Annotated in this window: 126 protein-coding genes, 1 pseudogene and 1 other annotated feature (1 of these 128 only partly in view); of the genes and pseudogenes, 103 read left to right on the forward strand and 24 right to left on the reverse strand. The window is 35.6% G+C overall.

The window, feature by feature from the left end; translation table 11 throughout:
• Positions 1–50 precede the first annotated feature (50 nt).
• The 4 genes from CIB95_RS02275 to CIB95_RS02290 all read left to right on the forward strand — a co-directional run bounded on the left by CIB95_RS02275 (position 51) and on the right by CIB95_RS02290 (position 5,756).
• Positions 51–593 (forward strand): peroxiredoxin, encoded by a 543-nt coding sequence (locus tag CIB95_RS02275; RefSeq protein ID WP_094921272.1) that lies wholly within the window; start codon positions 51–53, stop codon positions 591–593.
• A gap of 223 nt (positions 594–816) precedes the next feature.
• Positions 817–2,577 (forward strand): ABC transporter ATP-binding protein, encoded by a 1,761-nt coding sequence (locus tag CIB95_RS02280; RefSeq protein WP_094921275.1) that lies wholly within the window; start codon positions 817–819, stop codon positions 2,575–2,577.
• Between the two features lie 12 nt (positions 2,578–2,589).
• On the forward strand, positions 2,590–4,416 hold the full coding sequence (locus CIB95_RS02285; protein ID WP_094921278.1) for an ABC transporter ATP-binding protein: 1,827 nt from the start codon (positions 2,590–2,592) through the stop codon (positions 4,414–4,416).
• A 674-nt stretch (positions 4,417–5,090) separates the two neighbouring features.
• A complete protein-coding gene (locus tag CIB95_RS02290) occupies positions 5,091–5,756 on the forward strand; it encodes a potassium channel family protein (protein ID WP_094921281.1) in 666 nt (221 codons plus the stop codon).
• Between the two features lie 62 nt (positions 5,757–5,818).
• On the opposite strand, the gene rnjA is transcribed toward CIB95_RS02290, so the two are convergent.
• Both rnjA and CIB95_RS02300 read right to left on the reverse strand, forming a co-directional pair.
• Positions 5,819–7,486: a ribonuclease J1 gene (gene rnjA / locus CIB95_RS02295; RefSeq protein ID WP_094921284.1), complete on the reverse strand. Its 1,668-nt coding sequence runs from the start codon at positions 7,484–7,486 to the stop codon at positions 5,819–5,821.
• A 3-nt stretch (positions 7,487–7,489) separates the two neighbouring features.
• On the reverse strand, positions 7,490–7,699 hold the full coding sequence (locus CIB95_RS02300; protein WP_094921287.1) for a DNA-dependent RNA polymerase subunit epsilon: 210 nt from the start codon (positions 7,697–7,699) through the stop codon (positions 7,490–7,492).
• A 407-nt stretch (positions 7,700–8,106) separates the two neighbouring features.
• On the opposite strand from CIB95_RS02300, the gene CIB95_RS02305 reads away from it, so the two are divergent.
• From CIB95_RS02305 to CIB95_RS02320, 4 genes are all read left to right on the forward strand, one after another.
• Complete coding sequence (locus CIB95_RS02305) at positions 8,107–9,057, forward strand: aldo/keto reductase (protein WP_094921289.1); 951 nt, start codon at positions 8,107–8,109, stop codon at positions 9,055–9,057.
• The gene (locus CIB95_RS02310) at positions 9,054–9,971 is read left to right on the forward strand and encodes a DMT family transporter (protein ID WP_233143877.1); all 918 of its coding nucleotides are present in this window, start codon (positions 9,054–9,056) and stop codon (positions 9,969–9,971) included. Before CIB95_RS02305 ends, CIB95_RS02310 begins: the two co-directional genes overlap by 4 nt.
• A 15-nt stretch (positions 9,972–9,986) precedes the next feature.
• On the forward strand, positions 9,987–10,766 hold the full coding sequence (locus CIB95_RS02315; protein ID WP_094921294.1) for a Cof-type HAD-IIB family hydrolase: 780 nt from the start codon (positions 9,987–9,989) through the stop codon (positions 10,764–10,766).
• 108 nt (positions 10,767–10,874) lie between these two features.
• The gene (locus CIB95_RS02320; RefSeq protein WP_094921297.1) at positions 10,875–11,270 is read left to right on the forward strand and encodes a hypothetical protein; all 396 of its coding nucleotides are present in this window, start codon (positions 10,875–10,877) and stop codon (positions 11,268–11,270) included.
• 78 nt (positions 11,271–11,348) lie between these two features.
• On the opposite strand, the gene def is transcribed toward CIB95_RS02320, so the two are convergent.
• Positions 11,349–11,894 carry a peptide deformylase gene (def, locus tag CIB95_RS02325; RefSeq protein ID WP_408607179.1) on the reverse strand — a complete coding sequence of 182 codons (546 nt, stop codon included), beginning with the start codon at positions 11,892–11,894 and terminating at the stop codon, positions 11,349–11,351.
• Positions 11,895–12,038: 144 nt separating this feature from the next.
• Positions 12,039–12,164, reverse strand: a complete 126-nt coding sequence (locus tag CIB95_RS02330; RefSeq protein ID WP_094921303.1) for a YjcZ family sporulation protein — start codon at positions 12,162–12,164, stop codon at positions 12,039–12,041.
• 218 nt (positions 12,165–12,382) lie between these two features.
• Here CIB95_RS02330 and CIB95_RS02335 point away from each other — a divergent pair, with 218 nt between their 5' ends.
• The 5 genes from CIB95_RS02335 (at position 12,383) to lpdA (ending at position 18,403) form a co-directional block, all read left to right on the forward strand.
• Positions 12,383–13,054 (forward strand): YkyA family protein, encoded by a 672-nt coding sequence (locus CIB95_RS02335; RefSeq protein ID WP_158217545.1) that lies wholly within the window; start codon positions 12,383–12,385, stop codon positions 13,052–13,054.
• Between the two features lie 455 nt (positions 13,055–13,509).
• Positions 13,510–14,595, forward strand: coding sequence for a pyruvate dehydrogenase (acetyl-transferring) E1 component subunit alpha (gene pdhA, locus CIB95_RS02340; RefSeq protein ID WP_094921308.1), 1,086 nt, complete (start codon positions 13,510–13,512; stop codon positions 14,593–14,595).
• A 3-nt stretch (positions 14,596–14,598) separates the two neighbouring features.
• Complete coding sequence (locus CIB95_RS02345) at positions 14,599–15,576, forward strand: alpha-ketoacid dehydrogenase subunit beta (protein WP_094921310.1); 978 nt, start codon at positions 14,599–14,601, stop codon at positions 15,574–15,576.
• Between the two features lie 100 nt (positions 15,577–15,676).
• Complete coding sequence (locus tag CIB95_RS02350) at positions 15,677–16,984, forward strand: dihydrolipoamide acetyltransferase family protein (protein ID WP_094921313.1); 1,308 nt, start codon at positions 15,677–15,679, stop codon at positions 16,982–16,984.
• 3 nt (positions 16,985–16,987) lie between these two features.
• Positions 16,988–18,403 carry a dihydrolipoyl dehydrogenase gene (gene lpdA, locus CIB95_RS02355; protein ID WP_094921316.1) on the forward strand — a complete coding sequence of 472 codons (1,416 nt, stop codon included), beginning with the start codon at positions 16,988–16,990 and terminating at the stop codon, positions 18,401–18,403.
• 83 nt (positions 18,404–18,486) lie between these two features.
• Here lpdA and CIB95_RS02360 read toward each other — a convergent pair whose 3' ends face one another.
• On the reverse strand, positions 18,487–18,867 hold the full coding sequence (locus tag CIB95_RS02360) for a thioredoxin domain-containing protein (RefSeq protein WP_094921319.1): 381 nt from the start codon (positions 18,865–18,867) through the stop codon (positions 18,487–18,489).
• 159 nt (positions 18,868–19,026) lie between these two features.
• Here CIB95_RS02360 and CIB95_RS02365 point away from each other — a divergent pair, with 159 nt between their 5' ends.
• Entirely contained in the window at positions 19,027–19,281 is a 255-nt protein-coding gene (locus tag CIB95_RS02365) for a hypothetical protein (protein ID WP_094921321.1), read from the forward strand.
• A gap of 36 nt (positions 19,282–19,317) precedes the next feature.
• On the opposite strand, the gene CIB95_RS02370 is transcribed toward CIB95_RS02365, so the two are convergent.
• Positions 19,318–20,877: a glycine betaine uptake BCCT transporter gene (locus CIB95_RS02370; RefSeq protein ID WP_094921323.1), complete on the reverse strand. Its 1,560-nt coding sequence runs from the start codon at positions 20,875–20,877 to the stop codon at positions 19,318–19,320.
• A gap of 183 nt (positions 20,878–21,060) precedes the next feature.
• Between CIB95_RS02370 and CIB95_RS02375 the strand changes: the two genes are divergently transcribed.
• Complete coding sequence (locus CIB95_RS02375) at positions 21,061–21,867, forward strand: polysaccharide deacetylase family protein (protein WP_094921325.1); 807 nt, start codon at positions 21,061–21,063, stop codon at positions 21,865–21,867.
• Between the two features lie 31 nt (positions 21,868–21,898).
• Here CIB95_RS02375 and CIB95_RS02380 read toward each other — a convergent pair whose 3' ends face one another.
• Complete coding sequence (locus CIB95_RS02380) at positions 21,899–22,327, reverse strand: DUF1885 family protein (RefSeq protein ID WP_094921327.1); 429 nt, start codon at positions 22,325–22,327, stop codon at positions 21,899–21,901.
• 169 nt (positions 22,328–22,496) lie between these two features.
• Here CIB95_RS02380 and CIB95_RS02385 point away from each other — a divergent pair, with 169 nt between their 5' ends.
• Positions 22,497–22,790 carry a DUF3055 domain-containing protein gene (locus CIB95_RS02385; protein ID WP_094921329.1) on the forward strand — a complete coding sequence of 98 codons (294 nt, stop codon included), beginning with the start codon at positions 22,497–22,499 and terminating at the stop codon, positions 22,788–22,790.
• A gap of 133 nt (positions 22,791–22,923) precedes the next feature.
• Entirely contained in the window at positions 22,924–23,037 is a 114-nt protein-coding gene (locus tag CIB95_RS02390; protein WP_094921331.1) for a GapA-binding peptide SR1P, read from the forward strand.
• A gap of 605 nt (positions 23,038–23,642) precedes the next feature.
• Here CIB95_RS02390 and CIB95_RS02395 read toward each other — a convergent pair.
• Entirely contained in the window at positions 23,643–25,118 is a 1,476-nt protein-coding gene (locus CIB95_RS02395; RefSeq protein ID WP_094922139.1) for an aminotransferase class I/II-fold pyridoxal phosphate-dependent enzyme, read from the reverse strand.
• A 174-nt stretch (positions 25,119–25,292) separates the two neighbouring features.
• Between CIB95_RS02395 and CIB95_RS02400 the strand changes: the two genes are divergently transcribed.
• Entirely contained in the window at positions 25,293–25,562 is a 270-nt protein-coding gene (locus CIB95_RS02400) for a UPF0223 family protein (protein WP_094921333.1), read from the forward strand.
• A gap of 21 nt (positions 25,563–25,583) precedes the next feature.
• Here CIB95_RS02400 and CIB95_RS02405 read toward each other — a convergent pair whose 3' ends face one another.
• Positions 25,584–26,213, reverse strand: coding sequence for a YktB family protein (locus tag CIB95_RS02405; protein ID WP_094921335.1), 630 nt, complete (start codon positions 26,211–26,213; stop codon positions 25,584–25,586).
• 188 nt (positions 26,214–26,401) lie between these two features.
• Here CIB95_RS02405 and CIB95_RS02410 point away from each other — a divergent pair, with 188 nt between their 5' ends.
• The gene (locus CIB95_RS02410; RefSeq protein ID WP_094921337.1) at positions 26,402–27,199 is read left to right on the forward strand and encodes an inositol monophosphatase family protein; all 798 of its coding nucleotides are present in this window, start codon (positions 26,402–26,404) and stop codon (positions 27,197–27,199) included.
• Positions 27,200–27,493: 294 nt separating this feature from the next.
• Complete coding sequence (rsgA, locus tag CIB95_RS02415; RefSeq protein ID WP_094921339.1) at positions 27,494–28,540, forward strand: ribosome small subunit-dependent GTPase A; 1,047 nt, start codon at positions 27,494–27,496, stop codon at positions 28,538–28,540.
• 68 nt (positions 28,541–28,608) lie between these two features.
• Here rsgA and CIB95_RS02420 read toward each other — a convergent pair whose 3' ends face one another.
• The gene (locus CIB95_RS02420) at positions 28,609–28,791 is read right to left on the reverse strand and encodes a DUF5325 family protein (protein WP_094921342.1); all 183 of its coding nucleotides are present in this window, start codon (positions 28,789–28,791) and stop codon (positions 28,609–28,611) included.
• Between the two features lie 114 nt (positions 28,792–28,905).
• Here CIB95_RS02420 and typA point away from each other — a divergent pair, with 114 nt between their 5' ends.
• Genes typA through CIB95_RS02435 form a run of 3 tightly spaced genes read left to right on the forward strand, consistent with a single transcriptional unit; the run spans position 28,906 to position 31,364 of the window.
• Complete coding sequence (gene typA / locus CIB95_RS02425) at positions 28,906–30,753, forward strand: translational GTPase TypA (RefSeq protein ID WP_094921345.1); 1,848 nt, start codon at positions 28,906–28,908, stop codon at positions 30,751–30,753.
• A gap of 20 nt (positions 30,754–30,773) precedes the next feature.
• A complete protein-coding gene (locus CIB95_RS02430) occupies positions 30,774–31,076 on the forward strand; it encodes a YlaH-like family protein (RefSeq protein WP_094921347.1) in 303 nt (100 codons plus the stop codon).
• A gap of 3 nt (positions 31,077–31,079) precedes the next feature.
• Positions 31,080–31,364, forward strand: a complete 285-nt coding sequence (locus CIB95_RS02435; protein WP_094921350.1) for a hypothetical protein — start codon at positions 31,080–31,082, stop codon at positions 31,362–31,364.
• Between the two features lie 535 nt (positions 31,365–31,899).
• On the opposite strand, the gene CIB95_RS02440 is transcribed toward CIB95_RS02435, so the two are convergent.
• Complete coding sequence (locus tag CIB95_RS02440) at positions 31,900–32,100, reverse strand: YlaI family protein (RefSeq protein WP_094921353.1); 201 nt, start codon at positions 32,098–32,100, stop codon at positions 31,900–31,902.
• Positions 32,101–32,236: 136 nt separating this feature from the next.
• Between CIB95_RS02440 and CIB95_RS02445 the strand changes: the two genes are divergently transcribed.
• Positions 32,237–32,692, forward strand: a complete 456-nt coding sequence (locus CIB95_RS02445; protein ID WP_094921355.1) for a pyridoxamine 5'-phosphate oxidase family protein — start codon at positions 32,237–32,239, stop codon at positions 32,690–32,692.
• Positions 32,693–33,086: 394 nt separating this feature from the next.
• Here the strand turns inward: CIB95_RS02445 and CIB95_RS02450 are convergent, their stop codons facing one another.
• The gene (locus CIB95_RS02450) at positions 33,087–33,800 is read right to left on the reverse strand and encodes a YhcN/YlaJ family sporulation lipoprotein (protein ID WP_094921358.1); all 714 of its coding nucleotides are present in this window, start codon (positions 33,798–33,800) and stop codon (positions 33,087–33,089) included.
• Between the two features lie 151 nt (positions 33,801–33,951).
• Between CIB95_RS02450 and CIB95_RS02455 the strand changes: the two genes are divergently transcribed.
• Positions 33,952–35,277: a PhoH family protein gene (locus CIB95_RS02455; RefSeq protein WP_094921360.1), complete on the forward strand. Its 1,326-nt coding sequence runs from the start codon at positions 33,952–33,954 to the stop codon at positions 35,275–35,277.
• Positions 35,278–35,312: 35 nt separating this feature from the next.
• Here CIB95_RS02455 and CIB95_RS02460 read toward each other — a convergent pair whose 3' ends face one another.
• On the reverse strand, positions 35,313–35,813 hold the full coding sequence (locus tag CIB95_RS02460) for a hypothetical protein (RefSeq protein ID WP_094921363.1): 501 nt from the start codon (positions 35,811–35,813) through the stop codon (positions 35,313–35,315).
• A gap of 97 nt (positions 35,814–35,910) precedes the next feature.
• On the opposite strand from CIB95_RS02460, the gene glsA reads away from it, so the two are divergent.
• Complete coding sequence (glsA, locus tag CIB95_RS02465) at positions 35,911–36,837, forward strand: glutaminase A (protein ID WP_094921365.1); 927 nt, start codon at positions 35,911–35,913, stop codon at positions 36,835–36,837.
• A gap of 81 nt (positions 36,838–36,918) precedes the next feature.
• The gene (locus tag CIB95_RS02470; RefSeq protein ID WP_094921368.1) at positions 36,919–37,200 is read left to right on the forward strand and encodes a YlaN family protein; all 282 of its coding nucleotides are present in this window, start codon (positions 36,919–36,921) and stop codon (positions 37,198–37,200) included.
• 99 nt (positions 37,201–37,299) lie between these two features.
• On the opposite strand, the gene CIB95_RS02475 is transcribed toward CIB95_RS02470, so the two are convergent.
• Positions 37,300–38,211: a COX15/CtaA family protein gene (locus CIB95_RS02475; RefSeq protein ID WP_094921371.1), complete on the reverse strand. Its 912-nt coding sequence runs from the start codon at positions 38,209–38,211 to the stop codon at positions 37,300–37,302.
• A 348-nt stretch (positions 38,212–38,559) separates the two neighbouring features.
• Here CIB95_RS02475 and cyoE point away from each other — a divergent pair, with 348 nt between their 5' ends.
• From cyoE to CIB95_RS16310, 17 genes are all read left to right on the forward strand, one after another.
• A complete protein-coding gene (gene cyoE / locus CIB95_RS02480) occupies positions 38,560–39,501 on the forward strand; it encodes a heme o synthase (protein ID WP_094921373.1) in 942 nt (313 codons plus the stop codon).
• A 170-nt stretch (positions 39,502–39,671) separates the two neighbouring features.
• Positions 39,672–40,712, forward strand: a complete 1,041-nt coding sequence (gene coxB / locus CIB95_RS02485) for a cytochrome c oxidase subunit II (protein ID WP_094921375.1) — start codon at positions 39,672–39,674, stop codon at positions 40,710–40,712.
• A 36-nt stretch (positions 40,713–40,748) separates the two neighbouring features.
• Complete coding sequence (gene ctaD, locus CIB95_RS02490; RefSeq protein ID WP_094921377.1) at positions 40,749–42,593, forward strand: cytochrome c oxidase subunit I; 1,845 nt, start codon at positions 40,749–40,751, stop codon at positions 42,591–42,593.
• A gap of 1 nt (position 42,594) precedes the next feature.
• Complete coding sequence (locus CIB95_RS02495; protein ID WP_094921379.1) at positions 42,595–43,209, forward strand: cytochrome (ubi)quinol oxidase subunit III; 615 nt, start codon at positions 42,595–42,597, stop codon at positions 43,207–43,209.
• Positions 43,210–43,212: 3 nt separating this feature from the next.
• Positions 43,213–43,518 carry a cytochrome C oxidase subunit IV family protein gene (locus CIB95_RS02500; protein ID WP_094921381.1) on the forward strand — a complete coding sequence of 102 codons (306 nt, stop codon included), beginning with the start codon at positions 43,213–43,215 and terminating at the stop codon, positions 43,516–43,518.
• A 107-nt stretch (positions 43,519–43,625) separates the two neighbouring features.
• Positions 43,626–44,528 (forward strand): cytochrome c oxidase assembly factor CtaG, encoded by a 903-nt coding sequence (gene ctaG, locus CIB95_RS02505; RefSeq protein ID WP_094921383.1) that lies wholly within the window; start codon positions 43,626–43,628, stop codon positions 44,526–44,528.
• Positions 44,529–44,602: 74 nt separating this feature from the next.
• Entirely contained in the window at positions 44,603–45,172 is a 570-nt protein-coding gene (locus tag CIB95_RS02510) for an SCO family protein (protein WP_094921385.1), read from the forward strand.
• Between the two features lie 108 nt (positions 45,173–45,280).
• Entirely contained in the window at positions 45,281–45,712 is a 432-nt protein-coding gene (locus CIB95_RS02515; RefSeq protein ID WP_094921386.1) for a deoxycytidylate deaminase, read from the forward strand.
• A gap of 589 nt (positions 45,713–46,301) precedes the next feature.
• Positions 46,302–46,598: a hypothetical protein gene (locus CIB95_RS16395; protein WP_094921388.1), complete on the forward strand. Its 297-nt coding sequence runs from the start codon at positions 46,302–46,304 to the stop codon at positions 46,596–46,598.
• A gap of 160 nt (positions 46,599–46,758) precedes the next feature.
• Complete coding sequence (locus CIB95_RS02525; protein WP_233143878.1) at positions 46,759–47,247, forward strand: hypothetical protein; 489 nt, start codon at positions 46,759–46,761, stop codon at positions 47,245–47,247.
• A 95-nt stretch (positions 47,248–47,342) separates the two neighbouring features.
• Entirely contained in the window at positions 47,343–47,879 is a 537-nt protein-coding gene (locus CIB95_RS02530) for a hypothetical protein (RefSeq protein WP_094921390.1), read from the forward strand.
• 153 nt (positions 47,880–48,032) lie between these two features.
• A complete protein-coding gene (locus CIB95_RS02535; RefSeq protein WP_094921393.1) occupies positions 48,033–48,245 on the forward strand; it encodes a hypothetical protein in 213 nt (70 codons plus the stop codon).
• Between the two features lie 89 nt (positions 48,246–48,334).
• A complete protein-coding gene (locus tag CIB95_RS02540) occupies positions 48,335–48,691 on the forward strand; it encodes an Imm32 family immunity protein (protein ID WP_094921395.1) in 357 nt (118 codons plus the stop codon).
• Between the two features lie 29 nt (positions 48,692–48,720).
• Positions 48,721–49,113, forward strand: coding sequence for a hypothetical protein (locus tag CIB95_RS02545; RefSeq protein ID WP_233143879.1), 393 nt, complete (start codon positions 48,721–48,723; stop codon positions 49,111–49,113).
• A gap of 203 nt (positions 49,114–49,316) precedes the next feature.
• Positions 49,317–49,709 carry a hypothetical protein gene (locus tag CIB95_RS02550; RefSeq protein ID WP_094921400.1) on the forward strand — a complete coding sequence of 131 codons (393 nt, stop codon included), beginning with the start codon at positions 49,317–49,319 and terminating at the stop codon, positions 49,707–49,709.
• 185 nt (positions 49,710–49,894) lie between these two features.
• Positions 49,895–50,278, forward strand: coding sequence for a hypothetical protein (locus CIB95_RS02555; protein WP_094921403.1), 384 nt, complete (start codon positions 49,895–49,897; stop codon positions 50,276–50,278).
• Positions 50,279–50,359: 81 nt separating this feature from the next.
• Positions 50,360–50,509, forward strand: coding sequence for a hypothetical protein (locus CIB95_RS16310; RefSeq protein ID WP_094921405.1), 150 nt, complete (start codon positions 50,360–50,362; stop codon positions 50,507–50,509).
• 238 nt (positions 50,510–50,747) lie between these two features.
• Here CIB95_RS16310 and ytvI read toward each other — a convergent pair whose 3' ends face one another.
• On the reverse strand, positions 50,748–51,803 hold the full coding sequence (gene ytvI / locus CIB95_RS02565; RefSeq protein WP_094921408.1) for a sporulation integral membrane protein YtvI: 1,056 nt from the start codon (positions 51,801–51,803) through the stop codon (positions 50,748–50,750).
• A 164-nt stretch (positions 51,804–51,967) separates the two neighbouring features.
• Here ytvI and CIB95_RS02570 point away from each other — a divergent pair, with 164 nt between their 5' ends.
• Positions 51,968–52,330 (forward strand): Asp23/Gls24 family envelope stress response protein, encoded by a 363-nt coding sequence (locus tag CIB95_RS02570; RefSeq protein ID WP_094921411.1) that lies wholly within the window; start codon positions 51,968–51,970, stop codon positions 52,328–52,330.
• A gap of 31 nt (positions 52,331–52,361) precedes the next feature.
• On the opposite strand, the gene CIB95_RS02575 is transcribed toward CIB95_RS02570, so the two are convergent.
• Positions 52,362–52,715 carry a YugN family protein gene (locus CIB95_RS02575; RefSeq protein WP_094921414.1) on the reverse strand — a complete coding sequence of 118 codons (354 nt, stop codon included), beginning with the start codon at positions 52,713–52,715 and terminating at the stop codon, positions 52,362–52,364.
• 169 nt (positions 52,716–52,884) lie between these two features.
• Between CIB95_RS02575 and safA the strand changes: the two genes are divergently transcribed.
• The 4 genes from safA (at position 52,885) to CIB95_RS02595 (ending at position 56,146) form a co-directional block, all read left to right on the forward strand.
• The gene (safA, locus tag CIB95_RS02580) at positions 52,885–53,514 is read left to right on the forward strand and encodes a SafA/ExsA family spore coat assembly protein (RefSeq protein WP_408607180.1); all 630 of its coding nucleotides are present in this window, start codon (positions 52,885–52,887) and stop codon (positions 53,512–53,514) included.
• Between the two features lie 20 nt (positions 53,515–53,534).
• Entirely contained in the window at positions 53,535–53,963 is a 429-nt protein-coding gene (locus tag CIB95_RS02585; protein WP_094921418.1) for a CBS domain-containing protein, read from the forward strand.
• Between the two features lie 126 nt (positions 53,964–54,089).
• The gene (locus CIB95_RS02590) at positions 54,090–55,127 is read left to right on the forward strand and encodes a CAP domain-containing protein (protein ID WP_158217546.1); all 1,038 of its coding nucleotides are present in this window, start codon (positions 54,090–54,092) and stop codon (positions 55,125–55,127) included.
• Positions 55,128–55,132: 5 nt separating this feature from the next.
• Positions 55,133–56,146, forward strand: coding sequence for a S66 family peptidase (locus CIB95_RS02595; RefSeq protein ID WP_094921420.1), 1,014 nt, complete (start codon positions 55,133–55,135; stop codon positions 56,144–56,146).
• A gap of 135 nt (positions 56,147–56,281) precedes the next feature.
• On the opposite strand, the gene CIB95_RS02600 is transcribed toward CIB95_RS02595, so the two are convergent.
• Entirely contained in the window at positions 56,282–56,677 is a 396-nt protein-coding gene (locus CIB95_RS02600) for a hypothetical protein (protein ID WP_094921422.1), read from the reverse strand.
• A complete protein-coding gene (locus tag CIB95_RS02605; protein ID WP_094921424.1) occupies positions 56,670–57,173 on the reverse strand; it encodes a PaaI family thioesterase in 504 nt (167 codons plus the stop codon). The genes CIB95_RS02600 and CIB95_RS02605 overlap by 8 nt, the downstream gene beginning before the upstream one ends.
• A gap of 133 nt (positions 57,174–57,306) precedes the next feature.
• On the opposite strand from CIB95_RS02605, the gene CIB95_RS02610 reads away from it, so the two are divergent.
• The 4 genes from CIB95_RS02610 (at position 57,307) to CIB95_RS02625 (ending at position 59,028) form a co-directional block, all read left to right on the forward strand.
• Complete coding sequence (locus tag CIB95_RS02610; protein WP_233143880.1) at positions 57,307–57,723, forward strand: YlbD family protein; 417 nt, start codon at positions 57,307–57,309, stop codon at positions 57,721–57,723.
• A gap of 14 nt (positions 57,724–57,737) precedes the next feature.
• Complete coding sequence (locus CIB95_RS02615) at positions 57,738–57,983, forward strand: YlbE-like family protein (RefSeq protein ID WP_094921429.1); 246 nt, start codon at positions 57,738–57,740, stop codon at positions 57,981–57,983.
• A 99-nt stretch (positions 57,984–58,082) separates the two neighbouring features.
• The gene (locus CIB95_RS02620) at positions 58,083–58,526 is read left to right on the forward strand and encodes a hypothetical protein (RefSeq protein ID WP_094921432.1); all 444 of its coding nucleotides are present in this window, start codon (positions 58,083–58,085) and stop codon (positions 58,524–58,526) included.
• A gap of 61 nt (positions 58,527–58,587) precedes the next feature.
• Positions 58,588–59,028 (forward strand): YlbF family regulator, encoded by a 441-nt coding sequence (locus CIB95_RS02625; protein WP_094921434.1) that lies wholly within the window; start codon positions 58,588–58,590, stop codon positions 59,026–59,028.
• Between the two features lie 85 nt (positions 59,029–59,113).
• Here CIB95_RS02625 and CIB95_RS02630 read toward each other — a convergent pair whose 3' ends face one another.
• Positions 59,114–59,719, reverse strand: a complete 606-nt coding sequence (locus CIB95_RS02630) for a YdcF family protein (RefSeq protein ID WP_094921437.1) — start codon at positions 59,717–59,719, stop codon at positions 59,114–59,116.
• 674 nt (positions 59,720–60,393) lie between these two features.
• Entirely contained in the window at positions 60,394–60,711 is a 318-nt protein-coding gene (locus CIB95_RS02635) for a hypothetical protein (RefSeq protein ID WP_094921440.1), read from the reverse strand.
• An 85-nt stretch (positions 60,712–60,796) separates the two neighbouring features.
• On the opposite strand from CIB95_RS02635, the gene CIB95_RS02640 reads away from it, so the two are divergent.
• The gene (locus tag CIB95_RS02640; protein ID WP_094921442.1) at positions 60,797–61,072 is read left to right on the forward strand and encodes a YlbG family protein; all 276 of its coding nucleotides are present in this window, start codon (positions 60,797–60,799) and stop codon (positions 61,070–61,072) included.
• Positions 61,073–61,149: 77 nt separating this feature from the next.
• On the opposite strand, the gene CIB95_RS02645 is transcribed toward CIB95_RS02640, so the two are convergent.
• Positions 61,150–61,539: a DUF7147 family protein gene (locus tag CIB95_RS02645; RefSeq protein WP_094921444.1), complete on the reverse strand. Its 390-nt coding sequence runs from the start codon at positions 61,537–61,539 to the stop codon at positions 61,150–61,152.
• A gap of 337 nt (positions 61,540–61,876) precedes the next feature.
• Here CIB95_RS02645 and rsmD point away from each other — a divergent pair, with 337 nt between their 5' ends.
• The 3 genes from rsmD (at position 61,877) to CIB95_RS02660 (ending at position 63,613) form a co-directional block, all read left to right on the forward strand.
• Positions 61,877–62,452, forward strand: a complete 576-nt coding sequence (gene rsmD, locus CIB95_RS02650; protein WP_094921446.1) for a 16S rRNA (guanine(966)-N(2))-methyltransferase RsmD — start codon at positions 61,877–61,879, stop codon at positions 62,450–62,452.
• Positions 62,453–62,468: 16 nt separating this feature from the next.
• The gene (coaD, locus tag CIB95_RS02655) at positions 62,469–62,954 is read left to right on the forward strand and encodes a pantetheine-phosphate adenylyltransferase (protein ID WP_094921448.1); all 486 of its coding nucleotides are present in this window, start codon (positions 62,469–62,471) and stop codon (positions 62,952–62,954) included.
• Positions 62,955–63,097: 143 nt separating this feature from the next.
• The gene (locus CIB95_RS02660) at positions 63,098–63,613 is read left to right on the forward strand and encodes a hypothetical protein (protein WP_142296455.1); all 516 of its coding nucleotides are present in this window, start codon (positions 63,098–63,100) and stop codon (positions 63,611–63,613) included.
• A gap of 156 nt (positions 63,614–63,769) precedes the next feature.
• Here the strand turns inward: CIB95_RS02660 and ylbJ are convergent, their stop codons facing one another.
• On the reverse strand, positions 63,770–64,993 hold the full coding sequence (gene ylbJ / locus CIB95_RS02665; RefSeq protein ID WP_094921454.1) for a sporulation integral membrane protein YlbJ: 1,224 nt from the start codon (positions 64,991–64,993) through the stop codon (positions 63,770–63,772).
• Positions 64,994–65,105: 112 nt separating this feature from the next.
• Here ylbJ and CIB95_RS02670 point away from each other — a divergent pair, with 112 nt between their 5' ends.
• Complete coding sequence (locus CIB95_RS02670; protein ID WP_094921457.1) at positions 65,106–65,900, forward strand: patatin-like phospholipase family protein; 795 nt, start codon at positions 65,106–65,108, stop codon at positions 65,898–65,900.
• Complete coding sequence (locus tag CIB95_RS02675; protein ID WP_233143881.1) at positions 65,891–66,925, forward strand: SepM family pheromone-processing serine protease; 1,035 nt, start codon at positions 65,891–65,893, stop codon at positions 66,923–66,925. The genes CIB95_RS02670 and CIB95_RS02675 overlap by 10 nt, the downstream gene beginning before the upstream one ends.
• 69 nt (positions 66,926–66,994) lie before the next feature.
• On the opposite strand, the gene CIB95_RS02680 is transcribed toward CIB95_RS02675, so the two are convergent.
• On the reverse strand, positions 66,995–68,224 hold the full coding sequence (locus CIB95_RS02680; protein WP_094921460.1) for a nucleotidyltransferase: 1,230 nt from the start codon (positions 68,222–68,224) through the stop codon (positions 66,995–66,997).
• Positions 68,225–68,349: 125 nt separating this feature from the next.
• Here CIB95_RS02680 and CIB95_RS02685 point away from each other — a divergent pair, with 125 nt between their 5' ends.
• The 5 genes and pseudogenes from CIB95_RS02685 to tnpA all read left to right on the forward strand — a co-directional run bounded on the left by CIB95_RS02685 (position 68,350) and on the right by tnpA (position 71,293).
• A complete protein-coding gene (locus CIB95_RS02685; protein ID WP_094921462.1) occupies positions 68,350–68,868 on the forward strand; it encodes a YceD family protein in 519 nt (172 codons plus the stop codon).
• A 35-nt stretch (positions 68,869–68,903) separates the two neighbouring features.
• Positions 68,904–69,077, forward strand: coding sequence for a 50S ribosomal protein L32 (rpmF, locus tag CIB95_RS02690; protein ID WP_094921464.1), 174 nt, complete (start codon positions 68,904–68,906; stop codon positions 69,075–69,077).
• A gap of 114 nt (positions 69,078–69,191) precedes the next feature.
• Complete coding sequence (locus CIB95_RS02695; RefSeq protein ID WP_094921466.1) at positions 69,192–69,953, forward strand: enoyl-CoA hydratase/isomerase family protein; 762 nt, start codon at positions 69,192–69,194, stop codon at positions 69,951–69,953.
• 125 nt (positions 69,954–70,078) lie between these two features.
• A complete protein-coding gene (locus CIB95_RS02700) occupies positions 70,079–70,648 on the forward strand; it encodes an RsfA family transcriptional regulator (protein WP_094921468.1) in 570 nt (189 codons plus the stop codon).
• A gap of 163 nt (positions 70,649–70,811) precedes the next feature.
• Positions 70,812–71,293 (forward strand): annotated as a pseudogene (gene tnpA, locus CIB95_RS02705) (IS200/IS605 family transposase).
• 134 nt (positions 71,294–71,427) lie between these two features.
• Here the strand turns inward: tnpA and CIB95_RS02710 are convergent.
• Positions 71,428–71,904, reverse strand: a complete 477-nt coding sequence (locus tag CIB95_RS02710) for an N-acetyltransferase (RefSeq protein WP_094921470.1) — start codon at positions 71,902–71,904, stop codon at positions 71,428–71,430.
• 154 nt (positions 71,905–72,058) lie between these two features.
• On the opposite strand from CIB95_RS02710, the gene CIB95_RS02715 reads away from it, so the two are divergent.
• The 39 genes from CIB95_RS02715 to pyrE all read left to right on the forward strand — a co-directional run.
• Positions 72,059–72,961: a 2-dehydropantoate 2-reductase gene (locus CIB95_RS02715; RefSeq protein ID WP_158217547.1), complete on the forward strand. Its 903-nt coding sequence runs from the start codon at positions 72,059–72,061 to the stop codon at positions 72,959–72,961.
• Between the two features lie 14 nt (positions 72,962–72,975).
• Positions 72,976–73,365 carry a DUF3397 domain-containing protein gene (locus CIB95_RS02720; RefSeq protein ID WP_094921474.1) on the forward strand — a complete coding sequence of 130 codons (390 nt, stop codon included), beginning with the start codon at positions 72,976–72,978 and terminating at the stop codon, positions 73,363–73,365.
• 75 nt (positions 73,366–73,440) lie between these two features.
• A complete protein-coding gene (gene bshC / locus CIB95_RS02725; RefSeq protein ID WP_094921476.1) occupies positions 73,441–75,066 on the forward strand; it encodes a bacillithiol biosynthesis cysteine-adding enzyme BshC in 1,626 nt (541 codons plus the stop codon).
• Positions 75,067–75,185: 119 nt separating this feature from the next.
• Positions 75,186–75,617 carry a division/cell wall cluster transcriptional repressor MraZ gene (mraZ, locus tag CIB95_RS02730; RefSeq protein WP_094921478.1) on the forward strand — a complete coding sequence of 144 codons (432 nt, stop codon included), beginning with the start codon at positions 75,186–75,188 and terminating at the stop codon, positions 75,615–75,617.
• Between the two features lie 52 nt (positions 75,618–75,669).
• Positions 75,670–76,599 carry a 16S rRNA (cytosine(1402)-N(4))-methyltransferase RsmH gene (gene rsmH, locus CIB95_RS02735; protein WP_094921480.1) on the forward strand — a complete coding sequence of 310 codons (930 nt, stop codon included), beginning with the start codon at positions 75,670–75,672 and terminating at the stop codon, positions 76,597–76,599.
• A 12-nt stretch (positions 76,600–76,611) separates the two neighbouring features.
• Entirely contained in the window at positions 76,612–76,977 is a 366-nt protein-coding gene (gene ftsL, locus CIB95_RS02740) for a cell division protein FtsL (RefSeq protein ID WP_158217548.1), read from the forward strand.
• A gap of 12 nt (positions 76,978–76,989) precedes the next feature.
• The gene (locus tag CIB95_RS02745) at positions 76,990–79,206 is read left to right on the forward strand and encodes a penicillin-binding protein (RefSeq protein WP_158217549.1); all 2,217 of its coding nucleotides are present in this window, start codon (positions 76,990–76,992) and stop codon (positions 79,204–79,206) included.
• Between the two features lie 343 nt (positions 79,207–79,549).
• Positions 79,550–81,490 (forward strand): stage V sporulation protein D, encoded by a 1,941-nt coding sequence (locus CIB95_RS02750; RefSeq protein ID WP_094921486.1) that lies wholly within the window; start codon positions 79,550–79,552, stop codon positions 81,488–81,490.
• A gap of 122 nt (positions 81,491–81,612) precedes the next feature.
• On the forward strand, positions 81,613–83,073 hold the full coding sequence (locus CIB95_RS02755; RefSeq protein WP_094922150.1) for a UDP-N-acetylmuramoyl-L-alanyl-D-glutamate--2,6-diaminopimelate ligase: 1,461 nt from the start codon (positions 81,613–81,615) through the stop codon (positions 83,071–83,073).
• A 2-nt stretch (positions 83,074–83,075) separates the two neighbouring features.
• Positions 83,076–84,443 (forward strand): UDP-N-acetylmuramoyl-tripeptide--D-alanyl-D-alanine ligase, encoded by a 1,368-nt coding sequence (locus CIB95_RS02760; RefSeq protein WP_094921488.1) that lies wholly within the window; start codon positions 83,076–83,078, stop codon positions 84,441–84,443.
• A 3-nt stretch (positions 84,444–84,446) separates the two neighbouring features.
• Entirely contained in the window at positions 84,447–85,418 is a 972-nt protein-coding gene (gene mraY / locus CIB95_RS02765) for a phospho-N-acetylmuramoyl-pentapeptide-transferase (RefSeq protein ID WP_094921490.1), read from the forward strand.
• A gap of 1 nt (position 85,419) precedes the next feature.
• The gene (murD, locus tag CIB95_RS02770) at positions 85,420–86,775 is read left to right on the forward strand and encodes a UDP-N-acetylmuramoyl-L-alanine--D-glutamate ligase (protein ID WP_408607171.1); all 1,356 of its coding nucleotides are present in this window, start codon (positions 85,420–85,422) and stop codon (positions 86,773–86,775) included.
• A gap of 45 nt (positions 86,776–86,820) precedes the next feature.
• On the forward strand, positions 86,821–87,924 hold the full coding sequence (gene spoVE, locus CIB95_RS02775) for a stage V sporulation protein E (protein ID WP_094921492.1): 1,104 nt from the start codon (positions 86,821–86,823) through the stop codon (positions 87,922–87,924).
• Between the two features lie 180 nt (positions 87,925–88,104).
• Positions 88,105–89,019: a UDP-N-acetylmuramate dehydrogenase gene (murB, locus tag CIB95_RS02780; RefSeq protein WP_094921494.1), complete on the forward strand. Its 915-nt coding sequence runs from the start codon at positions 88,105–88,107 to the stop codon at positions 89,017–89,019.
• A gap of 241 nt (positions 89,020–89,260) precedes the next feature.
• Positions 89,261–90,025, forward strand: coding sequence for a cell division protein FtsQ/DivIB (locus CIB95_RS02785; protein WP_094921496.1), 765 nt, complete (start codon positions 89,261–89,263; stop codon positions 90,023–90,025).
• 244 nt (positions 90,026–90,269) lie between these two features.
• Positions 90,270–91,544: a cell division protein FtsA gene (gene ftsA / locus CIB95_RS02790; RefSeq protein ID WP_094921498.1), complete on the forward strand. Its 1,275-nt coding sequence runs from the start codon at positions 90,270–90,272 to the stop codon at positions 91,542–91,544.
• 43 nt (positions 91,545–91,587) lie between these two features.
• Positions 91,588–92,709, forward strand: coding sequence for a cell division protein FtsZ (gene ftsZ / locus CIB95_RS02795; RefSeq protein ID WP_094921500.1), 1,122 nt, complete (start codon positions 91,588–91,590; stop codon positions 92,707–92,709).
• Between the two features lie 199 nt (positions 92,710–92,908).
• Positions 92,909–93,823, forward strand: a complete 915-nt coding sequence (gene spoIIGA / locus CIB95_RS02800; RefSeq protein WP_094921502.1) for a sigma-E processing peptidase SpoIIGA — start codon at positions 92,909–92,911, stop codon at positions 93,821–93,823.
• Between the two features lie 25 nt (positions 93,824–93,848).
• A complete protein-coding gene (gene sigE, locus CIB95_RS02805) occupies positions 93,849–94,568 on the forward strand; it encodes an RNA polymerase sporulation sigma factor SigE (protein ID WP_094921503.1) in 720 nt (239 codons plus the stop codon).
• Positions 94,569–94,651: 83 nt separating this feature from the next.
• Positions 94,652–95,431, forward strand: coding sequence for an RNA polymerase sporulation sigma factor SigG (sigG, locus tag CIB95_RS02810; protein ID WP_094921505.1), 780 nt, complete (start codon positions 94,652–94,654; stop codon positions 95,429–95,431).
• A 128-nt stretch (positions 95,432–95,559) separates the two neighbouring features.
• Positions 95,560–95,832 carry a YlmC/YmxH family sporulation protein gene (locus CIB95_RS02815; protein WP_094921507.1) on the forward strand — a complete coding sequence of 91 codons (273 nt, stop codon included), beginning with the start codon at positions 95,560–95,562 and terminating at the stop codon, positions 95,830–95,832.
• Positions 95,833–95,902: 70 nt separating this feature from the next.
• Complete coding sequence (pgeF, locus tag CIB95_RS02820) at positions 95,903–96,706, forward strand: peptidoglycan editing factor PgeF (protein ID WP_094921509.1); 804 nt, start codon at positions 95,903–95,905, stop codon at positions 96,704–96,706.
• A 6-nt stretch (positions 96,707–96,712) separates the two neighbouring features.
• On the forward strand, positions 96,713–97,393 hold the full coding sequence (locus CIB95_RS02825) for a YggS family pyridoxal phosphate-dependent enzyme (RefSeq protein WP_094921511.1): 681 nt from the start codon (positions 96,713–96,715) through the stop codon (positions 97,391–97,393).
• 35 nt (positions 97,394–97,428) lie between these two features.
• On the forward strand, positions 97,429–97,686 hold the full coding sequence (locus CIB95_RS02830) for a YggT family protein (protein ID WP_408607182.1): 258 nt from the start codon (positions 97,429–97,431) through the stop codon (positions 97,684–97,686).
• 10 nt (positions 97,687–97,696) lie between these two features.
• Complete coding sequence (locus CIB95_RS02835) at positions 97,697–98,470, forward strand: YlmH family RNA-binding protein (RefSeq protein WP_094921515.1); 774 nt, start codon at positions 97,697–97,699, stop codon at positions 98,468–98,470.
• 112 nt (positions 98,471–98,582) lie between these two features.
• The gene (locus CIB95_RS02840; protein ID WP_094921518.1) at positions 98,583–99,077 is read left to right on the forward strand and encodes a DivIVA domain-containing protein; all 495 of its coding nucleotides are present in this window, start codon (positions 98,583–98,585) and stop codon (positions 99,075–99,077) included.
• A gap of 75 nt (positions 99,078–99,152) precedes the next feature.
• Positions 99,153–99,366, forward strand: a binding site (T-box leader).
• A 170-nt stretch (positions 99,367–99,536) separates the two neighbouring features.
• Positions 99,537–102,296 (forward strand): isoleucine--tRNA ligase, encoded by a 2,760-nt coding sequence (gene ileS / locus CIB95_RS02845; RefSeq protein WP_094921520.1) that lies wholly within the window; start codon positions 99,537–99,539, stop codon positions 102,294–102,296.
• 95 nt (positions 102,297–102,391) lie between these two features.
• The gene (gene lspA, locus CIB95_RS02850; RefSeq protein ID WP_094921522.1) at positions 102,392–102,868 is read left to right on the forward strand and encodes a signal peptidase II; all 477 of its coding nucleotides are present in this window, start codon (positions 102,392–102,394) and stop codon (positions 102,866–102,868) included.
• Positions 102,861–103,772: an RluA family pseudouridine synthase gene (locus tag CIB95_RS02855; RefSeq protein ID WP_094921525.1), complete on the forward strand. Its 912-nt coding sequence runs from the start codon at positions 102,861–102,863 to the stop codon at positions 103,770–103,772. The genes lspA and CIB95_RS02855 overlap by 8 nt, the downstream gene beginning before the upstream one ends.
• 188 nt (positions 103,773–103,960) lie before the next feature.
• Positions 103,961–104,503: a bifunctional pyr operon transcriptional regulator/uracil phosphoribosyltransferase PyrR gene (pyrR, locus tag CIB95_RS02860; RefSeq protein WP_094921528.1), complete on the forward strand. Its 543-nt coding sequence runs from the start codon at positions 103,961–103,963 to the stop codon at positions 104,501–104,503.
• A gap of 160 nt (positions 104,504–104,663) precedes the next feature.
• Positions 104,664–105,986, forward strand: a complete 1,323-nt coding sequence (uraA, locus tag CIB95_RS02865) for a uracil permease (protein WP_094921531.1) — start codon at positions 104,664–104,666, stop codon at positions 105,984–105,986.
• A gap of 129 nt (positions 105,987–106,115) precedes the next feature.
• Positions 106,116–107,003: an aspartate carbamoyltransferase catalytic subunit gene (locus CIB95_RS02870; RefSeq protein ID WP_094921534.1), complete on the forward strand. Its 888-nt coding sequence runs from the start codon at positions 106,116–106,118 to the stop codon at positions 107,001–107,003.
• A 5-nt stretch (positions 107,004–107,008) separates the two neighbouring features.
• Positions 107,009–108,298, forward strand: a complete 1,290-nt coding sequence (locus tag CIB95_RS02875; protein ID WP_094921537.1) for a dihydroorotase — start codon at positions 107,009–107,011, stop codon at positions 108,296–108,298.
• Positions 108,295–109,392: a carbamoyl phosphate synthase small subunit gene (locus CIB95_RS02880; protein WP_094921540.1), complete on the forward strand. Its 1,098-nt coding sequence runs from the start codon at positions 108,295–108,297 to the stop codon at positions 109,390–109,392. The genes CIB95_RS02875 and CIB95_RS02880 overlap by 4 nt, the downstream gene beginning before the upstream one ends.
• Positions 109,376–112,585 carry a carbamoyl-phosphate synthase large subunit gene (gene carB, locus CIB95_RS02885; RefSeq protein WP_094921543.1) on the forward strand — a complete coding sequence of 1,070 codons (3,210 nt, stop codon included), beginning with the start codon at positions 109,376–109,378 and terminating at the stop codon, positions 112,583–112,585. The genes CIB95_RS02880 and carB overlap by 17 nt, the downstream gene beginning before the upstream one ends.
• Positions 112,582–113,346: a dihydroorotate dehydrogenase electron transfer subunit gene (locus CIB95_RS02890; RefSeq protein ID WP_094921546.1), complete on the forward strand. Its 765-nt coding sequence runs from the start codon at positions 112,582–112,584 to the stop codon at positions 113,344–113,346. The genes carB and CIB95_RS02890 overlap by 4 nt, the downstream gene beginning before the upstream one ends.
• Positions 113,343–114,296 carry a dihydroorotate dehydrogenase gene (locus CIB95_RS02895; protein ID WP_094921549.1) on the forward strand — a complete coding sequence of 318 codons (954 nt, stop codon included), beginning with the start codon at positions 113,343–113,345 and terminating at the stop codon, positions 114,294–114,296. Before CIB95_RS02890 ends, CIB95_RS02895 begins: the two co-directional genes overlap by 4 nt.
• Entirely contained in the window at positions 114,253–114,966 is a 714-nt protein-coding gene (gene pyrF, locus CIB95_RS02900) for an orotidine-5'-phosphate decarboxylase (protein WP_094921552.1), read from the forward strand. The genes CIB95_RS02895 and pyrF overlap by 44 nt, the downstream gene beginning before the upstream one ends.
• Positions 114,963–115,343, forward strand: partial view of an orotate phosphoribosyltransferase gene (gene pyrE, locus CIB95_RS02905; RefSeq protein WP_094921555.1) — the 5' portion only. Its footprint extends 243 nt past the window's final position; only the first 381 of its 624 coding nucleotides appear in the window; it begins with the start codon at positions 114,963–114,965; the stop codon falls past the right edge of the window. The genes pyrF and pyrE overlap by 4 nt, the downstream gene beginning before the upstream one ends.

The following is a 115,343-nucleotide window of genomic DNA, read 5'->3' on the forward strand; positions in this document are numbered from 1 at the left end:
CGCTTAATTCAAGGCGCAATAAAGCATAAATTATTAGGAGGTATTTACATATGGCAGAACGTACAGTAGGAAAACAAGCTCCACGTTTTGAAATGGATGCTGTTCTTCCAAACAAAGAATTTGGTAAAGTAAGCTTAGAAGAGAACATGAAAAACGACAAGTGGACAGTTCTTTTCTTCTATCCAATGGACTTCACTTTCGTTTGTCCGACAGAAATCATTGCATTCTCTGATCGCTACGATGAGTTCGAAGATTTAGATGCAGAAGTAATCGGTGTTTCAACTGATACAATCCACACTCACAAAGCTTGGATCAACACTTCTCGTGATGAAAACGGCTTAGGTGAATTAAAATACCCATTAGCAGCTGACACGAACCACACTGTATCTGCTGATTATGGTGTTCTAATCGAAGAAAAAGGTATTGCACTTCGCGGTGTATTCATCATCAGCCCTGAAGGTGAATTAGCTTATTCTGCAATCAACAACTTAGATGTTGGTCGTGACGTAAACGAAACATTACGTATTTTACAAGCGCTTCAAACTGGTGGACTTTGCCCAGCAAACTGGAAGCCAGGTCAAGGAACTCTTTAATTTATAAATATAAAAGTGCAACGGCATATGCTGTTGCACTTTTTTTGCGTTCAAAAAATCTCAGACTAAAGTATGAGACAAAGATGGAGCGTAATAAGGATGTTAAAAGGGAAGATTCGAAATAGAATAAAAAATAAGAAAAATTAATAGCAAATTTGTGGTAATTTATTTCGGAACACGATATATTTATACTACGTGTTTTTTCAACATAGGGGGTGCAATTATGGATACATTTAAAAGGTTAAAAGAGTTTTACTTACCGTATAAAGGTTATTTTATATGGTCAATGATTTCGTTATTATTCGTAACGTCAATTACTGTTGTTTACCCAATGATTCTTCAATTTACAATTGATGATGTCGTTGGAAAAGAAAAGTACGATTTAATTCCAATGCTAGCAATCGGGTTTGTTATCTTGTGGGGAATTAAAGGAGTAGCGACATATTTCCACCAATATTGTGGTGACTTGTTCGGTATCCGCTCCGTTTACGCTCTTCGAAATGCTCTTTACAAAAAACTACAATACTTACCATTTCGTTATTATGACAATGCAAAAACTGGAGACTTAATGTCACGTTTAACAGCTGACGTTGAAGGGTTCCGCTTCTTTTTATCATTCGGATTTGCACAACTTTTCCACTTTATTTTATTAGTAGGATTAAGTTTGACAGTTATGTTTTATTATTCAGTACCACTTGCATTAGTTACATTAATTGCAATGCCATTTTTAGCTGTTACAGTCTTTCGCTTTGATAAGCGCGTACATCCAGCATTTAAAGGAATACGTAAATCATTTGCTAAGTTAAATACGAAGGTGCAAGAAAATATTAGTGGGATGAATACTGTAAAGGCACTTTCAAGAGAAGATTTTGAGATTAATAGTTTCGTAGATAAAAATGGAGATTATAAGAACCAGTTTATTACGACATCTAACATTTGGGCAAAGTATTTCCCATTAATGGAGTTAATCGGAAATCTTTGTGTCGTAGCAATTCTTTCTCTTGGTGGATATCTAGTAATGAATAACGAATTACAGCCAGGGGAATTAGTAGCTTTCTTTAGTCTCGTTTGGTACATTTTAGGACCATTAATGAACTTAGGATTTATCATTAATATGTTCTCGCAATCAAAAGCATCAGGTGAGCGCTTAATTGAGGTGCTTGATGCAGATGAGGAAATTGTAGATAACTCAACTGCGGAAGCGGTAGAAACAATTAAAGGTGATGTTGAGTTTCGTAATGTGTCATTAAAATATATTGACGAAGAAGATGAGGTAGACTTAAAAAATATTTCGTTTAAAGCAAAACAAGGGTCTGTCATAGGTTTAATCGGGGCAACTGGATCTGGTAAAACGAGTATCACGCAATTAATGTCTCGTTTTTATGAGCCTACTTCTGGTGAAATTTTAATCGATGGAAAACCACTAAACAATTATACAATTGAAAGTTTACGTAAGCATATCGGTTTCGTATTACAAGAGTCATTTTTATTCTCGTCTTCGATTAAAGACAACATTTCTTACGGAAATCCTGACGCAAGTATGGAGGAAATTGTTGCTGCAGCGAAACGTGCACAAGCGCATGACTTTATTTGCGAACTGCCTGAAGGTTACGAGACTCGTTTAGGTGAACGAGGAATGGGATTGTCAGGTGGTCAAAAGCAGCGAATTGCAATTGCCCGATCTATTTTAATCAATCCTAGCATTCTAGTTTTAGATGATGCGACTTCTGCGGTTGATATGGAAACGGAAACTCGCATACAAAAAGAATTAAGTGAAGTAATGGAAAATCGTACAACGTTCGTTATTGCTCATCGTATTTCATCTGTAAAAGATGCTGATGAAATCTTAGTGTTAGAAGATGGAGAGATAGTAGAACGAGGTACACATAAACAGTTAATTACAAATGAAGGTGGCTATTACCGCCGCATCTATGATATTCAATATAAAGACCGTGCTACTGTATTAGCAGAGCAAACAGTTTAGGTGGTGAGATTGATGAAAAAAGAAAATAAACAGCGTCGAAGAAGTTCGCGGTTTCATTACTCAGCAGATTTAGTCATTGAGAAGCCATTTAACTGGTCACAATTAACTAGATTATTTTCATATATGAAACCGTATGCGAAAACAATACTTCCATTAGCGATTTTGGCAATGCTAGTGTCTACAGCAGTACGTCTACTAGTACCAATTTTAATCGGGGTTTATGTCCTTGATAAAGCAATAATTGAAAAGGATACAACATTACTAATTACTTTAGTAGCAACGATATCTGTTCTTTATATATTTAACTGGATTGCTAATACGTATCGTATTAAATGGATGAACCAGTTGGGACAGTATGTTATTTATGATTTACGTGCCCATTTATTTAAGCACATTCAGAGACTTTCTCATCGCTTTTTTGATCAGCGATCTGCTGGTTCAATCTTAGTACGTATTACGAATGATATTAATTCATTGCAAGATTTGTTTACAAACGGAGTAATAAATATCTTAACGGACTTGTTAATGTTAATTGGGATTATCGCTATTTTATCGTACCTAAGTCCGCCTTTAACACTAGCAATTATGGTGATTTTACCGATTATGTTCTTTATTTCAACGGGGCTACGCCGTAAGATTAGACGTTCGTGGCAAAGCGTACGAATTAAACAGGCGAAGTTAAATTCCCACTTAAATGAAAGCATTCAAGGGATTCGTGTAACGCAATCCTATACACAAGAAAAAGAAAACATGGATTTCTTTGAAGGGTTGAATACAGAAACATATGAAAGTTGGAAAGACGCAACACAAAAGAATGCGATGTTCCGTCCGTTCGTTGAAATGTCAAATGCTATTGGTACAGCCATTTTAATTTGGTACGGAGCGTCATTAATTCCTATTGAAGGTAACGGAGTAACAATCGGTGTATTCGTAACTTTTGCTTTCTATTTAGGAATGTTTTGGGAGCCAATTTCAAGGCTCGGGCAAGTATATAACCAACTATTAGTTGGGATGGCCTCATCTGAACGAATTTTTGAATTTTTAGATGAGAAACCTTCTGTTCCAGAAAAAGAAAATGCAAAAACACTTACAGATGTAAAAGGGCAAATTAACTTCTCAAACGTAGAGTTTGCGTATGATGAAAAGCGAAAAGCGTTGAACAATATTGATTTAAGCATTGATGCTGGGCAAACAGTTGCTTTAGTAGGCCACACTGGCTCTGGTAAGACAACAATTGCTAACTTAATTACTCGTTTCTATGACCCTACTAAAGGTACAGTGAAGATTGATGGGCAAGATTTAAGAGATTTAAGTTTAGATAGTTTGCGTTCACAAATAAGTATCGTGTTGCAAGATACGTTCATTTTCTCAGGAACAATTATGGAAAATATCCGTTATGGTAATCCTAATGCAACGGATGAACAAGTGAAAAAGGCTGCTGAAGCAGTTGGCGCACACACGTTTATTTCAAAGCTAAATAAAGGATACGATACGGAAGTTGAAGAGCGCGGGAATATTTTATCTGTTGGTGAAAGACAGTTATTGTCATTTGCAAGAACGTTGTTAGCAGACCCTAAAATTATTATTTTAGATGAAGCAACAGCAAGTATCGATACAGAAACAGAAGTTAAAATTCAAGAAGCATTAAAGACATTACTAAATGGTCGTACTGCGATCATTATCGCTCACAGACTTTCAACAATTCGTGAGGCAGATAATATTATCGTATTAGATCACGGTAATATTATTGAACAAGGAAATCACGAGCAGTTAATGAACCATCGAGGTGAATACTTCGAGCTTGTAAAAGCACAGTTTAAAGCAATTGAAGCGAGCTAATATAGGTAAATTGGTTGGAGACAATAGTCTTCAGCCTTTTTTTGTACTTTCTGAAACGAGACGAATTGTTGCTTCGTCATATATACAAAGGGGGAATGTATCGTGTGGTATGTTTTTGCCAGCTGGGTACTCATATTACTGGTAGAAATCCTTTGGTTTTCCAGTGCGTTAGTAGGAAGCTATTATAGTGGCGAGCTTGTTTTTATGCCAACAGTCATTGCGGTGACATTAGTAGTTGGAGTGACGGGTTTCAGTTTATATAAGAAAGAGTAGAAATAAGTTTCATTTTTCCCTAGGAGAGGCTGGGACAAAACCAAAAGAGGCTAACTAAAAGCCGAACATTGAACAAATGAAGCGTAGTCAAAATACGCAGACTCCTACGGGAAAAGCAACAGCTGAAGACCCCACAGAAAGTTTTACTTTTGAGGAGGCTGAAGCGTTGCCCGTGGAAAGCGAAGTATTTTGACGGAGCATCTTTAAATTCTTCAGAACACATTAAAAAACGAGGTCATTCAGAATTTAAATCTGAATAGTTCGTTTTACTCATTGATTAATAAACTTTTGACCCAGCCTCTTACTATTTTAAGACTTACCCTTGAGTTTTATCGAATTTCCTGTACACTAACAGTAAGTTAAGACTAAAGTGAAACAGTGTTAGAATTGAGGGATATACGATGAAAAAAGAATTCGCAGTTATCGGCTTAGGGCGATTTGGAAGTAGTATTTGCCGAGCATTAGTTGAAAAAGGAATGGAAGTTTTAGCAATAGATATTGATGAAGATCGTGTTAATGCTTTTTCGAATATCGCATCACATGCGGTCATGGCCGATACAACGGATGAGAAGACATTAAAGGAATTAGGAATTCGTAATTTTGATCACGTAATCGTTGCAATTGGTGATAATATCCAAGCGAGTATTTTGACTTCACTTATCTTGAAAGAGCTTGGAGTTAAACATATCACAGTAAAAGCACAAAATGATTATCATGAAAAGGTGCTAAGTAAGATCGGTGCAGACCGTGTTATTCACCCTGAACGTGATATGGGAAAACGAATTGCCCACCAAATTGTTTCAAATAATGTCTTAGATGCTCTAGAATTGTCAGACAAGCATAGTGTTATTGAAGTTATTGCTAATAAGCGAATGGATGGTAATACACTAGTTGAATTAGATGTTCGTGCAAAATACGGATGTAATATTATTGGGATGAAGCGAGGAGAAGAAATCATCGTTTCACCAAAGGCAGATTTTCAAATTCGTGAAGGTGATTTATTAATTGTGATTGGTGCTAACAATGACATTGAACGATTCGAGCGCCAATTGTTAGATGATGAATAAGCAGCTTAACATAAAAAATAGACCTATCCTAATTGGATAAGGTCTATTTTTTATATAACAGATTAAATTTCCATAATGATTGGTAAAATCATCGGACGACGCTTTGTTTTCTCATATAAGAAAGGTCCTAACGTATCAGTGATTTCATTTTTAATTTCAGCCCATTGCTTCGTTTTTCTTTCCATTACTTTATCTAAGTGCTTGCTAATCAATGATTGTGCCTCATTAATTAAATCGCTTGATTCACGCATGTAGACAAAGCCACGCGATATTAAGTCAGGGCCAGCTTCAATTTTAAACTCTTTCATATTAATGCTTACAACGACAACAACAAGACCTTCTTCTGATAATATCTTGCGATCGCGTAAGACGATATTTCCAATGTCACCAATACCATTTCCATCAACATAAACAGAGCTTGAAGGGATTTTACCTGTAAGTCCTGCTTCATTCTCGCTTAACGAAAGGATGTCACCGTTATCCATAATGAAGCAATTTTCTTCTGGTACACCACAATCAATTGCTAATTTAGAATGCATGCGTTGCATACGAAATTCACCGTGAATTGGCATGAAGTATTTCGGCTTCATTAGACGTAACATTAATTTTTGTTCTTCTTGGCCACCGTGACCAGAAGTATGAATGTTATTTAACGATCCGTGAATAACTTCAGCACCAGCTTTAAATAGCATGTTAATCGTTTTACTAACGCTTACTGTATTACCCGGGATTGGTGAAGATGAAAATACAACCGTATCGCCAGGAATAATTTGAATTTGACGGTGTGTGCCATTAGCAATACGTGAAAGTGCTGCCATTGGCTCACCTTGACTTCCAGTACATAAAATTGTTACTTCATTATTTGGCAGACGATTAATTTGGTGCGTGTCGATAAACGTTTCTTTTGGAGCTTTAATATAGCCAAGCTCTAAACCAATTGTTATCGCAGACTCCATACTTCTTCCAAACACTGCAACTTTACGATTATGTTGCACTGCTGCTTCAACTACTTGTTGTAAGCGGTGTATGTTTGAAGCAAACGTTGCGAAAATAAGACGCCCATCTACTGTACGGAAAATATCTTGAATGCTTTGACCGACTTTACGCTCAGACATTGTAAAGTCTGGGATTTCACTATTAGTACTGTCAGAAAGTAAGCATAATACGCCTTCTTTTCCGATTTCAGCCATCTTTGTTAAGTTAGCTGGTTCGCCGACAGGTGTGAAATCAAACTTAAAGTCACCAGTATGAACGATATTTCCGTTCGGTGTTTTAACAACTATTCCATAAGCATCTGGGATACTATGTGTCGTTCGGAAAAACGTAACTGCTGTATGTTGGAACTTAATGATATCTTCTTCTTTAATTTCAATAAGTTTTGTAGAACGTAGTAAGCCGTGTTCTTCTAACTTATTTTTGATCAGTCCTAACGCTAACTTACCACCGTAAATAGGAACATTTACTTGACGAAGTAAGTAAGGAATTCCACCAATATGATCTTCGTGACCATGAGTGATAAAAAGACCTTTAATTCGTTCTTGATTTTTTACTAAGTATGAGTAATCTGGGATGACATAGTCGATACCTAGTAATTCGTCTTCAGGAAATTTAATACCAGCATCAATAATGATTATTTCATCTTGGTATTCCACGGCGTATGTATTTTTACCAATTTCGCCGAGGCCTCCTAAAGCAAATACATTTGTTTTATTGCGAGTTGACTGTTTCATAAATTATACATTCTCCACATTATAGTTTTCGCCCTGTTTCTCATATTCTAAAAATTCCCCAGTTACTTCTAAAATATGTTCAATATTGTATTTGCGGTCCGCTAATTTTTCACGTACTTCACGAATGGATTCCGCTTCTACATATACGCACTTCGTATGTTCCCTTACTGGTGCTTCCGTTAATGTTTCTTGATAGAGAACTTTAAAAATCATGTTTATATCTCTCCTTAATAGCCGTTTATATGTTTCTAATGTTTTATTATATAAGAAATTGGATTGTTTTTCATGCTTTTTTCTAACTTTTACCTCTTGCTCTTTATTTTTAGACGTAAATAGGGCATGAAAACATTGAAAGAACTAAGGGAATTACATGTCTGTAGCTGTTTTTTTATTAAGAATATCTCTCCATCTTTTTAATAGTTTATCTTTCCATTTCTTTACCATAATTACCTCCGTTATTTTTTCCGCCATATTGTTACCTATAGTATGTGGACATTTAACGCAAAGGTAGACAGGTAATTTATGGGTAAATAAGTTACTTTCATTGACATAGGATACTATTGATATGATAAGTTTTACTTAAATACGATTATTTAATTCCTAAACTAAAGGAGAAAACAATGGAGAAAAGACGCATTGGGAATAGTGATATAGATGCTTCTGTCATCGGATTTGGTGCATGGGCTGCAGGTAAAACAGGTTGGGGAAATGTTGATGAAAATGAAGTGAAGGATGCAATATTGCGAGCAGTGGATTTAGAAGTTAATTTCTTTGATACTGCACCTGTTTATGGGTATGGAGAGTCTGAAAGAATTATTGGAGAAGCTCTGCAAAACGTGCGTGAGCAGGTTTATATTGCAACTAAATGCGGATTATTATGGGATGAGAAAGGTAAAGTTCAAAAGCATAATGGCAAAGAAAGCATTTTGAAAGAAGTAGATGCTAGCTTAAAACGATTAAATACAGATTACATTGACTTATACCAAGTGCATTGGCCAGACGTCAATACTCCCATTTCGGAAACAATGGATGCTTTAAATGAAATATTACATATGAAAAAAGTGAAGTATGTAGGAGTTTCAAATTTTTCTGCAGAGCAAATGGAAGAAGCAAAAATATACGCTCCTATTATTTCATTACAATCACAATATAGTATTTTAAAAAGGAAAGTAGAAAATGAAGACATCCCTTTTGTCGAACGTGAAGGTATGAGTCTTATCCCATACAGTCCGTTAGCACAAGGGTTGTTAACTGGTAAGTTTTCAAAAGACTTTATAATTGACGAAAAAGATGTTCGTGCCTTTAATCCACTATTTAAAGAAGAAGCTTTTGCGAAAAATTTAGAAATAGTTGAAAAGATGAAACCAATTGCTGAAAAATATGATCGACCATTAAGTCAAGTTGCCGTAAACTGGTTGCTTTCAAAGAAGGTGGTCTCGTCTGTCATTTGCGGAGCAAGAAATGCGGCGCAAGTCGAAGAGAATACGAATGCAAGTGAGTGGAAATTGGCGAAAGAAGACGTTGCATTTATTGACAGTCTTTTAGAAAGCCGAAGTGAAGGGGCAAGATGATGAGTAAACAAGTACGCCTTTACACTGCGTTAATAACATTAAGTCTTATTTGGGGAGTTAGCTTTCTATTTATTAAAGTGTTATTAGATTACACGACCCCGTTCGGTATTGTTTTCTTTCGTTGTCTTTTTGGTGTTGTTACATTACTTCTAATTTTGTGGTGGAGTAGAGAAATAGTAAAATTGAAGGAATTACCGATGCGTTCATTAATTATAGTTGGATTTTTGAATGCGGCAATTCCTTGGGCGTTAATTGCATATAGTGAAATGAAAATTTCCAGTAGTATGGCAGCAGTTTTAAATGCAACGACGCCTATTTGGACGAGTGTGATCGGCGTATTATTCTTTGCAATACATTTAAAGCTGAAGCAGTGGGTAGGTATTTTAATTGGATTTTTTGGGATTACGATCTTACTTGATTTAGATATAGCAGCACTTGTTTCAGAAGATTTTGTTGGCGTTGGAACGATGCTGTTGGCAACTGTTTGTTACGGACTATCATCGCAATACACGAAACGTTATTTAAAAGATGTAAGTATCAAAATAATTTCATTAATGACGTTATCAGTTGGGGCAGTCATTAGTTTAGTGATGAGTGTTATTTTCGAGCCTATAAATGTTAGTGTGATCATTAATCCTCTCGTTTTTGGTTCATTTATCGCACTTGGAGTGTTTGGATCTGGCTTTGCCTACTTACTGTTTTATTATTGCATTAAAGAAGGAAGCGCAGAGTTTGCGACACTAGTAACGTATTTAGTTCCAATTTCCGCTATGATTTGGGGCTTTATTATTTTGGATGAAGCAATTACTCCGAACTTAATTGTAGGGCTATTGTTCATTTTCTTCGGCGTTTATTTAGCTAGTATGAAGAAAAGGTCTATAATAAGGAAGACGACAAAATCTTATATGACATAAAAGGATGTTTACAAAATGAGTAAAATTGTATTTTTTGATATAGATGGAACATTATTGAATGATGAAAAGGAAATTTGTGAAACGACAAAAATAGCGATTCAAAAGTTAAAGGAAAATGACGTTCATGTAGCTATTGCTACAGGAAGAGCACCATTTATGATAAAACCTTTATTAGACGAACTCGGCATTGATACGTATGTCACTTACAACGGGCAATATGTCGTCCATAATGGGAAAGCAGTTTTTCGTAATCCGATTAAGAAAGAGCTATTACAAAAGCTTGAGGAAGAAGCGGCAAAAAATGCACATCCAATGGTATTTATGGATCATTTAGATATGAAAGCGAATATTGAACTACATGACCATATCAATGACAGCTTTGCTAGCTTAAAGATGAATGCACCGAGCTTTGACGAAAAGTATTACCATGATCGCGATATTTACCAAGCGTTACTCTTTTTTGATCGTAAAGAAGATGAGAAATTCCGTTATCGCGATGACTTTAATGAGTGTCACTTTATCCGTTGGCATGATTATTCTGTCGATATTTTACCTGCTGGTGGCTCAAAGGCGAAGGGCATTGAGAAGCTGTTAGAAGTATTAGAGATAGATAAAGAGAATGCCTATGCATTTGGTGATGCAACGAATGACCTGGAGATGATTGCGTTTGTCGGAACTGGAGTGGCGATGGGAAATGCGATGCCTGAGGTCAAGAAAATTGCCAATTATGTAACGAAATCGAATAATGACAAAGGGATTTACCACGGAGTAAAAGAGTTAGGGTTAATCGATTAATAAATACATTCAAGTCAAATCAAATGTGATTTGGCTTTTTTTGCAGGGAAAGATAATAATAAAGAGAATATGTAAGCGTAGAACTATAAATTTAATGGAGAAATAATAATGAAGATGAACAGATTTTTAATAATTATGTTACTAATCGTACTGCCGCTTATCAGTTATCTCTTCGTAACTGCTTCACCATTAGTTTTTGGGACAAAAGTGAATAGCGCAGAGGAGATGGAAGGTGCAACCTTTGGACTGCCAATACCATTTCTTACTCAAGATTTAACATATGATTATGAAGGAGATTTTCCAAGACATTTCGGAATAGATACTGACTTCTTAGATAGTTATTCAAATACTCAAGTTGATAAATCAAAGTATATATTATCGCTACTTATTGTGTATGGGCTTTTAGTCACTGTCTTTTTCATTTTGGTACATTATTTATCTGATTACGTAAAAGAATATTTAGAAGAAGAAACGGAGTACAGAAAAAAGGATGTATTAGATTAATACGAAGGTGACTCTAATCTTCATGGAAATTGGCATACAAAAACGCTTGGGGATTAAATTCTCCAAGCGTTAGTAATTTTAGCGTCCAATAGCAGTGCTATTTTCAGGAACTTTAAATGGATCTACTTTATCAATATGATCGTAAAACATAACCCCGTTTAAATGATCAATTTCATGTTGGAAGACAATAGCTGGGAAGCCTCTTAAGCGAAGATTAACTTCGTTTCCTTCAATGTCAGTACCCTTAACAGTAATGCGGGCATATCTAGGCACATAGCCTGGAACAGCACGATCAACGGATAAACAGCCTTCGCCACTTTGAAGGTATGATTTCTCAACAGAGTGACTTACAATTCGTGGGTTAAATAATCCAAAATCGTATACTTTTCCTTTACTATCTTCGGCTAAAACGGCAATCATTCGTTTGCTAACGTTAATTTGCGGAGCGGCAATTCCGACTCCTGGGCGTAAGTCGTACTTCTCAGCAATTTCTGGTGTTTGACTATTTTTTAAGAAATCCATCATCTTTTTTAAAGTATCTATCTCTTCCGTGGAAGGAGGTAATTTTACTTCCAGTGCTTTTTCTCTAAGGACAGGATGTCCTTCCTTTACAACATCATTCATTGTAAGCAATGCTGTTCACTCCCCTTTTTACATAAACATAAACATATTACATCCATACGAAGTAACTAAAATATAATTACTCATTAAGTATACTAGGAATATGTAACGAAAGAAAGAGAGTGCTCGCTGCACTCTCTTTGTGGATTATCCTAAGCGAGATGCTCCAACAATGATTAAAAGGATGAATAATACAACGATTAAAGCAAATCCGCGTCCACGACCGTAACCGTAACCGCCGTATCCATAACCACCATAGCAACCGTAATTCATATCCACATAACCTCCTTTACTTATAAACCGCAATTTTGTACGGCTCAATAATACATTATGCGTATAAAAAGATTGCGTATGGATTGTTGCCTAATGTTATAAAATTTATAGGACAGGATAATCATTTTTAAGGAAAATTGTTGTGAAAATGAGCAACTCGGTATATGATTGACGTAGCATAAAATGGAAAGTGTAGTGATGAAATGGAGGCACCAAAAATGAAACAAAAAATGCTTAAATTTGTAGGACTTTTTCTAGCGATTGGACTTTTAAGTGCATGTAACCAAGATGATCAAGTTGTCGAACAAATGATGGACAAGCTTGAAAAAGCAGCAGAGGTTGAAGCAGACTTTGCAGCGCAGCAAGAACCTTTAGTTGAATTAGAAACGAAAGAACAAGCGTTATATGAACAAATGAAAGAACTTGGTCTTGGGGAAATAGACGAAATAATAAAATTAGCTAATGAAGCGACAACTTATGCAGATGAAAGAAAAACGCTAATTGCTAAAGAAAAACAAGCGATTGAGGCTTCAAAAGCTGAGTTTAAAGAGGTTTATGAGTTAGTTAAGCAAATAGAAGATGAAACATTAAAAGCAAAAGCAGATGCTGTTGTAGCAGAATGGGACAAAAGATATAACAGTTATTTAGACTTAAATGAAAAATACAATGAAACAATTGAACTGGATCAAGAATTTTATCAATTATTCCAGCTAGAAGATATCGAAATGGAAGAAATTCAACAAATTATTGAAAGTATTAACAAAAGTTATGAAGAAATCCTTAACTTAAAAGAAGAGTTCAATACTCATACAAGTGCTTACAATGATGCAAAAATTGAATTTTATAAAGCGGCGAACATTGAAGTAATCATTGCCGGTGAGCAAGAGTAAAACACGATTTTTATCGTGTTTTTTTATTTGCCTAAACATCTATAAGTATATAGACAGTAATAAAAGTATAACAGAGTGGTACAACGCAACAAACAGTACTAGTACAGATTAGTTTTATAATTTTCTAAATAATATAACTTTGTTCGATAATAAAGAAATTAATATGTAGTAACAAGTAATTGACGTGATAGTCATTCTTCCTGTAAACTGAGGACAGAGAATAAAAAGTGTATTACTTTGTTTTTGTCTCTTTAGTAGTACAGTATATTTTAACCGTTTAAAACACATTTTTTGTTTACTACTACTCTCAATCGGGAAAGAAAAGGAAAGAGAGCAATAATGAACAATCCTTAAAAAATATTATTTTTACCGTGATTTAACTATATTTTTAGGGAATACTAGGAAGTGTGTTTTTTCGGATTAATTGTTGAATATTGAAAGGATAGGTGAAAGCAATGGTTTTAAAGAGCTTAGAAAACGTTGAGAGTCAATTTGAGACTTTTCAAATTCTAAATGAGAATGGCGAAGTTGTTAATAAAGAAGCGATGCCAGAATTATCAAACGAACAATTACAAGAACTAATGAAGCGTATGGTTTATACAAGAATTTGGGACCAACGTGCAATTTCATTAAACCGTCAAGGACGCTTAGGTTTCCATGCTCCTTCATCAGGTCAGGAAGCATCAATGTTAGGAACGCAATATGCGTTAGATAAATCGGATTGGATTTTACCTGGATACCGTGATATTCCACAAATCGTATTCCATGGTTTCCCTCTATATAAAGCATTTTTATGGTCTCGTGGACACTTTGTTGGTGGACAAATGCCTGAAGGTGTAAATGTATTAATGCCACAAATCATTATCGGTGCACAATATGTACAAGCTGCAGGTGTTGCACTTGGTCTGAAGAAAAAAGGAAAAGACAACGTCGTTATTACATACACAGGTGACGGTGGTGCTTCACAAGGGGACTTCTATGAAGGTATTAACTTTGCAGGTGCATACAAAGCTCCAGCAATCTTCGTAGTTCAAAACAACCGTTTTGCAATTTCAGTACCTGTTGAAAAGCAATCTGCTGCAAAGACAATTGCACAAAAAGCAGTAGCTGCTGGTATCGAAGGAATTCAAGTTGATGGAATGGATATTTTAGCTGTTTATGCTGCAACACAACAAGCTCGTGAGCGTGCTGTTGCTGGTGAAGGACCAACGTTAATTGAAACATTAACTTACCGTTATGGACCACATACAATGGCGGGAGATGACCCAACTCGTTACCGTAGTTCTGATCTAGACGATGAGTGGGAAAAGAAAGATCCACTAGTTCGTTTCCGTAAGTTCTTAGAAGGTCAAAACTTATGGACAGAAGATATGGAAAACGAAGTAGTTGAACAAGCAAAAAATGATATTAAAGCTGCAATTAAGCAAGCTGATGAAACACCAAAACAAAAAGTAACAGACTTAATTGGTCTTATGTTTGAAACGCTACCTGCTAACCTTAAGGAGCAGTTGGAACAATACCGTGCAAAGGAGTCGAAATAAACGATGGCACAAATGACAATGATTCAAGCTATAACTGATGCAATGCGTGTAGAGTTAAAAAATAATGAAGATGTCCTCGTTTTTGGTGAGGATGTCGGCTTAAACGGCGGTGTATTCCGCGCAACTGAAGGACTACAAGCAGAATTTGGCGAGGACCGTGTGTTTGATACACCTCTTGCAGAATCTGGTATTGGTGGTCTAGCAATCGGACTAGGCTTAACTGGATTCCGTCCTATTATGGAAATTCAATTCTTCGGTTTCTTATTTGAAGTAATGGATTCAGTAGTAGCTCAAGCTGCTCGTATGCGTTACCGTTCTGGTGGAGTTTATACATCACCAATTACAATTCGTTCACCTTTTGGTGGAGGAGTTAAAACGCCTGAGTTACACGCTGACAACTTAGAAGGCCTTGTAGCACAATCTCCAGGATTAAAAGTTATTATTCCTGCGACACCTTATGATGCAAAAGGATTACTTATCTCAGCAATTCGTGATAATGACCCAGTCGTGTTCTTAGAGCATATGAAATTATATCGTTCATTCCGTGGAGAAGTTCCTGAAGGTGAATATACAATTGAAATTGGAAAAGCTGACGTAAAACGTGAAGGTAAAGATATTACGATCGTTACATACGGCGCAATGGTTCACTCTTCTTTAAAAGCAGCTGAAGAGCTTGAAAAAGAAGGAATTAGTGCAGAAGTAATTGACTTACGTACAATTAGCCCAATTGATATTGAAACAATCTTAGCATCTGTTGAGAAAACAAATCGTGCAATTGTCGTTCAAGAGGCTCAAAAGCAAGCTGGTATCGGAGCTAGTGTTGTTGCTGAAATTACGGAACGTGCAATTTTAAGTCTTGAAGCACCAGTATTACGTGTTGCTGCACCAGATACAGTGTATCCATTTGCAGTAGCAGAAGATATTTGGCTACCAGACTACAAAGATATTGTTGAAACAGCGAAAAAAGTAATTAATTTCTAATTGTAATTATAGAAGAAGCTGAAAGGAAGCACGAAAATGTGTTTTCTTTTCAGCGCTTTTTCATACAACGAAAAGAATTGAAAATTAGGAGGCAAATATCGTGGCATATGAATTTAAGTTACCAGATATTGGTGAAGGTATCCATGAGGGAGAAATCGTCAAATGGTTCGTCAAAGCTGGCGATGAAGTAAAAGAGGACGATATTTTATTAGAAGTTCAAAATGATAAAGCAGTGGTTGAAATTCCATCTCCTGTTGATGGAAAGATCCTTGAGTTAAAAGTGGAAGAAGGAACTGTTTCTGTTGTTGGTGATGTGTTATTAACGATTGAAGCTGAAGGCGAAATTCCTCCATCAGCACATGGTCATCATGAGGAAGAGGAAACTAAACAAGAGGCTCCTGCTGAAGCTGAAGTAAAAGAAGAAAAAGCAGTTGCAAATGCAGATGCAGGAACAGTTGATGAAAATAAGCGTGTTATTGCGATGCCAACTGTACGTAAATATGCTCGTGAAAAAGGTGTAAACATTCGCCAAGTAGCAGGTTCAGGGAAAAATGGACGTGTCTTAAAGGACGATATCGATGCATTCTTAAGTGGAGGTCAATCTGCTGCTGAAACTACTCAAACTGAAACTGCGACAGTAGAAACTACTACTGAAACGAAGAAAGTTGAGAAAACTCCTGTAAAACCTTATACACCTGTATATGGAGAAATGGAAACTAGAGAAAAAATGAGCGGTATGCGTAAAGCTATTGCGAAAGCTATGGTAAATTCAAAACATACAGCTCCTCACGTAACATTAATGGATGAAGTTGATGTAACAGCATTAGTTGCACATCGTAAGAAATTCAAATCTGTTGCTGCTGACCGTGGTATTAAATTAACGTATTTACCATATGTTGTTAAAGCATTAACAAGTGCATTACGTGAATACCCTGTCTTAAATACGTCATTAGACGATGCAACGGACGAAATCGTTCATAAGCACTATTACAATATCGGTATTGCTGCTGATACAGATAAGGGATTATTAGTACCTGTCGTGAAAGATGCAGACCGTAAATCAATCTTTAATATTTCAGGAGAAATTAATGAGCTTGCAACAAAAGCTCGTGACGGCAAACTTGCTCCAGATGAAATGAAAGGTGCTTCTTGCACAATCACAAATATCGGTTCTGCTGGTGGACAATGGTTTACGCCTGTTATTAACCACCCAGAAGTTGCGATATTAGGTATTGGGCGTATTGCAGAAAAGCCAGTTGTTCGTGACGGTGAAATTGTAGTTGCACCAGTATTGGCATTATCATTAAGCTTTGATCACCGTATGATTGACGGTGCTACAGCTCAAAATGCGTTAAATCACATTAAACGTTTATTGAATGACCCACAACTATTAGTAATGGAGGCGTAATCTATGGTAGTAGGAGATTTTCCGATAGACATTGATACACTCGTTATTGGTGCTGGCCCTGGTGGCTATGTTGCAGCAATCCGAGCGGCTCAATTAGGACAAAAAGTAACGATCGTAGATAAAGGAACATTAGGCGGCGTTTGCTTAAATGTAGGGTGTATCCCTTCAAAAGCACTAATCTCTGCAGCTCACCGCTATGAACATGCCCTTCATTCTGAAGAGATGGGTATTAAAGCGGAAAATGTTACTGTAGACTTCGATAAAGTACAAGAATGGAAAGGCTCTGTCGTTAATAAATTAACGAGTGGAGTCGAAGGATTATTAAAAGGTAACAAAGTTGATATCGTTACTGGGGAAGCTTATTTTGTCGACAGTAGTACGGTTCGTATTATGGATGAAAACTCAGCGCAAACGTACAACTTTAAAAACTGTATTATAGCAACTGGATCTCGTCCAATTGAGCTTCCTAGCTTTAAGTGGAGTGAGCGAGTTATCTCATCTACTGGTGCATTAAACTTAAAAGAAATTCCTAAAAAGATGATTGTAATCGGTGGGGGATATATCGGAGTTGAGTTAGGTACTGCTTATGCTAACTTCGGTACGGAAGTAGTTATTTTAGAAGGAACGAAAGATATCTTATCAGCTGGATTTGAAAAGCAATTAACTTCAGTTGTTAAACGTCGCCTTAAGAAAAAAGGTAATGTTGAAATTCATACAGAAGCATTTGCACAAGGTGTTGAAACGACAGAAAATGGTGTTACGGTAACAGCTGAAATCAAAGGTGAAACGAAAACTTTCGACGCTGATTACGTACTAGTTACTGTTGGTAGAAAGCCAAACACTGACGAATTAGGACTTGAGCAAGTAGGAATTGAAATGACGGAGCGCGGCTTAGTAAAAATTGATAAGCAATGCCGTACAAACATTTCAAACATCTATGCAATCGGTGATATTGTTGATGGACCTGCATTAGCACATAAAGCTTCTTATGAGGGGAAAATTGCTGCTGAAGTAATTAGCGGTCATGCTGCAGAAATTGATTACTTAGCAATCCCAGCAGTAGTATTTTCTGATCCTGAACTTGCCTCTGTAGGCTATAATGAAGCAGAAGCAAAAGAAGCTGGAATGGACGTTATTGGCTCGAAATTCCCGTTTGGAGCTAATGGTCGTGCATTGTCTTTAAATGATGCTGACGGCTTTATAAAGTTAGTTACACGCAAGGAAGATGGTTTAGTAGTTGGTGCTCAAGTTGTTGGACCAAATGCTTCAGACGTCATTGCTGAATTAGGTTTAGCAATTGAAGCTGGAATGACAGCGGAAGATATTGCTATGACTATTCATGCACATCCAACGTTAGGTGAAGTAACGATGGAAGCTGCTGAAGTAGCGATTGGTGCTCCTATTCATATCGTAAAATAATATAAAAAAATCGTTCTCATATTTGAGGACGATTTTTTGTTTCCTATAAAAATAAACAGGAATTTTGTATACCTTTGGAGAAATTATTCTTCAAAGGTATTTTTTAATTTTAATAGAATATTATCCTTCGTTTGATTGCCTTCAATTCGCATAAGCTCAATATCATTACTCATCATGATTAAAGTTGGAAATTTAGAGATATCATATCTTTCAACTAACTCCTTGTGGTCGTTAGAATCAGCGATTGTGACAACGTATTTCTGACTAGGGTATTTATTTTTAAATTGCAGTAGTGCATCGTAATAATTATCTTCCATGGAAGTGAAATGCTCATCTGTGAATATGTATGTTTTTATTTCATCTATTGAAATAGAATCATCATTGTTATTTATCGGTTGATAGGCCGACTGACAGCCTTGAAGTAAACATAATAAACCAAATACAAAAACAGAAACCCATTTCATATCAATGACTCACTTCTCTTTCCATTGTAAGTTGGTTTCATTCTACCATTTCTTTTAAATAGATTGCGTTTCGTTACAAAATTGTTACACAAATGAAAAATACTAGAAATGAAAAATAGGAATATAATGTAGTAGATGAAAGGATAAAGGAGTAAAAATATGAACGTTTATAACTATTTAGTAGTGTATAGTTTATATGGATTAGTTTGGAGTGGCTATTCAATATGTGTAATGCTTTCAACGGGAGACGGAAAACTAGTTGAAGGTGTTTTGTTTATTATTCTCTTTTATTTTACTTATTTAATTGGCCAGTATGTCATAAAAATGAAGAAACAAGCAATGGTCACAGCAATTACTGGTGCGGTAGTTTACATAGCGGCTAAGACTGTATTCAATTTATTATTTTTCATCTAAAAAAGGATGGCTATAAAAGCTCATCCTTTTTCTGCATTATTCCTCGTTATTTGGTTTTATTCGTGTAGGAATTTTTTCTGTTCTAAATGATTTTAATAAAGAGAACATCATTAAAATCATGATAATAGTGAACGGGAAAGCCGCAATGATTGAAGCGGTTTGTAAAGCTCCAAGACCACCAAACCATAATAATACTGCAGCAGCGGACGATTGTATTATTCCCCATATAAACTTAATAAAATTTGAAGGGTGTAAACTGCCATTTGTCGTCTGCATTCCTAATACAAATGTAGCGGAGTCTGCAGAAGTAATGAAAAACGTGCTTATTAATAAAATTGCTAATAGAGACATGAAAAATCCTAATGGAAATTGTTCAAGTACAGAAAAGAGTGCTACTTCCTTACCTTGAGCATCCATCACGGCTTTGATTCCAGCATTTTTAATTTGATCTAAGTAAATTGCAGAGCCACCAAAAACGGAGAACCATAGACCTCCAAATAACGTAGGAACGGCTAACACTCCAATGACAAACTCTCGAACTGTTCGTCCTTTTGAAATACGAGCAATAAAAGTTCCCACAAATGGTGCCCAAGCTATCCACCAAGCCCAATAGAAGATTGTCCAACCTTGAGCAAAGGTAGATTCTCCCTCACCAAGTGAAAGCTGTTCAAATGGGTTTAATTTAAAACTCATACTCGGTAAGTTTTGTAAGTATGACCCAATAGAAGTCGTAAACATATTCATAATAAAGTTTGTAGGTCCTGCAAACAAAAGGAAAAGCATTAATGAAATAGCAAGAATAATATTGATATTACTTAAGTATTTAATTCCTTTATTCAATCCTGTTTGAGCAGAAAGCATAAATAATACTGTTACAATAAGGATAACAACTAATTGTGTAGTTTCATCATTAACGATTATAGGGAAAAGATAAGATAATCCCCCACTAATTTGTGAAGCTCCAAAGCCAAGAGATGTTGCAACTCCAAAAATAGTAGCAAATACAGCAATTACATCAATTGTTGTTCCTAATGGACCGTTAATTTTATCTCCAAAAATAGGTCTGAAAATTGAGCTGATAACACCTGAAGCACCTTTTCGGAATTTAAAGTAAGCAAGAGCTAAGCCAATTAACGTGTAAATCGCCCATGGATGTAAGCCCCAATGGAAGAACGAGTATCTAATTGCAACTTTTGCAGATTCAACAGTCTGACCTTCACCGACTGGTGGACCATAATAATGGTACATTGGTTCAGCTACACCCCAGAAAACGAGTCCAATACCCATTCCGGCGCTAAATAACATCGCAAACCAGGATAAGTATGAATAATCTGGACGATCAGCATCTTTTCCTAATCTGATATTTCCGAACCTCGTAAAAATTAAAGTTAATGCAAAGATTAAAAAGCTCGTTGCAGCTAATAAATAAAACCAGCCAAATTTATCAATAATAAATGTTTGTATGACATTAGTAACATTACTTAATTCCCAGCCAGGGAAAATATCCCATAATTTACTTTTTTCCATTGCCCCCCAAGCAATAAAAATAATGGCTAACGATACAGATATTAAAAAAACATTCGTAAATTTCTTCACATTACCAACCTCTCTGATATGATGATATGATATTTTTTGCTATTAACTAGAATTTATACAATTTTACCTATTACAACATGAGGTAAAATCGTTTAAAATAAAAGAGAAGAGCAACCTATGTAAAAAACAGCTCAAAAAAAAGAACACAAATGCTAATATATAAAAAGATTTGGGAGATGGCAAATGAAAAGGCTTATCGTATTATTATCAGTCATAATTTTTATTACCGGTTGTGTAAATAAAGAAACAGTTTCAGTAACAGTTACAGAAAATAGCCCCTTGCAACACCCAATTCAAGATATAACTAGTGGGAAAAAGCTAACTGAGGATGAGTTTGAAAAACGTATGCCAAAAGAGCCGCAATATTATGTTAGTAGTGATACTTATTGGTATGTGAAGCCAATTGCGGATGCGCCAAAGAACGTAGTATTACTTACTATTGATGATGGACCCGATAAATTTTCACTTGAAATGGCTCAAACGTTAAAGGAACTTGGTGTAGGTGCGATATTCTTCATTAATGGACACTTTATTGATACAGATGAAGAAAAAGCTATCTTAAAAGAGATTTATGATTTAGGGTTTGATATAGGTAATCACACCTGGGGTCATGTTAACTTAAGAACGATGACGGAAGAAGAACAACGAGAATCAATTATTTCATTGAGTGATGAAATTGAAGCAATAACTGGAGAAAGACCGAAATTTTTTAGAGCGCCACACGGGGCAAATACTGATTTTGCAAGAGAGCTTGTGAAAGAAGAAGGCATGCTGTTAATGAACTGGTCCTATGGCTATGACTTTATGGGAGACTATATGGATGCGGAAGCTTTATTAGATATTTCATTAACGACGAATTTACTTTATGATGGAGCGAATATTTTACTACATGATCGAAGCTGGACGAATGAAGCATTAAAGGATATGGTAATTGGTCTTCAAGAGAAAGGTTATATTATCTTAGATCCTGATCTGATACAAGTTCCTTAATAAACAAAAAGGATGGCATTCGCCATCCTTTTTATTTTCGTTTGTAATAGTACATCACGCGCTTGTTAAATAAATGAAGCTCACCAGAAAGCTTCTTAGCTAAAAATTTACAAAACTCGTTAGCTTTACCTTTATCCCCATAAGTAGCACCTTCAGGGAGAACTACTTGTATGTATGATGTAGCTTCTTCTTTATTTTCTTCAGACTCTTCCGTACCAACACCTACAATGATGTATTTATATCGATCGGAAGTTGCTTTTAAAAGGAACCAGCTATCTTTTCCTTCTTCTTTTTGCTCTACTTCATAAGGGAAAGCAGCGTCCGCATATTGCCAACTAACTTGCTCACCAGTTTTACTAGTAATTTCTTTATAGTAATGAAAAAGCTCCTTTACTTCATCTAAAGTAATACTTTGTTGGGTTGAAGCAGGAACCAACTTAATAAATGCACTCTGAGACAATGTTTGTCACTCCTATCGTCATTACAATACCTTTATCTTTCATATTAGCACTGTATAAAAGAATTTGACAACCATTTTCACGCTGTTTTATGTATGAAAAGGTATATAGGAAGAGAGGGCGCAATATGTATAAGTATACAAATGATTAGAAAAGGAGGGTAATTAATTTATGTTTGAAAAATTATATGATGAAACTGAAAATGTGAATGTACAATTCGTTGGCTTTACAACTGAAGATGTCCGTTATGATTTTGGAATTGTATTTACAAACATGTTTTTCGGAAAGCCACTAGTAGTATGTATGCAAACGGGTAGATCTACTCTCCTAGGCAGTGAGGAACTTGAAGACACCGATCATTTGAAATCTGTGTTTCGGATTCATTCTTATGAAGAAGCGAAGGAATTAGCTTTGTTTTTAAAAGAAACACTTCCATATGCAACTTTAGATGCGCAGTATGAGTAATAGATTTATTTAATTCCATTATTTTCTTAAATGTGTTATACAATTTAGTCTTGACTCCTTTAATGTGACATATTATTATAATATTACATTAAGTGAAACCGCTTACAATAATTATTAAAGGAGCGATAAAACGGTGGGAACAATTATCTGTCAAAATTGCGAAGGTACAATTGCTCATTTTGAAGATCATAAGGTTACGACACTATATGGAAATTGCTGCTCTAATTCAAATAAAGAAAGCAAGTAAAAAAGGTTTGCCAATTGGCAAACCTTTTTTGTGTGAAATACAAGGCGTTAAACGATTGCTTCAGTTTTTTCGGCGCTAAACGGTCGCTTCAGCTTTTCTTTATTTGATCCAGCCTCAGCTCCCAACGCCTACATTTCTTCACACTTTTTATTTACGATAAGTCAACATCAAGCAGTGAAGTGGTGTCTAGGAAAGGCTCCTATCAACTTGAGAACTTCATACTACTCACTTACGATAAGTCAGCATCAAAACGCTCCGCTTTTTGTGTTTCCTTTATCTCATTCGTAGTATTCCAGTTCCATCGTTGATGAACAGTCGCCTTTCCTTTTCGATGTTTCCTTTATCTCAAACAAAGTGCTCCAGAATTTATGGCGCTAAACGCTCGCTTCAGCTTTTCTTAGCTGATCTAGCTTCAGCAATCAACGTCTAGAAAACTTCACACTCTTCATTTCGATAAGTCTACATCGAATAGCTTCACTATTCGTGTATCCTTTATCTTAATCAGAGTGATCCAGTTTTTACGCACAAGCTAGGATGGCGAGGAATTTCACGTTGCCGACAGGACGTCGGCGTAATTAGTGAAATTAGGGATTGCTTCAGCTTTTCTATTTAAACGCACGATGCTCTTTGATGACAAGCAGTGTTTGTAAGCTTTCATCCTCAGGACCTTGAACAGGTAGACCCGCTTCGATGTTCTTTTGTACATACTCTAAGTTTTCTTCCGTAATAATTTCCCCAGGAATAAAGATTGGAATACCAGGAGGGTAGACCATGATAAATTCTGCAATAATCCGACCTTTTGACTCATTAATTGGTACAATTTCTGTTTCCGAGTAAAAAGCGTCTCTTGGCGATAGAGCTAGTGCTGGTATATTAGGTGCATCTACTCTTTTCGCTTCCGCTTGGTCGATTACGATGTCTTTTCTTAACGTTGCTAATTCATTTAATGCGTGTACAAGAATATCTGTTGTTTCTTGACTATCTCCAGGTGTGATAATACATAAAATGTTATATAGATCAGACATTTCAACTTCAATGTTGTATTTCTCTCTAAGCCAACCTTCTACTTCATAACCAGTCATTCCTAGACGAATTACCGAAATGACAAGTTTCGTCGGATCAAGATCATACGTAGAGTTTGTTGCCAACATTTCTTCTCCAGCACAATAAAGGTTCGGAATCTCATTGATTTGCTTACGTGTAGTTTCAGCAAGAGATATTGTTTTCTCAATAAGCTCATGTCCTTCAGTTGCGAGCCTTTTTCTAGCAACATCAAGGGATGCTAATAATAAATACGAAGTTGATGTTGTCGTTAACATACTAATAATTGCTTGCACTCTTTTCGCAGAAATTAGCCCCTCTTTTACATTTAAGACGGAGCTTTGAGTCATTGAACCACCAAGTTTGTGTACACTTGTAGCTGCCATATCAGCGCCTGCTTGCATTGCAGATATAGGGAGTTTATCGTGAAAATGGATATGTACTCCATGAGCTTCGTCAACTAGCACTGGGACATCATACGAATGAGCAATAGTTACAATTTCTTTTAAGTTTGCCGCTACCCCAAAATAGGTAGGGTTAATAACTAATACTGCTTTTGCATCTGGGTGGTGTTCAAGTGCTTTTTCAACTGCTTCAGGTGATATTCCGTGTGAAATACCAAGCTTCTTGTCAATTTCCGGATGAATGAAAATAGGTGTTGCGCCGGAAAAGATGATTGCACTCATAACGGACTTATGGACGTTTCTCGGGACAATAATTTTGTCTCCAGGACCACAAGCAGTCATTACCATCGTCATTATTGCTCCGCTTGTTCCTTGTACAGAGAAAAATGTGTGGTTTGCACCAAAAGCTTCAGCTGCTAATTCTTGAGCTTCTTTTATCATTCCATGTGGATGATGTAAGTCATCTAATGGAGCGATATTTATTAAATCAATAGAAAGGGCATTTTCGCCAATGAAATCACGAAAAGTAGGATCCATGCCATTTCCTTTTTTATGTCCAGGTATATGAAATTGGATTGGGTTGCGCTTACTATGTTCCAATAAGCCTGTAAATAACGGCGTACGTTCTTGCGACAATAAAGACACCTCATTTTTAAATACAATTAATAAAACAAGTTTGAGTATATCAAATGCTTGAGCTTTTGCAATCAAAATTTTTTCTGTTATCTTTATACTTAACATAAGCAGTATTGTTATTCGTTTTTTACAATTGGATAAAATATCAATAAATGTTTCGAAAGGGTGGTCACCATGGAATATACCTATCCATTATCATTAGATTGGTCAAAACAAGAAGTGATTGATGTAATTGCGTATTTTCAAGCAGTTGAACAAGCCTATGAAAAGGGTATTAACAAAAAAGAACTGATGGATAAATACCGTCGTTTTAAAGAAATTGTTCCTGGAAAGAGTGAAGAAAAACAAATGTGTAATGAGTTTGAAAAAGATTCTGGCTTTTCTAGTTACCGCACGATTGAAAAAGCAAAGGAACTTGAAGATGATAAAAAGGTAAAAATGTAAAAAGCACCGATTAGGTGCTTTTTATAGTTTTTGCGCTATTTTATAAAGTGGAAGTAACGTTTTGAAAGTCTCATCAATTTTATTTATTAATTTGTCGCCATCTTGTAAAAGCGGGTCATTTGCATCGATATGAATGCCGCATAATAACTCTGACTTTTTAACGTTTTGCAATCGATCAGCAACCTTTGCTAAATCTTCCTTTGTCATGTCGCTCTGTTTCATAGCTTCTGGTTTCATATGATCCATCGACCAAACGAAGTCTTTAGGCGTATTTTTGAAGATTGTATTAAGTTCCTTTTCAAATGCTTTTCCGTATTCTGATTTAAGTGGCGCTTCATAAATCATTGCAAACCAAACGAACAAATGCGTTCCCCATAAACCTATTTGAAAATGAGGATGTTGTTTATAACCTCTTTTATTAGCTGCAAATGCAATCCACGTATCCTTCGGTGGATTAACAGTACGTCGGGCATGCTTTGCAATATGTGGATACATTTCATCACCAGTATAAGCAGATAGTGTTGGTGTAAACTCTTGTGCAAGTTGTTCAAACTTAGGTCTAATGCTTGAAGTGATAGCTTCCATTCTTGGCTCTAAACCATCTATGTTGAACGTATTAAAGTCCTCTTTTGAAAAACCTTGAAATGACATGTATGTTTTCCTCCTTCTAGCTGATCCTTACCTACAATATATCATAAGCGAAAATACTCGAAAATAAATATACTCAGAACGAGCACATGTGAATCCTAAGCCGTTCGTTTTTACTTTATTCTTAAAAAAAGGCATAATAATATGTAATACATAAGAGAATTAAGAAGTAGGGCAATGGAGGTATTATTATGGATCAACAATATTGGAAAAATATTGATGCTCACGCAAAGATTTGGATACATCAAGCAGCAAACTTAATAAAAGACTCATTTACTGATGAATTAATGGTTGAATTTAAATCGAATCCATCTGACTTAGTTACAAATATGGATGTAAAAATCGAAAAGTTTTTTATAGAGCAAATTCATGCCACGTTTCCGGATCATCGCATCTTAGGTGAAGAAGGTGTAGGAGAGGAAATCACCTCGTTAGAAGGTACGGTTTGGATTATAGACCCAATTGATGGCACAACTAACTTTGTTCACCAACAACGTAACTTTGCAATTTCTATTGGAATTTTCCATGAAGGGATTGGAATGCTTGGTTATATTTTTGATGTCGTTGGTGGCGAGTTGTTCCATGCAATGAAAGGCAATGGAGCTTATGTTAATGAAAAAGCATTAAAAGATCTTCAGCCAATAACCTTAGAAGAAGCTTTGTTTTCAATGAACGCCTCTTGGGTGACTGAAAATCGCCGAATTGATTATCGAAAATTAGCTCCTATCGTTAAGGCGGCAAGGGGGATTCGCTCTTTTGGATCTGCAGCTCTTGAGCTAGCATATGTAGCAGCAGGTAGAATTGATGGATATTTATCAATGAGGCTTTCACCATGGGACGTAGCTGCAGGGATAGTATTACTCAATGAAGTTGGCGGTAAAGCGACGACAATTGAGGGTGAACCTTTGTCTCTTTTAAATGAAAATACATTATTAGCTAGCAAGCCAAAATTGCACGAAAATATAATAAAAGAATATATTAATAAATAATTGTTGTAATTTACCAACTTATCCATTATTATTTACATTATCAAATAAAAGGAGGGATGTCTTATGATGACCAATCAAAAAACAACACCTATTGAACTTCATAGCACAGCCCTCAAACGGAATTTCTATAAGTATTAGACTTATTTCAATGCTTTGTTTTTTCTTCGCCATGGGCTGTGCAACATCTCAGCTTATGGTTTTTATCTTGCTAAAAAATGTGGGGAAACCCGATTAGCATTTCAAAGAGACCATAATAGGTCTCTTTTTTATTTATTATTTTAGGAGGAAACAACATTGAATACTTTAGAAAAATTAGGTTGGAACGAAAAGTTAAATGAGCAAACTAAATTACAAGAAGAACAATTTATAGGTAGGGTAATTGTCCAACAACGAGGACAATATAAAATTTTATCAGAGGCAGGCGAGTTTGCTGCAAAAATTACAGGGAAGTTTTTCCACCAAATAGTAAGACAGGAAGAGTACCCTGCAGTTGGAGATTGGGTTGTCTATACGAAAGGTGAACAAGATAGCGAAGCTTCCATTCACCAAGTATTACCGCGAAAAAGTAAATTTTCTCGTAAAACAGTTGGTGGAATAACAGAAGAACAAATTGTCGCAACTAATATTGATACTATTTTTATCGTAACTTCTCTAAATGATGATTTGAATTTACGACGAATAGAACGCTATATATTGCTGGCATGGGAAAGTGGCGCTAACCCTGTCATCATTTTAAACAAGCTAGATTTATGTACGGATATCGAAGAAAAGAAACGATTAGTAGAAGAAGTTGCGATTGGAGTACCAATAATTGAAATAAGTGCACTTAAAAATCAAAGGATTGAGAACTTGAGCACTTATGTAAAAGATGGGCAAACTGTCGCTTTAGTTGGTTCATCTGGAGTCGGTAAATCTACATTGATAAATCAGTTAATTGGCCGAGATGTTCAAGATGTTGGGGGAATTCGTGAAGATGATAGCAGGGGGCGTCATACGACAACTCATCGCGAATTATTTGTGATCCCGTCTGGTGGAATCATTATCGATACTCCAGGAATGAGAGAAATTCAACTGACAGACAGTGAGGATGGACTTTCGTCAACATTCCATGATATTGAAGAACTTGCAGAACTTTGTCGCTACAGAGATTGTACTCATGAAAATGAGCCGAAATGTGCTGTGAAAAATGCAATTGATGAAGGGACGTTATCTGCTGATCGATTACAAAGTTATCGAAAATTACAACGTGAAATTCATTATATAGCTCGAAAAGAAAACCAAAGGCTTCAGTTGCTAGAAAAAGAAAAGTGGAAGAAAATTACGAAGTCAAATCGTAAATAAAATAATTAACTAAAAAAATCTCCTAGGCTATGCCAACAGGCATGATCAGGAGATTTTTAACTTTTTTCTTATTCATTTTCTTCCCTTAATTGCTTTTTCTTCATAAAACCAATTCCCATAAATATAATGACGCCGACAATGGCAAGCAATATACCTGTAACGCTTCGATATGCGATAGCTACTCCAACAAGTAACAGGCATAGAACGGTAAAAATTGATAATGTTAAGAAATATATATTATGACGACTCATAGTACTCACCCTCCTTCTGTAAGTGTAACGGAAGTTTTGCGAAAGAAAAAGAAGAATGTCATAAAATTTATGTTATAATAGCACAGTTATGATGAAACTTAAGGAGAGAAATGAATGAAACTTCGTGAAGAGATTAGAAATATAGCAATTATTGCCCACGTTGACCACGGGAAAACTACCCTAGTTGATCAACTATTACACAAGTCAGGTACGTTCCGTATTAATGAACAAGTAGAAGAACGTGCAATGGACTCAAATGATTTAGAAAAAGAACGTGGAATTACAATTTTAGCGAAAAATACAGCTATTCAATATAAAGAAAAAAGAATTAATATTCTTGATACACCTGGACACGCTGACTTCGGTGGAGAAGTAGAACGTATCATGAAAATGGTAGACGGTGTTTTATTAGTTGTTGACGCATATGAAGGATGTATGCCACAAACGCGTTTTGTATTAAAGAAAGCTTTAGAGCAAAATTTAACACCTATCGTTGTAGTTAACAAAATTGACCGTCCTTTTGCTCGTCCTGACGAGGTTGTTGATGAAGTAATCGATTTATTCATTGACTTAGACGCAAGCGAAGAACAATTAGAATTCCCTGTTGTATTTGCATCTGCAATGAACGGAACTTCTAGTCTTGATTCTGATCCTGAAAAACAAGTGGACACAATGGATCCTATTTTTGACATGATCGTTGAAAATATTCCTGCGCCAGTAGACAATACGGATGAGCCGCTTCAATTCCAAGTAACAATGCTTGATTACAATGACTATTTAGGACGTATTGGTGTAGGTCGTGTTTTCCGTGGGAAAATTGCAGTAGGTCAACAAGTTTCCTTAATGAAAATTGACGGTTCTGTGAAAAATTTCCGTGTAACAAAATTATTCGGTTTCCTAGGATTAAAGCGAGTTGAAATTAACGAAGCTAAATCTGGCGATATTATCGCGATTGCAGGGATGGAAGAAATCAACGTTGGAGAAACAGTATGTCCGGTTGAACATCCAGAAGCATTACCAATCTTACGTATTGATGAACCTACTTTACAAATGACGTTCTCAGTTAACAACTCACCGTTTGCTGGTCGTGAAGGTAAATGGGTTACAAGTAGAAAGATTGAAGAGCGTTTATTAGCACAACTAGAAACAGATGTTAGTTTACGTGTTCAAGAAACTGCCTCTCCTGACATGTGGGTTGTTTCTGGACGTGGAGAATTACATTTATCGATCTTAATTGAAAATATGCGTCGTGAAGGCTATGAGCTTCAAGTTTCTAAGCCAGAAGTAATTATTCGTGAAATTGATGGAGTAAAATGTGAGCCTTACGAGCGAGTAATCATTGACGTTCCAGAAGACTACACAGGACCTGTTATGGAGTCTTTAGGATACCGTAAAGGTGAAATGCTTGATATGTCTAACAACGGTAATGGTCAAGTGCGTATGCAGTTTGCTGTTCCTTCTCGTGGACTTATCGGATATTCAACAGAGTTCTTAACTCAAACTCGTGGTTACGGAATTTTAAACCATACGTTTGAAGACTACCGTCCATTAATTAAAGGACAAATTGGTGGAAGACGCCAAGGAGTACTAGTATCATTAGAAACTGGAAAAGCTTCAACTTACGGTATTATGGCTGTTGAAGACCGCGGAACAATTTTCGTTGAGCCAGCTACTGAAGTATACGAAGGTATGATTATTGGCGAACATACTCGTGAGAACGATTTAACAGTAAATATCGTTAAAACGAAACATGTAACGAATATCCGTAGTGCAAACAAAGATACTACGACTTCAATGAAAAAAGCTCGTATTATGACGCTTGAAGAAGCACTTGAATATTTAAACGAAGATGAATTATGTGAAGTAACACCTGAGTCAATCCGTCTTCGTAAAAAGTTATTAAATAAGAGCGAACGTGAAAGAGATTCTAAGCGTAAAAAGTTAGCTGACCAAAAGATTTAATGTAGCAGGAGTGAGTAGTAATGGAAGGTTCATGGATTTTAGATGCGTTAGGTTATGACTCCCACCCACAATTAGCTGGGTGGCTCCTTTATGGGATTATTGTGACCTTAACAGTTGTCGTATACAATTTAGGATTTGCGCAGAAATTGCCGATCTTAAAAACAATTTTCATCTACATCATGCTGCTATTTGGTTGCTTAATATTGCAAATATTTGCTGTTTTTGGACTTCCAGTAGTCGAATCATTAGCAATAGCTGCATTAATACTCATTGTTTATAAAATTCGATTACACAATGAGAGAAGTACAGAAGCGGGTGAATAAATCGTGAAGTCAATCCAAGATGCCATTTACAACTGGTTAACGATAAAGATAGTTGCTGATGCACGTAAGGATGATATTGCTGCTCAAGATACTGAGCAGTTCTTTTATGAATTATTAAATGAAGAACATAATATTGAAAACGTTTCTGTTGAAAAGAAGGATCCGATGTATTATGTTCATTACGAAATATCTGGTGAAGTTAAAAAGCAACAATATCCAATTGAACTTATCGATATTATGTTGGAACAAATTAATGAAAGACCAGAATATTATCGTAATTATGAGTGAAACTAATAGTAATAAAAAAGCAGTGAATACACTAATGTATCACTGCTTTTTTTATTCAAGTATTAGCTTCAGCTTTTCTTAGCTGATCCAGCTTCAGCTCCCAACGCCTACAATTCTTCACACTTTTTATTTACGATAAGTCATCATCAGCTCGTTTCACTCGCTGTGTTTCCTTTATCTCAAACAAAGTGTTCCAGAATTTATGGCGTTAAGAGGTCGCTTCAGCTTTTCTTAGCTGAACCAGCTTCAGCTCCCAACGCCTACAATTCTTCACACTTTTTATTTACGATAAGTCATCATCAGCTCGTTTCACTCGCTGTGTTTCCTTTATCAAAACAAAGTGTTCCAGAATTTATGGCGTTAAGCGGTCGCTTCAGCTTTTCTTAGCTGATTCAGCTTCAGCAATCAACGTCTAGAAAACTTCACACTCTTCATTTCGATAAGTCTACATCGAATAGCTTCACTATTCGTGTATCCTTTATCTTAATCAGAGTGCTCCAGTTTTTACGCCGTTAACCGATTGCTTCAGCTTTTCTTACCAATCTTCATCCTTTTTCGGAGATCTAAATAGTTTGAAATCTCCTGATTCTAAATGCTTTGTAGTCCTTTCTGCAATTCTTTCATTACAAGGGTTACACATATATGTATGTATTGGACGGTTTCTTAACTTTTTCGCTAAAGGGTTATTATCATCAATGGATTCAATTTTATCGCACAAAACACATTTTACTCTCAAGTGAACACCAACCTTTTTTATCATTTATACTTTGATTATACCAAATTTGTTAAATAAAACGCTTTTTGTTTTATCTTTCCTATAAAATAGGTATAGTATAAGTATATATTCAAAAGAGTTAAGAGGAGGAATTATGATGACTAACAAAATTGAAAATCAGTTAACTGATGAATTACTTCCACTATTACAAAAGGAACGTTACGTATTAATTTCTACGGTTGATTATGAGAATGGTACTCCTAATGTAAGTGCAATTTCTTGGGTGTACGCTCCGGATAAAAATAAGATTCGTTTTGCAGTAGACCACCGCTCTAGAAACATTGAAAACATTAAGAAAAACGACGGTATTACGCTTGTATTAATCGGAAATGAGTCTACATACTCAATTACAGGTAAAGCTTCTGTTAAAGCAGAACGCTTAGAAGATGTACCTTTAAAGTTATCATGTGTTGAAATTAACATTGAAGAAGTGCGTGATATTATGTTCTATGGTGCGAAAATTTCGCAAGAGCCTGAATATGCAAAAACGTATGATGAGGAAGCTGCAGCTAAATTAGACCGTCAAGTAATGGACGCAATGAAAAAAGCATAAATATAGGAAAAAGCTTACCGGATTTTCCGGTAAGCTTTTTTAATTAGAAGAAGTGCTTTACGCCGTTAAGCGATTGCTTCAGCTTTTCTTAATTTGTCCAGCTTCAGCAATCAACGTCTAGAAAACTTCACACTCTTCATTTCGATAAGTCTACATCGAATAGTTACCACTATTCGTGAATCCTTTATCTTAATCAGAGTGTTCCAGTTTTTACGCCGTTAAGCGATTGCTTCAGCTTTTCATAATTTGTCCAGCTTCAGCTCCCAACGCCTACAATTCTTCACACTTTTTATTTACGATAAGTCAACATCACTTCGCGCAGCTCAGCGTGTTTCCTTTATCTCAAACAAAGTGCTCCAGAATTTATGGCGCTAAACGGTCGCTTCAGCTTTTCTTATTCCCCTTGTTCCACTTCTTCCTCAGTTAAATCATCGTCCTCAGTGCCTTGACCTTCTTGAGGTTGTTCTGCTTCTTCATTATCTCTTTGGTCTTGTCCTTGTCCATCTCTATTTTTTAGCATGTCATTCGCTTGATCATCTTGAACTTCATCTAATTTATTTTTGCCGCCTTCCATTTTCGGCTCATTTTCCTCAGTAGGTTCAGGATGAGTTTTGTGGCTTTCGTCTGGAACTTCAGGGATGATTCTGCCGATAATTGCAGCTAACTCTTCCATTACACCTAAAATAGGTTTTCCGTTTCGAATTTCTTTTGCCATCTCTTTGACGCGCTGCACAATATCTGGGTCTGCAGTAACTACAGCATTAGCACCATACGGATCTTTTTGTAATGCTTCTGTAATTGTAAATTTAATAGTTCCTACTTTAGAGCGATCAATATCTTTATCGACATCGATTCCAACTAAAGCATATTTACCTACAACTATGGCTGTTGCATCCCTCACATCAGCATCATTGGAAGCAATTTTAACTAACCTTTCAGCAATTTGCGTTGCAGATAATTTCTTTTCTTTCCCATCATCGTTCGTACTTATATTTCGCAAACCGTCTTCATTTTTTCCAACCTCATAATTTTGATTGTTATCATTATTAGCTTGGCAACCAATTAGAAAAAGGCATACAGAAGCGAATAGAAAAAAAGTTTTTCTCATTTTGGTTCCTACCTTTCAGTACAATCTTACCAATATTGTTGTTTTCTTCGTCTATCTTTATGCATATGGACATACATTTTAATGAACCCTTTTTCTCAAACTTGGCACTATACGTACAAATAAGACAAGAAATATGTCAGGAGGCGAAAGGTTGAAGAAAATATATGTGTTAGATACGAATGTGCTTCTTCAAGATCCAAGAGCGATTTATGCCTTTGAAGACAATGTCGTCGTCATACCAGCAATAGTATTAGAAGAACTGGATTCTAAAAAGAGATATATGGATGAGATTGGGAGAAACGCACGCCAAGTATCTAAAATGATCGATCGATTTAGGGGAAAAGGGAAACTCCATGAGTCAATACCATTAGAAAATGGTGGATCACTAACAATTGAAATGAATCATCGTTCTTATGAAAAACTTCAAGAAGTATTTGGAGAAAAGACGAATGATAATCGCATTTTAGCTGTTGCACTAAATTTACAAATGGAAGAGAAAGAAAAAGAGGACGGTAGAAAAGTTATCCTAGTCAGTAAAGATATCTTAGCACGGGTGAAAGCTGATGTAATTGGCATTCAAGCAGAGGATTTCCTCGGTGACCGTGTTATTGATATAGAAAGAATCTATCCAGGTTACTTGGAAAAATACATTAGCTCTGACGTATTGGATAAATTTTATCAAAAAAAGGAACTTTCGACTTCTGAGCTAGCTGACCACCCTCTTTATTGCAATCAATTTTTAATTATGAAAGATGCCTTGGGAAGTTCCTCATCAGCACTTGGGATTGTAAACAATCAAGGGATGCTGAAACAATGCCATATGGATACAGAACAAGTGTGGGGAATACGCCCGCGTAATGTTCAACAAAAAATGGCGCTTGAATTGCTTTTAAGAGATGATATTAAGTTGGTTACACTAGTAGGAAAAGCTGGTACTGGAAAAACATTATTAGCTTTAGCGTCTGGATTAATGCAAACAGAAGACTTAAACCTGTATAAAAAAATTGCAGTAGCTAGGCCGATTGTACCGTTAGGGAAAGATATCGGTTATTTACCTGGTGAAAAAGAAGAGAAGTTAAAGCCATGGATGCAGCCAGTCTATGATAATTTGGAATTTTTATTTAATACTAAAAAGCAAGGTGAGTTAGAGAGGATATTGGCTGGAATAGGTTCTATTCAAGTAGAAGCTCTCACTTATATTCGTGGACGGAGTATTCCAGAACAATTTATTATCATTGATGAAGCACAAAACTTAACAAAGCATGAAGTAAAAACGATATTAACACGTGTTGGTGAGAAGAGTAAAATTGTTTTAATGGGAGACCCAGAACAAATTGATCATCCATATTTAGACGAATATAATAATGGACTTACTTATGTAGTAGAGAAATTTAAAGGGCAATGTATTAGTGGCCATGTAAAGCTAGAAAAAGGGGAAAGATCTGATTTAGCACAATTAGCAGCAGATTTATTGTAATAGCTAAAATGAAAAAATAGGAGCTCTAAAAGCCCCTATTTAATTAAAAATTTAATAATGTTTTTAATCGGTTCGTCTTTATTGGAGCCATCTCCAAAATAAAAATGTACTGGTCCGTCTTCAACGGGCTTACCATCTTTTGAAAAACCTAAAATAGCATCATGGGCTTTCGATAGGGGAATTTCAATTGTCTTTTCGTCTTTCGTTACAATAATTAATTGACTTGAACCTTCTTTCGGTTCAGCATTTTTAATAAATGGAGATAAGGCAATAGCAAATGACCCTGTTAAAGCTTCATCTTTTTCGAATTTATTTAAAGAACGATTAATTGGTGGGAATGCAGCACCTTCTTTAATTTCACGGTCCCAATGCTTAGAAACAGCTTTCGTATAGGCTAAGATTTCATCATCTTTTTCTTCTTTTTCTTCAGAGAAATAAGTTGTTAAATCTACTTTTCGATCATCAAATATCCATACTGTTGGATCAATAGTGATGGGAAAGTTTACATGACCTTGAATTACAATAACGTTTTCCATAACGAACTCCTTTTTGACTCATTTTCTTCTTTTCATAGTATAAATCGTTCGCTATCGTTTGTCACTTTTGGGTATAGTAATGGTAGGGGTGATTTGTATGGTTTGTAAAGAAAGTGAGCAATTAGAGGAGTTTGTAGAAATTGCCAAGCAGTTTACAGAACAAGGGAAGGTAGCGAACTATATCCCGGCATTAGGAAGAGCGAACAAAAATGATTTATCAATAGCGATTTATGATAAAGAGAAATGCATTTCTGCAGGAGATATCGAAAAAAAGTTTACACTACAAAGTATTTCAAAAGTTATTGCGCTTGCACTAGCGTTAATGGACCGAGGAGAAGAGTACGTTTTTGAACGAGTTGGAATGGAACCAACAGGAGATCCGTTTAACTCAATTTCAAAATTAGAAACTAGCATTCCGTCTAAACCACTCAATCCGATGATAAATGCTGGTGCATTAGCAGTAACGAATATGATAAATGGCGATACGAAGGAAGAGAAGTTAGGTAGGTTATTGGCACTTGTTCATGACATGACAAATAATACCGATATTTCATATTCAGAGGAAGTTGCCCATTCTGAATATGAAACATCACATTTAAACCGTTCACTTAGTTACTTTATGAAACAACATGGCATAATAAACGGAGACATTGAAGAGTTAATTGACCTGTATACAAAGCAATGTGCAATTGAGGTGAATTGTTTAGATTTATCACGTATTGGTGCAGTATTTGCTTGGGATGGGGTCGACCCACAAACGGGACGCAGAATAATTCCGTTGCATATTTCAAGGATTTGTAAAACATTTATGGTCACTTGTGGTATGTACAATGCTTCTGGTGAATTTGCGATAAAAATCGGCGTTCCAGCCAAAAGTGGTGTTTCGGGAGGTATTTTAAGTGCAGTGCCGCAACGAATGGGGATTGGATTATTCGGTCCAGCTTTAGATGAGAAAGGAAATAGCGTGGCAGGAATAAAACTTTTAGAGATGCTTTCGAAGCGCTATAATTTAAGTATGTTTTAAAATCCTCATTGGTTGCATTTTCGTCCTTTAAAAGCTAATATTATTAAAGGAGGATTGGCAATAGGGAACGGAGGAGTTACAATGTCCACTGATATTAAGACGAATTATCAAGAAGCTGCTTATGAACTGTTAAAAGCAGATGCAAATAAAATTTTAAAACTTATAGAAGTTCAAATGGAAAACTTAACGATGCCACAATGTCCTCTATATGAAGAGGTGCTAGATACTCAAATGTTCGGTTTGTCTCGTGAAATCGACTTTGCGGTACGCTTAGGGCTTGTCGAAGATAAAGCAGGAAAAGAACTTTTGGAAAAACTTGAAAAGCAACTTTCTGCATTACATGAAGCATCACAAAATAAATAAAACAGGGCTGTCCTAGAAGACCACTACGGTCGTCGAAAGGATTAGCCCTTTTTTTGAATAAGAAACCCACCTGAGTAGACGGGTGGGTTTACGATATAGTTATATTTTATTTTCCTTTTTGTTTGCACGTCTTACCAGGATGCAAAGATATGCGATAATTCCAAAGAATAAAGAGATAAATACTGCATGCAATAATGCAATAGCTAAATTTAGTAAAGTTACAACAACTAACATTCCTGAAATAGCTTGAGCTAGTATGAAAATGAATGCTAGTGTAAAGCTAAACTTAACAACTTTCAACTCGTTTTTATCTTTTAAAACTTTCACTAATACATATAAGACCCAGAAGAATAAAAATATTGCAGCGAAGCGGTGCCCCATATGAATTAAACTATATTTTGAAGTCCAGAAAAATGTGTCGTTTCCGCAATGTGGAACAGTTTTACATGCTAAGCTTGTCTTTGTATGCCGTACCAAAGCACCAGTATATACAACTACATACGTATAGATCGCTATTCCATAGATATGCTTACGTAAGTTTCTACTACGAATGGTTACTTCTTCTAGATAACTGTCTTTTTCAAAGACTAACAATGTTAAAAGGAACACAGACGCAAAGCAAAGTAAAGAAAAGCCGAAATGTAGAGCTAAAATAGATGCAGATTGGCTCCAAACTACGGCAGCCGCTCCTAGGAGCCCTTGTAACACTACAAAAAACAACGCTGCTGATGCAAAAAAGCGAGCTTCCTTATTGTTGGGCATTGCTCGCCATGCCCAAATGACTAAGATAATGATTAATAGTCCAACTGTTGAAGATGTGAGGCGGTGAGAGTACTCAATGATTGTTTCAATAGATGGATTGCTCGGAATAATTTCACCATTACAGAATGGCCAATCATCACCACAACCTTCTCCTGATCCTGTTTTCGTTACTACTGCCCCAAGAATAAGGACGAAAAGCATAAATATAGATGTGATAACTGAAAATATTTTTAATGGAAGTTGTTTCATATATTTCACCCTCTATTATTTGAATGATTGATGTTTTCTTTTGTCGCATTATGTTAATATATATTAGTGGCTTGTATACCTTGGATAAAAGCCTAAAAATATCATAGCATGACTATCATTATAAAAGGAATAGACGGTCATCATTTCACAATATTGACACATTTCATTTATGCCAAAATGGACTGACCTTGTTACACTATGGATAACATCTTTTGAAATAAAAAACTGTGACAAAAGTTATTGCACAACAGGTAAGAACTATTTTATTATAAAAGATGTGACTTTGTATTATGTGACTTTTATCAAGCAGTTACAACATAGATTACCTTAAAATAAGGAGGGTTCAGCATGTCTCAATCAAAAACAGCTTATGAGATTGCAAATAAAGTAATGGAACCAGGACCACTTTCGGAGGCTAATCCGACGGGTACTTGGAAAGACTTTTTAACAATTGCTAAATTAGGGATTGTTTTCTCAAATTTAATAACAACCTTTACAGGTATATGGTTAGCAATTTATTTTACAGAAGGTGCGACGTTAACCGGTAATATAGGCAATATGATTTTAGCTTTACTAGGTTCAGCTTTAGTTATTGCAGGTGGTTGTTCCTTAAATAACTATATTGACCGTGATATTGATCAACATATGGAGCGGACAAATAAACGACCAACTGCAACAGGTCGTATTCCTATTAAACAAGTGTTGTGGGTTGGTCTTATTACTTCGGCAATAGGAACTGCGATGCTTGCTTACACTTCTATTTTAGCAGCAGTTTTCGGTTTAATTGGATTGTTTGTTTATGTTATTGTTTATACATTATGGTTAAAACGTACACACCACATCAACACGATTGCTGGTAGTATATCCGGAGCAATGCCTCCGTTAATTGGTTGGGCGGCAATTGATTCAAATCTTCACCCATATGCATGGGGATTATTTTTAATCATGTTCATTTGGCAACCGCCACATTTCCTAGCCTTAGCGATGAAGCGTTGTGAAGAGTACCGCGCAGCAGGTATCCCAATGTTACCGGTAGTTGCAGGTTTTGCTTTAACGAAACGCCAAATGGTTTGGTGGGTAGCAGCTTTAATTCCTGTTTCTTTACTTTTATATAAGTTAGGAACTGTCTATACTATAGCTGCAATCGTTTTAGGGTTTGGCTGGCTTATTTTAGGCTTATACGGGTTATTCTATATGAAGGATGACTTAAAATGGGCAAGAATGATGTTTGTTTTCTCATTAAATTATATGACCATTCTATTTGTTTTAATGGTTCTTGTAACGATATAACAAGAAGGGCGGGGGCAATTATGAAAGCAGGACGTTACGGTATCCGAGATAAGCCTTCTTGTTAGGAGGGGAGGCTTATCTGAGTAATATCGGATGCATAACCTTTCTACATTACATTAATCGTAAATAGACAAAGGGAATTCAACAAAGAAAGTGAGGGTTATTGAAAGATGAAAATTTGGCAAAAATTATCGCGAATCGTTCCGTTGTTTGCCTTGTTAACACTTGTGCTTTCAGGATGTGGACGAGACAATTTGACTGCGCTAGTGCCTAAAGGTGAAGGTGCGGAAATTAACTACTCTATGATGATGATTAGTTTGTACATTATGATCGGAGTTCTTGTTGTCGTTTTTGCAATTTATACTTATGTTGTTATTAAATATCGCAAACGCCCAGGGCAAGAAAACGTAATTCCGAAGCAAACAGAAGGTAATCATTTACTAGAGCTTGTATGGACAGTAATTCCAATTATTTTACTAATCATTTTAGCAATCCCTACAGTAATTACGACTTTTGAGTTAGCAGAAGACTACTCTAAAGATGAAAATGCTGTAAAAATTAACGTAAAAGCTTATTTATACTGGTGGGACTTCGAGTACCCTGAGTATGGAGTAAGAACAGCACAAGACCTATATATGCCTACAGGAGAAAGAGTAAGTATAGCTCTTACTTCTGAAGATGTAATTCACTCATTCTGGGTGCCAACACTTCAAGGGAAAATGGATAATAACCCTGGAGAAGAAAATGTAATGTGGATTTCAGCAAATGAACCAGGGGTTTACCGTGGGAAATGTGCTGAGTTATGTGGAGTATCACATGCATTAATGGACTTTAAAGTTATTGCATTAGATCGTCCAGAGTTTGACAAATGGATTGAAGCTATGCAAGCTCCTCCTAAAGAAATGACAACGCCTTTAGCTATTGAAGGGCAACAGTTATTTGAAAGTAAAGGTTGTATTGGATGTCACGCTGTTGGTGAACAAAAGTTCGAAATGGCTGGTCCAAACTTGAAAAACTTTGGTGAGCGCGAAGTTGTTGCTGGTATTTTATATTATGAAAATGAGCAAGAGCAACGCGACCAAATCGCTAATTGGCTAATTAATACAATGGAATTAAAGCCAGGAAACAAAATGGGCAAGCAAGTCTTAACACAAGATGAAGTAGATGCGCTTGTTGAATACTTAATTAACTTAAAAGTATTAGAGGACTAATAGAACATACTTTTTACAGCAAAAGGAGGTAACACTGTGGCACATTCACACACGAAAAAGAAAAGTGTCGTTTGGGATTGGCTGACAACTGTTGACCATAAGAAAATCGCCATCTTATACTTAGTGGCTGGTGGATTTTTCTTCTTAGTCGGTGGACTTGAAGCTATCTTAATGCGTATACAATTAATGGGGCCAACGCAGGAATTTGTTGACGGTGCAACGTTTAACCAACTATTAACAATGCACGGAACAACAATGATCTTCCTAGCAGCCATGCCTTTAATATTTGCATTTATGAATGCAGTTGTACCACTTCAAATTGGTGCACGTGACGTAGCATTCCCATTTATTAACTCACTAGGATTTTGGTTGTTTTTCTTCGGTGGACTATTACTTAACTTAAGTTGGTTCTTCGGAGGAGCACCTGATGCAGGTTGGACTGCATATGCACCTTTATCTTCAAGTGATCTATATTCAGGTAGTGGTGTAGATTACTATATTTTAGGATTACAGATTGCTGGTATTGGTACGTTAGCTGGGGGTATTAACTTCCTAGTTACGATCATTAACATGCGTGCTCCAGGTATGACATACATGCGTATGCCACTATTTACTTGGACAGTATTTGTTGCATCAGCACTAATCCTATTCGCTTTCCCTGCTTTAACAGTAGGTTTAGCTTTACTTATGTTTGACCGTTTATTTGATACAAACTTCTTTAATGTTGCTGCTGGCGGTAACATAACAATTTGGGAACACTTATTCTGGATTTTCGGACACCCGGAAGTATACATTCTTATTCTTCCTGCATTCGGTATTCTTTCAGAAGTAATTCCTGTATTTGCTAGAAAACGTCTATTCGGATATACATCAATGGTATTCGCAGTAGCATTAATCGGATTCTTAGGATTCATGGTATGGGTTCACCACATGTTTACAGTTGGTTTAGGACCTATTGCTAATGCTATCTTCTCAATCGCGACTATGGCTATTGCAATTCCTACAGGTATTAAAATATTTAACTGGCTATTCACTCTATGGGGTGGACAAATTAGATTTGATACAGCGAACCTTTGGGCATTAGGTTTCTTACCTACATTCGTTCTAGGTGGAGTAACTGGGGTTATGCTTTCTGTTCCTTCAGCTGACTATCAATATCATGATTCTTACTTCGTAGTAGCTCACTTCCACTACGTTATCGTAGGTGGGGTAGTATTCGGCTTATTCGCTGGATTATTCTACTGGTGGCCAAAAATGTTTGGAACATTATTACATGAAGGTTTAGGTAAATGGCAATTCTGGTTATTCTTTATTGGATTCCATTTAACATTCTTCCCTCAACACTGGTTAGGGTTAATGGGTATGCCACGTCGTGTATTCACTTACTTACCTGACCAAGGGCTTGATGAAGGAAACTTAATAAGTACAATTGGCGCACTATTCATGGGTGTTGCGACAATTATTCTATTAGTAAACATTTTTATTACTGCACGTAGTAAAGTACGCGCTGGTAATGACCCATGGGATGCTCGTACACTAGAGTGGGCGATTTCTTCACCTCCTCCAGAGTACAACTTTGCACAAACACCTTTAGTTCGTGGTTACGATCCTTTATGGGTTGAAAAGATGGATGGTAGAACAGAATTAACGCCAGCTGAACCACTAGGTGATATTCACATGCCAAACGGATCAATTATACCGTTTATTATGTCAGTAGGTTTATTCATTGCTGGATTTGGATTCATTGGTAGTAACTTACCAGCAATCTTAATAGGTATGGGAACTACTTTAGTTGCTATGTTCTTCCGTTCAGTAATTGATGACCACGGTTATCATATTCATAAAGAAGATTTAGAAAAAGATCTAAAGGAGGGTAAATAATATGAGCCATGATGCGGTGAATAATAATACCCTTCCTGCTAACCCTGAAAAAGCTACGTTAGAAGGGAAAAATAAGTTTTTAGGTTTCTGGTTCTTCCTTGGTGGAGAGTGTGTACTTTTCGCATCTTTATTCGGAACGTACTTAACACTTCGTAAAGGGTATGCTGATGGCCCAACACCAGCAGAATTATTCGATTTAGAACTTGTTTTTGCTGCAACAATGATTTTATTAGTAAGTTCATTAACAAGTGTAATTGCAATTTTCGGCTTAAAAGAGCATAACTTCAAGAAAATGCAAATTTGGTTAGGAATTACTGTTGCACTTGGTTTAGCTTTCTTAATTCTTGAAATTTATGAGTTTGTACATTATATCCATTTAGGACATACTATGACTAGTAGTGCATTTGGTTCTGCCTTTTACACATTAGTAGGTACGCATGGTGCCCACGTTGCATTCGGTGTAACTTGGATCACTATCTTAATGGTTCGTAATGCAAAGCGTGGATTAAGCACATACAATGCTCCAAAGTTCTATATTGCTGCACTTTACTGGCACTTTATCGACGTTGTATGGGTATTTATCTTTACGCTTGTATATTTACTGGGGGTGGCATAATCCATGGAAAATAACCATGAAAAACTCCATAAGAAACTTGCTCATAAAGAAGATTGGAAACAACAAATTATCTCATTCGTGTTAATGATTTTCTTAACATTAATCGCGTTTTACGTAGTAGCTGCTGACTTAATGTCGGGTACTGGATTAGTATTATTCTTACTATTCCTAGCTTCTATCCAAGTACTGTTCCAACTTTATGTGTTTATGCATATGGCTCAAAAAGACCATGAATACCCAACAATCTTCATTTATAGTGGATTATTAGTTGCTATAATTACTGTTGTTGGCCTTCTAACAATGCAATAAACAATTAATAGTTCAATGAAAAAGGCTGCCCATTCATACGTTAACCTGTTGAATAGCAGCCTTTTTTTCATAATATTTTCAATATTCTCCGATAGGAGGTTTCACCAGTGGAAATTTTACAAAACTTTTCTTTTACAACATTATGGAATCCAGATATTATTGCTATTCTAGCTGTTATTGCAGCAATTTACTTTTATGTAAACAAAAAAGGTAATCATAAAGCATCTGTAAAACAGAAAAGCTTTTTTATCATTGGATTAACGTTAATTTATATTGGCTTTGGAAGCCCTGTAGATGTTTTAGCGCATTTATTATTTAGTGTTCACATGCTGCAAATGTCAATTTTATTTATGGTGGCTCCACCTTTTATTTTGAAAGGACTACCTGCTTCGATGGTAAGACCTGTATTAAAGCAACGATTAGTTAAAAAAGTATTTCCTATTTTAACTAATCCATTGATTACATTAATATTCTTTAATGGACTATTTTCGATTTACCATATTCCTCTTGTTTTTGATACAGTAATGACGAACTATACGCTTCACCCAATTTTTCACGGAACATTGTTAGTTGCTGCATTTTTAATGTGGTGGCCAATAGTTTGTCCAGTTCCTGAATATGATAAGTTATCTGAATTAAAGAAGTTGGGATATATTTTTGCAGATGGTGTGTTATTAACACCTGCTTGTGCCTTAATCATCTTTTCAAAATTTACGATGTACGGCACATATACTGATCCACAAACATTTGCAACTGCCTTAGGCTACTGTTTACCAGCAGGAGTATCATTCTCTGATTTAAACTTACCAGGACTTGTGCAACTGATGGATCCATTAGAAGACCAACAGCTTGGTGGTGTATTAATGAAAGTGATCCAAGAAGTTGTCTATGGTACTGCCATTGGATATATTTTCATAAGTTGGGTTCGTAATGAACGAGCTAATGCAGAGAAAAACGATGCAGAACTAGCTAGAAAATATGCGCTTGCAATGGAAGCAACTAAACAATAACTATGAACGTGTAAGCCGTAATGGTATTTGATTCATTGCGGCTTTTAATAAATAGATTGGTAGGTAGATAAGCGATGAAACGTTTTCTCATTCCTTTTATTATTATGAGTTTTATTTTAACTGCATGTCAGGAACAGTTACCTGTAAAAGGTGAAGTTAATCATTTTACTTTAACTAATGCGAATGGTGATACATATTCAAGTGACAATGGCAAAACAAAGTTATTAACGTTTTTCTATACTAATTGCCCTGACATTTGCCCTTTAACGTTGTTTGAGCTGAATAAAGTACAAAAAACACTTCTTGAAGAAGGGTACTTTCCCGGAGATGTAGAGATTATTGCGATTACATTGGATCCGAGTATAGATACAGTAGAAGTTTTAAATGAGTATAAAGAAAATTATGACCCGAATGAAGAAGGATGGAAGTTCTTGACGGGAAGTGATGAACAAATTAAAGCTATCACTGATGATTTAAAGTTCTTTTACATGGTATCTGACAGTGGTTTAGTAAGTCATGCAACGACGATGTACTTATTAGATGAAAATAACCAAATTAGAGCCTTTCATAAAATGTCGTCTGTTGACGATAGTACAATTAACCATGAACAAATCATTTCTGACATAGAAGTGCTCGTTGACTAAACTCCTTAATAAGGAGTTTTTTCTTTTTTCAACAGGATAAGAGAGAGGGACGGAGAATTATAGAAGTAAGTAGATAGTTTACATATATTAATCGTAGGGGTGGAACTGATGAGACAATCGTGGGATAGGTACTTTTTAGATTTAGCTGAAGATGTTTCTACTCGTGCTACATGTAATCGCCTCCATGTTGGCTGTGTACTCGTTCGTGAGAAGCGTATTATTGCTACAGGATATAATGGTGCTATAAGTGGGCAAGACCATTGTGACGAAGCTGGCCACTTAATTGTAGATGGACATTGTAAACGTACAATTCATGCCGAGGTAAATGCTTTACTGCAATGTGCAAAGTATGGTATCGCAACAGATGGAGCAACTGCTTATATTACACACTATCCATGCCAAGATTGTATGAAAATGCTTAATCAAGCAGGAATAAAACGAGTTGTATATCTACATCACTATAAAAATGAACTTTCTCCATTATTTACAGAAGGAATGGAAGTCATTCATTATGATGCTAATATGGTAATCTCAGAATAAAAAGCACCTTGATAGGTGCTTTTTGATTTGCCTCCTTTATCGAAAAAGTTCGAGAAGATCCTTAAGAAGTTCACTATGAGGTACCATCAAGTATAAAAACTGGTACAATAGCAACTATTTTAGCAGAGTAAATCGGATATGGTTTCGCTCTGTTTTTTGTTGATTTAAAACATTATTACTGCTTTATGATTATCCAAGGGTAAAAATCTTAACTTAGTTTGTACCCTAAATAATTAGTAAGACAATTTAGAATATATGTTAAAATTAGATAAAGGAATATATTTACTATTGAACTAACGGGTACGGATAGTGCAATAAGCGTTGGTTGCAGTTGTCATATATGTTTATGGCTTAAATGTTAAGATTCAAAAGGTATTATTTAATTAATAGCAGCTTGTTGTTTTAATTAAAGACAAATCTTTTTTACGGAGGTGTTCACATGGCGAGCAATAGTCAAAATTAATTTTTAAAAAAACTAACCCTAATAATAATTACAGTATTCACTTTTATTAAAAATGTAATTGTAAAAGATGAAGATTTTACAGAAAGAAATATACATGAAGTTCCTGCTCAAAATACATTAACTAAAATGTTAAAAGCTGCAATTGTTGCATCTTCTTTCTCTGGTGGTAAAACGTATACTATTTCATATTCAGATTGGAATAAAAGATATATTCTTGTAGCCAAACATTCAAGTTCAAAAAAGGGAATTGCAATTAGACAAATAAAATCTTACCTATTTGGAAACCAGAATGTCTTCTATAAATTAAATTCAGCTTACCAAAACGATACAACTGAAATTAATAATCAAACCTATATATATTGCCTAGTAGAACTTGAAAAAAGTTTTATAGAAAAACAAAATACTGAATTTATAGAGGAATAATAATTACAGAATTATTTGATGGGATATTAAAACCAAAGTGTGTTCTGCTTTAAAAAAGAAAAACACCATTATTTATTGAAATGATATTCATACGTTATTGAGCTACGAAGGCAGAATAGTAAAAAAGACTATTAAATAGTTATTATGGGGAGTTTTTTTAGTGGAAGAAAATATACTTTATGCTGAGAATACACTTAGGAAAATGTTTATAGGGAGTCAATTGGATGGGATTAAATTTGGCTTAGGTCCTGAAACAACATTTGTTTACTTTGAACATTATAACATTAATCACTACCCTGACAAACTATGGATTAACATTGAAACAATATGGTCCATATATCCCTCAATTACAGATATTATTCATAAATTTAAACATGAAAAGAGTCAACAAAATGAGATTGATGAGATTGCGAAGATAAATTCACTATTATCTGTTAGAAGAGAAAAAGTAACAGATATTAAATTAGGAGATATTACTCCTCACCTTTTTATTACTTTTGAATCTGGAAAGGTACTATTTGTTAACGGATACCATGAAAATTATGAATGTTGGCAGGCGGGGGATGGACCAGATTTTACAGGTGATGATTTCCTGATTGTAGCAGCTCCGCAAAATTCAATTTCAACATGGGCTCCAGAAAGTTTATAAGAAACAGAAAATTTTTATTAGGTCTGGTTGGAGGTCTAAATTTTTTTGAACTAACGAGATCAGGGGAATGAAAAATAATATGGCAAATAGAGAAGGTGATCAAAATAGGCTACTTTATATTATCTTTAATAGTCTTATCAATTGTACTTATTATCACCTATTTAAGAGCAAAAACAGGCAGTAATGAAATGATTTTTCCTTCGCCTAAAGGTAATAATTCAATAGGATATGAGCAGAGACTTGATCATGAAAGAAAAATTAAAAAACTTGAAAGTGAATTATCTCAATCAAATATAAGTGACTATTTAATTAGAACATATGACAGTAATGAGAATAAGTTGGAAGGTAATGAATTAATAATTTTAGGTAGCATATACCATACATACTACTATGAAATAAAACTAACTTTTATAAATGTTAGTTACATAAGCTGTCCGACATTTTTTTCTTCAAACAATATTCGCCTCGCGACAAAGTCAGAAATAGTACAGCTAAAGGTGGCATTAGAACCAGAGGAAATAGTTCTAGTTTTTGAAGATTGGTCAAAGGACTTCTACTTTGTTGTTTGTGAGGACTTTAAATATGAAATGGGATTAAAATACTATGATGAAAATGATAATCCTAAAGGATAAATAATTAAATATCTTTCTACAACTAACGATTGCAGAATAGTTGGATAAAGCAGTTTGCTTCATATCCACTTATCGGCAGGATTGATGAAGTTCATTTTGTTTGCTAGCATGAAGTGATTTATAGAAAAAAGTTATTGGAGGACGAAGAAACACATGTTTCGTATAATTGTTGCAGCGATGTTTTTTATTGTATTGAGCCAAACTGGCGTTGTTACAACAGTGTTAGCTAATTGTGAAGGATGTCCTGGTGAAACACTGATGGATGTTAAAATCCGAAACATCCTAGATTATTTTTACTTGTTTGGTATTATAGCTATTTCAATTTTTTTATTTCTCTATTTTTGGATAAAACGTTCTAAAAAGTAATATTGCTTTATTTTTTAATTATTCAACTAACGACGTCAGGTATGTAAAAAACATTAAGCTAATTAGTATTGTAGGGAGAATATATTCATATGAAAAATAAAGTTCAAAAAAAGGTTACCTTAACACTTGAATATTTTAAAAATAAAGTAAGTAAAGACAAAACAGTCTTTAGTGGTGGAGTAGTAGAGCCCGAAATAAGTGGCTTAATGATTGATGTAAGAGAAGGGATGCACTTTGATTTAGAATCTGAACAATTAGTTAGAAATGGTAAACATGAATTACATATATATGGTGGTCGTAAAGATATGATGGAATTCGGTAAATACTTAATAGCACTAGCTAACTATGAAACAGAAGATCCAAATTACCATGATCACTTTGATAATATTAAAAATTTTGATGGTGAAGATAGTGTCGACATTGTAATATACCAACCTAAAAGATAACAGTCACTATTAAGCTAATGAATGCAGAAGTGTTTATTAAGCAAGTCATTATAAAGGCAGGTGTTGGTGGTATTATGCTGAAAAAATTTCAATTAAGCTGTGTGCTAGTTTTAAGTACCTATATTTTGCTAGCTCTCTTATCATTTGTAGCTAATGGAAAGTTTGATATTGAATTTTTAGGTAAATGGGGACTCCTCTCTGGTTTCTTATTGTTGATTGGAACTTTACCATTTTTTAAAACCACATATTTTGGTGGTAGAGGATTAATGGGCTCGCAAACTCCTGAAATTCCACCTGATGAACACTTAAATAATAATATTCATCAATTAAATGAAAAAATCATTGAAAAAGATAAAAGATACCAAGATGTACTGACGTTAGCAGGAATAGTTATAATTGTATTGTCACTTATAATGTTATAAATCAGATTAATAGCATTAGCAGCATAATACGTATTGAATCTTTATTGAGCTAACGAGTTCAGAATACTTTGAAATGGATGCATTTAATACTTCCACAATCGTCAATTTATAAGCAACAAATTGACGTTAAATATTTTTGTTTTTGTATGCAAACTAAACTTTTAAATCATTAAATCAAACATTTCTAACGGGGGGAAGCAAATGTGAAAATATACTTTTATAGCGTCATCGTCATTCTAAGTATTGGTGGTCTTATTGGTATTTGGAGTGAAGCGCAAACCTCAGGTGGTTTTAATGGTGCAGCATATTTTTCCCTGACAGTACCATGCATAGTCCTTTTTATATCATTTATTACAACCAATACTAAATCAAATTATAAGAAGATAATTGGAACTAGTTGCATTAAGCTCTTCGTCACATCTGAAATCCTATTTGCATTAGGAAAGGTGCATTATAGTGGTTGGGAACGTTATAAAGTCGTTATGACACTTAAAGGAACTCTAATAGATCATAGTATTTTTTTAATTATCCTTTTTATAATATTCCTAACAATAAGTCTGCCATATGTTTATTTTAAAAAGAAATTGGCTAAATAGAAACCTTTTAATTTTTGTTTAAAAAGGTGCTTTCCTTTAAGAAGGTGAAGCACCCTCATTTATTGAATTAGTAATTAGGCGTTAAAGAGCTAACGAAGCAGGAAAGTGAATGAAAAAGGTTTTCAAGATTGTTTAAAGAACTAAGAACTAATATTTAACAAACTTAGGTAATGCAGGGGTGAAACATGCATAATAAAATCCAAATAATAGTAACATATGTATTTGTTATTATATTTTTAGGACTTGCAATAAAAGGAATAAAGTTGGAAGCCACGGGTTACAGTTGGAATGGGACAATGTATGTCGCCATTGTAACTCCCTCTTTTACGTTAGTTGGCGGACTACTTTTTTGGTTGTATTATAATAGGAATAAAGTGCTTTTGATAACTTGGATTGCCCTAACGGTTATAAATATAGTGCTAATTGAATTAGGGATAATTCATTACGGGGGTCCTTACGGCGATTATGAAACGTTTGCTTTTTATTGGGGTATAACAAGTTTGCTTTTCTTCATAATAACTGGAATCATATCATTAATCTTAAAATTTTTAAGCATAATAAAGGTATAAAACAAATTTTTAAGAAGAATTAAGGTATATTATATTTGTTGAATAGATTCTCTTTAAAGATAAGAAAAGTAGGTGAGCATAGTGGGTAAATATCAATTGGATACCAAAAGTCAGGTAGCTGTGACAAAGTTTCATGAAAAAAAGACGTCTAGTAAATTTGATAAAAAGCAGCAACTTGAAAAAATACGTACGGAGTATTTGAAAAAGAAGCAAAAACAAACAGATAATTAATATGTAAAAAATATATGAGGATATAGAATGAGGATCCTTACCTGTATAAATAAAAATGTAATCTTATTCCACTAACGAAAATCAGGATAGTTCAACGGTAATTGTCGCAAGTTTCTACTTATAAAAGTTTAAAGCAGTGAGATTTCATATGTGAAATCCACTGCTTTTATAATGAGTTTTATATATGCTATTTACTAGGATACTCCAAAAGTGAACGGTTTAGATGATTCTCAAGCTTTTACAGTTTAAACTTAAATTTTATTAAACCCGCTTCTCTTGCAGAATTAAAGAAGATTACAATAAATGGACCGATAAAGAATCCAATCATGCCAAATAGCTTTAAGCCTATATACATCGCAATAAGTGTTGCTAAAGGAGATAAGCCAATATGTTGTCCCATTACTTTAGGTTCAATTGTACGTCTAATTACAAGTAAAATAGCACCTAAAATTAATAATTTAGTTCCTAAGACAACATCGCCAGCAATATAGTGGTATAACGACCATGGACCGAGTATTGCAATCGAACCAATAATTGGTATTAAGTCTACTATCCAAATAATTAACGACATTATTAGAGCATACTTTGGAGTGATAAATAATAACCCGATAAGTGCAACAATGAAAATAATAATACTTACAAAGAATTGTGCTTTTAAAAACCCAAACATGACAGATGATAATCTAGTACTCATAAAGCTAACTTTATCCGCAGTTTTCTTGGTTAAATGTGCATAAAATCGTTCTTTAATTTTAGGTAGTTCGATTAAAAATAAAAATAAGGCAATTAAATAAACGAGAAAACTGACCAAATAGTTTGGTAAAAGAGCTCCGATTTCAGTAACTTCAGTTATCCAATTTACGTTTTCCAACTTCTCTTGAATCCCAGCAAAATAATTGTTTACATTTTTATTAATTTCAGCGACAAGTTCCTTTGGTAAATCTTGTGAAGCATTATTCATTTTCTCTTCAAATTTTAGCCATAAATTATTAATGTCTTCAATGTATTTTGGAGAATTTTTAACGACATTTATGCCTTCAGTAACAATTTTCGTAACTAATAAGTAACCACTTAAACCGATTAAACAAAGAAATAATGTAAAAACAATTAATATCGACATTCTTCTTTTAATCTTATAGCGTTCAAACATTTTGACGGCTGGTTCAAGCATCATTGCTGTGACGAGGGCTATGATAATTGGCAAAGAAACAGGTAAAATCCAATAACCAATTAAAACAACAGTAATTATTAAGAACAAAAAAAGTATTTTTTGTTTAGTGAAAAAATTTGCCAAAATAGCGCTCCTCTCTGCATCAAAACTATAAGTAATTACTATTATTATAGTATGTAAGTCGTATTCTGAACAGTATTCAAGAATAATTTTTTAACGACTTTGGAAACAATGGGCGACATCCCCATATTATGGTAAGATAATGGTGTTGATTGGAGGAGAAATAGATGATAAAAAGTACATTACAATATGGTGAATTACGAATCGCCGAAGAAGTAATTGGTATGATTGCGATGATTGCTGTTTCAGAAGTAAAAGGGGTCGCTGATACTGTAGCTGGAATCAAAGACGAATTAGTTCGTGCTATAAATAAGCGCAGTATGCCAAGGGGAATTATTGTAACAAACGATGAAGATAACGGTGTAATTATTGATTTAAAGATAGCTGTTTATTATGACCAAAAATTAAGCGAAGTTTGCAAAAATTTACAAGCACACATTAAGGAACAAGTAGAAATGATGACAGGAATTACTGTGAAAGAAATAAATATCATGGTTGAGCAAGTTAATTTCTCAACACAAAATAATTAAACCCCCGATATGATCGGGGGTTTTCATTATTTTAAGCTTGGAGCGCTTCTGAAAGTGCTTGAAGCTTTCTTTTACTATTTTCTAAAATGTTTTTAGGAAATTCTTCATCAGCATATTCAACACCATGAGGGTAATAATACTTCCCTAAAAGTGGAGTTAGTAACTTGACTTGTGCATATTTATGCGGGATTTCTCCCTCAACTGCAATACCTTGGACACGTAAGTAATATACATCTCCTGTAACCATATCTTCAAATTTATAGTCATAAGTTACTCGCTCATAATCCCACTGACCTGCTAAAACGAATCCTAACTCGTTAGCTAAGTGATCTAACACTGAAAATTGAACGGTTTTACCTGAAAGGGCTACTTCTTCAAATTTCATTATGTACTCCTCCTTTTACACATGTTTACTTAATTAATAATAGTATGAAAGCACTCAATATGCAATCTGTTTTATAGGACGAACTTACGAATTAGAAAATTTGTCAAATTTTATGAGAGTTTTTTCATAAATAGGACAACCTAAGTGAAAAAGGAGGGTGTTATTTATGATAAAGAAAATTGCAATATTTTTTGCATTCATTTTTTGTTGTTTCATTACAGGTCTTACGACTATAGATGAGGCACAAGCTCAGCAATCGACTACATATACGGTTCAACCAGGTGATTCCATGTGGAAAATTGCTGTAAGGTATCAGGTAGGGTTAAGTGAAATTATTGCTGCAAATCCACATATTAAAAACCCAGCATTAATTTACCCTAATCAAAAGCTTACGATACCACTAATTAATGATATTAAAAGTATTGAAAGTCAAGTGATCGCTTTAACAAACCAAGAGCGTGCTAAAAATGGATTACCAGCATTAAAGGCTGATTGGGAACTTTCAAGAGTTGCCAGATATAAATCTGTAGATATGAGAGATAAGCGATACTTTTCACATACTTCTCCAACTTATGGGTCACCTTTTACTATGATGAAAAATTTCGGAATAACTTATCGAACTGCGGCAGAAAATATTGCACAAGGGCAAACTACAGCTCAAGCTGTTGTTACTGCATGGATGAATAGCCCTGGTCATCGAGCTAATATCCTAAATAAGTCAATGACACATATTGGTGTAGGCTATGCTAAAGGTGGTTCAGGAGGTCATTACTGGACACAAATGTTTATCGGAAAATAAATTCGGGAGTGGTGAAAGTTATGGGAACTTTGCAAGAGATTATGACAAAAAACGTAGAATATTGTACACCGTTAGATAATGTGTATGAAGTAGCATTAAAAATGAAACAGTTAAACGTCGGTGCAATTCCAATATGTGAAGACGAGCATTTACTAGGGATGATTACCGATCGAGATATCGTCGTTCGGGCAATGGCGGAAAAGAAACCAGGTTCAACGAAAGTCACTGATATTATGAGTAATGAATTAATTACTGGATCTCCTGATATGACTACTGAGGAAGCTTCTAAGATTATGGCAGAAAAGCAAATCAGACGTCTACCAGTCGTTGAAAACTCAAAATTATGTGGAATTGTATCTTTAGGTGATTTAGCTGTACGGAATGAAACAGATGAACAAGCTGGATACGCATTAAGTGAAATTTCAGAGCAAGACCACATGCAACAATAACGATTTTTACTCTGGAGCTTGGCATTTGCCAAGCTCTTTCTCTTTTTAAACAACTTACTTCATATTAATGTTTAAAAAGAGATATAATGGAAAAAGGGTATTTTCCAGGAAATGAGGTTGAAGATAGTGAAAGGTTTTTTCTTATTTGTATTAACAGCTGCAATGATCGTGTTTTTTTTCTTTTCAAAAGAGAGCCTTCAATTAGTTGAATCACTTCTTGAAGGGAAATCTTCCATCATATTGCAAAGCGAACTATCGCAAAGTAATTATGAAATTACAGAAGTTAAAGCAGAAGGAATACATAAATATGTAGGCATGGAAAGCATAGACGCATTAGAAGAGTTAGGTGAACCAGATAGAATTGATCCATCTGCGTATGGATATGAGTGGTGGATTTATAATGGAGAGCAAAAGTATCTTCAATTAGCGATGAAAGAAGGGCTAGTCGTTTCAGCTTTTGGTTTTGGTGACAAGGTGAATGCTGAACCTTTTATTATCGGTGATACTAGGGAGAATCTTGAAACGAAAATGACATTTACAAATGAAGTGTCTTTTACATACGAAGGGAATTCATACTTATTTTCATTAACTTCAGAAGATTTACAAATGAGACCAATAGTAGCGATTGAAAATGGATGGGCTCAGTTATATTTCGATACGTTTACAAATAAATTATCTAGCGTCAGATACTTAAACTCAGAAGCTTTGTTGCTTCACCGACCTTATACAATTAAATACCGTGGCACATTAATTGAAAATAATGCAGTCTCTCGTGAGCAATGGCGAGAAATAGAACGAGCAAACGAACAACAAGTATTAAGTATCACAAATATTATTCGTTCTACGTTTAATGTTAATTCCTTAGCATGGCACGAGGAAGTAGCTAACGTTGCCTTTAAACATAGTAAAGATATGAGTGAGAACAATTATTTTGCACATGAGTCTCCAACGAGAGGAAACCTAGGAGATCGACTAAAAGAAGGAGACGTATCATTTTCATTTGCTGGTGAAAACATAGCAAGTAATTATGTTGATGCGTTAGCAGCAGTAGAAGGTTGGCTTAATAGCGAAGGGCATCGAAAAGCATTGCTCAGCGATAAATATACACATTTAGGCGTTGGCGTTTTTGAAAAATATTACACGCAAAATTTTATTAAGGAGTAATAACATTGATTACATATCCAATATTAAAAAAGGAAGCAAACATAGGGGTAACTGCTCCTTCGTCAGGAGTTCCTACTGAATTGCACGAATTGATTACACAAGCTAGTCAGCGCATGACAGAAAAAGGATTTCATGTTACTTGTGGGGAAACAATATGGACGCAAAGTAAGGCGAAATCAGCGTCTGCCAAAAAGCGCGCAAATGAATTTAATCATATGATGCAAGATGCAAGTATTGATCTAGTTATTCCTCCATGGGGAGGAGAGCTACTTATTGAGATGCTTGAGCATGTGGAGTTCGATAAACTTAAAGAGAAGTGGATCCTTGGTTATTCAGATACGAGTATGCTTCTATTAGCAATTACTTTAAATACAGGAATGGCAACTGCTCATGGGACGAATTTAGTTGATTTAAGAGGAGAGTATTCTGACGAGACTACAGCAATGTGGAAATCAGTGCTTGCTACAAAAGCTGGAGAATCAATTTTACAACAATCTTCAGAACTTTATCAAAAGCAATGGGAGCATAATAATCCGTCTCCTTGTGTCTTTCATTTAACTGAAAAAACTAGTTGGAAAACAATTGCAAACGAAGAGGTCAGTATGGAAGGACGCCTTCTTGGAGGCTGTATCGATATAGTTAGACATTTAATAGGTACTCCTTTTGGAGATGTAGAAACGTTTAGCAAAAAATATATAAATGAGGAACCGATCATTTGGTATTTTGAAAACTGTGAGTTGAGTACGACAGATTTACGAAGAACATTAGTGCACATGAAGTTAGCGGGTTGGTTTAACAATTGCTCAGGGATTTTGTTTGGGCGAAGTGCTGCTAATATGCCTGTTCACGATTACACAGTTAATGATGTATATGAGGATTTAGCAAGTGATTTGCAAATTCCAATTGTATATGACATTGATTGTGGTCATGTACCTCCGCAATTAACATTTATTAATGGTGCTTACGCTGAGGTGAAAGTGAGTGAAGGAAAGGGAACAGTGCTACAACATTTTAGTTAATAGATTTTAAACTTCATATTTTTAGAGAAGCTGGGACAAAAATATTGTAGTAGAAAAATACGAACTCATTCAGAAAGAAATCAATCTGGATGAATTCGTATTTTTATTTATTCATAAAACAATAGGAAATGCTCGTCAAAATACTTCGCCTTCCACTGTGCTGGCCCTAGCTTTCAATTCAATTTTATTTGCAAGGAAAACTCCATCTTTCCATATCCCGTTACAAATAACCGGTCGCCCTTTTTCTAAAGAAGGAGAGGTAAAGTTGTCTACGTATGGCTTCTTCATTTTAACTTTAACTACCGAGTCTGAAGTTTTTACTTTTAACTCGCAGCTCCAAACATATTTTCCATGGTAAAACTGTTCTAATTCAGTAAAAATAGTTGAGATAGTTCCTTCAAGTTGAACGTCTTCTGAAACAGTACCTACATTCAGCCAACTTTCTAGTTTCTTTTTTATTTCTCTCCGTGATAAATAGTAGAAATATAAAATTATAATCGGTATGACAATAGCAGTGACGATGTTACTCACCACCTAATTTCTTTTTATCGATGATAAAGAAACTCCCTGTTGCATGAAGGATTAGTTCGTCTTTATCATTAAACACTCGTGCTTCACAAACGTGAATTTTTTTACCTTTATGGATGGATGACGCGACACAAGTTAATGATTTACCAAGTCCAGGTTTTAAGTAATTAAGTTTTAGCTCAGCTGTTACAGTACCTTTAGTTGGATCAAGGTTATTAATTACGAGAGAACCCATCGTCGTATCGACTAATGTAGCAGTAATACCACCATGGACAGTATTAATAAAGTTTTTGACTAATCGGGTGATAGGGATGGTGCAATGACATGACCCGTCGTCTTGCATTTCAGGTTTCATTTTAAGAGTATTAGCTAATAATGTTTTACTTTTATCAACATTATATTTTTCCAACGCATCAAGCATTGTTTCCATTACTTCTAATTCTTCTTCGCTTACTGAATATAGTAAATTTTCAAATCTTGTTACCATTTCTTTAGCCAATTTTTATTCACCTTTTCTAGTTTGAATATACTCTATTGTAACAGTTAGATAACAATTTAAAAATAAAAATGGGCGCACCAATTGCCTACCATTTACTTAAAATATAATAGGCAATTAACATGAGGTGATGAAGTTGGAAAATAATTTGTTTGCAGATAAAGCGTCAGTAAATGAGTTTAAAGCATTTGTTAGAAAACACCCAAAGCTTATTTCTGTGGTTCGTAATAAAGAAAAAACTTGGAAAGAAGCTTATGAAGAGTGGTATTTATTAGGGGAAGACCATGAAACGTGGGAACAATATAAAGGAAGTATTAGTACTAGTAAAAGCGATGGGAAAAAGGATGACAATCAAGCAGAAATGCTCAAACATTTACTTGGTGTTTTGAAAAATATGGACATTAACCAACTGCAAAATAATATTTCACAAGTAAGTGGAGCAATTTCGAGTATTCAAGAAATAATCGGTTCATTCCAAAAACCAAATCATCCACAACATCCTCCTCACCAACAGCACTTTAATGAACAACCTTTTTCATTTAGAAAAGATTAAGAGGAGATTTTGCTTTGAATAAACAAGTACAAAATTATATATACTCAAATTCAGAGTTAAACTATTTCATTCGTATGAACCCTATTTGGTACAGACGTTTAGCAAGAGAGCCTGAAGAAATACAAAATTTTGAAGCGGCTGCAAAACAATTTTATGGAAAAACGATACCGCAACGAGTAAATAAGGTGAATGAAAAAATTCAATCACTAGGAATGATGTTTGAACTGTTAAAAGCTCTTGGTCAAAATCAAAATGATTAGACCAAAAGCTTTTTTCTTTGCAAAAAAACTGGTTTGAGAAGATTAGGAGGCATGATATTTTTCATTTCGGGAATAGTAAATAAAAGGGAGGTATCGCCAATGAAATTTTTAATGTTGATAATGATGAATGTATTACTGTTAGTAGGTTGTTCGTTACATAATAATGATAAAGTTGATGAAATTATTGAGAAGATTTCCGTGGTTCCAATTGATGTGAATGAACCAGATACGGTGGAAGCGGTCGCAAAAAATGAAAAGAGATCCTTATCTATTAAACATGAAGTAAAAGGTCATGATGTTTATATTGAATGCTATGTTCCCAATTTTCATTTTTCAAAAGAAAATGTCGGTAAAAGAAACAAAGATGGTGAAGGCCATATCCATTTATATTTAAATGGCGAAAAAATCACAAAGATTTATAAAGCAGCTTTTATTGTGAAAGGTTTACCTTCAGGAAAACATAAACTTAAGATAGAAATTGCCCATAACAATCATACACCTTATGATAAACTTTACGAAGAACTGGAAGTGAAAATTCCATAACATGTAGCATTCGTTTTTTTTGCTCTTTCATGATAAACTATCATGTAGGAGGTGATGGTCGGTGCTCGCGACACAAACGAGTGTTGATATTCTCGATCAGGCAGATATCCTTGCGAACTTAATACTTCAATCGGAAGTATTTGATGATTATAAAACGTCTAAATGTAAAGTGAAAAACAATTTAGACTTGCAAAAGCTTATCCGTGACTTCAATAAGATGAAAGAAAAGTATGAGGAAGTACAACGTTTCGGTAAATATCATCCAAATTATACGGAAGTTTCACAACAAACACGTGAAATGAAGCGTACAGTTGATTTACACGAAGATGTTATTGCTTTTAAAAAGGCTGAAAAATCATTAGAAGCGCTATTAAATGAGGTAAGTCGTGTAATAGCGGATGCCGTTTCACCTTTAATAAAAGTTCCTACCGGAAATCCTTTCTTTGATTCAATGTCATGTAGTGGTGGTTGTGCTACTGGTGGCGGTTGTGGATGTGGCTAAAATAAAATAAAAATGACCAACTCACATTAGGAGTTGGTCATTTTTATTAGTATGACATCTAATCCGATAATTCTTTGTTTAAATTTCAAATGTTTACTTTCATGTCACACAATGCACGCTGCTTTACATAAGTAATAAGTTTTGCAGATTCAGTTTTCACACGTTGCCTACCTAATTCACTTGAAGACCAATTATCCTTGCGCGTGTTATTATCTTCAGCAGGGCATAAAGAATAAGTAATCCATTCAGGCATATAAGTCTTTAGTGTGAGGTGTAATCTTTTCATATGGTAAGAAGTCGTAACCACTAAAATTCTTCTAATTTTATATAAGTGAAATTCTCTGTCTAGTACTAAGAGGGAGGCTAAAACATTTTCTAATGTATGTAATGATCTGTCCTCTATTAAAATGTCAGTTTCAGCAACTCCCAATGAAATTGCTTCTTTTTTCAAAGCCTCGGCTTCTGAGAGATCACTGCCATTCCACTTTACTCCACCAGAAAACAACATTTTATTGGCTCTTCCTTGTTTATATAGCTCTACTGCTTTTGGTAAGCGATATTGAATGGCCTTACTGCTACCTACAACTAATATACAATCTCCGTTTTCATTATCATCTTCAATATCAGAGAATAATAGTTTTGTCATTTGTGTATCTGTAAGTTTGTTTGCATCTAAATTGGATATATACATTTGGCACCTCTTTTTGATCTGAAATACTTAGCCTGTTCGTAAGTCGCTGAACGTTCGCCTCGCTTTTCTTGGTGATCCAGCTTCAGTTCCCAACGCCTAGTAACCTATAAACTTCTCCACTTCAATAAGTCTTCATCAACTCGCATTTGCTCGTTGTGACTCCTTTATTTCGAGTCGAAGTGTGATAAGGTTATACGGCGCTAACCGGGAACTTCAGCTTTTCTTGATGATCCAGCTGCGGCTCACAGCGACTAGTAATCTTCACACTTTTTATTTACGATAAGTCAACATCGGTCAGTGAAGTGGTGTCTAGAAAAGGCTCCTATCAACTTGAGAACTTCATACTACTCACTTACGATAAGTCAACATCAAAACGCTCCGCTTTTTGTGTTTCCTTTATCTCATTCGTAGTATTCCAGTTCCATCGTTGATGAACAGTCGCCTTTCCTTTTCGATATTTCCTTTATCTCAAACAAAGTGCTCCAGCTTATACGTCGCTGAACGTTCGCCTCGCTTTTCTTGGTGATCCAGCTTCAGTTCCCAACGCCTAGTAACCTATACACTTCTCCACTTCAATAAGTCTTCATCAACTCGCATTTGCTCGTTGTGATTCCTTTATTTCGAGTCGAAGTGTGATAAGGTTATACGGCGCTAACCGGGAACTTCAGCTTTTCTTATTTAAATCTTATACAGTTTTCACAGAGGTTTCCACAGCAGAACATTTTTTCTTGGGGAACTAGAAACCTTGCACGAAAGACGAACATTTTATCTTCTTGTCGAACAAATTCTATTTCAAAATTTAAACGTTTTCCTTTCATGCATTTCATGGCATGATTTATCAGTACTTGTTCCAACATTTCAAGATCTGTTTCTTCCTTGACGTTGATATAAAGAAAAGGAATACCTGCCACTACTTTTTTTTCAGCACGAAGAATTATGTCTTCACTCAAAACAATTTCTATATAATTTTTCCAAATACTGTTTAAGTTCATATTCTCTATCCTCTCAAGAAAAAAATTGCGAGCGGAATTAACTTCATGCTAGACTATAGAAAAGAATGAATAAAAGGAGTACGTCATGATAGGGGATCGAATCGGAATTATTGTATGGCTACATTCTTTAAAACAAGTTAAGCAGCTAAGACGATTTGGAAACATTCATTACGTTTCCAAAAAAATGAAATATGTTGTTTTATATTGTGATTTAGCTAACGTTGACCAAGTTAAAGCGAAAATTGAGTCCATCTATTCTGTAAAAAAGGTCCAAAAATCATTGAAGCCTTTTATTAATACAGAATTTCAAAACGCTAAGCCTGATAAGGCAAAAGAATACGATTACAAAATGGGATTGTAAAGAAGCCTTCAATAAATTGAAGGCTTTTTTATTTTGGTGAAATTATTTATTTATTCTATGTCAAATGATTGCTTACGCTACTGCATTGGTGGAATATAGCGGTTCATTCGTAAAATACCTATTAAATGTTGGTAGTATAAATGTGTTTCACCAAACATTGTTGAAGGTTTAACTTCTAATGTAATTACTTGTTTTTCCAGGCTTTTAGCTAGATCAACAAACATTTCGTAACGTTTATTTGGTTTTTCTGCAGGATTTGGAATACCTTCTCTGCATATGTATAAAGGTTGAAAATTCCCTGGATTAGTTGGTGTTAAAACGATTGCTAATGATGCCACCATTTTTTCGTCTTTTACTGTATGAAAAGCAATAAAGTGGGATAAACGATGTTTGTTAGCTTTTGCTAATTCAAGCAATTCATATATATCAGAATATCCTTCACCTAATTCAATAAATCGTTGGATCATTTTTCTCTCTCCTTTCCAATTCAATATTTACTTTAGCACGGAAGTAAAGAAAAGAGAACATTTGTGTAAAAAAATCCCCACAGGATTTCCTGTGGGGTGCCTCTATACGTATACTTTCGTACATGTAAGATGGCAATGGGAGAGGAGAAACCGGAGGAAGAACTTATGGGGAAACGTAAGTCTTCTCCACGGTTGGCAACAACATCACTACGATGTTGTTACTATAAGTATGACCACAATAAAATACTCTATACATTTCGAAATTATTCTTTGTTTAGACTTTTTTCGATTTTATGGTAGGATTTATTTGAAGAAATAAATACGAGTGGTGTTGAATATGAGAGTAATTTCTGGTGAATGTAAAGGAAGACCGTTAAAAGCTGTGCCTGGCACGTCAACTAGACCAACAACTGATAAAGTAAAAGAATCAATTTTTAATATGATTGGTCCTTTCTTTAATGGTGGAATTGGATTAGATTTGTTCGGTGGTAGTGGTGGGCTTGGTATCGAATCATTAAGTCGAGGTTTCGAAAAGTTTATCTTTGTTGATCGTGAAGCGAAAGCGATTTCAACAATTAAAGAAAACGTGAAAAAGTGTCATTACGAAGATAAAGTGGAAATATACCGAAATGATGCAGTACGAGCATTAAAAGCATTACATAAAAGAGAACTTACATTTGATATGATTTTTTTAGATCCGCCGTACGCAGCCAAATCAATTCCGAAAGTAATGGAGCTGATTGATGAATATAAGCTACTTCAAAGCAATGGAAAAATTATTTGTGAACATGATGCTTCGGAAAAGCTACCAGATACGATTGCAAGCTTTGCGAAAAGTAAGGTTGAGATCTACGGGAAACAAATAGCAGTAACGATTTATACATATGTCGATATTGAAGATTCGAATGAATAGAAGGGGAGTACGCTCTATGCCAAAATTAGCAATTTGTCCAGGAAGTTTTGATCCGGTTACTTTTGGACATTTGGATATTATTTCTCGAGGTGCAAAGGTTTTTGATAAAGTAATTGTCGCAGTATTTAACAATGCGAGTAAAAATCCACTTTTTACAACGGATGAACGAGTGCAACTTTTAAAGGAAGTAACGAAAGATTTACCTAATGTAGAGATAGATAGTTGTGATGGGTTATTAATTGATTATGCTAGTAAAAAAGGAGCAGATGCAATTATTCGAGGTTTGCGCGCTGTTTCAGATTTCGAATTTGAAATGAAAATTGCTTCAATTAATCGCAAATTAAACGAAGATATTGATACGTTTTTCGTTATGACAAATCATCAATATTCATTCTTGAGTTCGAGTATTGTTAAAGAAGTTGCTCAATACCATGCGCCAGTTAATGATTTAGTTCCTGAAATTGTTGAAAAGGCGTTGAAAGAAAAATTCTCCACAAACTGACTTAAAATCAATTATCCGCCAAACCGCACATGTGGTTTGGTTTTTTTATTTAAGATACATAGTCGAATGCATTTGTAAAAAAATGTTATAATATTCTAAAATATAAACAATTCATTATTGTGAATGGAAGAGAGAGGGATTTAATGAGGAAAACTTTAATGGTGAGTTCATTTATTATTTTCTTAGCAATGAGCATTGGCGGTCTTTTTTATTATGTAAGTCATGATGGAGAGTTTACGAAGTGGGGGCATACAACTTTTGGGAAAAGCATAACTAATGATGGGAAAGCCTACTATGTCGATTACCATTTTACATGGGATGGAATAGGTAATCCAACCTTAGAAAAAGTGGAATTCATAAAGAATGATGGAATAGTAATAACGGAAAATGACGTTCAATTTCGAATAAAAACATTTGTAGCTAACAACATGCGCGGGGCTTTTCCGGAAGAACAAGCTATTAAGGAAGGAATTGTTGATGAATTAATTCCTGTAAATGGTTATCAAGTAAAAGATGAATTTTATTTAGTTTTAATAGTTAAATTAGTTGATCCTGAGATGGATAATGATATTAAAACTGTAAGAATAACTTATAGTAAGTTCGGAATAACACAATTTCAAAACATACCATTTGATGATGGAATTATTACGGACGAATAGTCTTTTATTGGTAGGTACTAAAAAATATTTAAAAACAGCTGCAATAATAGAATTATAATTTCAATTAAAGGCAAGGAAAGTTTCTCCCTGCCTTTGAATGAAATTTACTTTTATCAAATAGAATCACTTATTATATTGCCCTCTGAAGGGCTTTTTTTAATTAGTTCGCTCGTTTTTCATTCTACCCATATGCATTGTTATAAATAAACATAGTCCGAATAACGTAAAGAGTGGACCGATTGAAGTAAGATGCTCCCATAACTGCCAAGCTGTAGACTCAGCTTGGTTGTTTTCGTAAAATGGCGCGAAAACTGGCAAGTCTTTACCTAATCTATTTTGATATATTGGTTCATAGAGTACGTACGCTAAGAATGCAGCAATTAGCCCGTGAAAAATTCGTGCCACAAAAAATGGTTTGAAGCGAATATCAGTTTCAGCTAGGATACTAGCAACTTGTGCTTGTACGGAAAAACCGCTAAACCCTAATATGAAACTAGTTATAATTACTTTATGTAACAACGAAACATTTTCTGTGGCACTAGTAAGCTTACTGCCTAGCGTTATTTCAAATAACCCTGATAATAGGGGAACACTTAAGAAATCTGGGAGATAGAATACAGCTAATAGTATAGAAATACCTGTTGCTAAAATAGAAGTTAAATTGATGAGAGATAAAATACTATTTAGTACAGAAAATAATATAATAAAGCCACCGATCATTAGTAGCGTAGAAATGGAAGAGTATACTGCATCTCCTAACAGCTTACCAAATGGCCTTTTATCCTCTAATCTCGTTACATGCATCGATTTAAAAGCTTCAATGAGGATTGGTTTCTTTTTCTCATTTTGTTTTTTCTTTTCTTCTTTTTTACCGTGAAATCGCATTAAAAGACCAACGCAAATATTCCCTAAATAATGTGATAATGCCAGTAAAATGCCAAGTTGCGCATTTGCAAAAAAACCGACTGAAATAGCACTGAAAATAAAAAGAGGGTTTGAAGAGTTTGTGAAAGAAACTAATCTTTCAGCCTCAATTGCCGTCAATTCTTCCTCTTGCCGTAGTCTTGCTGTAAATTTTGCTCCGGCCGGAAACCCCGATGCCAGTCCCATTGCCCAAACGAATCCACCACTTCCAGGAACACGGAATAGTGGCCTCATAATAGGTTCTAATAAAACGCCTATAAAACGAACGACCCCAAAGCCGATAAGTAGCTCAGATACGATAAAAAACGGGAGTAATGATGGAAAGACGACTTCCCACCACATTTGCAAACCTCTTAAGGATGCTTCAAAGGATGCTTTAGGAAAAAGAATCAATGAAAAGGCAATGAATGTCGTTGATAATGATAGGGTTATTGTTTTAATAGTAGAAGCATTCAAAATTAAGTCCCCCTGAAAAACATGTCCTAAAACTAAATATACGCGTATACATAGTCAATTTAGACCATATGAATGAAATACAAATATACAGAGAGTAAATGGGGGATAAAAAGTGGCTAACCCTAAAATAGGAATTGCACTTGGTTCAGGTGGTGCTAGAGGTTTTGCACATGTTGGTGTGATAAAATCATTAATAGAAGAAGGAATACCAATTGACCTCATTGCTGGTAGTAGCATGGGATCATTGGTTGCCGCCTTTTATGGTTCTGGATATGATATGAATACAATGGTAAAATTATCTACATCATTTAGAAGAAAATATTACTTAGATTTTACCCTTCCTAAGATGGGGTTTATTTCTGGTAGAAAAGTAAAGGAATTAGTGAGGTTCTTCACGAAAGGTAAAACAATTGAAGAATTATCTATACCTGTTGGAATTGTTGCCACCGATTTATTAAAAGGGGAAAAAGTAGTTTTCACAAAAGGAAATTTAAGCGATGCGGTAAGAGCTAGTATTTCTATACCTGGAATATTCGTTCCAGAGCAAATCGATGGTAGATTATATATCGATGGTGGAGTCGTAGATCGGGTGCCTGTCACCGTAGCAAAAGAAATGGGTGCAGATATTGTCATCGCAGTTGATGTTTCCCCATTTATTGCAGAACCAAAAATTAGTTCAATTCAAGATGTTATCATTCAAAGCATCGATATTATGCAACGAGAACTAGTGAGACATATGGCGATGGATGCCAACGTTATGATTCGACCGAAGACTGAGAAATTTAGTTCTCGTGCGTTTGAAAACATTCAAGAAATTATTGAGTGTGGTGAAAGGGAAACAAAAAAATGTATACCAAAAATAAAAGAAGAAATTGAGAAGTGGAAGGAGCAAGAAGGTTGTTCTTAAAAAACTCATTGCGGAAATTTTCTATCCTATCGTTCTTGTTAATTGTACTAGCTGTCACATTTATTGAATTACCTTATTATGTTACACAGCCAGGAGACGCTCAAAATTTAACTCCATTGGTTGCCGTTGAGGGTGGACATGGCTCTGAAGGTGCATTTATGTTGACGACAGTGCTAGTTGGCAAGGCAAATGTGGTTAATTATCTATGGGCAAAAGTTAGTGACTATCGAGATTTATATTCTATTGAGGAAATTCGCCGTGATGATGAAAGTGATGAAGAATATCATACTAGACAATTACATTACATGGAAAACTCGAAAGAAACAGCGATTATTGTTGCCTATACTAAAGCTAATAAAACGATTGAAATAAAAGATAAAGGTTTGGTAGTCCTTTCAATTATTGAAGGAATGCCATCGGAAAAAGCCCTCCAAGTTGGCGACCGAATTGTCGCTGCGGACAAACATACAATTTTTAATCATGAAGATTTAGAAGTTGCGATTGAAGGGAAAAAGAAAGGCGATATAATTCAATTTGAAATAATCCGAGCAAACGAATCGTTGACAGTTACCTTGCCTTTAGCTCCTTTTCCAAAGAAATATCAAGTAGGTACAGAGGAAAAAGTAGGTATTGGTATATCGCATAAGGTAGAACGTGAATTAATAACAGATCCGAAAATTGAAGTTGATTCTGAAGATATCGGTGGCCCATCTGCTGGACTTATGTTTACGTTAGCTATTTACAACCAACTAGTTGAAACTGATCTAACACATGGTTTGAAAATTGCCGGAACTGGTACAATCTCTGAAAGTGGGAAAGTTGGCCCGATTGGTGGAATTAAACAGAAAGTAGTTGCTGCGGATCATGCTGGTGCAGCCATATTTTTCGCCCCAAATGAAGGTGGGGATGAAGACTCAAATTATAAAAATGCTTTAAAAGCGGCAGAGGATATTGGAACAACGATGAAAATTGTACCTGTCGATACTTTTGAAGATGCATTGAACTATTTAATGAACCTTAAGTAAAAGAGAAAGAACTTTGCCATTTTTGTGCAAAGTTCTTTTTTAATGACAATATACGATCTTGGCAGTTTATTATAAGTGACTGATGCGCACAGGGGTTGTACGGTATTCTTGATTAATTAAGCTTGTTCTTATCTCTTGAGGATATCCAAGTGCATATGCTCTAGTGGCACGGATGTCCATTTTTAACATTGGATCATCATGTTTTGCATTTAAGTTTGTAATGATTGGTTTTTCAACTTTTTTCTTTACTTCTTTTAAATAAGCTTGTCCTCGATCTGTCATCCCTAATATTCTTATATAATTGACTTCCATTTTCTCTAAATAAGGTGCCATTTCTTCTTTCGTTGTATTCGTTAAGATATGGGTTAAAAAGCGCTGTAAACGAGTCCAAGTATATCTTTTCGTTTTAATGGCTTCCATGAATTCAGTGAAATTTGAAGCATCTTTTATTTTGTCTATCACACGATATTCTAAACCTTCTTCGGCCTCATATATGGTTCGAAGTTCAGCAGGGTCTGTCACTGATAGTTTATATTGTAAATAAGGGAAATATATATCCCAATGATGATAAGTCTGATATGATTCATAATAGCTGATTAGTGCATCATATGTAGTTTCTGGGACTAATGATTTAATTTTATTAAGTTCGCCATTATTGCCAAGTAATATTTTTCTAATTCCAGTAGCACTTGCGATTGTATTATCGAATGGCTTTTCATCGTGATAGCCTGCGCCCGTTCTTTTTAACGTATGTGGCTGGATAGAACTTTTTTGTTCGTGAATTGCTTTAACATAATGGTAACCTAAAATATTATTTGGCATTGATAAGTCAACAGTATATTTTGCACTGTCTAGGGAATTATAGGCTAGAGATGAAGCTTTTGGAAAACTATACCCTTTAGCAATTTCTTTTTTTAATTGTTCGTCAAAAACTTGTTTATTTTCTGTCATGTATTGTACAGTGTTCTTGAATGCATCAATTGAACCGTGTTCACTACCAAAACAGATGTCTGAAACGAATAACGTATCTAAAGCAGAAATTGCACCATTAGAAAAAACTTCGGCTTTCCCTGTAGCAAAGGCATATGGCAATTCAATAACTAAGTCAACGCCAGCTTGTAATGCCATTTTTGCACGAGTCCATTTAGAAACTAATGCAGGCTCGCCACGTTGTAAGAAGTTTCCGCTCATTACAGCGATGTAAACATCTGCATTTGTTTGTTCTTTTGTACCTTGAAGGTGAAAGTAATGCCCATTATGAAACGGATTGTATTCTACGATAACACCAGCAGCTTTCATAGATTTCTTCCCTTCGAATGTATTGTTAGAATTAGATTAGTACCCTTATTATAGTGTAAAGAAAAAACATTGACAAATAGTGAAACGATAGCTATAATTAGCTTTGTTGTCTTGAGGTGAATAAGATGAAATGGTCAGTATTTCAACTAAATCGATACCGTGATACGGGAATAAATATTAATGAAACAGTAGATGTAAGTGACCTTATGGAACGAGAGTCACAAATTAAAAAGATTGACCCAGTTACTGTAACCGGTCGAGGAGACATCGGTGCTGGTAAGATTACTTTTCAATTGCATATTACTGGGGAAATGATATTACCTTGTTCGCGGACATTAGAGGATGTGGAATATCCATTAGATATCCATACAGTAGAAACGTTTCTCTTAAGCGATAATGCCTCGATGTATGAAGATGAAGATATTCATAGTATTGATGGAGAAACCCTTGACTTATTACCGTATGTCAAGGAAAATATCTTACTAGAAGTTCCGTTACAAATTTTCAAAGAGAATATTGAAGAAGGTCAGGAAACAGAGGCGCCTCCAAAAGGTAACGATTGGGAGCTAATCTCTGAAAACGAAAAGCCGAAACAATTGGATCCGAGATTAGCGGAATTAGCTAAATTTTTTGATAAAAATTAAAAAGTTAAGACATATGTTGTAAGGAGGTGGGAACCGTGGCAGTACCTTTTAGAAAAACTTCTAAAACGAAAAAAAGACTTCGCCGTACTCATTTTAAGTTACAAGTTCCAGGCATGGTTGCTTGCCCTAACTGTGGTGAGTTGAAGATTTCACACCGTATCTGTAAAGAGTGTGGACAGTACAAAGGAAAAGAAGTTATTAGCAAATAATAATTTCAGAAAAAAAGTAGAGGATATCCTCTGCTTTTTTTTATTGACTTTTTTTCCTAGTTATATATGGTTGAGATAGATGACTTCAATTGCTAGTAAAGGTGTGACAAACAAATGGAGAAAGTGACTTACAAAAAAATGGGATCTTTATGTTGGATAATGATTAACCGTCCAAACGTTCACAATGCAATTGATTATGATGTCATGGATCAATTGATGTCCCACTTAACTACAGCAGAAAAGGATAGTGGTGTAAAAGCTATCATTTTAACAGGGGCTGGCGAAAAAACGTTTTGTTCTGGTGGAGACTTGCAAAAGTTTCATTCGTTACATACGAAGGAAGAAGCATTGGTAATGCTTTCTAAAATGGGAGATGTTTTATATCGCATTGCGACATTCCCAAAAATTACAGTAGCCTTTTTAAATGGCACGGCTGTTGGTGGAGGGTGTGAACTTGCAACATCATGTGATTACAGACTAGCTCTCCCTGGCAATAAATTTGGATTCATCCAAGGTAGTTTAGGAATAACAACTGGTTGGGGAGGTACTACTCTACTAATGGAAAGAATTCATCCTAGTTTAGCATTGCCATTATTACATTCTTGTGAAAGAAAACAGACAGAGGAAGGTTTGAAAATTGGCTTTATCAATAGCCTTTTAAATAGAGAAGAACCTATTGAAGCACAAATAGAAGAGTGGATTAAACCACTAATTCATCCTAGTTTAGCAGTTTTACAGTCGTATAAAAGTTATTATATCGATCGCCTTCATACACTGGATGTTAAAGTTCGAATGGAGCGTGAAATAGAACAATGTGCAACGCTTTGGCAAGAAAAAGAACATCACGATGCAGTTAATGCTTTTCTGAGAAAGTAACAAGCTCTATAACTACTCTCTTTTCTTCAATATTTTGGAATATTAGTAGAAAACATAGTCTATCTTTTTTCAAGCTTGCATATGTTTGAAGTAAGAATAGAAATATAGGAATGGGAGTGGTTAACATGTCAGTCATTAGGCAAGATGCATGGACAGATAATGAGGATATGATGCTTGCGGAAGTAGTTTTAAGGCATATTCGTGAGGGAAGTACACAGTTAGCAGCATTTGAGGAAATTGGGGCTCAATTAAGAAGATCTGCCGCAGCTTGTGGGTTTCGTTGGAATTCATTAGTTCGAAAAAAATATAATACTGCCGTTGAATTAGCAAAAAAACAACGCAAAGAATTAAAGAAAAAACCAAAAAGAAAAAATGAAAAACATAACTTTACGTATAGTAAACCGCAAGAAAATAGTGAAAATATTACAATTAATCAAGTAATTAATTTCTTGGCTTCTTTAAACAATAACAACAGCAACGCGGATGTTAAACGTGAAAACGATGAGTTGAAAGAAGAAAATGAGCGATTAAAAAGAGATTTAATATTGCTACAAGATAAGTATCAAAGTATTCAGAAGGACTACCGTTCATTATTGGATATTATGAATCGCGCGCGACAAATGATTGTTGTAAATGATGATAAGCAAGCAAAATATAAAAATGGAAATGCTCAATTACAAGATGCAAAAAAATAAGAGGAATTAGCTTTCGCTAATTCCTCTTTATTTATGGAAAAGAAAACCCTAGGCTAGGCCTAGGGTTCTAAAAAGCTTCCAGCGAGGTATTAAAAAAACTCCCCCGAGGTGCTAAAATATTTTTGGTTCGCCAACCAAAATATCAGCATACGGAGGAGTCAGAATGTCAAAAGACAATAATAGTTTAGCACACACAACATGGAATTGTAAGTATCACATCGTGTTTGCACCAAAGTATAGAAGACAAGTCATTTATGGAAGAATAAAAAAAGATATCGGAGAAATACTTCGTGCCTTATGTGAGAGGAAAGGAGTCGAATAATAGAAGCGACTGCCTGTATCGATCACGTACATATGTTAGTTAGTATTCCACCTAAATTAAGTGTATCCTCGTTCGTAGGATACTTGAAAGGAAAAAGTAGTTTAATGATATTCGATCGCCATGCCAATTTGAAATATCGATATGGAAATCGAAAATTTTGGTGTACAGGATATTATGTGGACACAGTAGGAAGAAATAAGAAAGTAATACAAGAATATATAAAAAATCAAATACAAGATGATATAGTCGCAGAACAATTAAGTATGATGGAATATATTGATCCATTCACAGGGGAAGAAACGAAGAAGAAAAAGAAAAGATAAAGGCAGAAGGCCTTTGAGGTCTGGCCAGTAAAAGTAGTACACCTGGCGAACCATTCAGTAGCCCTTTAGGGCTTGGTCAGTAACAAAGGCTTTCAGCCGCAGAGAAAACCACCCGTTATCACGGGTGGTTTTTATTAATCTTCTTTTAATTTTACGCCTTCAGGTAACCAAACTAATGGATTCTCGCCTCTGTCACGTTGTACATCGTAAGTAACCGTTTCAAACCCCATTCTTTCCCAAAAACCATGTGATTGAACACGCGGATTAGTTTTGATTGGTAGTTTAAAGCTTTTAGCGAAGTTTACTAAAGCTGTTCCATACCCTTTGTTGCAATAGTTAGGTAATACTTCCAGTTTCCAAAGTTCTAAAAACTCGTGTTGTGGTTCAAAATATCTGTCGAATTGTTTATCAACCTTATAAAGACTCATACGTGCAACTAATTTATCTCCGAAATAGATACCGTAAAAAGGGGATTCGCTATCATTTTCAATAATATTACTTTGCAAATCTTCAAGCATTGATAACTCTTGTAAGCCATATTGTTTAAACTTTTTAAACTCTTCTAACGTTTTGTAATTTACAATTAATCGTTTTACTTTATAATTTTCCAAACGTATCACCTCTTCTAGAAGTACTCTTAATAAGATATTATACTATCATTTAACGAAAAATTCTGCAAAAAGTTGTCGGAAGTATATAATTTGTATCGATTTTTTATGCTAAAATAGTAAAAAAACACTATTTCTTAAACTGAGGTGAAGTATTGTGAGGATTGCAATCGTTGGAGGAGGAGCTATCGGGTTATTGTTTGCTAACTATTTAACGAAAGCAAATCATCACGTTACAATCATTGTCAGACGAAAAGAACAAGAAATGGAAATAAAGAAACACGGAATATCTTTAACGGGTCAAGAAGAGCAAATGGATGTGGAAGTAAGACAAAGCAACGACTTTATTGAACAGGAATTTGATTTAATCGTTGTTACGGTTAAACAAACGGCTATAAAAGAAGTTGTTTTAAACATAAATCGAGGAATTTTGCGAGCAAATGCGTTCCTTTTTGTACAAAATGGAATGGGGCATTTGACGTCAATTCGTCAATTTAAAAATAAGTCGATATATATAGGTGTCGTTGAGCATGGTGCCAAAAGGATTTCTGACAATATGGTACATCATACTGGGATAGGCAAGGTCAATGTTGGACTGCTAAAGGGAAATGAACATGAACTTCAGGTCCTTGTAAAGCAGTTAACTTCTGAAAAATTCCCAGTCAATTACGCTCAAAATGCAGAGAAAATAGTGAAAGAGAAATTAGTTATTAATGCGGTCATTAACCCTCTAACTGCATTATATCGAATAAAAAATGGCCAATTATTACATAACGAACATTTTATCGCGGTCATGAAAAAATTGTTTGACGAAGCGATGGTAGTTTTAAATTTAGAAAATCGTGCTGACATGTGGGAAGAGATAACTCGTATTTGTAGATCGACTGCAAGCAACGACTCATCGATGCAAGTGGATCTTACAGTAGGTAGAGAAACAGAAATAGAAGCAATAAGTGGTTATATCATTCGGGAAGCAAAGGAAAAAAATATTAGTGTGCCTTTTACGACATTTGTTTATGAGAGTATAAAAGGAATGTCTGCAATTACGGAAAGAGGCTAGGAGGATTCAAAATCATGACAACTTTCATTTCAGGAGTTTTAGCAACAATTGTTACTATCCCTTTTATAGGATTTGCGCTCGCTTTCTTTATTTCTTCTAAAATATTATTAGATAATAAACGAGCGGTCAAAATAGCAGCGGATGCTTCTACCATCTTATTTATGATTTCTGTTCATTTTATTATTTACGAAATTTGGCAGCAATCTTTCTTATGGTTAATCTTAATTGTTATATTAGTAACAGCAATAGCGATGGCGCTGTTACAACGGAGCTTATATGATGATATCCACATACTAAAAATATTAAAAGGTACATGGCGTGTTAACTTTTTATTATTTGTGTTATGTTATCTCGTTTTATTTACCTATGGATTAACGGCAAAAGTGCTTACAGCGTTTTCATAAGTCAATTTCTTTTGAAAGTAATGCTTCTTTTGCTATACTCGGAAGAAGTAATTAGAAGTAGAAAGGGCGTAGAAGATGGAAGTAGTAGAGCTTACGCTGCCGCAAAAAAATGCCTTTGCCTCTACATATTTAGAGCAAACGGATCGAGTGATGTCGTTCTTTCATTACAATTATAAAGAGCAAAAAAGCTTTGAAGAAAGACGAAAAGAACTTGCAGAACGAAGCTTTCCTAGAGAGAAGCTAGTTCATGTACTTACAAATTATAATAAGAAATTTAACTTTACTAATAAAACGTTGCAAAATATCTCAAAATTAAAAGATGCAAATACGACTGTAGTCATTGGTGGTCAACAAGCAGGATTGTTAACTGGACCACTTTATTCCATTCATAAAATAATTTCCATTATTCAGTTGGCTGAGCAGCAAGAACAAAAATTAGGTCATCCTGTCGTTCCAGTATTTTGGATAGCTGGGGAAGATCATGACTTTCAAGAAATTAACCATGTTTACACGAGTAAACAGGGTAAAATTAGTAAAAACATTATTCCTCATAAAATCTCGGAAAAAGAACCTGTATCACATGTTTTAATAGACAAGCAGATAACTAAGAAATGGATGAGGGAAGTTGTTGCTACATACGGAGACAGAGAATATACGAAAGAAATACTTCAATTATTAGAAGAAAAGATTGAGGTGTCAACTAGTTATACTGACTTTTTTGCACACTTAATTTCTTCGTTACTTCCTAACAGTGGATTAATTTTAGTCGATGCACAAGATCATGCAATTCGTGAATTAGAAGGACCATTTTTCGAGAAATTAATAACGGAGAATGAGAAACTTCAACAGGCTATTAAAGGCAAAGAACTAGAAATGAAGAAAGAACAATATTCCCTCCCTTTTACAAGTGACGATTTAGATACAAACTTGTTTTTCTTAAGTAGTGGGAATCGAGTATTACTTGAGCGGACAAAGCAGGGCTATTATTGGGGAAAGCATAATGAAGTAATGCTAAAGTCGGATGAATTATTAACCTTTGCAAAAACATCTCCACAATTATTGAGTAATAACGTAGCAACACGGCCACTAATGCAAGACTACGTATTTCCAACGTTAGCTTTTATCGCTGGACCAGGTGAAATTGCTTACTGGGGCCTGTTAAAAGATGCTTTTTCTTTGTACAATATGAAGATGCCACCTGTCGTTCCGCGCCACATGGTGACAATTATCGAACGTCATATAGAAAAACGAATGGCACATTACCAATTGTCAGACAAGTCTATCTTGCTTGCTGGTACAAGGTCTGAAAAAGAAGCTTGGTTAAAACAGCAAACGAAAGTAGATATCGACAGTACTTTTAGAAAAGTGAAAAGTGAATTAGAAAAGATTCATCGTAACCTTAGACAAGAAATGAATACTATATCGCCAAGTTTGAATGAATATGGCAAGCATAATTTAGAATACTTAAATAGACAGTTAACAAATTATGAGAACAAAGTGAAGAAGATAATAGTTGAGCAACAATCAGTCGATCTAAAACGCTTTGATGATATTGACATAGCGTTGAGACCTTTGCAAGCACCACAAGAAAGAATGTGGTCAGTCATATATTATATAAATCGCTATGGTCTTGATTTTTGCGAGCGGCTTCTTAATTTGGAGCTAAGTTTTAATGATAAACATAAAATAATTAAACTTTGAAACCCGCATATTTTATTGCGGGTTTTTCCTTTTTTTAGGTTTTTTTCAGATTGGTGTGGTGAAAAGTGGAGGGTTGTGGTAAATTATAGTTAGAAAGTGGGGACAAGGGGGTAATCTGCATGTTCATGGGAGAATATAACCATAATATCGATGAAAAAGGCAGACTTATCGTCCCAGCAAAGTTTCGTGATAATCTTGGATCAACCTTCGTTGTGACAAGAGGGTTAGATACTTGTCTCTTTGTATATCCAATGTCAGAGTGGAAAAAACTTGAAGACAAGCTGAAATCACTTCCATTCACGAAAAAAGATGCCCGAGCTTTTACTCGTTTTTTCTTCTCAGGAGCAACAGAGAGTGAAATTGATAAACAAGGACGAGTTAATATTTCAGCACCACTTAGAAACTACGGAAAATTAGATAAAGAATGTGTCGTCATTGGCGTTTCTAATCGCATTGAAATTTGGAGTAAGAATATTTGGGAGCCATATTTTGAAGAATCAGGAGAATCTTTTGCAGATATTGCGGAAAATATGATTGACTTTGACATGTAGAACGAATACTAATGATGATTTACTAAACTATACATACAAGGATTGGTGTCAAATGTTCGAACATATTACAGTGTTAAAAAGCGAAGCTGTAGCAGGATTAAACATAAAAGAAGATGGCATTTATGTAGATTGTACGTTAGGTGGAGCTGGACATAGTGAAACTATATTGGCTCAACTCTCCGAAAATGGTCACTTATATGCTTTTGATCAAGACCAAACAGCAATTGATCATGCGATGAAGAAGTTAGCTAAATATGAAAATAAGACGATTATTAAAAGTAATTTCAGATATTTAAAAGAAAAACTTCAAGAACTAGGTGTTAATCAAGTAGATGGCATTTTATTTGATTTAGGCGTTTCTTCTCCTCAATTAGATGAGGCGGAGCGAGGGTTTAGTTTTCACCAAGACGCACCTTTAGATATGCGTATGGATCGAGATGCAGAATTATCGGCGTATGATGTTGTTAATCAATGGGAGTTTAATGACTTAGTTCGAATTTTTTACCGATATGGGGAAGAAAAATTTTCGAAGCAAGTAGCACGGAAAATTGAAGCATATCGACAATCAAAGCCAATTGAAACTACGAGTGAACTGGTAGAAATTATTAAAGACGCAATTCCTGCGCCAGCAAGAAGAAAAGGTGGTCATCCAGCAAAACGAATTTTCCAAGCAATTCGTATCGCAGTAAATGATGAACTAGGAGCTTTTGAAGATGCTTTAGAATCATCCATTGAGCTAATAGCACCTAAAGGTAGAATTAGTGTAATAACATTCCACTCATTAGAAGATCGCATTTGTAAACAAATGTTTAAACAAGCTAGCACCGGTCCAGAATTACCGCCTGGTCTACCTGTAATACCAGATGCTTATAAACCGACATTGTCATTAGTGACAAGAAAACCTATTTTACCTACTGAAAATGAATTAACAGAAAATAAACGCGCGCGTTCAGCAAAACTAAGAGTAGCAGAAAAAAACTAAGGGGTGATAATTTTGGACAATTTAGCACATCATCTTCAACCGAAAAGAAAAGAGGAAGTTGAAAAAAAAGTTAATAGAAGTCCTATTGAAAAACCTAAAAAGTTTCGAATTACGCTGGGGGAAAAAATACTAGTCATTGCTTGTAGTATAGTTTTAGCAACGCTAGCGATTACTATTGTCTCAAAGTCAGCTGTTATTTACTTAGAGAATCGTGAATTACAAACGCTTGAACAGCAGGTGGAAAATCAGCTTAAAATAAATCGGGATTTAAATTTTCAAGTTACAGAATTGAGCTCACCTGAAAGAATTCGAAAAATTGCAGAAGAAGAACTAGGGATGAAGCTTGATAGTAAAAAAGTAAAATTTGTAGGGCAATAGTGAGTGATGAACATGAATGAACATAAAAACCATAAAATCAGTAGAAGAGCAGGGATGATGATCGGCATATTTATCCTGCTCTTTTTCGTTCTAACATCTAGAATAATATATATTCAACTAAAACAAGAGGTCCAAGGTTATCCATTACAGGAAATGGCAGTAGAAGAATGGACGAAAAAACATGAGCTTTTTGCAGATAGAGGAATTATTTATGATCGTAATGGGATAGAAATTGCAAAAAATGTACCAGCATATACAATCATTGCAATCTTAAAAGATGGTGGCGCAATGGAACCTATTGATGACCCTTATGACGTTGCAGCCAAACTAGCACCAATTCTTGATATTGAAACTAGTGAACTAGTAAACCGTTTAACAAGCAAGTCGGCGTATCAAGTCGAATTTGGTCCTAAAGGTAGAAATATAAGTTTTACTAAAAAACAACAGATAGAAAACCTAGGTCTTAAAGGAATAAGCTTCATTCAAAACATGAGAAGACTGTATCCTAACAACGTTTTTGCTTCTCATGTACTTGGTTACACAACACTTGACCAATCGGACGCAGATGGACGAGAAAAGGGTGTTATGGGTATCGAAGCTTATACGAATGACTATTTATTAGAAAAGAACGGATCAATATCTTTTCGAACAGATAAAAAAAGGGAGTTTAAGCTGCCTGATCCGAAAGAATTAATAGACCCACCGAATAATGGTGATCATGTTTATTTAACAATTGATCAAAAAATTCAAACGTTTGTTGAACATGCTTTAACAAAGGTAGAGGCTGAATTTAATCCAGAAAAAATTATTGCCATCGTTGCTGATGCAAAGACAGGGAAAATTTTAGCGATGAGTAATCGTCCAAGCTTTGACCCAAATCTACGTAATATAACTAACTGGACAAACTATGCAATTTCAGCTCGCTATGAGCCGGGATCTACGATGAAAGTATTTACGTTAGCAGCTGCAATTGAAGAAGAGATGTTCTTCGCTGATGAATTGTACCAATCTGGTCAATACTCTGTATATGGAACAGTTATTAATGACCATAACTATGGTTTAGGTTGGGGGAAAATTAGCTATTTAGAAGGTGTTCAACGTTCTTCCAATGTTGCTTTTTCCATTATAGCTGAACAAATGGGACCTGATATTTTATTAGAGTATTACGAGAAGATGGGGTTAACAAAGAAAACTGGAATTGATTTACCGAATGAAGTAAACAGCACTTTTCTTTATGACTACCCGTTAGAGCAAATTTCTACTGCTTGGGGACAGGGTTCTGCAATAACACCTATTCAACAAGTGCAAGCGACAACTGCTATTACGAATGATGGGAACATGATGAAACCTTACATTATTGAAAAAATAATAGATTCAGATACGGAAGAAGTGTTACTTGAAAATAAACCTGAAATAGTTAGTAATCCAATTTCTGCAAAAACTGCCAAACGAGTACGAGATATTTTAGAAACGGTTATTACTGCTCCGGCGGGTACAGCGAAATCATACTATCTGGAAGGCTATCAAGTTGCTGGAAAAACTGGAACTGCACAAATACCAGACCCTGCAACAGGACATTACTTAACTGGTTGGGGAAATAATATTTATTCTTTTTTAGGGTTCGCGCCGAAAGATGACCCAAAATTGATTGTGTATGTAGCTGTTGATCGACCTAAAATAAATAGTACACAATCAGGGTCATTACCCGTTTCGACTGCAGTGAAGATGATTATGAAAAGTAGTTTGCAATACTTAGAAATTGATCCGACAACTAATAGTGAAAATTCGCCTAAACAAAAAGGAAATCATTCTATTACATTAAAAGATTACACTTCTAAACATGTCAATGAAGCATCGACGGAATTAAAAGCTCTAGGGTTAGAAGTCATACGTATTGGTAGTGGTGATCGCGTAGTCAAGCAAGCCCCTTATGCAGGTAATGTATTATATGATGGTGAAAAAGTGTTCTTATATGTCGATGGCAAAGCGAAAATACCAAACATGACTGGTTGGTCAAAACGGGACGTGTTAAAGCTGTGTGCAGTGATGGAACTTAAACCTAACATTATTGGTTCGGGCTTTGTTATTAAACAAAACATTCCTGCGGACACGAAATTAAAGCGAGGCGATTACCTAGTCGTTGAATTAGAAAGTAAAATATTAAAGCAAGAACCTGAAGGTGAATCAAGCGAAGAGGTTAATGAAACTGATGAAACTGGAACGGATTAGTCACTCCCACATAACCGTCTTTTAGAATAATGCTTTAACCGGTGATTTTTAATATCTTATAGAAAACGTGATACCTGTTCCCCTTTTAGGGAGCAGGTATTTTTTTTGCCATAATAAAATTGTTTTGGCTAACAGCAAAATTTATTAACTCGAAAATACCTCAATTATTCTTTTTAACCTCATTGTTGAATACCAATATATTGTAGAAGTACTTCAAATAAAATTACCCATTTAAAATAGCATTTTTCTATTTTTTCAATCCACTCTAATACGCTTGAAATGTTCTAATCGGTTACGTACAAGCATATGAATGAAACGAGCTATTTTGAAGGGGGCACCTGACTTGCGAGTTTCAAATGTGACTGTACGTAAAAGGTTAGTAGCAATTCTTTTAGGTGGATTATTCATCTTTGCATTAATCGATATTAGATTAGGATACGTTCAATTATCTTTAGGAAATTGGCTTTCTGAAAAAGCGCATGATTCATGGGGGAGAAATGTAGATTTTGAACCGAAGCGTGGAAAGATTTTAGATCGTAATGGTCAAGAGTTAGCAACAAACATAAGTGCACCAACAGTTTTTGTAGTACCAAGGCAAATTAAAGACCCAGTTGCAGTTGCAGAAAAACTAGCTGCAACATTAAATATGTCAAAGAAACAAGCATATGAATACGTAACGAAAAATGCTTCCATTGTGAAATTTAATCAAGGAGGCAGAAAAATAAGCAATGAAAAGGCAGATGAAATTCGAGCGTTAAGACTAGATGGAGTCTACGTTGCCGAAGATTCAAAAAGGCATTATCCGTACGGTGATTATTTATCACATGTCTTAGGATTTGCTGGTATTGATAATCAAGGCTTAACAGGTCTAGAACTCGTATACGATAGCAAATTAAAAGGTGAAAAAGGATATGTTTCATTTTTTTCGGATGCAAAAGGCAGAAGAATGCCTAATTTAGCTGATGAATATGAGGCTCCTAAAAACGGCTTAGATTTACGCCTAACGATTGACCACCAAGTGCAAACGATTATTGAGCGTGAATTAGATGAGGCAATGGCCATGTATAACCCTGATGGTGCTATCGCTATTGCTGTAAATCCGAACACAGGAGAAGTTTTAGCGATGTCGAGTCGTCCGTCGTTTAATCCGGAAAATTATCAACGAGTAGCCCCTGAAGTGTACAATCGCAATCTTCCAGTTTGGGCGCAATATGAGCCAGGTTCAACTTTTAAAATTATTACATTAACAGCTGCAATAGAAGAGAACTTAGTAGATTTAGAGGAAGAGAAATTTCACGATCCAGGATATATAGATGTCGCCGGTACACACCTCCATTGTTGGAGAAGAAGCGGACATGGTAGCCAAACATTTTTAGAAGTAGTGCAAAATTCCTGTAACCCAGGGTTTGTTGTATTAGGAGAGAGGCTTGGAAAGGAAAAATTATTTTCGTATATAAAAGACTTTGGTTTTGGTCAAAAAACTGGAATTGACTTATTAGGTGAAGGATCTGGAATATTATTTGCTCCAGAAAGAGTTGGTCCACTTGAACTCGCTACTACAGCATTCGGTCAAGGGGTATCAGTAACACCTATTCAACAAGTAATGGCTGTATCTGCAGCAATAAACGGAGGATATTTATATCAACCATACATTGCAAAAGAATGGGTTAATCCAGACACAGGTAAAGTAGTCGAAAGAACAACTCCAATCTTGAAAAAGCAAATTATTTCAAATGAAACGTCAGAGTTAGTAAGGCATGCACTAGAAAGTGTTGTTGCACAAGGAACTGGTAAGAACGCATTTGTTGATGGTTATCGAGTAGGAGGGAAGACAGGTACAGCACAAAAAGCAGTAAATGGTGCGTATTTGAAAGATAATCATATCGTTTCCTTTATCGGATTTGCTCCTGCTGATGACCCACAAATCGTAGTCTACTTAGCTATTGATAACCCGAAAAATACCGTTCAATTTGGTGGGGTTGTTGCAGCACCTATCGTTGGAAACATTATCGACGATGCTTTACGAGCTTTGAACGTAGAAAAACGAACAGATGGTATCGAAAAAGAAAAAACATGGCAAGACGATTTAATTGTTACATTACCTAACTTAATTGGTAAGACGACGAAAGAAGTTCGTAATATGTATTACGACTTAAAAATAGAAGTTTCTGGTAAAGGGGATCTAATCGTTGATCAATTACCAGCACCAGGTACAAAAGTGCAAGCAGGCAGCAAAGTTAGGCTTTATTTAACGGAAAAGCCTAAAGACGATACAGATGATTAAAGCCAAGGTATTTCTTTCCTTGGCTTATTTTTTCAAAAAAATACCGGAAGTTTTAATTGTTGCAAGTGGATTGCGCTTGCTTAAATTAGAGCGTGGTTGAAAGAGGGGGAACTTGCATAATGATGAAATTAGAAGCCTTACTTAAGCATTTATTTTCATACACATATGAAGGCGACACTAATATTAACCTTTCTTCCATTGAAATAGATTCGAGACTACAGCAAGAAGGTAGTTTGTTTGTTTGTATTAGAGGATCGAATAATGATGGTCATCAATTTGCGAAGCAAGCAGTAGATAATGGTGCGGTTGCAGTTGTGGCAGAATACAAACTGAAGTTAGATGTACCGGTAATTGTTGTTCCAAACACGAAAAAGGCATTGGCGATTTTAGCTGACGCTTTTTATGGTAAGCCTAGTCAGAAAATGAAATTAATCGGAATTACTGGAACGAATGGTAAAACTACTATTTCCTATTTATTAGAAAAGATATTACAGGATAGACAAATGAAAACTGGATTAATCGGTACTATTAATATGAAAATAAATAATGAAAGCTATGATGTTAAGAATACGACGCCAGATGCATTATTTTTGCAAAGAGCTTTTAGGAGAATGCTAGATAATGATGTTGAAATTGTTATCATGGAAGTATCTTCCCATGCCCTTGACTATGGCCGAGTTTGGGGTTGTGATTTCAATATTGCTGTATTTACTAATTTATCTCAAGAGCATTTAGACTACCATAAAACAATGGTAGAATATAAGTACGCTAAAAGCTTACTATTCTCTCAGTTAGGGAATACTTATCATGAAGAAAATAAAAAAATTGCAATAATAAATGAAGATGATGAACAGGCAATGACAATGAAAAAAGTTACTTCTGCTCATACATTATCTTATAGTATTGAGAAAAAAGCAGATTTTCGAGCGAAAGAAATCGATTATAATGGAGAAGGAACTACATTTACTTTAGTGACTGCGCACGAAGAAATGAAAGTGCAATTAAAGTTACTTGGTATTTTTAGTGTTTACAATGCATTAGCAGCAATTGCGACAAGCTTCGCGGCAGGAGTACCTGTGAAAGAAAGTGTAAGAAGCTTAGAAAAAGTGACTGGAGTTCCAGGGCGCTTTGAAGTTGTTCAGGCAGGTCAAAAATTTCCTGTCATCGTTGATTACGCGCATACACCTGATAGTTTAGAGAATGCATTAATAACAATTAATGAATTTGCAAGAGGAAAAATATTTGTTGTCGTTGGTTGTGGTGGAGATCGCGATAAAATAAAACGACCTTTAATGGCTTCCATTGCCGAACAATATAGTGATGTCACAATCTTTACATCAGATAACCCTAGAACAGAAGATCCAGAAAAAATAATAAAAGACATGGAAGAAGGTGTAAAAGGGAAAGAATATTTAGTAATATTAAATAGAGAGAAGGCGATTAAATATGCCGTCTCACAAGCAACAGATAATGATGTTATATTAATTGCAGGTAAAGGTCATGAAACTTATCAAACAATTGGTACTAAAAATTATAAATTTGATGATCGTGAAGTGGCAAGAAATGCAATAAAGGAGCTATAAGAATGAACATTACATTACATGACTGCAAAAATCTTTTTTCAACCTACCGTCACTATGGCGATTTAGATGTCGAAATTAATAGAGTTGCTACGGATACGAGAAAGCCAATGGAAAAAGCGCTCTTTATTCCTATTGTCGGTGAAAGGTTTAATGGGCATGATTACTTGAAGGAAGCAATTCATCAAGGTGCAGTTGCGGCACTTTGGCAAAAAGATATTCCAATTCCGAAATTCATTCCGACTTTATTTCCAATGATCTTAGTTGATGATACGACGAAAGCAACACAACAATTAGCTTCATATCTATTAGAAAAACAAAAACCTATAGTTGTAGGTGTAACAGGTAGTAATGGAAAAACGACTACCAAAGACTTGCTAGATGCAGTTCTATCTGAAAAGTATACTACTCATAAAACAGTTGGCAATTTTAATAACCATTTAGGATTGCCTTTCACTGTTTTAAATATGCCGAAAGAATGCAACTGTATTATACTTGAAATGGGTATGGATAAGTTTGGTGAGATTCAATTGTTAAGTGAAATTGCCAAACCTGATTTTGCTATTATTACTAATATTGGAGAATCCCATATTGAGAATTTAGGAAGTAGAGAGGGGATTGCAAAAGCAAAACTTGAAATTACTGAAGGACTAAAAGAAAATGGTCTATTAATTGTTGATGGCGATGAGCCTTTACTAAGAAATGCATACGCTGGAGAAACAATCTATTGTGGCTATAAGCAAGGTAATACATATGAACTAATGGTAAAAAAGACCGATGAAAGAGGGATATCATTTACTTGTAATCATCAAGAATATATCATTCCGATGCTCGGTGAACATAATGTGAAAAATACATCACTTGTTATTGCACTTGCAGACAAACTAGGGTTAAGCAGAGAAGACATTCAAAGAGGCTTAAATAAAGTTAAAGTAACAGCAATGAGACTGCAAGTACTTCCTGGTAAAAATGGCTCCCTTATCATAAATGACGCTTATAATGCAAGCCCAACATCGATGAAAGCAGCTGTTCAAACGTTAAAGCAATTAAAGGATTACGATCGGAAAATTGCTGTGTTAGGTGATATGTATGAATTAGGTCATGACGAAGAAAACTTACACCGATCTGTTGCAGAAGTTATTGAACCTCCAGTAACTGATGTATTTACAGTCGGAGAAAAAGGCCGATGGATCGCCTCTGAACTAATGGATAAGAGCAAAAACATAAATATTGTACATTTTCCGACTAAAGAAGAAGCAATAGAAGAACTTAACAAAACATTATCTCCACAAACGGTTATTTTGTTTAAAGCATCTAGAGGGTTAAAGCTAGAAACGTTAGCAGAAGTGTTTGTAAAGGAAGAGAGGGAGTAACACATGCGTGAAATTGATTTAATTCTTACATTATTTGGAGCATTCTTTATTGCAGTTATTTTATCACCTATTTTTATCCCGTTTTTAAGAAGGTTGAAATTTGGACAAAGCATTCGTGAAGATGTACCTGAGCACCAAAAAAAATCTGGAACACCTACGATGGGTGGAGTTGTCATCTTACTAGCAGCAATAATTACTTCTATTGCAATGGCAGATTGGTTAAATGTGCTAACAACTGAAATGATATTATTGTTATTTGTTACAATAGGATATGGATTAATAGGCTTTTTAGATGACTTTATAAGTGTAGTCTTGAAACGTAACTTAGGATTAAATTCAAAGCAAAAATTGTTAGGGCAGTTAATTATTGCTGCAATTTTCTTTTATGTATTAACAAAGAATGGGTTTTCAACGGTTGTCTCCATTCCTGGAACAGATTTATCGTATGAATTAGGGAGCTTTTATGTCATCCTCATTATTCTTATTCTAATTGGTGGATCCAATGCTACAAATTTAACAGATGGTTTAGATGGTTTGCTTGCCGGAACAGCAGCGATTGCTTTTGGAGCTTTTGCAGTACTTGCATGGAGTCAAGGGCAAAACGAAGTTGCGGTATTTTCAGTAGCTATTGTAGGAGCAGTTTTAGGATTTCTAGTCTTCAACGCACATCCTGCTAAAGTGTTTATGGGTGATACAGGATCACTAGCTTTAGGTGGTGCAATTGCGGCAATCGCAATCATTACGAAATTAGAAATACTATTAGTTATTATTGGTGGCGTATTTGTAATTGAAACATTATCAGTTATTATTCAAGTAATATCATTTCAATCAAGAGGTAAACGTGTATTTAAAAAGACTCCAATTCACCATCATTATGAACTATCAGGATGGTCAGAATGGCGTATAGTTGTTACTTTTTGGTTAGTTGGTTTTCTACTTGCTGTATTAGGAATTTACATTGAGGTGTGGATATAAAGTGAGAAATCAAGAGATGTATAAAGGGTCAAATGTATTAATTTTAGGGCTTGCTAAAAGCGGAAACGCTGCTGCAGCCCTTCTTCATCGCTTAGGTGCAAATGTCGTTGTCAACGACATGAAGCCGTTGGAAGAAAATGAAGAAGCAAAAGCATTACAAGCATTGGGAATCGAAGTGATTTGTGGAGAACACCCTCTTTCTCTATTTGATAGAAAAATCGATTTTGTAGTGAAAAATCCAGGCATTCCTTACCACAATCCGATTGTTGTCGAAGCAATGAAGCGTGAAATAAAAGTGATTACTGAAGTTGAAATTGCCTCGGTCATTTCTGAAGCTGCTATCATTGGAATAACGGGTTCGAACGGGAAAACGACAACGACTACATTAACATATGAAATGCTTTTAGGAGCAAGTAAAAAACCGTTAATAGCAGGAAATATCGGAACGGTCGTTTGTGAAGTAGCAGAAAAAGCAACAAAAGATAACTTACTAGTTACAGAACTTTCAAGCTTTCAACTTCAAGGAACAGATCAATTTAGACCTGCTATTTCAGTTCTTCTTAACATCTTTGACGCTCATTTAGATTATCATGGGACGAGAAAAGAATATGCCCATGCAAAAGGTAAAATCTTTGCTAATCAAACAGAAGATGATATTGCTATTTATAATGACGATGATCCAACTGTAAAAAAATTAGTAGAAAACGTAATCGCAAGAAAAGTTCCTTTCTCATCGACAAAAAAAGTAGATAATGGAGCATGGATTCATGAAAGCTCGTTATATTTTAAAGAGGAAAAAATAGTTGATCTTGGTGAAATTGTATTGCCAGGAAAACATAATTTAGAAAATATATTAGCAGCAATAGCTGTAGCAAAAACGTATGGTGTTAGCAATGATCATATTAGAAAAGTGCTGCAAACATTCGCCGGGGTGAAACATCGCCTTCAATATGTCACTTCCATTGAAGACCGCAGGTTTTATAATGACTCGAAAGCTACAAATATATTAGCGACTCAAACGGCTTTATCCGCTTTTGAAACACCGGTAATTTTATTAGCTGGTGGACTTGATCGAGGAAATGACTTTGATGAGTTAATTCCTTATTTGCAGCATGTCAAAGCCGTTATTACATTTGGGCAAACGGCAAGTAAAATTATGAAAATTGCAGAGGAAGCTGGCATTAAAACAGTCAAACATGTCGATAATGTTAATCAAGCAGTCCCTGTCGCTTATGAACTTTCAGAGGCTGGAGATACAATTTTATTGTCACCTGCATGTGCAAGTTGGGATCAATATAAAACGTTTGAACAACGAGGTGACATGTTTATCAATAGCGTGCATAAGCTAAAGATATAGGGCTTGACCTAAATATCTTATTTAACGGACAGAGGTGCGTGCGCAATGTCGGTGAAACGAACACCCCCAGATTTTATTTTAGTTATTGCAACACTTACGTTACTTGCCATAGGAATAATTATGGTTTACAGTGCAAGTGCTGTTTGGGCTGAATATAAATTTGATGGGGATTCTTTCTTTTTCGTTAAAAGGCAGTTACTATTTGCAGGCGTTGGTGTTTTCGCGATGTTTGCCATTATGAGGATTGATTATTGGACATGGCGTACTTGGTCAAAGACGCTTTTGCTTGTCTGCTTTTTATTGTTGATCGTAGTGCTTATTCCAGGAGTAGGGATGGTACGAAACGGCTCACAAAGTTGGATAGGGGTTGGAGCGTTTTCTATTCAACCTTCAGAATTTATGAAACTTGCAATGATTGCTTTCTTAGCAAAATATTTATCCGAAAATCAAAAAGATATTCCATACTTTAAAAAGGGGCTTGTTCCCACTTTAGGAATTGTAATGCTGGCGTTTGGGCTTATCATGTTGCAGCCAGATTTAGGGACAGGTGCTGTTTTAGTAGGTACTAGTGTCGTGATTATTTTTGTTGCTGGTGCCCGAATTAGTCATTTTGTCGGGTTAGGATTAATCGGATTAGCGGGCTTTGCATTATTAGTGTTATCTGCCCCTTATCGGATTAAACGAATCACCTCGTTCTTAGATCCATGGGAAGATCCATTAGGAAGCGGATTTCAAATTATTCAATCATTGTTAGCGATTGGACCTGGCGGACTCTTAGGATTAGGTTTGGGACAAAGTAGACAAAAATTCTTCTATTTACCAGAGCCACAAACAGACTTTATATTTGCAATTATCGCTGAAGAGTTAGGTTTTATTGGTGGAACATTTGTCATTTTACTGTTCGCTCTCCTTTTATGGCGAGGAGTAAGGGTAGCGCTAGGTGCGCCAGATTTATTTGGTAGTTTTCTAGCGATCGGAATTATTGCGATGATAGCTATACAAGTCATAATCAATATCGGTGTTGTAACAGGGATGTTTCCTGTTACCGGAATTACTTTACCTTTTCTTAGTTATGGTGGTTCTTCACTTACACTAACCTTAATGGCTATTGGTGTATTGTTAAATATTAGTCGTTATTCGAGGATTTAATAGGCTACAATAATGAAAAGGATACGTTGTACTTATTGACCTTGCTTATGGCAAGGTTTATTCTTTTTATATAGATTACTTTTTTATACTTGTAAAGAATTGTTATTCATTGAACGTTCATAAGTTTTTACCCATATAATACATTACAAAAGATGAACGTACAGTAGTAGGAGGTAAATAATGAAGCACATAATAGAACGCCTGGAAAATGCTGAAGTTGGAAAAATATTAATAGACGAACCACTGGCAAACCATACGACATTAAAAATAGGTGGGCCAGCTGATATTTTAGTTATTCCTGAAAATATTAATGCAATTAAAAAGATTATTAGTATTGTAAAAGAGGAAAACGTAAATTGGCGAGCAATCGGAAGAGGGTCAAATTTATTAGTTGATGACGATGGAATTGAAGGCGTTGTCATTAAACTATCTGACGGTCTCGATCATTTAGAAATTGATGAGGAAGAAATTACAGTCGGTGGTGGTTATCCGATTATTAAACTTGCAACTGTAATTAGTAAGCAAGGTTTATCTGGTCTTGAATTTGCTGGTGGAATTCCAGGTTCAGTAGGTGGAGCAGTATTTATGAATGCTGGTGCTCATGGATCAGATATATCAAAAATACTTAAAAAAGCACACATATTATTTGAAGACGGTACAATGACATGGCTAAATTGTGAGGAAATGGACTTTTCTTATCGAACTTCCCTACTGCAAGAAAAACCAGGAGTTTGTTTAGAAGCAGTTTTTTCTCTAGAAAAAGGGAACAGAGAAGAAATTGTTGAAATAATGCAAAAAAATAAAGATTATCGTAGGAAGTCACAGCCTTGGAACTTCCCATGTGCAGGAAGTATTTTTAGAAATCCACTCCCTGACTATGCAGGTGCGCTTATAGAAAAAGCGGGACTTAAAGGACATCAAATTGGTGGTGCACAAATTTCAGAGATGCATGCCAATTTCATTGTAAATGCAGGAAATGCAAAAGCAAAAGATGTGACAGACTTAATTGCTTTTATAAAGAAGACAATAAAAGAAAAATTTTCTGTTGAAATGGAGACAGAAGTAGAAATCATTGGTGGGCGAGGGAAAAAGTAGCAACAAAATAGCGAGTAAAATTTTCTGAATATATGGTATAATAATTACAAATATTTTCTAATTACAAAAGAAATAGAGAAGAACGGCATATGCCGTTCTTTCTTCGCTCTATTATTTAGAAGGAAGCATATTTGCCATCGAAATAATATTTCATTGAAATGTAAGGAGCCTTGTATTTGCTAAAGCTTACCATTTGGTGAGTTTTTATTTTCCTCAAGTGTATAATAATGGTGGTGAAACTATGAATACGAATAATAAAGTATCTTCAATTGAAGATCGAATTCCTCGATTGAAAGAATTAAGAAAACAAAAAGCAAATAAAAGGCTAATCTTTTACATATCTGTATTCTTTTTACTCATCGCTTTTATCGTATATACACAATCTCCATTAAGTAATTTACAAGAAATCGAGATTAGTGGAAATATATATGTTTCAGATGAAAAAGTAATAAAGCAAAGCGAATTAACAAATGAATTAAACTTTTGGGAGATTGATTTGAACATCGTACGAGACAAGCTTCACGCATTGGAGCAAGTAAGTGATGTTAAGATTGAAAAAAACTGGTATAACAAAATTTCAATAACGATTGAAGAGCATCGCCATATTGCCTATTTGCAAATTGACGGTAAATACTTTCCAATTATTGAAAGCGGTAAGATTCTGAAACCTTTATCGGAAAAAGAATGGGCTGTAAATGCGCCAATCTTAGTGAATTGGGAACAAGGTGAAGACCTACAAGCATTAGCAGAGCAATTGGTGAAAATTGAACAATCGATTAGTGGTAGAATATCAGAAATTCACCATGTCCCTTCTGATATCGATCCATGGAGACTACTATTATTTATGAATGATGGTTATGAAGTACTTGCTAGTATTGGTAATTTAGCACAAAACATTTCTTTTTATCCTTCCATATTGGAAGAGTTGAAATTAGAAGGTTATCCGGAAGGTATTATTCACCTCGAAGTCGGTTCTTACTTTGAATATGCTGAGGATAATAATTGAGAAATGATAAAGAATTTTTCCATCTATCTCTTAATTCTTCCTATTTCACGCAATATTATTTAATAATTAAGAAAAATAGAAGAAATTATATTGAATATCTTGCGGAAAGTTCAAAAAAATGGTACAAAAAGAAGGGAATTTAATTTATTCATAGAATAGGTTATTGATATCATTGTATAATAAATAGATTACTAATAATAAAACAATTTAGATATATAAGCGTTAGCTAAGGAGGTGCCATAGAATGAACAGCAATGAAGTATACGTAAGTTTAGACATCGGTACATCCAATGTAAAAGTTATCATTGGTGAAATGACCAACGGGGCACTTAATATCATTGGAGTAGGAACAGCAAAGTCAGAAGGAATCAAAAAAGGTTCCATTGTTGATATAGATTTAACCGTTCATTCTATCAAAAACGCGATAGAACAAGCAGAAAAAATGGTAGGATTAGAGATTAAAAATGTCATTGTCGGCGTTTCAGGGAATCATATTTCTCTTCAAAACTCTCATGGCGTTGTCGCTGTCTCAGGTGAAAAAAGAGTTCCTGAGATTGATGATCAAGATATTGCTAGAGTTATGGAAGCAGCTCAAGTTTCTATACCTTTAGACCGTAAGATTATGGATGTTATCCCGAAAGAATTTATCGTTGATGGACTTTCTGGCATTACAGCACCACGAGGAATGATTGGTGTTCGTTTAGAAATGCATGGAACAATAATCTCTGGTTCTAAAACTGTGTTACATAATATTGAGCGATGTGTTCAACGTGCAGGATTAAATGTTTCTTATGTTTGCCTAGAACCATTAGCATCTGGGATGACGGCATTATCAAAGGATGAAAGGAATATTGGAACTGCCCTAGTTGACATCGGTGGAGGAACGACAACCGTTTCCATCTTTGATCAAGGCCACTTACAAGCCATGGTTGAAATCCCTGTTGGTGGTGATCACATTACGAAAGACATTTCAATCGGCCTAAAAACTACGACAGACGTTGCAGAAACTTTAAAACTGAAATATGGACATGCTTTTTACGATAATGCTTCTGAAGATGTCGTTTTCCAAGTACCAATTATCGGTGGAAATAAGCATGTTGATAAAAGCCAATTAGAAATTAGTGATATTATCGAAGCGCGCTTAGTTGAAATTTTACAGCTTGTCGAATTGGAAGTTCGTAAATTAGGTTACAAAGACTTATCAGGTGGATATGTTTTAACTGGAGGAGTTTCATCTACAGAAGGCTTATTAGATTTAGCATCTGAAGTGTTACAACACCATGTTCGCATAGCGGTGCCAGATTATATTGGAGTTCGTGAGCCTCAATACACATCAAGCGTAGGCCTTATTAAATTTACAGATCATCTTGTCAAAGTACAAGGTAAAGGTAAGGAAGTAGCTGCTGGAATTATTGAAGATATAGAAGTTCCGATAAAGAAAGAAAAAGCGCCTAAAAAAGAAAAAAATACAGATGCATTGGCAAAAATTAAAAACTGGACTAAATATTTCTTCGAGTAAAAAGCAGACATCATCGTACAATGACCAAATAGGAGGATCTGATATGTTAGATTTTGATACAAATATGGAATCACTTGCAACAATTAAAGTAATTGGTGTTGGTGGTGGAGGAAATAATGCAGTAAACCGAATGATTGAACACGGTGTTCGAGGTGTAGAGTTTATTGCTGTAAATACTGATGCACAAGCTCTTAATTTATCGAAGGCTGAAACACGTATGCAAATTGGTGGGAAGCTTACACGCGGATTAGGTGCAGGTGCTAACCCTGAAGTAGGAAAAAAAGCTGCTGAAGAAAGCCGAGAACAAATTGAAGAAGCACTTAGCGGTGCAGATATGGTATTCGTAACAGCAGGAATGGGTGGAGGAACTGGTACTGGTGCAGCTCCAGTAATTGCTGATATTGCGAAATCAATTGGAGCATTGACTGTAGGTGTAGTTACTCGACCGTTTACATTTGAAGGAAGAAAACGTTCAAGTCAAGCTGCAACTGGAATCGAAGCACTAAAAAATAGCGTAGATACTTTAATTGTAATTCCAAACGATCGCTTACTAGAGATTGTTGAAAAGAATACACCTATGTTAGAAGCATTCCGTGAAGCGGATAACGTATTACGTCAAGGTGTACAAGGTATCTCAGATTTAATCGCCGTACCAGGACTAATTAACTTAGACTTTGCAGATGTAAAAACTATTATGTCTGACAAAGGATCTGCATTAATGGGAATTGGGGCTGCAAGTGGTGAAAATCGTGCAGCTGAAGCAGCTAAAAAAGCTATTTCAAGTCCATTACTTGAAACGTCAATTGATGGAGCTCAAGGTGTATTAATGAACATTACTGGTGGAGCAAATTTAAGTTTATTTGAAGTTAATGAAGCAGCAGATATTGTAGCTTCAGCGGCTGACCAAGATGTAAACATGATCTTTGGTGCTGTTATTAATGAAGAAATGAAAGAAGAAATTATGGTAACTGTAATTGCTACAGGGTTTGTTGAACAAGCAACTATTGCTGCAAAGCCAGCTCGCCAAAAGACTTTTGTTTCAGGGACAGCTCGTGAAGAAAAAACAACTGAACAAAAAACTACAACAACTACTGTACAACGTAATGGAGCGGAAGATCCTTTAGATATTCCGGCATTCTTACGTAACCGTAGTCGTCGCAGATAATAAAATTAGATCCCTTTTGGGGTCTTTTTTTTATGCTTTATTTTTCTTGATTTTGCGGTTAAATATGAAAAAAACCTCGTCATAATCAACAGTAGCGAAAAAAGACAAAATCTCCGAAAAATTACTGCATGAACCGACACACTTCAAAATAGTATGTACTATATACTTAATTTAAATAGTTGGAGAAAGGAGAAACCCTTTGACGATATACTTAGATGTCATTTGGTTTTTAAATTTTTGTTTTGATGCGTTGTTATTATTGTTGACGGGACTAGTGTTAAAAAGACGTATAACAAAGTGGCGTATAATTTTAGGTGCATTTATTGGATCGACGATAGTATTGTTTATGTTCACACCTTATAATTATATTTTTTCTTTGCCCTTGGTAAAAATTATGTTTTCGCTTGTTATTGTCCTCGCAGCATTTGGTTTTACACGGTTAACTACTTATATGCAAAATGTTGCGATGTTTTATTTTGTTACGTTCGTTATGGGTGGTGGAATGTTAGGAGTGCATTATTTATTTAATGTGCAATGGCTGGAAACGCAAAGTAATTATGAAATCGGCGACCCGGTTAGTTGGCTATTTGTCATCATAGGATTCCCACTCATCTTTTACTACTCGAAAAGTAGATTTTCTTCAATTGAGGTCAGAAAAGTACATTTTGACCAACTCGTTGATGTAACCGTGGTTGTAGGAGAAGTAACAATAAAAACTGTCGGATTAATAGATAGTGGAAACCAATTAAATGACCCAATTACGAGAGCCCCAGTATTAATCATGGACACAAAAAGTTGCAAAGAACAGTTGCCGAAAACATTTTTACATCGTATCGAAAATCCAACAACAATTGGGATGGATGAAGAAGAAACAAAAAACTGTGCTTGGGAGCATCGAATGAAAATTATCCCTTATCGTGCAGTAGGAAGTAGTAATCAATTTTTAATCGCAATCAAACCTGACAAGCTAACGATTAGGCATGATGACGTTAATTATGTAGTAGGAAAAGGATTAGTTGCATTTAGTACAACAACGTTATCAAGTGAAAATGAGTATGGGTGTATTGTCCATCCAAAAATGATCGTTCTAGGTCAGTCTACACAATCAGCATAATGTATACGGTACAAGGGGGATAAACATGAAAAAAATTAAAATTCGTCTTACATTATTGTGGTACAAACTATTAATAAAACTTGGGCTGAAGACTGATGAAGTTTATTACATTGGAGGAAGTGAAGCATTACCTCCGCCATTATCCAAAGAAGAGGAAGCAGAACTTTTAAGTCAATTACCATCTGGTGATAAAGCTGTAAGGTCCATACTTATTGAAAGAAACTTGCGTTTAGTCGTATACATTGCAAGGAAATTTGAAAATACAGGGATTAATATTGAAGATTTAATTAGTATAGGGACGATTGGGCTTATTAAAGCAGTAAATACGTTTAACCCAGAAAAGAAAATTAAACTAGCGACATATGCTTCCCGTTGTATCGAAAATGAGATTTTAATGTATTTAAGAAGGAATAATAAAACAAGATCGGAAGTTTCGTTCGATGAACCATTAAATGTCGATTGGGATGGAAATGAATTGCTTCTTTCTGATGTTATGGGTACGGAAAATGATGTGATAACAAAAGATATAGAAGCAACGGTTGATAAAAGATTATTGAAAAAAGCACTTCATACGTTAAATGACAGAGAGAAACAAATTATGCTTTTACGATTTGGTTTAGAAGGTGATGAAGAGAAAACTCAGAAAGATGTTGCAGACCTTTTAGGAATATCACAATCTTATATTTCTCGCCTAGAAAAGCGTATCATTAAGCGATTACAAAAGGAATTTAATAAGATGGTGTAATGCCATCTTATTTTTAAATGCATAAATTTCCCACTCAAGGAGATACTTTACTTGTACAGCATCTCCTGTTAGGAGGGAAAGATATGGCTCGCAATAAAGTTGAAATTTGTGGCGTTGATACGTCAAAGTTACCAGTTTTAAAAAATGAAGAAATGAGAAAATTGTTTAGAGAAATGCAATCTGGTGAATTACAAGCAAGGGAAAAATTAGTAAACGGGAACTTGCGATTAGTACTTAGTGTAATTCAAAGGTTCAACAACAGAGGCGAATATGTTGATGATTTATTTCAAGTTGGTTGTATTGGATTAATGAAGTCTATCGACAATTTTGATTTAGGTCAAAATGTTCGTTTCTCGACGTATGCTGTACCTATGATCATCGGTGAAATCCGTAGATATTTACGAGATAATAACCCGATTAGAGTATCCAGGTCACTCCGAGATATAGCGTACAAAGCATTGCAAGCACGTGAAAGGTTAATGAGTAAAACAAACCGTGAACCAACTCCGAAAGAAATTGCAGATGAATTAGATGTTCAACAAGAAGATGTTGTATTTGCACTAGATGCTATTCAAGATCCTGTATCACTATTTGAGCCAATTTATAATGATGGTGGAGACCCAATTTATGTCATGGACCAAATTAGTGATGATAAGCAAAAAGATTTGCAATGGGTAGAAGAAATAGCCCTAAAAGAAGGAATGCGTCGCTTAAATGAGCGAGAAAAAATGATACTTACGAAGAGATTCTTTCAAGGAAAAACACAAATGGAAGTTGCTGATGAGATTGGAATATCTCAAGCACAAGTGTCACGTTTGGAAAAAGCAGCTATAAAACAAATGAATAAGCATATTCAACATTAGCCTGTCCGATTTGGACAGGCTTTATTTTTGTATAAATAAACGCTACCTTTCGTATAGACATAGTTACGTATTTCATAACTACAATGGGTTGTTCATATATATATGTAAAGGAAAGGTAGGAGAAGACAATGATAAAAATTTCTGAATTTCAAGTTAAAGATGTTATAAATATTAATGATGGAAAGCGCATTGGTCATGTTAGTGATTTAGATATTAATTTATCTACAGGAAAAATTGACGCAATAATTATAATGCGCAGCGGAAAAATATTAGGTATGTTTGGAAAAGAAGAAGAAGTAATTATACCGTGGAGAAACATTATTAAAATTGGTAGTGATGTCATTTTAGTACGTCATTATGATATGAACGACCATTCGGGACCAAACGAAAACCAAGTGTAGTAGTAAATACTAGAAGGAAGTAAGAAAATCAGATATGATTAACATATGAAAAAGATTTGGGTGAAAAAATATGTACAAAGACTTGCGCGATAATTTCACATTGACAAAGCTCGGTGACAAAAAACTAACAATAGGAATGACGACTCGAAATGGTGGAGCAAGCACTCCACCCTTTTCATCGTTAAATTTAGGCTTACATGTACATGATAAGAAGGAAACGGTTGTACAAAATAGAGGAAAAGTAGCAAGTGCTATAAATTTTCCTTTAAACAATTGGGTATGTGCTGATCAAGTCCATGACACAGTTATTAAAGAAGTAACTACATTGGACCTTGGAAAAGGTGTATACGACTATGAAGACGCGATAAAGGGAACGGATGGCTTGTATACTAAGGAGGCTGACATTCTTTTAACAGCAGCCTTCGCAGACTGTGTCCCATTGTTCTTTGCAGTTGAAGACCCTGCAATCGTAGCTATCGCTCATGGAGGTTGGAAAGGTACAACTTCAAAAATAGCCGCCAAAATGATTGAGCAATTACAAAACAAGGAAGATATTTTAGCAGAAAACGTACATGTTTATATTGGACCTTCAATAGGTGCGTGCTGTTATGAAGTCGATAACAGAGTAATTGAACAAGTAAACAAGAGTTGTGAGAATAATCATTTGTCTTATGAAACTACAAGCAATGGTTATATGCTAGACTTAAAAGAACTTAACCGACAAATTCTTATAGAAGCTGGTGTAATCGAGCAACATATCTCTATCTCACCATATTGTACGAGTTGTCAAAATGAGTTGTTCTTTTCCCATCGCAAAGAAAATGGGAGTACTGGAAGAATGTTTGGTTTTATTGGTATGAAACAGGAGGATTGAAAAAGATTGACTGTTAAAAGAAATTATGAGGAAATAAAAGAGACGATCCGTAATGCTTGTCAAAGGAGGAATCGACAAGAAACAGAAGTTAACGTCATTGCTGTTACGAAGTATGTTTCCTTAAAAACTGCTCAGGAAGCTATTGAGGCAGGAGTTAAGCATTTAGGTGAAAATCGTGTTGAAGGCTTTTTAGAAAAATTTGAAACGCTAAATGGGAAGGCGAAATTTCATTTTATTGGAACATTGCAGTCAAGAAAAGTAAAAGATGTAATTAATGAAATTGATTATTTACATTCATTAGACCGCCTTTCGCTAGCGAAAGAAATCGAAAAAAGAGCAGAAAATGAAGTAAATTGCTTCATTCAAGTAAACGTTTCTGGAGAGGATTCAAAGCATGGCATAGCTCCAGAAGACGTAAAAGACTTTGTCGAAAAGATTAAAGATTATTCAAAGGTAAAAGTTGTCGGATTAATGACTATGGCTCCAAATATAGAGGATAAGGAAAAGATTAGAACTTATTTTCGTGATTTAAAAAGTCTGCAAATGGATGTTCAAGCGTTAAATATCCGTAATGCGCCTTGCTTAGAATTATCTATGGGTATGTCAAATGATTATGAAATTGCGATTGAAGAAGGAGCGACATTCGTTAGAATCGGCTCAGCTTTAGTTGGAAATGAAACAATTTAATAAATAAATTTCAGTAGAGGTGACTAGTTTTGGAAATGTTAGAACAAATTTTACTTACAGCACTAAATCTTTATAGTTTTGCTTTAATTGGTTATATTTTAATGTCTTGGTTTCCTAATGCAAGAGAATCAGGTATTGGTCGTTTTCTATCGACAATTTGTGAACCTTACTTAGAACCTTTCCGCCGCATTATTCCACCATTAGGTATGATCGATATTTCACCAATTGTGGCAATTTTTGCATTAACTTTTGCAGAAATGGGTGTCATCAGCCTTTTTAACATGTTTACATAAAGGTGACTGAATGAGCATCTACGAACATTATCATAAAGACGAGCATGACTTTGTAGATCAAGTGTTAGACTGGAAAAATCAAGTTGCAACACAGTATGCATATAAACTAACTGATTTTCTTGACCCAAGAGAACAAAAGATTTTATCTGATTTGATAGGAAAAAACGATGAAATTAAAGTTTCTTTTTGGGGTGGGGCGAGTTTTGTAGAACGAAAAAGAGCAATAATTTATCCTTCATATTATGAAGTTTCTACATCTGACTTTATGTGTACAAGTTTTAAAGTGAACTATGCAACGAAGTTTGTTTCAATTGAACATCGCAATGTGCTTGGATCGTTAATGTCCCTGGGCGTTAAGAGAGAAAAGTTTGGTGATGTCATAATCGAAGAAGAAACAGTCCAGTTTGTAATTGATACGCAAATATCTGATTACGTTAAGGTTAACCTAAATAAAATTGGAAAAGCATCTGTTAAACTTATTGAAGTTGATTCCGAAGAATTAGCAAAAGGGCAAGAACAGTGGCATGAGGTAACGGCTACTGTCTCTTCTTTAAGGCTTGATGCTATTCTTTCAGAAGTATATAAACTTTCAAGACAGAAAATCGTGCCACTTATTAAATCTGGCGCTACAAAAGTGAATTGGAAAGTCATTGAACAACCATCCTATGAATGTAAGGAAAATGACTTATTGTCTGTCCGTGGATTTGGACGAGCGAAAATACTAGAAATTAATGGGAAAACAAAGAAAGAAAAATGGCGAATGATGGTAGGAATTAAAAAATAATTGTAAAAAATAGAGGAATATCAAAAAAATTGTCGAAGTATTATAAAAAATTATGTAAAATAGAATTAAGTACAAACTAACAAATAGATAATACACTTGGAGGTGGTCAGAAGTGTCGCTAACACCGCTTGATATTCATAATAAGGAATTTAGTAAAGGCTTTCGCGGATATGATGAAGATGAAGTAAATGAATTTCTTGATCAAATTATTAAAGATTACGAAATTATTATTCGTGATAAAAAAGAATTAGAATCAAGAGTTTCTGATTTACAGGACAAGCTTAGCCATTTTTCTAGCATTGAAAATACGCTAAATAAATCCATTGTCATTGCACAAGAAACTGCTGAAGAATTAAAGCAAAATGCAATGAAGGAATCAAAGCTAATTGTTCGTGAAGCAGAAAAAAATGCTGATCGAATTGTAAACGAGGCTTTAGTTAAATCACGAAAGATAGCTTTAGAAGTGGAAGAATTGAAAAAGCAAGCGAAAGTATATCGTACTCGCTTCCGTATGTTAATTGAAGCGCAATTAGATTTAATTGAAACAGATGATTGGGATCAATTAATTAATACGATCGAAGAAGAAAAAGAAGAAGTAAATTCATAATTCATTAGTTGTTGACGTAGATAGATGTTTTAGCATATAATGATAAGCAAAATTGAAATCATTTAAATCATAGCGTTAACAACGAGGACAGGGACAGTACAGCTCCATTTAATACATAGCGAATCAGGGATAGTGGAAGCCTGAGGTAAAGAAGTTGCTGGAAAATCACCCTTGAGTTCCTTTGCTGAAATAGAGTAAGCAACGGCGGATCATTCACGTTAAGAATGTTGAGCGGGTTATGTAAATAACCTACTAGAGTGGTACCGCGGGAATCTTTCTCGTCTCTTAGGAGATGAGGAAGATTTTTTTGTTTTTCGCTCTGTTAGCTATGATTGTTGATATTTAAAGATAATAGAAGCGTTGCCCGCGGGAAACGTCCGCCTGAAGCTATTCAAAATCAACAAAATTCTTTAACAGCGCTTTTTTAAAAATGAAAAAATAAATGGAGGCTTAATGTAAATGGAGTATAAAGATACGTTAAAAATGCCAAAAACTGATTTTCCGATGCGTGGAAATCTACCGAATCGTGAACCATTAATTCACGATAAATGGAATGAGCTTAATATTTATCAAAAAGTATCAGAAAGAACGAAAGGAAGACCATCATTTATTTTACATGATGGACCACCTTATGCGAACGGTGACTTACACATGGGTCATGCTCTAAACAAAGTTCTTAAAGACTTTATTGTTCGTTATAAATCAATGAGTGGGTTTTATTCACCATATGTACCTGGATGGGATACGCACGGATTGCCAATTGAACAGGCATTAACAAAAAAGAAAGTAAAAAGAAAAGAAATGACTGTAGCGGCATTCCGTGAAAAATGTGCAGAATATGCATTAGGTCAATTGGACAGCCAACGTGAGCAATTTAAACGTTTAGGAATTTTAGCTGATTGGGATAATCCTTATGTCACGCTAGATAAAGCTTATGAAGCGCAACAAATTAAAGTGTTCGGTGAGATGGCGAATAAAGGATATATTTATAAAGGGAAAAAGCCTGTTTATTGGTCACCATCTTCAGAATCTGCATTAGCTGAAGCGGAAATTGAATACCATGACAAGCGATCAGCATCTATTTATGTTGCATTTTCCGTTACAGATGGAAAAGGAGTTCTTGAAGGTGACGAAAAGTTCATCATTTGGACAACAACGCCTTGGACAATTCCTGCAAACTTAGGAATCGCTTTACACGCTGAGATGGAGTATGCTGTTGTCGGTGTGGCTGGTACGAAATATGTTATTGCTTCAGAGTTAGTAGAAAATGTAGCGGCTGAATTAGAATGGGAAAATCACGAAGTTCTGAAAACAGTGAAGGGTGCAGAACTAGAATATGTTGTTGCGAAGCATCCTCTTTATGACAGACAGTCGTTAGTGATGGTTTCTGACCACGTTACAGCTGAATCAGGAACTGGTTGTGTACACACTGCTCCAGGACACGGGGAAGACGATTTCCTTGTTGGAAAGCGTTATAACCTTGATGTGTTATGTCCAGTCGATGATAAAGGAAATATGACTGAGGAAGCACCAGGATTTGCAGGTTTATTTTACGATGAAGCGAATAAACCGATTACTGAAAAATTAAATGAAGTAGGAGCTTTACTAAAGCTACAATTCATTAAACATTCTTATCCACATGATTGGCGTACGAAAAAACCAGTTATTTTCCGTGCTACAGCTCAATGGTTTGCTTCGATTAAGGATTTCAGAGAAGAAATCTTACAAGCAATTAAAGACACGAAATGGGTTCCGCAATGGGGAGAAACTCGCCTTTATAATATGATTAAAGACCGTGAAGACTGGTGTATCTCTCGTCAACGTGCTTGGGGAGTTCCAATTCCTGTATTTTATGGAGAGAATGGCGAAGCAATTATTTCCCAAGAAACAATTGCACATGTTTCTGAATTATTCCGTGAGCATGGCTCAAATATTTGGTTTGAGTGGGATGCAAAGGATCTATTACCAGAAGGATTTACTTCGGAACATAGTCCTGGCGGAACATTTACAAAAGAGACAGATATTATGGATGTTTGGTTCGATTCTGGTTCTTCTCACCAAGCAGTATTGGAAGAGCGTGAAGAATTAAGCAGACCAGCTGATCTTTATTTAGAAGGTTCTGACCAATATCGTGGTTGGTTTAACTCGTCATTATCAACTTCAGTTGCAGTAACTGGAAAAGCACCTTATAAGGGCATTTTAAGTCACGGCTTTGTAAATGATGGCGATGGCAAAAAAATGAGTAAATCATTAGGAAATATTATCGAGCCAGGGAAAATTGTAAAACAATACGGTGCAGATATTATTCGTCTTTGGGTTGCTTCTGTCGACTATCAATCAGACGTTCGTGTTTCCGATGAGATTTTAAAACAAGTATCTGAAGGTTATCGTAAGATTCGTAATACATTCCGTTTCTTATTAGGAAACTTAAGTGATTACAATCCTACTCAAAATAAAGTAGCTGTGGCTGACCTTGCAGAAGTAGATAAATATATGTTAGTTAAGTTAAATAACTTAATTACAAGCGCGAAAAAATCATATGATGAGTATGATTTTGCTGAAGTAACTCACGCAGTTCATAACTTCTGTACAATTGAATTAAGTTCATTCTACTTAGACATTGCCAAGGATGTCCTATACATTCAACCGGAAAATGCCCAAAGAAGAAGAGCGATTCAAACTGTTATGTATGAAACAGTTACAGCATTAACGAAGTTAGTTGCGCCTATCTTATCTCATACAGCAGATGAAGTTTGGCCACATATCCCTCATGTTGATGGTGAGAGTGTATTCTTAACTGATATGCCAGACGAACTAAACGTTGATAATACAGAAACGATTGAAAACAAATGGGATCGTTTTATGGATATCAGAAACGATGTTCTAAAAGCATTAGAAAATGCTCGTAACGAAAAAGTAATTGGTAAGTCATTAACTGCTTCATTGAAGCTATATCCTACTGAAGAAACAAAGGAATTATTAGCATCACTCGATCAGTTACATCAGTTATTTATCGTATCTAACGCAACGATTGCTGGTAAATATGAAGAAGCTCCAGAAACTGCTAATAAGTTTGAACAAATCAGTGTATTAGTAGAGGCTGCTGAAGGCGAAACGTGTGAGCGTTGTTGGATTGTTTCACCGACTGTTGGTGAAAATAGTAAGCATGAAACACTTTGTGAAAGCTGTGCCGATATCGTAATGAACCATTACGAATAAAAAAAGTAGCACTTTGCCATTAAGGTAAAGTGCTTTTTTCATAAAACTAAGATAGAATATAAATAATAAAGATAGATAAGAAGTGAGGGTGGGGTATGAAGTTAGGATATTATGTTTTGGCGGCTGTAATCATTTTAGTTGACCAGTGGACAAAGGAATTAGTTGTAAGGCATATGGAACTTTATGATAGTATTCCATTAGTAAAAGATTTTTTATATTTAACATCACACCGAAATAAAGGTGCAGCGTGGGGAATGTTGCAAGGACAAATGTGGTTCTTCTACATCGTCACGGTAATTGTGGTAATTGGGATTATTTATTTCTTAATTAAACATACGAAAAATGAGCCATTTTTAGGATGGCCACTTAGTTTAATATTAGGTGGTGCAATCGGGAATTTCATTGACCGTGTTTTTCGCGGGGAAGTAGTTGATTTCATTGACGTGTATATCTTCACGTATAACTATCCGATTTTTAACATCGCTGATTCTGCATTAGTCGTAGGTGCATTTACAATCATAATTGCCACTTTATTTGACAACAAGAAAAAAGAGGAGCCTATTAATGAATAAAGTTCAAGTAACAATTGAGGAAAAACATGAAAACGAACGTTTGGACAAAGTATTACCACAATACGATGATTGGTCTCGTAGCCAAGTTCAAATATGGATTAAAGAAGGAAATCTGGAAGTAAACGGTAAAACGGTAAAAGGAAACTATAAATGTAAAGCTGGCGATGAAGTTACGATTAATATTCCAGAACCAGAAGTTTTAGACGTCGTACCGGAAAACATTCCGTTAGATATTGTCTTTGAAGATAGCGATGTTGTTGTAGTAAACAAACCACGTGGTATGGTCGTTCACCCTGCCCCTGGCCATCCGTCAGGAACATTGGTAAATGGGTTAATGTATCATATTAAGGATCTATCAGGAATTAATGGCGTACTGCGTCCTGGTATCGTGCATCGCATCGACAAAGATACATCTGGATTATTAATGGTAGCTAAAAATGATAAATCACATGAGTCATTAGTCGAACAATTAAAAGCTAAAACGACATTAAGAAAATACTTTGCAATTGTCCATGGGGTTATTGAACATGATCATGCAACAATTGATGCACCTATAGGTCGTGATAAGAAGGATCGTCAAAGAATGGCAGTAACAAATGAAAATAGTAGAGATGCGGTAACTCATTTTAATGTAGTAGAGCGCTTTAAAGATTTTTCATTTATTGAATGTCAATTAGAGACTGGACGTACGCATCAAATTCGTGTTCATATGCATTATATTGGACACCCAGTTGCGGGAGATCCTAAGTATGGACCGAAAAAAACATTGGATATTGAAGGACAAGCGTTACATGCTGCAACACTTGGATTTGAACATCCAACAACAGGTGAATTTATGCAGTTTGAAGCACCTTTACCTGATGAAATGACAAAACTTTTAGATGAATTGAAAAAAAGGTCTTGACGCTTTTTACTATCGGTGGCATACTTTAAACAAGCAAATTAAATAGCATCCCTTTAATTACAGTCCCGTGAGGCTGAGAAGGAACTAAGCATTTAATGGGTGTAGTCTACCTATTACTCTGTTTATCAACCCTCTTGCCAGACGGCAGGGGGGTTTTTCAATGGGATGAAAAATAACGAGGTGAAAAAATGTCAGAAAAAGCGATTGTTTTAGACGACCAAGCGATTAGACGCGCATTAACTCGTATAGCTCACGAAATAATTGAGCGAAACAAAGGTGTGGAAGACAGTATTCTTGTCGGTATTAAAACAAGAGGAATATATGTCGCACAACGGTTAGCGAAAAGAATCGAAGAAATCGAAGGAAAGAAAATTGCCATCGGAGAAGTGGATATAACTCTTTACCGTGATGACCTATCGATTAAAACGTCGGACAGAGAGCCAGTTTTAAAAGGTACAGATTTACCGGAGTCTATCCAAGATAAAAAGATTATTCTAATCGATGATGTTCTTTACACTGGAAGAACAGTCCGTGCGGCAATGGATGCAGTAATGGATAAAGGAAGACCAGCGCAAATTCAATTAGCAGTCTTAATCGACCGTGGTCACCGTGAATTGCCAATTCGACCAGACTTTATCGGAAAGAATGTTCCAACATCAAAGTCAGAAAAAATTGTAGTGGAACTAGCTGAAGTGGATGGAATTGACCAAGTAAGTATACATGATAAATAAGGCCCTTTTAAAGACAGTCCAGAGAGACTGAAAAGGGGCAATCGTTCTCTTGAAGACTAGTTTGCGCTTGTAAACTAGTAATCAAGGAAACTTTCTGCCTCTTTACAACAATGTAAAGAGTTTTTTTTATGAGCAGATATAAAACAATGGGGGAATTCAAATGAAAACAAACAATATGATTTTAGACGTAAATGAACGACCACAATTACTGAAATGGATTACATTAAGTTTGCAACATTTATTCGCAATGTTTGGAGCAACGGTTTTAGTACCGATTATCACGGGTCTTAGCCCAGCGGTAGCCTTAGTATCTAGTGGTCTAGGAACATTAGCATATCTATTAATAACAAGAGGAAAAATTCCTGCATATTTAGGTTCATCCTTCGCTTTCATTCCACCAATTCTTGTTGCACAAGGGATGGGAGGACCTGAAGGAGCAATGGTCGGAAGTTTTTTAGCAGGTGTTGTTTACGGAATGATAGCATTACTAATTAGTAAGTTTGGTACAAAATGGTTAATGAATATTTTACCACCAGTAGTAGTTGGTCCAGTAATTATCGTTATCGGATTAGGTTTAGCAAGTGTAGCGATTAATATGGCAATGTATGAAAATCCAGGAGAACAAACTGGATATAGCTTTACTCTTATCACAGTTGCTTTAGTAACATTAGCTGTAACAATTATCGGATCCATCTTCTTTAAAGGATTTTTCGGAATTATCCCGATCTTAATTGGAGTCGTTACTGGTTATTTGTTTGCATATACGCAAGGGTTAGTAGATTTCACTGCAGTTAAAGAAGCGAGCTGGATTGCAATGCCAGACTTCATCGTACCATTTGTAACATATACGCCAGAATTTTCATGGGCAATTGCAGGGATTATGGTTCCCGTAGCTATAGTAACAATCGCTGAACACATCGGTGATCAAATGGTACTAAGTAAAATCGCAGGTCGTAACTTCTTAAAGACACCAGGTTTACACCGCTCCATTTTAGGAGATGGTGTAGCGACAATGATCGCCTCAGTACTAGGTGGACCACCGAATACGACGTACGGAGAAAACATCGGAGTAGTCGCAATTACACGCGTATTTAGTACATTTGTAATCGCAGGCGCAGCAGTTTTCGCAGTTGCATTCGGTTTCATCGGAAAAGTATCAGCATTAATCTCAACAATTCCAACAGCGGTAATGGGCGGGATTTCAATCTTACTGTTCGGGATCATTGCTTCATCAGGATTGCGCATGTTAATAGATAATAAAGTCGATTTAGGTAAGAAAAGAAATTTGATTATCTCATCAGTCATTCTTGTTATCGGAGTTGGTGGAGCATTCATCAAATTGGGAGATAACTTCCAAATGGCTGGAATGGCATTAGCAGCAATTATCGGTGTTGTCTTAAACTTAGTATTACCAGGAAAAGATGAGCAAAAAGAATTATCGTTTGAAGAAGAAATAGAAAGTAAGAAAAATTCTGCAGCATAAATAGTTTCATCCTTTAAAAAAGTTCAGAGAAGCTTTCAAGGGTGTTTTTTAAGAGGGAGTTTAGGCGACCCTCTACTTTTCTACACCCTTCCATATCGGAGGGGTGTTTTTTATTGGAGGCGATCAATTTTGCATATTACAACATTAAACAACATGACAATAGAAGAACTACAGTCTGTCCTATCAGCAGCAAAAAAGTTTGCGGAAGGTAAGCAGTGGGAATTAGAACAACAGATGTTTATTGCCAATCTATTTTATGAAAACAGTACGCGAACAAAGCTGAGCTTTGAAGTAGCTGAACAAAAGCTAGGCTTTAAGATTTTAAATGTTGATGTTCATACGTCTAGTGTACAAAAAGGTGAAAGCCTGTATGACACGGTAAAAACGTTAGAAGCAATTGGAGTTGATGCAGTTGTCATTCGTCATCCCGAGGAAAACTATTTTAAAACATTAATAGAAAATATAAATATACCAATTATTAATGGTGGGGATGGTTGTGGAAACCACCCGACACAATCTTTACTAGACTTATATACGATTTTCGAACATTTTAATAGATTTACTAATCTAAATGTTGTCATTTGTGGTGATTTGCGTCATAGCCGTGTCGCACGTTCAAATGCTGAGGTATTAACAAGGCTAGGAGCAACTGTTAGCTATTCAGGACCTGAAAAATGGTTTGATCATACACTTCCAAAAGGTGAGTTTTTAACAATGGATGAAGCGGTGAAACATGCAGATGTGTTAATGCTTTTACGAATCCAAGAAGAGCGCCATCAACAGGCTAATAATGAGAAGGATACATCTTATTTAGAACAGTATGGGTTAACGGTAGAGAGAGAAAGAAAAATGAAGCAAAATAGCATCATTATGCATCCTGCTCCCGTAAATCGTGGCTTTGAAATTGCAGACGAACTAGTAGAATGTCACCGCTCAAAAATATTTAGGCAAATGAGTAATGGTGTTTTTGTAAGAATGGCAGTGTTAAAATTTGCGCTACAAAATGGAAAGGTGTGAATGGAATGAAAAAATTATTAAAGAATGGCTTTGTCTTAGATACAAAAGGAATGTTAGTCAAAATTGATATTTTAATAGAATACGATAAAATCACAAAAATGAGTGAAGAAATAGTAGCAAAAAATGATTACACCGTTATTGATGTTACAGGAAAGCTTGTTATTCCTGGGTTAGTAGATTTACATGTCCACCTTCGTGAACCTGGCGGAGAAGCGAAAGAAACAATCGAAACAGGGACACTTGCTGCTGCTAAAGGTGGATTTACAACGATTGCCCCAATGCCAAACACGAATCCTGTACCTGACAATGAAGAGACGATGCGCAATCTACATGCGAGAATTCATGAAAAAGCACATGTACGCGTGCTACCTTATGCAGCAATTTCAGTAAATGAAAAAGGGGAAGAGTTAATTAACTTCGCCGAGTTAAAAAATGCTGGTGCATTTGCTTTTTCTGACGATGGTGTCGGTGTTCAAAACGCGGCGATGATGTTTGAAGCAATGAAAGAGGCAGCAGCACTTAACATGTCTGTCGTAGCCCATTGTGAAGAAAATTCTCTTATCTTTAATGGGGCAGTCCATGACGGAACGTTTGCCAAGAAAAATGATATTCCTGGTATCCCATCCATTTGTGAATCTGTACATATCGCTCGAGATGTGCTTCTTGCAGAAGCTGCAAATTGCCATTATCACGTTTGCCACATTAGTACAAAAGAGTCTGTCAGAGTTGTCCGTGATGCAAAGCGAGCTGGAATAAACGTGACAGCAGAAGTTAGTCCCCACCACTTAATTCTTTGTGAAGATGACATTCCAGAAGTTAATACAAATTATAAAATGAACCCACCACTTCGAAGTAGAGAAGATCGTGCTGCATTACTAGAGGGGCTATTGGACGGAACAATTGACTTTATTGCGACAGATCATGCACCACATACAGCGGAAGAAAAAGCTAAAAATATTTGTGAAGCACCTTTCGGAATTGTCGGACTAGAAACAGCGTTCCCACTTCTATATACCCATTTTGTAAAAAAAGAAATAATCTCAATGAAACAGTTAGTCGATTTTTTAACAAAAATCCCGTGCGAAAAATTTCAATTACCGTATGGAGAATTAGCTGTAGGTAAGGTCGCTGATATAACAGTGATTGATTTAGAGGAAGAAAGAGAAATTAATCCAAACGATTTTGCATCAAAAGGAAGGAACACACCTTTTGCAGGTTGGAAATGTCAAGGGTGGCCAATCTTAACAATCGCTTCAGGAAATATAGCTTGGGAGAAGGAGAGTGTCAACGCATGAAAAGAATGCTCGTATTAGAAGATGGAACAGTAATGATCGGAAAAGCGTTCGGAAGTGAGAAGCTTACTGGAGGAGAGGTTGTTTTTAATACTGGAATGACTGGATATCAAGAGCTTTTATCAGATCCTTCTTATGCAGGGCAAATTGTGACAATGACATACCCGTTAATCGGGAATTACGGTATAAATCGTGATGACTTTGAAACGATGAAACCTGCCATTAACGGTCTAATTGTACGGGAAGCTTGCCGCTATCCATCAAATTGGCGAAGTGAATTTTCCTTACACGAATTTTTGAAAATACATGAAATTCCAGGGCTAGAAGGAGTAGACACGCGGAAACTAACCCGAATTATTCGCCGTTTTGGAACACTAAAAGGTAGGTTATGTTCCCTTGAAGAAGATCCTGAGGTGATCGCTTCACAGTTAAGTTCCATGCCAGAAGATAAAAATGTTGTTCAAAGAGTTTCTACGAAAAGCCCATATGCAAGTCCAGGAAGAGGAGCGAGAATTGTTTTAGTAGATTTCGGAATGAAATATGGCATTTTAAGAGAGTTAACAAAACGAAGCTGTGACGTTATCGTCGTCCCTTATAATACAACAGCGGAAGAAATTCGCCGTTTAAATCCAGAGGGTGTTTTGTTAAGTAATGGCCCTGGAGACCCGAAAGATGTCCAAGAAGCGATTGAAATGATCAAAGGAATATTAGGACATATCCCGATTTTAGGAATCTGCCTAGGGCATCAATTATTAGCGTTAGCAGGTGGGGCCGATACGGTGAAAATGAAATTTGGTCATCGAGGAAGTAACCATCCTGTGCAGCATCTTGAAACAGGCAAGGTTTATATGACTTCGCAAAATCATAGTTATGCTGTCGATGAAATGTCACTAGAAAAGACACCTTTTACAGTTACACATAAAGCGCTAAATGATGGATCAATTGAAGGCATTAAGCATAATACGTTACCAGCATTTTCTGTACAATATCATCCAGAAGCTTCACCTGGACCAGAAGATGCAAATGAACACTTTGATGATTTCTTACAAATGGTCAAGAACTTTAAGAGGGGGATAACAAATGCCAAAGCGTTATGATATTAAGAAAGTTTTAGTAATAGGATCTGGTCCAATTGTTATTGGTCAAGCGGCAGAGTTTGATTATGCTGGAACCCAGGCATGTCAAGCGTTAAAAGAAGAAGGGTATGAAGTAATTTTAGTTAATTCAAACCCGGCCACCATCATGACTGATACAGAAATGGCCGATAAAGTATACATCGAACCTCTTACTGTGGAATTCGTCAGTCGTGTTATTAGAAAAGAACGTCCAGATGCACTTTTACCAACGCTTGGTGGTCAAACTGGCTTAAATTTAGCAGTAGAATTAGCTGAAAAAGGTATTTTAGAAGAATATGAAATTGAGATATTAGGCACAAGATTAGAAGCAATTGAGCAAGCGGAAGATCGTGAACAGTTTCGTTCATTAATGAAAGAACTTGGTGAACCTGTAGCAGATAGTGCTATTGTCCATTCCATAGAAGAGGCCAATGCATTTGTTAAAGAAATAGGGTTCCCTGTTATTATTCGCCCTGCTTACACTCTTGGAGGGACTGGAGGAGGAATAGCTGACAATCAGAAGAAGCTAGAAGAAATTATTGCTAGTGGCTTGAAGAGTAGTCCGGTTAATCAATGTTTGTTGGAAAGAAGTATTGCAGGGTATAAAGAAATTGAATATGAAGTGATGCGTGATGCGAGTGATGCTGCAATTGTTGTATGTAATATGGAAAATGTAGATCCAGTCGGAGTACATACTGGTGACTCGATCGTCGTCGCTCCAAGTCAAACGTTGAGCGATCGAGAGTATCAAATGTTACGTAATTCATCCTTAAAAATTATTCGCGCTCTTGGAATTGAAGGTGGATGTAATGTGCAATTTGCACTAGATCCTGAAAGTTTTTCTTACTACATTATTGAAGTAAACCCAAGAGTTAGCCGTTCGTCAGCATTAGCTTCGAAAGCGACAGGATACCCAATTGCAAAGCTCGCAGCTAAAATCGCAGTTGGCTATCACTTAGCAGAAATGAAAAACCCGGTAACAGGGACAACATATGCTTGTTATGAACCAGCACTGGATTATATCGTCTCAAAAATACCGCGCTGGCCATTTGATAAGTTTGCCTCAGCAAATAGAACATTGTCCACGCAAATGAAAGCTACTGGAGAAGTAATGGCAATTGGCAGTAATTTTGAAGAGTCCATTTTAAAAGCTGTTCGCTCACTGGAAACAAATATAGATCATTTAGAAATTAAAAAGTTTGCCTATTTAGATGAAGAGAGTTTAAAGAAACGTATGGAAGTTGCAGACGATGAACGCCTTTTCACTGTGGCAGAGGGAATCCGCCGAGGAATTCCAATTGAAACAATATACCATTTAAGTAAAATTGATCGCTTTTTCCTGATGAAGATGAAAAATATTATTGATATGGAAGAAAAGCTTCTAGAAAACAAACGAAACAATGAAGTGTTAAAAGAAGCGAAACAAATAGGATTCTCTGACAAGAAAATAGCTGAGCTTTGGGCGATGGAAGAGCTTGAAGTTTACAAATGGCGAGAAGAGAATGCGATTTTGCCAGTGTACAAGATGGTAGATACTTGTGCAGCAGAATTTGAATCAACGACACCATACTATTATGGGACGTATGAAGAGGAAGAAGAGTCGATAGTAACTGAAAAAGAAAGCATCTTAGTCCTTGGTTCAGGTCCAATTCGTATCGGGCAAGGTATTGAGTTTGACTATGCAACCGTTCATTCTGTAAAAGCGATAAAAGAGGCTGGTTATGAGGCAATTATTGTAAATAACAATCCTGAGACTGTTTCAACGGATTTTTCAATCTCAGATAAACTTTATTTTGAACCATTAACCATTGAAGATGTCATGCATATTATTCGTTTAGAAAAGCCTAAAGGTGTTGTCGTTCAATTCGGAGGACAAACGGCGATAAATTTAGCAAGTGCGCTTGATGAAAGAGGAGTGCCGATTATAGGGACATCAGTAACAGATATTGATCGAGCGGAAGATCGGAAAAAGTTTGAAAAAACATTATCTAGTTTAAATATTTATCAACCGCTTGGAAAAACAGTAACGGCTGTTGAAGAAGCAATTGAAACTGCAGAAGAAATTGGTTATCCAGTCTTAGTAAGACCGTCGTATGTCCTTGGCGGGCGTGCAATGGAGATTGTTTATAGCAGAAACGAACTGCTTCACTATATGGAACATGCCGTGGAAGTGAATCCTCAGCATCCAGTCTTAATCGATCGGTATTTAACAGGTATGGAGATTGAAGTTGACGCCATTTCTGATGGGGAAACGGTCGTTATTCCTGGAATAATGGAACATATAGAACGAGCGGGCGTACACTCAGGTGATTCGATTGCCGTATACCCTCCGCAAACATTATCTGAAGAAATAAAAGAGAAAGTTATCGAAAGAACAATTGCATTAGCAAGGGCTTTTCATATAAAAGGATTGTTAAATATTCAATTCGTTATTTATAGAGATGAAGTATATGTTATTGAAGTAAACCCAAGGTCGAGTCGAACAGTACCGTTTTTAAGTAAAATTACTGGTGTACCAATGGCAAATATTGCAACAAAGGTAATCCTAGGGCAATCATTAATTTCGCAAGGGTATACAAATGGGTATATCGAGGAACGTGAAGGAGTTTTTGTGAAAGTTCCAGTTTTCTCTTTCGCAAAAATGAGAAGTGTCGATATTACGCTTGGACCAGAAATGAAATCAACTGGTGAAGTTATGGGCTATGATCACACACTTGAAAAAGCACTTTATAAAGGGTTAGTAGCTGCAGGTATGAATATTCCAGCACATGGTTCAGTATTATTGACGGTTTCTGATCACGACAAAGAAGAAATTGAAGAAATCGCCAAGCGTTTTTACAATATCGGCTACCGATTATTAGCAACGACTGGAACAGCAGAAGTTTTAAGAAAGCATTCTTTACCTGTACGAACTGTTAATAAAATTTCGGAAGAAGATGGAGATATCTTAGATGTCATTCGAACTGGAAAAGCACAAATTGTAATTAACACGCTAACGAAAGGAAAGCAGCCAGCACGAGATGGCTTCCGAATTCGAAGGGAAGCGGTGGAAAATGGTGTTGTATGCTTAACATCATTAGATACAGCAACAGCTATTCTCCAAGTTCTTGAAGCAATGACGTTCTCATCTGAAGCAATCAAGGCACCGAGTAAAAAACAGGTGGCATTTGTATGATCAAGAAAGAATGGATGGAAGTTCAATCGATAAGCAAAATTGCTAAACAAATTTATGAAATTGAATTACAAGGAGATTTAGTGAAAGAAATAAAAGCTCCTGGCCAATTCGTTCATGTAAAGGTAGGAAACGGCTTTTCTCCATTATTGAGACGGCCGATAAGTATATGTGACTTTGATCAAGAGGCAAGTACGATGAAACTCCTTTTTCGTAGTGAAGGAAAAGGAACAAAGCTACTAAGTGAAGTTAAAAAAGGAAGCAAAATCGACGTTTTAGGTCCGCTCGGGAATGGTTTTTCTCTTGAGACACTTAATGAAGGAGATACAGCGCTTATCGTTGGTGGCGGAATTGGTGTACCACCTTTGTATGGCTTAGCAAGAAGATTAGTTGAACGAGGGGTCAATGTCGTAGTTGTACTAGGATTTGCTACGGAAGAAGTAGTTTTTTATGAAGACAAATTTAAAGAACTTGGTGACACAATAGTAACAACTGTGGACGGAACTTATGGAGAAAAAGGCTTTGTAACAGATGGAATAAGAAAAAACGATTGGCATTATGATGCTATCTTTGCATGTGGACCGACGCAAATGTTAAAAGCACTTACTTCGAAATATCCAGATGAAAGAGGATATCTTTCACTTGAAGAACGGATGGGTTGCGGTATCGGTGCATGTTTTGCTTGTGTCTGTCGTGCAGAAGAAGGTTATCGCAAAGTTTGTAGTGATGGACCTGTCTTTCCTATCGGGGAGGTTATACTATGAAAAACTTGCAAGTGCAACTACCTGGATTAGACTTAAAAAACCCAATTATGCCAGCTTCCGGTTGCTTTGGTTTCGGTAGAGAGTTTGCTAACCTCTATGATCTAAATGAGCTAGGTGCAATCATGATAAAAGCTACAACTTTGGAATCACGTTTTGGAAATGAAACACCGAGAGTTGCAGAAACGGAAGCAGGGATGTTGAATGCAATTGGCTTACAAAATCCTGGGCTTGAAGGAGTCCTTAGAAACGAACTTCCTTTTTTAGAAAAATATCAATCTCCTATTATTGCAAATGTAGCAGGTTCGACTGTCGAAGATTACGAGATTGTAGCACGAGAAATTTCTCAAGCAAATAACGTTCATGCATTAGAACTTAATATATCATGCCCGAATGTGAAGGAAGGGGGCATTGCCTTTGGAACGAATCCATTAATTGCAGCAAAGTTAACGGAACGCGTTAAAAAAGTCAGTTCTGTTCCTGTTTACGTAAAATTGTCCCCGAACGTTGCAAACATTGTTGAGATGGCTTCGGCAGTTGAAGAGGCTGGAGCAGATGGGTTAACGATGATTAATACACTTATTGGCATGAGAATCGATGTAAAAAGCGCACAACCAATTATTGCAAATAAAACCGGGGGATTGTCTGGCCCTGCAATCAAACCAGTGGCAATTCGGATGATTTATGAAGTGAGTCAACATGTCTCCATTCCAATCATCGGAATGGGCGGAATAATGAATGCGGAAGATGTGATCGAGTTTTTAATGGCTGGTGCATCGGCTGTAGCAGTCGGTACTGCTAATTTTGTGAACCCATTTGTTTGCCCAACAATTATAAAAGAATTACCAGAGTGGATGGACAAATTAGATGTAAATGAAATCTCAGAACTTGTCGGAAGGAGTTGGAAAAATGAACAAACCATTAATCGTAGCCCTCGACTTTCCGTCAAGTAACGAGGCATTATCTTTAGTTAGTCAGCTTGAAATCTATCATCCTTTCGTAAAGGTAGGGATGGAATTATATTACAAGGAAGGTCCAGCAATTATTGAAGAGTTAAAGATGAAAAACTGTAATATATTTTTAGATTTAAAGTTACATGACATTCCTAACACAGTTAAACAGGCGATGAAGCAGCTCGCAAGATTAGAAGTTGATCTTGTCAATGTTCATGCGGCAGGTGGAAAGGTGATGATGGAAGCGGCTTTGGAAGGTTTAGAAGCAGGATCTAGAGTTGGCCGTAAACGCCCAAAATGTATAGCTGTAACACAACTAACTAGTACAACAGAAAATATGCTAACCGAGGAATTGCTCATTCATTCCTCTATGGAAACAACAATTAAACTGTATGCAGCGTTAGCGAAGGAAAGCGGTTTAGATGGTGTCGTATGTTCGGCATTAGAAGTACCTAGCATTAAAGAGGTTTGTGGAAATAACTTCTTGGCGATAACACCCGGTATTAGAAATTCAGAAGATAATAATCATGATCAACACCGCATCGTGAGTCCTGTGCAAGCGAATCGATTAGGAAGTGATGTAATCGTTGTTGGGCGCAGTATTACGGGAGCAAAAGATCCACATTCAGCATATTTGAGAATGAAAAGTGAGTGGGAGGGATTATTATGAAACGAAAGATTGCAAAGAATCTATTAGAAATTGGGGCAGTAACATTAAGTGCAAAACATCCATTTATTTGGTCTTCCGGAATAAAATCCCCAATATACTGTGATAATCGATTAACAATGTCCTATCCAGCGGTTCGAAAAGACATCGCAAAAGGGCTAGAAACTTTAATAAAAAAACATTTTGCAAATTCAGAAGTAATTGCTGGAACAGCTACTGCAGGTATTCCTCATGCAGCATGGGTAAGTGAAAGTATGGAACTCCCTATGGTTTATGTTCGAAGTAAAGCAAAAGGACATGGAAAAGAAAATCAAATTGAGGGTGTTATTCCTGAAGGGAAAAAGGTCATTATTGTCGAAGATTTAATATCTACTGGGGGA

The sequence above is a fragment of the Lottiidibacillus patelloidae genome (genome assembly GCF_002262935.1).
In the GTDB taxonomy this organism is placed as follows: Bacteria; Bacillota; Bacilli; order Bacillales; family SA5d-4; genus Lottiidibacillus; species Lottiidibacillus patelloidae.

Bases quoted from the DNA above. Each gene is read 5' to 3' on its own strand.
- CIB95_RS02755 (WP_094922150.1), top strand. From the start codon at position 81,613: ATGAAATTAGAAGCCTTACTTAAGCATTTATTTTCATACACATATGAA.
- CIB95_RS16395 (WP_094921388.1), top strand. From the start codon at position 46,302: ATGTTAAAAGCTGCAATTGTTGCATCTTCTTTCTCTGGTGGTAAAACG.
- CIB95_RS02375 (WP_094921325.1), top strand. From the start codon at position 21,061: ATGAAAAGGCTTATCGTATTATTATCAGTCATAATTTTTATTACCGGT.
- CIB95_RS02275 (WP_094921272.1), top strand. From the start codon at position 51: ATGGCAGAACGTACAGTAGGAAAACAAGCTCCACGTTTTGAAATGGAT.
- glsA (WP_094921365.1), top strand. From the start codon at position 35,911: ATGGTTTGTAAAGAAAGTGAGCAATTAGAGGAGTTTGTAGAAATTGCC.
- def (WP_408607179.1), bottom strand. From the start codon at position 11,894: ATGAATGATGTTGTAAAGGAAGGACATCCTGTCCTTAGAGAAAAAGCA.
- rnjA (WP_094921284.1), bottom strand. From the start codon at position 7,486: ATGAAACAGTCAACTCGCAATAAAACAAATGTATTTGCTTTAGGAGGC.
- CIB95_RS02890 (WP_094921546.1), top strand. From the start codon at position 112,582: ATGATCAAGAAAGAATGGATGGAAGTTCAATCGATAAGCAAAATTGCT.
- CIB95_RS02365 (WP_094921321.1), top strand. From the start codon at position 19,027: ATGAACGTTTATAACTATTTAGTAGTGTATAGTTTATATGGATTAGTT.
- CIB95_RS02640 (WP_094921442.1), top strand. From the start codon at position 60,797: ATGATAGGGGATCGAATCGGAATTATTGTATGGCTACATTCTTTAAAA.
- CIB95_RS02285 (WP_094921278.1), top strand. From the start codon at position 2,590: ATGAAAAAAGAAAATAAACAGCGTCGAAGAAGTTCGCGGTTTCATTAC.
- CIB95_RS02500 (WP_094921381.1), top strand. From the start codon at position 43,213: ATGGAAAATAACCATGAAAAACTCCATAAGAAACTTGCTCATAAAGAA.
- CIB95_RS02345 (WP_094921310.1), top strand. From the start codon at position 14,599: ATGGCACAAATGACAATGATTCAAGCTATAACTGATGCAATGCGTGTA.
- CIB95_RS02815 (WP_094921507.1), top strand. From the start codon at position 95,560: ATGATAAAAATTTCTGAATTTCAAGTTAAAGATGTTATAAATATTAAT.
- pyrF (WP_094921552.1), top strand. From the start codon at position 114,253: ATGAACAAACCATTAATCGTAGCCCTCGACTTTCCGTCAAGTAACGAG.
- CIB95_RS02620 (WP_094921432.1), top strand. From the start codon at position 58,083: ATGAAATTTTTAATGTTGATAATGATGAATGTATTACTGTTAGTAGGT.
- CIB95_RS02645 (WP_094921444.1), bottom strand. From the start codon at position 61,539: ATGATCCAACGATTTATTGAATTAGGTGAAGGATATTCTGATATATAT.
- CIB95_RS02830 (WP_408607182.1), top strand. From the start codon at position 97,429: ATGTTAGAACAAATTTTACTTACAGCACTAAATCTTTATAGTTTTGCT.
- CIB95_RS02835 (WP_094921515.1), top strand. From the start codon at position 97,697: ATGAGCATCTACGAACATTATCATAAAGACGAGCATGACTTTGTAGAT.
- CIB95_RS02475 (WP_094921371.1), bottom strand. From the start codon at position 38,211: ATGAAACAACTTCCATTAAAAATATTTTCAGTTATCACATCTATATTT.
- CIB95_RS02660 (WP_142296455.1), top strand. From the start codon at position 63,098: ATGAGGAAAACTTTAATGGTGAGTTCATTTATTATTTTCTTAGCAATG.
- rsmH (WP_094921480.1), top strand. From the start codon at position 75,670: ATGTTCGAACATATTACAGTGTTAAAAAGCGAAGCTGTAGCAGGATTA.
- CIB95_RS02535 (WP_094921393.1), top strand. From the start codon at position 48,033: ATGTTTCGTATAATTGTTGCAGCGATGTTTTTTATTGTATTGAGCCAA.
- spoVE (WP_094921492.1), top strand. From the start codon at position 86,821: ATGTCGGTGAAACGAACACCCCCAGATTTTATTTTAGTTATTGCAACA.
- CIB95_RS02470 (WP_094921368.1), top strand. From the start codon at position 36,919: ATGTCCACTGATATTAAGACGAATTATCAAGAAGCTGCTTATGAACTG.
- carB (WP_094921543.1), top strand. From the start codon at position 109,376: ATGCCAAAGCGTTATGATATTAAGAAAGTTTTAGTAATAGGATCTGGT.
- CIB95_RS02720 (WP_094921474.1), top strand. From the start codon at position 72,976: ATGACAACTTTCATTTCAGGAGTTTTAGCAACAATTGTTACTATCCCT.
- CIB95_RS02320 (WP_094921297.1), top strand. From the start codon at position 10,875: ATGAAGATGAACAGATTTTTAATAATTATGTTACTAATCGTACTGCCG.
- murB (WP_094921494.1), top strand. From the start codon at position 88,105: ATGAAGCACATAATAGAACGCCTGGAAAATGCTGAAGTTGGAAAAATA.
- CIB95_RS02575 (WP_094921414.1), bottom strand. From the start codon at position 52,715: ATGAAATTTGAAGAAGTAGCCCTTTCAGGTAAAACCGTTCAATTTTCA.
- CIB95_RS02360 (WP_094921319.1), bottom strand. From the start codon at position 18,867: ATGAAATGGGTTTCTGTTTTTGTATTTGGTTTATTATGTTTACTTCAA.
- CIB95_RS02570 (WP_094921411.1), top strand. From the start codon at position 51,968: ATGATAAAAAGTACATTACAATATGGTGAATTACGAATCGCCGAAGAA.
- pyrR (WP_094921528.1), top strand. From the start codon at position 103,961: ATGTCAGAAAAAGCGATTGTTTTAGACGACCAAGCGATTAGACGCGCA.
- CIB95_RS02335 (WP_158217545.1), top strand. From the start codon at position 12,383: ATGAAACAAAAAATGCTTAAATTTGTAGGACTTTTTCTAGCGATTGGA.
- CIB95_RS02410 (WP_094921337.1), top strand. From the start codon at position 26,402: ATGGATCAACAATATTGGAAAAATATTGATGCTCACGCAAAGATTTGG.
- coxB (WP_094921375.1), top strand. From the start codon at position 39,672: ATGAAAATTTGGCAAAAATTATCGCGAATCGTTCCGTTGTTTGCCTTG.
- CIB95_RS02875 (WP_094921537.1), top strand. From the start codon at position 107,009: ATGAAAAAATTATTAAAGAATGGCTTTGTCTTAGATACAAAAGGAATG.
- CIB95_RS02310 (WP_233143877.1), top strand. From the start codon at position 9,054: ATGATGAGTAAACAAGTACGCCTTTACACTGCGTTAATAACATTAAGT.
- CIB95_RS02680 (WP_094921460.1), bottom strand. From the start codon at position 68,224: ATGAAAGCTGCTGGTGTTATCGTAGAATACAATCCGTTTCATAATGGG.
- mraY (WP_094921490.1), top strand. From the start codon at position 84,447: ATGCGTGAAATTGATTTAATTCTTACATTATTTGGAGCATTCTTTATT.
- sigE (WP_094921503.1), top strand. From the start codon at position 93,849: ATGAAAAAAATTAAAATTCGTCTTACATTATTGTGGTACAAACTATTA.
- CIB95_RS02495 (WP_094921379.1), top strand. From the start codon at position 42,595: ATGAGCCATGATGCGGTGAATAATAATACCCTTCCTGCTAACCCTGAA.
- CIB95_RS02895 (WP_094921549.1), top strand. From the start codon at position 113,343: ATGAAAAACTTGCAAGTGCAACTACCTGGATTAGACTTAAAAAACCCA.
- CIB95_RS02785 (WP_094921496.1), top strand. From the start codon at position 89,261: ATGAATACGAATAATAAAGTATCTTCAATTGAAGATCGAATTCCTCGA.
- CIB95_RS02630 (WP_094921437.1), bottom strand. From the start codon at position 59,719: ATGTATATATCCAATTTAGATGCAAACAAACTTACAGATACACAAATG.
- CIB95_RS02515 (WP_094921386.1), top strand. From the start codon at position 45,281: ATGAGACAATCGTGGGATAGGTACTTTTTAGATTTAGCTGAAGATGTT.
- CIB95_RS02635 (WP_094921440.1), bottom strand. From the start codon at position 60,711: ATGAACTTAAACAGTATTTGGAAAAATTATATAGAAATTGTTTTGAGT.
- sigG (WP_094921505.1), top strand. From the start codon at position 94,652: ATGGCTCGCAATAAAGTTGAAATTTGTGGCGTTGATACGTCAAAGTTA.
- ftsA (WP_094921498.1), top strand. From the start codon at position 90,270: ATGAACAGCAATGAAGTATACGTAAGTTTAGACATCGGTACATCCAAT.
- CIB95_RS02445 (WP_094921355.1), top strand. From the start codon at position 32,237: ATGACTAACAAAATTGAAAATCAGTTAACTGATGAATTACTTCCACTA.
- rsmD (WP_094921446.1), top strand. From the start codon at position 61,877: ATGAGAGTAATTTCTGGTGAATGTAAAGGAAGACCGTTAAAAGCTGTG.
- CIB95_RS02405 (WP_094921335.1), bottom strand. From the start codon at position 26,213: ATGTCATTTCAAGGTTTTTCAAAAGAGGACTTTAATACGTTCAACATA.
- CIB95_RS02290 (WP_094921281.1), top strand. From the start codon at position 5,091: ATGAAAAAAGAATTCGCAGTTATCGGCTTAGGGCGATTTGGAAGTAGT.
- CIB95_RS02760 (WP_094921488.1), top strand. From the start codon at position 83,076: ATGAACATTACATTACATGACTGCAAAAATCTTTTTTCAACCTACCGT.
- pgeF (WP_094921509.1), top strand. From the start codon at position 95,903: ATGTACAAAGACTTGCGCGATAATTTCACATTGACAAAGCTCGGTGAC.
- uraA (WP_094921531.1), top strand. From the start codon at position 104,664: ATGAAAACAAACAATATGATTTTAGACGTAAATGAACGACCACAATTA.
- CIB95_RS02460 (WP_094921363.1), bottom strand. From the start codon at position 35,813: ATGGAAAACGTTATTGTAATTCAAGGTCATGTAAACTTTCCCATCACT.
- lspA (WP_094921522.1), top strand. From the start codon at position 102,392: ATGAAGTTAGGATATTATGTTTTGGCGGCTGTAATCATTTTAGTTGAC.
- cyoE (WP_094921373.1), top strand. From the start codon at position 38,560: ATGTCTCAATCAAAAACAGCTTATGAGATTGCAAATAAAGTAATGGAA.
- bshC (WP_094921476.1), top strand. From the start codon at position 73,441: ATGGAAGTAGTAGAGCTTACGCTGCCGCAAAAAAATGCCTTTGCCTCT.
- CIB95_RS02695 (WP_094921466.1), top strand. From the start codon at position 69,192: ATGGAGAAAGTGACTTACAAAAAAATGGGATCTTTATGTTGGATAATG.
- CIB95_RS02700 (WP_094921468.1), top strand. From the start codon at position 70,079: ATGTCAGTCATTAGGCAAGATGCATGGACAGATAATGAGGATATGATG.
- coaD (WP_094921448.1), top strand. From the start codon at position 62,469: ATGCCAAAATTAGCAATTTGTCCAGGAAGTTTTGATCCGGTTACTTTT.
- CIB95_RS02540 (WP_094921395.1), top strand. From the start codon at position 48,335: ATGAAAAATAAAGTTCAAAAAAAGGTTACCTTAACACTTGAATATTTT.
- CIB95_RS02300 (WP_094921287.1), bottom strand. From the start codon at position 7,699: ATGATTTTTAAAGTTCTCTATCAAGAAACATTAACGGAAGCACCAGTA.
- CIB95_RS02745 (WP_158217549.1), top strand. From the start codon at position 76,990: ATGAATGAACATAAAAACCATAAAATCAGTAGAAGAGCAGGGATGATG.
- ileS (WP_094921520.1), top strand. From the start codon at position 99,537: ATGGAGTATAAAGATACGTTAAAAATGCCAAAAACTGATTTTCCGATG.
- CIB95_RS02585 (WP_094921418.1), top strand. From the start codon at position 53,535: ATGGGAACTTTGCAAGAGATTATGACAAAAAACGTAGAATATTGTACA.
- CIB95_RS02400 (WP_094921333.1), top strand. From the start codon at position 25,293: ATGGAATATACCTATCCATTATCATTAGATTGGTCAAAACAAGAAGTG.
- typA (WP_094921345.1), top strand. From the start codon at position 28,906: ATGAAACTTCGTGAAGAGATTAGAAATATAGCAATTATTGCCCACGTT.
- CIB95_RS02330 (WP_094921303.1), bottom strand. From the start codon at position 12,164: ATGAATTACGGTTGCTATGGTGGTTATGGATACGGCGGTTACGGTTAC.
- CIB95_RS02880 (WP_094921540.1), top strand. From the start codon at position 108,295: ATGAAAAGAATGCTCGTATTAGAAGATGGAACAGTAATGATCGGAAAA.
- lpdA (WP_094921316.1), top strand. From the start codon at position 16,988: ATGGTAGTAGGAGATTTTCCGATAGACATTGATACACTCGTTATTGGT.
- CIB95_RS02385 (WP_094921329.1), top strand. From the start codon at position 22,497: ATGTTTGAAAAATTATATGATGAAACTGAAAATGTGAATGTACAATTC.
- CIB95_RS02315 (WP_094921294.1), top strand. From the start codon at position 9,987: ATGAGTAAAATTGTATTTTTTGATATAGATGGAACATTATTGAATGAT.
- CIB95_RS02420 (WP_094921342.1), bottom strand. From the start codon at position 28,791: ATGAGTCGTCATAATATATATTTCTTAACATTATCAATTTTTACCGTT.
- CIB95_RS02450 (WP_094921358.1), bottom strand. From the start codon at position 33,800: ATGAGAAAAACTTTTTTTCTATTCGCTTCTGTATGCCTTTTTCTAATT.
- CIB95_RS02555 (WP_094921403.1), top strand. From the start codon at position 49,895: ATGCATAATAAAATCCAAATAATAGTAACATATGTATTTGTTATTATA.
- CIB95_RS02280 (WP_094921275.1), top strand. From the start codon at position 817: ATGGATACATTTAAAAGGTTAAAAGAGTTTTACTTACCGTATAAAGGT.
- CIB95_RS02855 (WP_094921525.1), top strand. From the start codon at position 102,861: ATGAATAAAGTTCAAGTAACAATTGAGGAAAAACATGAAAACGAACGT.
- ftsZ (WP_094921500.1), top strand. From the start codon at position 91,588: ATGTTAGATTTTGATACAAATATGGAATCACTTGCAACAATTAAAGTA.
- CIB95_RS02510 (WP_094921385.1), top strand. From the start codon at position 44,603: ATGAAACGTTTTCTCATTCCTTTTATTATTATGAGTTTTATTTTAACT.
- pdhA (WP_094921308.1), top strand. From the start codon at position 13,510: ATGGTTTTAAAGAGCTTAGAAAACGTTGAGAGTCAATTTGAGACTTTT.
- CIB95_RS02305 (WP_094921289.1), top strand. From the start codon at position 8,107: ATGGAGAAAAGACGCATTGGGAATAGTGATATAGATGCTTCTGTCATC.
- CIB95_RS02685 (WP_094921462.1), top strand. From the start codon at position 68,350: ATGAAATGGTCAGTATTTCAACTAAATCGATACCGTGATACGGGAATA.
- mraZ (WP_094921478.1), top strand. From the start codon at position 75,186: ATGTTCATGGGAGAATATAACCATAATATCGATGAAAAAGGCAGACTT.
- CIB95_RS02430 (WP_094921347.1), top strand. From the start codon at position 30,774: ATGGAAGGTTCATGGATTTTAGATGCGTTAGGTTATGACTCCCACCCA.